We start from the raw sequence: 114301 nt of genomic DNA on the forward strand, positions 1-114301 counted from the left end.
GCAGAAAATGCAAGGGCAGTGACAAATTGATTAATCATGATTCTTTCATTCTATAAGGTTTGTCTAGTGCCACTAGACTCCATTACAGCCTGAACACACGATAAGGCAAGTAAAGCTCATCAGGTGAGCCACTCGCCTGACTTACTCGATAAAGGGCTCCCGAGTCCAATGATCGCGCCCCTCGACCTTGCCTGTAGAGATCTTGGTTTTACGGTGCGACTCCTCTGATCTGATGGCCTCCTCAAAGGCCTTCTCTTGAGCCTCTACTTCAGCCTTATTTTTTGCTAACTCGGAAGCAGGTACGACATCTTTACTCTCAATCATCTGCTTGAGAGTTTTCATGCCTTTTATTTTTCCAACATACTCAAGATCACTCATTCGTTAATCATAATTCTTTCCCGAGTGCGTACTCGGAAAACTTTATTCAAATCCATCATCTCTAATGGGCTCATTCTGTCCAGGCAGACTCATACCGCTTGCCACCTTATAAATTGGATCCCTTGCGTTAATTTGCTCTTGTGCCCAACTTATCCAGCCACCTAGCTCTTCTTTATTTTTACGCCTTACAACCCTGTTGCTCTTTATGGCTTTTACAAACTCTCTAAGTACGGCCAATTCATTCCAGCGCTCTGCTGCATCCTTGAGCTGACCCCATTTCCAGGCATCGACCTCCTTGGCCCACTTAATGTCAGCTAGGCGCTTACGCTCTGCCTGCTCTCTGGCCTCGCTAGCCTCTCGCTCCACCCTTGCTATCTTGGCATCAAATGAAAGCTCAGCAATGAGATTTATCAATTTCCCAAGCTGCTCCTCAACGCTAGTCTTTTCAGAGTCTTTAACAATCTTCCAGCCATATATATCGTTATGGCGAATTCTTAGCTCTAACCTTCCAGATGGGATGTATTCAATATCCATCATGTATGAGTGAGTGTGCCCGCCACTAGTCCAACTCCTTTTTCTTTTCATTGGCTTTGGCGGTTTAGAACTTACTTCATAGAACTCAATTGTTACTACATCGTCATCTCTTTTAAATGCGGTAACTTCTGCATTTGAATATTTTCGATGGACACCCAGCCTATAGCCGCGGGAGAGAAATTCGTTGATGAGGGTCTGAAGTATTCGCTTTACCCGTGGAACGCTATGTGGACCAATCTGGACATCAAAGCCAGCTTTAGATTCTGACCTTCCAAATTTGGAATGGTTTTCCATCTGGAAGTCTTTGAAGGTCTTCTCGATCTCTTCATGGAATTTATTGCCCTTATAAATCTCTATGACAGGAATGGGCTCAGCAGGTTTATTTAACCTAGCCTCCATGATCGCTTTATCTCGAGTCCGCACATGTATGAGGGGATCATGCTCATTCCACCAAGGCTCTAATGGAGGCTTTTCTGACGTTATCTTTCCATGTTCCAGCTTGGCCCAGTAACCCAATGGCGGCTTTGGTACACCGTATTGCTTGCACCACTTGCCAAGGGCAACATCGGAGAGCCCAATCCGCAGCGCAACCTTAGTGGCCGGCTCAGTCCACAGGAGTTCATATATTTCAGTGCGTGTGTATGATTCTCTTTCCATCAGTAACCCCCTTCACAATGTGAAGACAATTAAAGCAAATTGTAAGGATGGAATGTGGGGGTACTTTTGGGGGTACTTAGTGAAATTCGAACTCTTTTGACCTCTTCCAAGTACCTGTATTTAGAGCAGAAAGTGGCTTTTAGTTCGATCTCCGCCGGTCCACCATTTTTAAGTCTGTAACAGTCAAACGCCACCCAGATGGGTGGCGTTTTTCTTTGATCAAAAAATCGATCATTCATATTTATAGCTATTTGATACCTATGGGTATCAAATAATTGTATTAATCAATACCTTTAGGTTACAATTAGATATATTAATTAATACCTAAAGGTATCAATATGAACAAGAAATTTGCCAACTTACAGCTCCATCAAATGGATTTATCCCTTACTAAGTTAAGGAATACTCGCCCCCCGAACCGCCCAGGTAATGGATGGGTAAAGGCTATTCGCGAATCTTTGGGTATGTCAGCCTCTGCATTGGCTCGCAAGCTCGGTGTTACACCTGCCAGCATTACCAAGCTCGAAAAGGCTGAGGCTGATGAAAAGATCACTTTAGCTAGCCTGCGCAAGCTGGCGAGCGCCTTAGATTGCGAGTTGCAATACACCCTAGTACCACGCAAATCATTAGAGAAAATCTTGGAAGATCGCGCTATTACGGTTGCGCGTGAAAGGTTGCGCCCTATTTCTCATTCGATGAGTCTTGAGGATCAGTCGGTAGATAAGTCCGCTAGTCAAAAGCAACTGCAACTACTAGCAAAAGAGATATTGGACGGTCCTAGAAGGAATTTATGGTGATGCATTTTGAATATGCGCCAGGAGCCACTCCGATTGATCCGGATGAAGCCCTTGGTCTCATCCCCAAACACATTAGCACTCAAGCTGATTTAAACGCTTGGGAGGAAATGAATATTGTCGAAGGGGCAGATTGGATTGCGCGTCAAAAGATCGCCCAAGGTTTGAATGAGGGCTTGGTACGTGAATTACATAGACGTATGTTTAATCAAACATGGCTATGGGCTGGCACGTTCAGAAAGAGCGCTAAGAGTATCGGCATTGACTGGACTCAAATTGCCGTTGTCCTTAAGAATCTTCTAGATAACACTGTCTATCAGATTGAAAACAAAGCAATGCCTATTGATGAGATCGTAGTGCGCTTTCATCATCAACTAGTGTTGATTCATGCGTTTCCAAACGGCAATGGTCGTCATGCTCGCTTGATGGCGGATGCTTTAATCGTCAGCCTTGGCGGTAAAAGATTTTCTTGGGGCGGCAATACTTTAATCGCCACCCCAGGTGCTATTCGCCAAAACTACTTATCAGCTCTACGCGCGGCAGATAAAGGCGATATCGCACCACTAATGCAATTTGCTAGGCTATAAATACTTATTTTTGAACTGTGTTCATTAATTGAATTGATAGCTCATGCCAGCCTGGAAATTGAGAGGCGCTCCAGCAAAAATCCCATCAGGACTCCGGCTGGATATATATCTCTTATTAAATACATTATTAATCACTCCAAACATTTTCCAATCTTTGTTGATGGCATAGTTAGCACTCCAATTGACTGTTGTAAAAGCAGGAACCTCGCCTAAAGTTCCAATGGCATTTTGTGCAACCGTATTTGCCGAATCCGCATACTGAGTAGAAACATAATTCAGATTAATTAAAGTATTAAAGCCATTCTTTTCGTAGCTAACACCCAAATTTGAAGTCAATTTAGGCGTGTACGGAATGCGATTACCATCTCGCCCCAAAGAGCTCGTACCAACAAACTTAGCCACCGGGATATAAGTAGCATTACCGTTAATGCCCCATCCTCCTCCGAGCGCATAAGCCAAGGACATCTCAGCACCTTGATGCAAACTTTTACCGCCATTGGCTTTAGAAATTCCGGCAGCTAAGCTCTGATTCACAATTTGATTACTGAAGTTCATGCTAAAAATAGCTGAATCATAAGTAAAAGCACCCGAGCGACCACGCAGCCCGAGCTCCGCATTAGTTGAGCGTTCTGGGGCTAACTGCTGATCAACTCCTTTGTCATCAATTGCGGTGGCTAACTGTGCTGGTGCAAAGCCTTTATAAATACTTCCATACAGCTGAGCCTGAGGAATGAGTTGCCAAGTAGCACCAATTTGCGGAATAGTTTCCACATTCCTGGCACTACCTGCTTTTCCAGTGGCAGCATTTGAACGGGTCTGGTTATAACTTTCCACTCGTACCCCAGGAATAAGGGCAAAGTCTTTGCTCAGCAAGAAACGGTTTTGCGCATAGACCGCCACTGAATTAGCCTTGTTATCCTCCTGCGAAGTGAGTCGACCAGAATAGGCTAAAGTTTTGGAACTCACTACTTGATTGATTTGAGATTCGGTATGCAAGCGCAATCCAAACTCTGCTTCATTAGAAATCCCTAGAGCCTTATAGGCATGACTTACCCGAGAATCGATGCCCAACATTTGAAACTCTCGATTTCGCCCAATCAGACAATCAGTACCTACGTTGCAGGCTCTAAAGACTGTCGATTCCTGTGTGCGTTTAACAATACTTTGCCGCCAATAATCCCTAGATAACCTACTCCAATACATCAAGGTATTGATTTTGGTCTCTGGGCTGATTTCAATAGCATGGTTGAGATCTACTGCATTTCTTTGGGTAATAAAGCGGTCATTTGGCGCTGGATTATCTCTTGAGTGAGTGCTGTACTGATTTGGACGCAGACCTACATAAGAGGTATTGATATTGTTATCGTAATGGGTGTATTTCAGACTTAACCACTGATTCTGTGCAATCTCCATTCCCCCTTTCACCAAGATGTCGTACATCTTGAAACCATTGCCTTGGTAACCATTGGACTCAGATTGAATCAGGTTTATTCCTCCAATGGCACCATTCGATGACGATTTTCCCCCTGCCTCAAGCTCTGCTAAGCGATATCCGTAATTACCCACTTTGCCAGTTAACTTAAATCCTGGAGCAGGTGTTTTGCTAAGGTAATTCACTACGCCACCAATATTGGATGGTCCATATTTCAGGCCCGATGCGCCCTTTAAAACTTCAATCCCACCGATTTGCTCTACAGGCGGGCTGTAATAGGAAGCATTGGAAATAAAGAGACTTGGTTGAATGGGGGCACCATCCTCCAACAGAAGAACCTTGGAGCTGCGACTCGGATTTAACCCCCGAATGCCAATATTTGGAATAGACCCTAGGCCACCCTCATCTCCGCGGACATTAACACCAGGAACCGTCTTTAATACATCTTGTAGGGACTGAGGTTGCAGCTCCTCCATCCTCTGTTGATTAATGACATCAACCGTACCAGGAATTTTATACAGCGCATTTTCCTCTCGCCCAACAATATCAATCCTAGGTAACTCAATATCTTGAGTATTAGCCCAAACCGAAAAGGATCCTCCATATAGCAATACAAAAGATGAAAGCCAGACTAACTGATTTTGAGGACGAAAAACTTCTTGATGCTTCATATACCATCTCCAGTGATAAAAACAAAAAATCGCTGGCTATATGCATATGAAAATGCTCTTGCTGGCTAGTAAGTTAATTCATATTTACTTCGTCAAAATGAGTTTCCCTAATTTAGTGATGCGCAATTGATATGAATGCCCATCATGCAAAATGAAGATCTGCTTTGTGCGACCCAATAAGGTTTCGCTTGGAATGCATCTAGGCAAAAGTTGATTTGATCGAATACATTTTGAATCAAGGTCTAAGATATTTTTCTCGTTCAAGTACTAGCCTTCCAAGGTAAATTGAATAGGTGTTTGAAAGCATTGCAAAGAAACCTGGGGAGGAACTATTGAAATGGGTTCAAATCTCCACTGAGCCAAAGCCTTGATGGCTGAGCGATCCAAACCCTGAAAGCCTGAGCTTTGGGTGATACCAACGTCTTGGACAAGGCCTTGCTCACTTACACATAATCTTGCAATAACCAAACCCTGCTCCTTAAGTTGTCTGCTGGCTAAGGGGTAATGGGGTTTAGGGCTGTATATAGCCTGTCTAGCTGCACCTAATGCTTGACGCCCAGCTCCCTTGCTAGCACCATGCGCATGGGATTCATTTACAGTACTGGAACTATCGCGCTCACTGCTGGAAGGTGTCTTGATTTGGGGTGCGAACAAGGATTTTTTCTGTTGAGATGGCAAGTTACTTTTACCTACTAGATTTACCATTAGAAAATCTGGAGCGGATGATGTGGACCCCGCAAATGATCCCGATAAAAGTATCAATAGTGCTAATAAATGAGAGAAAGTTACCCCTGATATTAGCAATACATTTCTAGACAATTCACCAGAAAGCAAATGACGCCCTTAAAAAATAAATGAGAAAAACTATTTTCAACTTACCGAAAAATGTGTAGTAAGTTAACTACCGCTCTCAATGATTTTAAGGATGATGTAGTGGATTAACAACCATTATCCCAATGGGGACGGGGCTTGTAGGGCTATTTAATGTGGTACTACTTTTGAGTTAATCGCCACAGTGAAGTGACTTCTTTAGACCTCGCCGCATGCAATGCATCAGCTTTATCAAATGCCTTGTTATGCGTTGGCTTCGTATCTAAACGCGCAATCACTTTTAAGCCTGTCTGCTCAATCCAACTTAGAAGCTCTTCTCTTGTTCTCAAGCCTAAGTGCTCTGCTAAGTCAGAAAGAATGAGCCAACCCTCGCCATTTGGCAGCAGATGATCTTTTAAACCATTCAAGAAACCTTTCAGCATCTGGCTCTCAGGGTCATACACCGCATGCTCTAGCGAGGAACTCGGTCTTGCAGGTAGCCATGGTGGATTACAAACAATGAGTGCTGCTTTGCCGTCTGGAAAAAGATTGGCTTTCTGAATTTCAATTTGCGAATTCAAGTCCAAGTGGTCAATATTTTCTTTCGCACAAGCAATCGCTCGATCACTTAGATCGGTCGCAATAATCTTCTGAACATTTCTCAGAGCCAAAATCACTGCCAACACTCCAGTACCCGTCCCAATATCAAAAGCAATAGAGCCATCTTTTATTGCTTCAGGTATGGGGGCTTTCAGCACCAGGCTAATATATTCACTGCGCACTGGAGAGAAAACACCATAGTGTGGATGAATACGAACCTCTTCATCATCCCTAGTGAGAACTTGAACACCTGTCTTGCGCCACTCATGAGCGCTAATCACGCCAAGCAACTCACGTAAAGAAATTACATAGGAAGTTTCTTGCGTTCCATAGGCCTCAAGGCAGGCCTGAGCAACATCCGGCGCACGCCTTAAAGAAATACTATGGTCGGCGTTGACCTGTATCAAAATCATTCCCAGAATACGTGCGCGTTGGGATTGGGCAAGGCGATGCAGGTTGAATGCATCCAAGGGACTTTTGGTTTTCTCTTTGGAAACTCTGTCAGCTCTAGTAGATTTCTTGGAAGGCTTATCTACCCTTCTTACCAAAGCCTGTAAGAGTTGCCGCGCATTCTGAAAGTCGCCCCTGTAAAGCATCGCAGTACCTTCACAAGCCAAGCGATAAGCAATATCAGCAGTCAGCGTGTCATCTGCAATCTGAATCTTTTTATGCGGTGCAATGCCATTTTCAGAATGCCAATGAGCGGAACAGATTTGTTCGCCCTCTTCCCATTGAAGGGTTGCTGATTGCGTCACTTAGGAAACCACAAAGCGATTGTTTTGATAATCATCGATTGCTTGTTCAATTTCAGCCCGAGTATTCATCACAAAAGGGCCGTACTGAACGATAGGCTCATGCAAGGGCAATGCTGCAAGCACGATAAACTGCGCCCCCAGATCTCCAGACCTCACCTTTAAGCGATCACCATCCCCAAGGACGATAGCTGCCTGCTTTGGGGCGGGCATCATTGGCCCACCTATTTCCAGCTCACCCTCATATACATAAACAAATGCATTAAGTTCTTTTGGAATGCGTTGCTCAAACTCTGCGTTGGGTGACAACTGCACGTCTAGAAATAATGGCGCAGTGGTAATCCCCTGAATCGGACCTTGAACTGCTTTACCACCATCTTCGTATGCGCCCGCAATGACCTTTACTGAGCCACCGTTTGCCAAAGCAATCTTCGGAATATCTTCAACCTGGATATCTTTATAGCCAGCCGGCTTCATCTTCTCTTTTGCAGGTAAATTAATCCACAACTGAAAGCCGCGCATGGCACCGCTCACTTGCTGTGGCATCTCTGAATGAATAATGCCGCGCCCTGCCGTCATCCATTGCACGCCACCAGTTTTCAGGTGACCCTGATTTCCCAAATGATCCTCATGCAACATGTGACCTTCCAGCATATAGGTGACCGTCTCAAAACCCCGATGGGGATGTGCCGGAAAGCCCGCTACATAATCATGTGGATCATTGGAGGAAAACTCATCGAGCATCAAGAAAGGATCTAATCTAACTTGATTCTGACCACCAAGACTACGACGCAATTTCACACCCGCACCATCAGAAGTGGCAATGCCAGGAATAATGGTTTGGATATTGCGGATCATATTGATGAATGCTTTGACTTGGCTTTAGCTAAGCTTTGACTTTAAGCTGGAGGATGATCTTCAGGATTGACATCCAGCGCTATCAAGAATCGAGACACCATGTTGTAAGCGGCGATTACCGTGACTAATTCCACGGTATCTGTGCTTCCCAAAGCCTTTTGCAAGCGCTTCATTAATTCAGGATCTACCTTGATATTGCGCGTCATCTGAAAAGTGAGTTCGGCAGCGTCATTCTCCACTGGGGAGTACAGATCTTTTGGAAAATTCGGTTGTCCAATGAGTCGCAAGCCTTGGACCTGCTCCTCAGTGCCGCCCGCTTTCTTAAAAGGTGGCGCATGGTGAAAGAATTCATACTCAGCACCATTCAAGACTGCTACACCACACATGGCCAACTCACGCAACTTCGGATCCAAAGACAGGTTATTTCGAATCTCACCGATAAAGTGATTCCAGCCCTCTGCGATAGGAACGCTATGCAAGAGCATGCGATCTAAATTAATAAATTGACCACCACGTCTTGTGCGAATAGCAGCAACCAACTCTGCTGGCTCTGCCAAATCCATTGGCTGATACGGAATTAAACGTTCTGACATACTTACCTTTTATTAATACTGCTTATCAACAACTCTTACTGAGCAGTTTCTTTAATATTATTTTCAATGACAAACTTACCCCAGATACCAATTTGCTTGCCGATAAACTCTTGTGCAGCAACAGGGGTGCCACCAACAATTTGAATGCCTTGCATTTTGAACTTCTCAGCGACAGCAGGCGTCTTCAGGGCTTTATTTAATGCTTTGTTCATTGCATCGATCACTGCCGGAGATGTTTTACCAGGAGCCAATACCGCCCACCAAGCTGGCGCACTAAAGCCTGGGAAGCCGCTCTCAGAAATTGTCGGCACATTAGGCAATGATGGTGAACGCTTGGCAGTCGTAATCACTAGAGGAATAACTCCACCGTTATCGATATGAGGTTTCACCAAAAATTCTGAGCCAACCGCCAACTCCACTTGACCGCCCAACGCATCCTGCATTAAAGGACCGCCACCACGATAAGGAATGTGATTCCAATCAAAGCCCGCTTGTTTTGCAAGGCGCGCCATTGCTAAGTGACCCAAGCTACCAATTCCAATGGAACCGTAACTAAATTGCTTACCAGTCTTGGAAAGATCCACTAATTGTTTAAAGCTGGTGATGCCAGATTTTTTGCTGGCAACCAACACCATCGGTGATGTGCCAACCAAAATCACGGGAGCAATATCTTTTATCGTGTCATAGGGAAGTTTGTCTTTGAGACTAGGGTTCACACCATGGGTATCAAATACCACTGCAAAGGTGTAGCCATCCGGGTCGGACCGAGTCATTGCAGAGGTACCAATCACACCGGAGGCGCCTCCTACGTTTTCAACAATCACGTTTTGCTTTAGTTCCGCTTGCAAAGCAGGCGCCAATACACGAGCAACCTGGTCAACTGAGCCGCCCGGCGGAAAGACCGCAATTAAACGAATTGGCTTTTGGGTGGGCCATGTGCCAACACCCGCACTTTGCGCCAAAGCAACACCGCTTACCCCTAAGGCCATCAAAGCGGCTAATAGGCTGTTTTTAAGGGCTTTTTTAGCCATTTTCACTAAATCCTGCATGGGACTTGTCTCCTCTAGATAAGACCTCAAGATTAACACCCCCTCAGCCTATTTGCTCGATAATGCTGCTGTAGCCCAGTGAGAGAAAAATGAAGTCAATTCTAAATATTGCCGCCTATTTATTTGTCAGCCTAGATGGCTTGCCAGAGCTGCGTGCCAAAATGCTGGATGAATGCAACGCCCGCCAGTTGAAGGGAACCATCTTGTTGACTGGTGAAGGCATCAACATGTTCCTTGCCGGCAAAACAGATGCGCTACGTGGATTTCTGGATTGGCTCCGTACTGACCCCCGTTTTGCTCCACTTCAAGCAAAAGAAAGTTGGTCCGATGATCAGCCCTTCAAGAAGATGTTGATCAAACTCAAAAATGAAATTATTCGCATGAATCACCCAGCGATTCGTCCTGAGGAAGGTCGTGCTAATTTCATTGGCCCCAAAAAATTGCAAGAGTGGTTAGATCGCGGCACTGACGATCTAGGTCGTCCTGTAGTGATGGTTGATACGCGTAACGCCTTTGAAGTCGACTACGGCACTTTTGAGAATGCAATGCATTTCAATATTGAAAAGTTCACTGAGTTTCCAGCGGCAATTTCTGCACATAAAGATGATTTAGCCGATAAGACGCTGGTCAGCTTTTGTACGGGCGGTATTCGCTGTGAAAAATCTGGCTTGTATATGCGGGAAATTGGCATGGAGCACAGCTACCAACTAGAAGGCGGTATTTTGAAATATTTCGAGGAAGTGGGTTCCGCTCATTACCAAGGCAGCTGCTTTGTCTTTGATGAGCGTGAGGCGCTGGAGCCAAACCTTGACTCCATCCCCGTAGAGCACTCCATTCGAAAGAAACTCAAAGCCAGCCCAGCCTGAGCAGAGCTAACGCTATCAATAGTAAAATGATTTGGCTATACAAAACTAACTTATAACAATAATTCGGACTCGAGACATGTCTAATACGATCAATCGGCAAAGGCCGATTTTTTTGTCATCCCTTCTTTTTGCTTTTTTGGGATTGGCATTCCATTTCAATGCGCAGGCGCAAAGTGCAGCAACCTATCCAACCAAACCTATCAAACTGATTGCACCAGTAGCTGCTGGTGGCGGACTAGATAATATTGCGCGCGCTGTTGCGGAAAAACTTTCTCGATCCATTGGTCAAACAGTGGTTGTAGAAAATATGGGGGGTGGTGGCGGATCCATTGCCTCACAAGCAACCGCTAAAGCACCAGCTGATGGCTACACGCTGATGATTGCTTATGTAGGAACACACGGCACTAACCCTGCTGTCCGCAAACTACCTTACGACGCCATTAAAGATTTCACACCGATTGGCATGATTGGTGCAACACCTAACGTACTCATTATCAATCCTGATCTACCAATCAAGAATTTCAAAGAGTTTGTAGATTACGCCAAGAAGAATCCTGCCAAGTTAAGTTATGGATCTGCTGGTCCAGGCACTCTGACACATCTTGGCATGGAGCAATTAAAGCTAGCAGCTGGAATATTTATGGTGCATGTGCCTTATCGTGGCGTAGGTCCTGCCTACACTGATTTATTGGCAGGCCAGACTCAAGCGATGTTCCCTACTCTATTTGCAGCGTTGCCATACATCAATACGAATAGGGTTCGTGGGCTTGCCGTTACTGGAGCCAAACGCAGCCCAGTAGCCCCTAATATTCCCACCTTCAAAGAGCTTGGATATAACGGCTTTGATGGCCAACAGTGGTATGGCTTGGTAGGCCCTGCAAATCTTCCACCCGCGATTGTTGCAAAGCTCAATGCTGAATTAAACAAAGTTCTCGCACTACCAGACTTCTCAGAAAAAATGACGAGTGAGGCTTTGACATTGATGCCAATGACACCTCCTCAATTTACTAATTACATCAAAGAAGATATTGCACGCTGGGCTAAGGTTGCCAAAGACCGCAATATTGAAATCGATTAATTTTCAATATCCGCTTATTTAAAAATACTCACACTTATTCATAGGAAATTTATATGTCTCACGCTATTGCTGCAGCAGCCGATCTCAATGCACCACCAGTCACCAAAATTTTGGCGGAGTTTGTTAATACTCACCCAAGCCAAGGATGGACTCCAGAGGTTGAACACGAGGCGCATCGTACATTCTTAAACTGGCTTGGTTGTGCGATCGGCGCAGCCAATCATGAGAGCGTTGAATCGTCTTTAGCCGCTATTCGTGAATTTCAGCCAGCGCCACAAGCCAGCATCCTCGGTCGCAAAGATAAAGTAGACATGGGCGGAGCAGCATTGATTAACGGCATCAGCTCACATACTTTTGACTTTGACGATACTCACCTCAAAACCGTGATTCATCCAGCTGGCCCAGTGGCTTCTGCAATCCTAGCCTTAGGCGAACACATTGGTACCAATGGCCGTCAAATGATTGACTCTCTTGTTCTAGGTATTGATGTTGCTTGTCGAGTCGGCAATGCAATGTATCCGGATCACTACCATCGTGGCTGGCATATCACTGGCTCCACTGGGATGTTGGGTTCTGCTGCTGCATGTTCACGCTTAATGGGTCTTGATCTGCAAAAAACAATTATGGCTCTAGGTATTGCTGCCTCACAACCGGTTGGCATGCGCGAGCAATTTGGCACGATGACCAAACCCTTTCATCCAGGTGGCGCTGCACGCGCAGGTCAACTTTCTGCGCTGTTGGCAAAACATGGTTTTACTGCAAGCTCTAAAGCGCTTGAAGCGGGCCGTGGCTATATGCAAACCGTTTCTACTAAGTGCGACTGGTCAGAAATTGATCGCGCCCTTGGAAAATCTTTTGAGATTTCCTTAAACACCTACAAACCATTCGCCTGCGGAATTGTGATTCACCCAGCTATTGATGCTTGCGCCCAATTACGCGCCCAAGGTGTCAAGGCAGAAGAGGTTGAACGCATTGAGTTACGTGTTCACCCACTGGTACTCGAATTAACTGGCAAGAAAACACCTAAAGATGGACTAGAAGGCAAGTTCAGCGTGTATCACGGATGCGCTGTGGGCTTGATGTTTGGTCAAGCAGGTGAAGGTGAATATGCGGATGAGATCGTCAACCGTCCTGACGTTGTAGCCTTACGCGCTAAAGTGAATGCGACTACCGATACCTCCATTAGTGAAGCATCTGTGGACGTTAAAGCCTTCCTTAAGGATGGCAGAGAAGTGCATATCTTTGTAAAGAATGCGATTGGATCTGTAGAAAATCCAATGAGCGATGCCAACTTGGAGCAAAAATTTACAAGCTTGGCCGAGCCAGTAATTGGAAAAGAGAAAACTATTCAACTGATTTCTGCACTCTGGAAGTTAGGACAAGCGCCAGACCTCAAGCAAATCTTAAGCCTTTGCACTCCAGACTAATTTCACCTGAAAGTTTTTTCATTTATGGCTTCATTACCGAACATCGTTATTCTTGGAGATTATGAGCGCGCTCTACGTCGCTTCTCTAACTGGGATAAGTTAGACCAACAAGCTAAGCTCACTATCTACCATGATCCTTTGCGTGATGAAGCCTTATATGAAGCAGTAAAAGATGCCGACGCGATTGCTATCGTAAGAGATCGCTCACCCTTCAATGAGGCGATGATCGCGCGCTTACCAAAGCTCAAGTTTTTAATGTTTACTGGCGAACGCAATGGCACCCTAGAAGCCTCTGCTCTAGTTTCCAGAAATATCCCCATGGGCTGCACGCCAGGTGGGCCCTCAAAAGAAACTACCGCTGAGCTTACTTGGGCTTTGATTCTGGGGGCATCTAAGCGCCTGATTGAAGAAAATAAACTGATCGCCTCTGGTGGCTGGCGCGATGCATTTTCTCTCCTACCAATGCTCTCTGGCGAACGCTTGGGCATTATGGGCTTAGGTGCTATTGGCAGTCGGGTGGCACGTGTTGGCGCTGCTTTTGGTATGGAGGTTGTAGCGTGGAGTCCGCGCATGACCCCAGAACGTGCAGCAGCTGAAAATGCAAAAGCCGTTAGCTTAGATGAGTTACTCAAAACCTCTAAAGTGGTATCCATGCACTTAGTAGCGGGCCCCGGAACTAAGGGATTGATTAGCGCCGATCAATTGGCGCTAATGCGTCCAGATTCAATTCTAATCAACACTTCGCGTGCTGCACTCATTAATATGCCTGACCTCCAAAAGGCGCTAGCCTCCGGTAGACCAGGACAAGCAGCGGTGGATGTGTTTGATGTTGAGCCCCTTCCTGAAAAAGATGCACTACGCAATACTCCCAATCTTTTAGTGACGCCTCATTTAGGCTTTATTGCTGAACCAATTTTTGAGGCTTTCTCAAAAGGTATTACAGAAACTTTAGAAGCATGGCTAGAAAATAAACCAGTACCACACCCCTTTAAGCCTCAATAATTTATTAATAAACAGCGTCCTCGATGCATAACCTAACTCCGTCACAGCTTTTTATCAGTTTTAGCAAAATTGGTATGTCAGGCTTTGGTGGTGTACTCCCTTGGGCCAGACGAACCCTAGTGGAGCGGGACAAAATTCTGACGTCTGAGGAATTTAGTGCCATCCTTGGCATTTGCCAAATCGTTCCAGGCCCCAATATTGTTAACCTCGCTGTTTGCGTTGGCTCTCGATTTGCGGGAGCAAGGGGAGCAGCTGCTGCAGTCCTTGGTCTGACACTAGGGCCCATTGCCATTGTGCTATTACTTGCTACGCTCTATCAACACTACAGCTATTTGGATACAGTGAAAGGACTATTGCGAGGCATCTCTGCAGTAGGTGTAGGTCTCATCGCTTCAACTGGCTTCAAGATGCTACGCGATGAGTTTCGCTTTCCTTTGATGCTGCTAGTAGTTGTCATCACTATCTGTGCAGTCACCTACTTTCATCTCGGTCTAGGTTGGGTTGTGCTCGCTGTTTTACCGCTAGCACTGTTCTTGGCACGTAAGAAAGCGCTTAGTTCATGAGTATGCTTTTAAGCGTCTTCCTAAAACTATCCGCCTTCTCGCTAGTTGCGTTTGGCGGTGTCAACGCTTTGCTACCAGAGTTGTTAAACTTGGCCGTCTATCAAGAGCATTGGATTGATCTGCAAACTTTTTCAGATTACTTTGCTATAGCGCAAGCAGCACCCGGCCCAAATTTTATGACTGTCACCCTATTGGGCTGGCATATTTATGGCGTAATAGGTGCATTTATTGCCACACTGGCGATTGCATGGCCCTCATCTATCCTGATTTATTTTTTGCAGCGCTTTATTATGGGCATTCAAGATCCCATCAAGAAAAAATCTATTCAGTACGCAGCGGCAGCGCTAGCCATTGGACTGGTTCTTTCTTCTGCATGGCAAATTGCTATTCAAATTAACCATGGCGCGGCAGCCTACGCCTTGACCCTTGCGACTATCGGCTTTACATTATTCACACGCTGGCACCCTCTATATCTAATTGTCATAGGTGGAGCCTTAGGCTTTCTAGGATTTATTTAAACATTTTAGGAATTAATATGCGACTGATTCAATTCTCGACCTTCTGCCTGTTAAGCTTTCTTTCTGTTTTCTGCAGCGTATCTTTTGCGCAAAGCAATTACCCTAGCAAGCCAATTAACTTCATCGTCCCTTATGGTGCTGGTGGTAGCGCTGACTCTAGAAGTCGCCAAATTGCGCAAAAGATGAGCATCATTCTCAAGCAACCAATCGTCGTAGATAACAAGCCAGGTGCTGGCGGCAATATTGGTACAGAAGCAATTGTTCGTGCTGCACCTGATGGATACACCATCGGCATGGGTAACTTCGCCCCAATGTCGGTCAATAAAACGCTCTTTGGTAATTTGCGTTATGACCCGGAGATAGATTTAACACCCATCATATTGATTGAAAAAGGACCTTTGGTATTGGTGGTCAATCCAAACTCCCCTTACAAATCTGTACAAGATATTGTTGCTGCTGCTAAAGCAAAGCCTGGGGTGCTTACGTTCTCTTCTGGCGGCATCGGAGGAAGCCACCAACTGTCTGCCGAACTCTTTGAACAAAATGCGGGTATTCAGATGATTCATGTGCCATACAAAAGTGGCTCTGCAGCACTAACCGACCTCATGGGTGGCAACGTTGACCTCATGTTCGATCAAATGTATTCCGCTGTTCCCAGCATCAAGGCTGACAAGATTCGACCACTTGCTATTACCAGCAAAAAACGCTCTCCTCTATTACCTAATGTTCCCAGCTTTACAGAGCTAGGCTACCCAAAAGTAGAGGTTCTCAATTGGCAAGGACTCATTGCGCCCAAGGGAACACCTAAGGCCATTATTGATAAATTAAATGCTGCTGCAAATGAGGCGCTCAAAGATCCTCAACTACGTGAACTCATGCTCTCACAAGGGAATGAGATTGGTGGAGGGAGTCCAGCTGAATTTGCCAGCCTGATTAAAGCTGAGAGTGCCAAATGGAGTGCTGTTGTAAAAACAGCCAATATCAAGCCGGAGTAAGGAATTCTAAATTGAATGACATTGGGGGCTTAGCGCCCCCAATTTTATTTGAGGGCCTGATAAGTCAGGATACCCAAGAAAGTTAAAGCGAGCGAGCCAATGAGATTGAGCAGCGCCGTGCCCAAGGCCCATGTAAATTCCCCGCGCTGCATAAAGCCAACCACCTCGGCAGAAAAGCTTGAGAAGGTAGTCAAACCACCCAAGAAACCAGTGACCACTAATAGTTTCCACTCTGGAGAAAGGCTTGGATTGTTGCCAAAAAATGCAACCGCAATACCAATCAAATATCCACCAACCATATTCGATATAAAAGTACCCAATGGCAGTGCCGAAGCCATCCCAACGGTAGCGAAATTAAAGCCAGCTCTTAATAAAGCGCCGAAGCCTGCTCCAAAAAAGATTGCAAAGATAGGAAGCCACATAATCTGTTCTTGTTATTGAATTGAAAAACCCAGCATGCCAATTGAACTCATCTCAATTCCATCTATATAGATTTTGGCCTGCTCTCCCTCTTCCTGCAAGGCCAAGGTATACAAGGCTGGCCAATAATGCTCTGCGGTCGGAATAGAGAGGTGTGCTGCATCTCCAAAACGCTCCCAGTCAATCAATGCCTCATGATGATTGGCGCGCATTTCTGAAGCAAAAAAATCATTGAACTCTTTTGCCCATGGATAAGGCTCAGCGCCCTCTTGCCAATGGATGGTGCGCAAGTTATGTACCACATTACCACTAGATAAAATCAAAATATTTTCATCACGCAAGGGGCGTAATTGCTTAGCAAGCTCATAGTGCTCACGTGCTGACATTGCACCATCGAGACTCAGCTGCACTACAGGCACATCCGCATTGGGGTACATGTATTTCAGAACCGACCAAGCTCCATGATCAATACCCCATTCATTCTCTTCAAGCACAACAGGAACGCTCAATAATTCTTGCACGCGATCAGCTAATGCAGGGCTACCTGGCGCTGGATATTGCACATCAAACAGTGCTTGTGGAAAGCCACCGAAATCATGAATCGTTTTTGGTTTAGTCATTGCAGTTACCCAAACTCCGCGGGTTACCCAATGTGCTGAGATCATCAAAATAGCGTCAGGACGCTTTAATGATTTTCCAAGAGCCGACCATGCCGCTGTATAGCGGTTGGGCTCTATGGCATACATCGGACTGCCATGGCCAGCAAATATTGCAGGTTGGCGATGGCTAGTCATTAATACTGATTAACCGAATACGTAACCTGTATGAGCCGCAACCAATGCAAACAAAATAGCCAAGCTAGTAGCAGCGGCCAACATCACGACCAATGTAATGATCTTTTTGTTGATCTCTTCTTTAGATTCGTTATGCCATTCGTTCATGCTAAATCCTCTATAAACACATTAATGAATAGGGTAATTATCCACTATCGACCGCGACCGGCCTTGCGCATCATGCCTTTTCCCCCACCAAAGCCTGCCTGAGGCCTTCCGGCTGGGCCAGAGGGTCCTTTTGGGACGGGTGGACGTGCTGGCGGCTTCGCTGCTAGCGCTTTTACCGGGGTTTTTGAATCGGGTTTCTTTTCGTCAGTCACTTTGAGCTCCTATGGATATCATATTGCCATGATTACTGACTATTCTATCCAAGCTGTCGCAATTAATGCGATTCCCCTGATTTTTGCCATCACCATCCATGAGGCAGCCCATGGCTACGCAGCTCGCAGGTTTGGCGATAACACCGCCTACATGCTGGGACGGGTGAGCCTCAATCCCGCAAAACATATAGACCCTGTGGGTACCATATTGATTCCACTCGTCTTAATTCTGACGGGGTCTCCTTTTTTGGTGGGGTATGCCAAGCCGGTACCAGTCAATTTTGGGCGACTCAGAAACCCCAGAATTGACTCGATTTGGGTGGCCTTAGCGGGACCGGGATCGAATTTTGTACAGGCAATCATTTGGGCGGTCTTTTGGGTTCTAGTGCAGGGCTTCGGAATTGATGAGCCCTTCCTGACTTCTATGGCAAAAGCAGGGGTAATGTGGAATATCGGTTTACTGGCATTTAATCTGTTTCCACTACCACCCCTCGATGGCGGAAGAATTTTGGCTGGTCTTTTGCCCGCACGCCAATCCATCGCCCTCGGTAGATTAGAGCCCTGGGGATTTTTTATTGTGCTTGGCCTCGTCTTTACTGGAATTATTGGCACTCTGTGGATGGAGCCCCTCAGCAGCTTTTTCCTGGGCATCATCAATCTTCTCATGACCCCCCTCAGAATGATTTTTTAAGCGGGCAAAAATTACTATTCTGGGATATGCTCAAAATAAGCAGCCCAACTGATCAATGGAGAGCAATCATGAAACTACAAAAATTTATTTTGGCAGGCACTGCAGCTGTTTTAGCAATTAGCGCAGGTGCTGCATTTGCTCAATTTCAAAATGCAGAAAAAGCAATTGAATATCGTCAAAGCGTCATGACAGTCATTGGCACTCATTTCGGACGAATTGGCGCTGTGGTTAAAGGTGCGGCACCTTATAACAAAGACGATGTGAGCAAAAATGCAGAGATCGTAGCAATGATGTCTACTTTGCCTTGGCAAGCCTTTGGTCCTGGCACTGAAGGCGGTAAGGCAAAACCTGAGGTCTGGTCAGACAACGCAAAGTTCAAAGCTGCCGCAGACAAAATGCAATTAGCTGCTCTTGATCTCAATAAAGCCGCTCAGTCAGGCGACTTAGAAAGCATTAAAAAATCTTTTGGCGCAGCAGGAGCAACCTGCAAAGGCTGCCATGACGATTTCAAAAAGAAATAAGTAATTTTTAGTGATCGTTATTTCGTAATTAAGTAACCGACCGCTACCGCGATCACGCTTAAAAGTATCAAAGCGAAACCGCGCTGTAACACTCCATCCTTGGAGTCACGACCCAAGTCAGCAGGCAGGTATTGAGCCTCTTCGCTTGGGTCGATTTCTTTATCGCCACTAATCATTGGCTTAATGAGATTCTCACCTTTGAATTTCTTGTAATACCAAATCGCTGCGATATGAATTGCAATAAGGGTGTAAATCACCACTTGATTACCTTCGTGAATCTCCGATAAAAATGAAGATATCGAACCAGACACATACTTTGCTAGTGGCCCCTGAAAGGAGACCTCATCGTCGACAAATAAGCCAGTCAGCACTTGAACGCATAAAACAAAAATGAGTGCAAATACAGAAATTGCACCAATCGGGTTATGTCCAAGAACGCGAGGCGAACTTCCACTTAAGTAATCAAAAATCGCTTTTTTAGTTGGCAAGAAAGAGGTGAAGCGCGCATGGGTGGATCCAACAAAACCCCAGACAATTCTGAAGATCAACAAGGTCAAAATGCTGTAACCGAAATAAGCATGCCATTGAATGAATTCATCACCCAAATTGATGGTCACAAAGCTACCAGCTATACAAATCACCAGCAACCAATGAAATACGCGGATTGGTAGATCCCATACTCGAATAATTTTCTTCATCCTTTAAGGATAATCCTCTTCTCCTCTAAAATGGAGGGAATTCATGAATCCTGGCAAAGCCTTTAGAACCCTATTGCTGTACCGCATTGGCGCAACCCTAAGCTATCAAATTACGATGGTGGCGGTAGGTTGGCATCTCTACGAAATCACTAACAGCGTAGTTTCACTTGGGCTGATTGGTCTCGCGGAGCTTGTTCCCTACTTTGCACTGGCTCTGTATTCAGGTCACGCGGTTGATCACTACTCCCGTAAATGGATTGCTGCAATCGCCTGCCTCATTCATATTGCGGTCGGGTTATTTTTAACGGTCATCGCATTGGGCTGGCTTACACCACCGATACCGTTGATCTACACCGCGGTGGCATTTATTGGCATTGGGAGAGCTTTACTAAGACCTTCTTATCAAGCGCTTTTTGGACAAATTATTCCGAGAGACCAACTGCCGCGTTACACAGCATATGCATCTTCAGCTTTTCAGATTTGCGTAGTGGCCGGCCCAGGATTAGGTGGACTGATGATTGGTTTCGCTGGTCTTGAGTGGACTTATTTGCTCGCCGCCTTCTGCGGGGCAGTCGGTTTATATGGAATCACTTTCATTACTGCCGTCCAAGAGAAGTCGAGCGACTTATCTAAACACTTTCTAAAAAGCTTTTTAGAAGGCTTCCATTACGTCAGAAAACATGAATTGATTTTAAGCATCATGGCACTTGATATGTTTGCCGTTCTCTTCGGTGGCGCAGTTTCTATCCTTCCAGCATTTGTTAAGGAAGTGCTCAATGCAGGTCCGGAAACCCTGGGAATACTGCGTGCAGCGCCGGCAGCTGGGGCTGTACTTACTGGAATCTACCTCGCTCGACGCCCTGTGCTGAACGACTCGGGAAAATATCTCCTGATCTCAGTGGCAGGATTTGGGGCGGCGATTATTGCCTTTGGCATCTCCAGCAATTTATGGCTCTGCGCATTCTTTCTATTTATCTCCGGATGCTTTGACTCGATATCAGTGGTAATTCGGGGCAGCATCATGCAGCTCACTACGCCAGATCATATGCGCGGCAGAATTAGCGCTATTAACGGCATCTTCATTGGTTCATCCAATGAATTGGGTGCGCTTGAATCTGGCATTGCTGCCAGTATGATCGGCTTAGTGCCATCCATCGTATTTGGCGGAGTCGCGACGATTGCTATCGTCCTTATTACTTACCGACTCGCCCCACATCTAGGCAAGCTACATCTGAAAGATATTTCTTAGTAGCCAACCCAACAACTTGTTGCTATTTAATTTCAGGCAGATCTTTCTGAATAATCTTCAGGCCAGCACGCAATGCTTCTTGATAGCGCTCACGTTCAGCCTTAATTGTTTCAGCAGTCCAGGTGAAGAAGCCTTCACCAGTTTTCATGCCAAACTTGCCGCTTGCGATGCGATCACTCAAGCACTTCGCTATCGTTGGTGAATTGTTTAAGGTTGGATAGATGGTTGCGCCTCCAGCACCGTGTACCTCAAGGCCAGCATGATCTCGTTGCATGGCTGGGCCTGCGGCGATATAGCGAAAGCCAAAACCAAAACGAACGGCCTTATCAATATCTTCTGGTGTACAGATGCCTTCATCAACCATTGAAAAAGCCTCACGCGATAAAGCATGCTGCAAACGATTAGCCAAAAATCCTGGAAGATCTTTTTTCACAGTAACAGGCACCATGCCACACGCTGTCATTAAACGTGAGAGGCTTTCACCTACCATTGGAGAAGTCTTTGCACCATATACCACCTCTACACAAGGTACTAAATGGGCAGGCATAAAGAAATGTAAGCCAATCATACGAGCAGCTGTTTTTAGGCCGTTGGCAATTTCACTAATTGGGAAGCTCGTACTATTGCTTGCCAATACCGCCTCAGGCTTTGCATATTTTTCCAACTTCGCAAATAGCTCTCGCTTGATATCTAAACGCTCAGGCACACACTCAATCACCAAATCAATATCAGACCAATCAACCTCTTCGAGCGAACCCGCCACAGACAGCAAATGAATGCGATTCTCATAACCGAGATCTGCCATGGTGCTTGCAAAGTAATCCGGCAAGAGGGCTCGTCGCTCTGTAGTTGGCTCTACCACCTGGACTGCACAGCCACCACGTGCACAAACGGCCGCAACGTCTGCGCCCATAGTGCCCCCACCGACGATAACTACCTTGGTTTCAGCTGGGGTAAATAACATGAATACTCTCCTAAAAGGGGAAGGACTTTTTCTGAAAAATCCTCTTACAATGGGGTCATTATTTCAATAAAAAAGTTAGTGAGACATGATCCCCGTCAATTCGGTGCTACAGGTCGGCCATTTCCCTGAAATTATGCAGGCAGAAATAGATCGGCGCTTTACCCCTTTTCACCATCCCGATCCTCAAGAGCCTGCTCCTGCCGGAAACTTTCAGGCGATTTTGATTCGCTCCAATACCAAGCTGCCCGAGGCCCTAGTTAAACAGATCCCCAGTATTCGTATGGTTGCTACTTGCGGGGTCGGCTATGACAACCTGCCATTAAGCTATCTAAAAGAGCAAGGCATTAAGGCAAGCAATACTCCTGGCGTTCTGAATGATGCGGTATGCGAACTGGCCATTGGCATGATGCTAGCCCTACTGCGCCAACTGCCCGAGGCTCAGGAATATGTCAAAAGTACAGCATGGTCAAAGGCGCCCTTTAGGCTGACCACCACCCTAGCTGGTAAGCGTGTAGGCATATCCGGCATGGGTCGCATTGGGCAAGATCTGGCTAAACGTTTAGAGCCCTTTAAAGTAGAAATTGCTTATTCAGGGCCCAATAAAAAATCCCTCCCTTATACCTATTACCCTGACGTTGAAGCGCTGGCGAAGGTCTGCGATATTTTGTTTTTGGCCTGTCCTGCAACTCCAGCTACAGACAAAATGATCAATGCCAATGTACTAGAGGCCCTGGGGCCATCGGGTTACTTAATTAATATTGCGCGTGGAAGCGTTGTAGATGAGCCCGCCCTTTTATATGCACTGCAGCATAAAAAGATTGCTGGTGCCGCTTTAGATGTTTTTGAGAACGAACCTAACCCAAGTCATGAATTTTTAACGCTTGATAATGTATTGTTAACACCACATATTGGGAGTGCTACCGCGGAAACACGGATAGCCATGACTAATTTAGCTGTAGATAATTTAGAAGCATTCTTTGAGCAACAAACACTTCCATCGGAAGTAAATAACTAAAAAATAACGGAGCCAGTATGACGATTTCCTTGCACCCATCCACCTTACCTGCGGTGTTATCACCAGTAATTACCCCATTCAAGGCAGACGGCAGCCCAGACGCTCCTAAGTTACTAAAACAATGTCAATGGTTAGAAGCCAATGGCGTTGGACAAGCCATCTTTGGCACGAATTCCGAAGCAAACTCGATGTCTGCTCCACAGAAGATGAGCACCTTAACTGCATTAATTGAAGGCGGCTTAAATCCAGATCACCTGATGCCAGGCACTGGTGCAACTTCCATCGACGCTACTGTCAACATGACCCGCCATGCAGTAAATCATAAATGCGCAGGGGTGCTGATGTTGCCGCCTTTTTATTACAAAGACGTTACTGATGATGGCTTATTTGCTTATTTTTCTGAAGTGATTCAAAAAGTCGGCAGTGCCGCACTACAGATTTATATCTACAACATTCCACCAGTTACCAAAATCAATTTAAGTCTATCTTTGCTTGAGCGTTTAGCAAAAGAGTATCCAAAAACTGTTGTAGGCATGAAAGATAGCTCCGGTGATTGGGCTTATACAGAATCTGTGATCAAGTTGTTAGCCCCTTCAGGCTTCCGCGTATATGCAGGTAGCGAAGTATTCCTCATGCGTGCCTTGCGTGCTGGCGGCGTTGGCTGCATCTCTGCTACCGCCAATGTGAACCCAAAAGCGATTGCCGATTTAGCGGCTCATTGGAGAGAATCCAATGCTGATGAACGTCAAGCTAGCCTAGACCAAGTGCGCGGCATTTTTGCCAAGTACCAAATGATTGCTGGTATGAAAACGGCTGTAGCCCATTACACCAAAGATGCTGAGTGGCTCCGTGTACGTCCACCACTGATGCAGTTAAGTGCTGATCAACAAGCCCAACTACTTGCTGAGCTGAAAGCAATCAACTTCAGCATGCCTGGCCTGTAATTTATAAATTCAAAAAATAATTAGGAGACAACAATGAAACTACTTAAAGTCATTGCCTTATCACTCAGCCTTCTTTGCGCCAGCGTAAGTGCACAGAATATTTCTATCGCAACTGGTGGTACAGGCGGTGTTTACTACCCTATGGGCGGTGGTCTAGCCTCTGTTCTCTCCAGCAAGGTTCCTGGCATGTCTGCAACAGCAGAAGTAACAGGTGGTTCAGTAGACAACTTGAATCTCATTGGCACAGGTAAGCCATATGTTGGCTTCTCCATGGCTGACGCTGCTAAAGATGCTCAGATTGGCGAAGGTAAGTTTGCTGGCAAAAAAGTAGATCTACGTACTTTAGTTGTTCTGTATCCAAACCTCATGCACGTGGTAACAGTCGATTCCACAGGCATTAAGTCCATGAAAGACCTCAAGGGCAAGCGCATTAGTACTGGCGCCCCTGGTAGCGCAACGGAAGTCATGGCATTTCGCCTACTGGAAGCTGCTGGGATTGATAAAGACAAGGATGTGAAGCGTGAGCGATTGAGCGTTGCCGAATCCGTTAATGCCATTAAAGACCGCAAAATTGATGCATTCTTCTGGGTGGGTGGATTACCAACAGCAGCCGTAACTGACTTAGCCAATACGCCAGGAACCAAGATTGTGATGGTCGACACCGGCGAAGAGGTGGCTGCCATGAATAAAAAATATGGCAACCTTTACTTTGTAACTACTATTCCAAAGGCCACTTATAGCGGCATGGCTAGAGACAATAAAGTCGCAGCAGTTGCCAATATCTTGGTAGTTAATGCCAATATGCCTGATGATCAGGCTTATAAGATTGTTAAGGCAATCTTTGATAACAAATTGGAATTGGTGCGTACTCATCAAGAATTTATGAGCGTCAGCCTAGAAAACCAAAAAACAAAATCAACCCCTATTGATTTTCATCCAGGCGCACTCAAGTACTTCAAAGAAAAGAACGTCAAACTCAATTAATTTGATGCTCTATCGGGGGTGAGCCAGTCTCACCCCTTTCGTTTTACGGTAGTGAATACATAAAGTAGTGCATAAAAATAATTACAGAGGTTGAGACATGAATCAAAACGTTATCGATAACGAAACCCAAGAAAAATTAGACGCCTTTATTAAGCAAGAGGAAGGCGATTCAAATGATTACAAAGGCCTGCTAGCCAAATTCATTACCCTTGTAGCGGTAGGCATGTCGCTCTTTCACTTATATGCCGCGTATTCGATTGTGCCAACGCAAGAGTTGCGCGTCATACACGTTGCTCTAGTTTTATTTTTAGTATTCCTCAGCTTTCCAATAGCTGATCGCTTCAAAAATCGCTTAATGCCCTGGGATATCGTTTTTGCGCTTGTATCCGTTGGAATTGCCTATTACATTCTGAGTGGTGGCGATGATTTTATGGACCGCAATACTGCGCCTAACTCTACCGATGTCATGGTGGGCATTGCATTAATTCTCCTAATCTTAGAAAGTGTGCGCAGAACCAATGGCATGATCTTGGTTACAGTAACAGCCCTGTTTCTGCTCTATGCATTATTTGGCAACTACTTACCAGCACCTTGGACTCACAAGGGTTACGATCTTGATCGTCTGGTAGGCTATATGTATATGACACTTGAGGGCATCTATGGCACAGCTGTTGATGTTTCTGCAACCCTCATCATTCTTTTCACCATCTTCGGCGCTTTCTTGCAATTTACTGGCGCAGGAAAGTTCTTTATTGATTTCTCATTCGCGGCAATGGGTGGAAAATCTTCTGGGGTTGGCAGAACCATCGTAATGTCCTCCTTCTTGCTCGGCGGACCATCAGGATCCGGTGTAGCAACAACAGTTACCGTGGGCTCAGTTGCAGCACCCATGCTGGACAAAGTGGGTTACGAGAAAAATGCTGCCGGCGGCCTTTTGGCAGCAGGTGGTCTTGGTGCCATTATCTCGCCTCCTGTACTGGGCGCAGCTGCATTCCTAATTGCAGATTTTCTGAAGATTTCGTATTTAGACGTATTGCTGATGGCAACCATCCCAACCATCCTTTTCTATCTTGGCTTATTCGTGATGGTCGAAATTGATGTACGCAAATATGGCATGAAAAATATTCACTTTGAGTCTTCCGAAACAGCTTGGCAGCTCACTAAGAAATATTGGTTTCACTTCTTCTCCCTCATCTCGATTGTGGTGTTTATGCTGATGGGCTTCTCCCCTGTCATGTCCGTATTCTGGGCGACAGTAGTTTCGGCCTTATCCAGCATGTTGCGTGAAGATACTGCCATTATTCCTTGGGCATGGTTTAAAGGTAAAGAACCGATTCTCTCTGGCCTATACAACTCCAACCTGACTAAGGCACTTGCAACTGGTTCAACTGGTGTCTTAGCTATCGCCGCCACCTGTGCTGGTGCCGGCCTCATTGTGGGTACCGTTACCTTAACCGGTCTTGGCCTAAAATTTAGCTCGATTGTTATTCAGTACGCAGGTGGCTCGCTCTTGCTAACAACCATCTTTACCGCCCTTGTAGTTTGGGTGGTTGGCCTTGCTGTTCCAGTAACTGCTTCTTACATTATTTGTGCGGTAATTGCAGCGCCTGCTTTGATTAATTTAGGCGTGCCTGATTTTGCAGCTCACATGTTTATCTTCTATTACGCTGTACTTTCTGAAGTGTCGCCACCGACTGCACTCTCGCCATTTGCAGCCGCCGCAATTTGTAAAGGTAATCCCTATAAGACTACTTTGCAAACTTGGAAATATGTTGCTCCGGCCATTCTAGTTCCATTTATGTTTGTGTTAGATAAGTCAGGCGTCAGCTTGTTGTTGATGGGATCAACTAGCGCTCTTGAGCAAGCAGACTGGATGCAAATTGCTTGGGTCTCTTTCACGGCCGTTGTTGGAATCATCTGCCTAGCCGGTGGATTACAAGGTTGGTTCATTGAGAAAACCAAGATCTTTGAGCGCGTCATCATGGTGTTCTCTGGGGTTGCTCTTGCCTACCCTTCCACAGAGGCGGACTTAGTTGGCTTTGTTGGATTTGGTTTGGTGCTGGTGACTCAAACAATTACCCATTTCAAACTCAATCCCAGATCTTCTTAAGGTACACCCAATAGGTGGGCGGATCTCATCCTCAAAACAATAAGGCCCGCTTGAGCGGGCCTTATTGTTTCTAGCAATTGCTTATCTTAAGAGATCTTGGTCCAAGCGGCTTTACCAGCATATTTCTTGACAGCAGATTCATCAAACTCGAAACCTAAACCAGGGGTTTTATGCAAAATCAAGTCCCCATTCTTAAATGTCAGCTGCTTATTGATCAATCTACGGAAGTTCAGCACCTGATCATCCAAGAAGAATTCGACAAAGCGTGCATTGGGTGTGGCTGCCACCAATGGTGCATGCAAATCATGCATCCAGTGCGGACAAACTATGACGCCCTTCAAATCAGCGTACGCAGAAATTCTTCTCCACTCGGTAATACCTCCGCAGACAGCCGCATCAGATTGCAGAATGGCAGCTCCACCAGCATCAATCAACTCTCTAAAGCGCCAGCGCCCTGCTTCCATTTCACCGGTAGCAACGTTGATTTTGGTTTGACGCGCCAAGGCAGCATGTAAATCAATCGCATCTGGAGAAAAAGGTTCTTCAATCCAATACGGGTTGTATGCCTCAAAGCGACGCACATACTCGAGAGCCGTAGGTAGATCGCGCCAGGCATTATTTGCATCGAGAGTAAGCAATACATCATCACCTACAGCTTGGCGAGCCGCCTTTACACGCGCCTCCTCTTCTGAAGGCGATAAACGCCCCACCTTCATCTTGACTGCCTTAAAGCCCTGCTTTACGTAAGACTCCATTTCTTTGCCTAACTTGGCAGGCGTTTTACCTTCAAGATAGTAGCCGCCACTAGCATAAGCTGGCACCCGATCATCAACCACTGAACCCAAGTATTGATGCAAAGGTAAGCCAACTGAGCGCGCATTTAAATCCCACAAAGCAGTATCCAAAATCGAGATGCCGCGCATTACTGCGCCTGCACGACCCTGGAGGATGGATTCGTTATACATCTCCATCCAGAGACCTTCACTGCGGTGACTATTTTGACCAATGAGTTTGGGGGCCAGCAATTGCTCAACAGCAAGTTTGGCAATATCTCCGCCGGCACTGCCGACATAGCAAAAGCCGATGCCCTCATTACCATCCTTGCCGCGAACTTTTACCAGGCAATAGTGACGCTCAGAAACAGTGCGAGTGGAAAATGAAGTGACTTTATCCAAAGGTACTGCTACAGAGGCAACTTGGATGGATTCAATAATCGGCATCTAAACTCCTTAATCAAAAATTGATTGTATCGAGAATTTAATGTGCCGACAGGTGCCTGAATAAAGAATAATTAATCCACTCCATTACAAATGCAGATGGCGAAAATGAGCCGAGTTGTTGTTATCCGAACAAGTATCTTGTATGTTAGATTTGCTGCAAAGTTGATACATTCACCCCCCCCAATATCCTCAAACCACCATGTTGTGCAACAGATTTAGTTAAAAGTGGCAAAACTGATATTGCTAAAGCTGCCGGTTTTAGACCTTGGCCAGTCGATGAGGCGGTCGCTGTAAAGCAAAATTATGGGCAAAGGCTGAAAGCCGCCTTTGAAGCTCTCAAGCTAGCGCCCGATCAAGATTAAGTCTAATTTGCTGCAGCACAGCATATTTATTCGGAAGAGCCCTCACATTATTAGATAATTGAGGGGTGAATAAAAAAGTATCTCTTGGCTCCCTGTTCACTAGGGGAGTAATCATTTTTTCTGGCTGCGCCTTTCTTAGCTCAACCCCGGGCTTGGCATATGCAGCTCAAAGCAGCCAACCTCAAAATACGACCCAAGCGCGCAAAAAGATAACAGTCCAAAGCAGCAGGCAGGTTGGCTTCAAAGATAAATCAGCGGGTACTGGCTCAAAAACTAATAGCATGAGCCTGAACCCATCGCTATTTCAGCGAAAAGCCCCAGATGAATTGATGCTCGATAGCGATGCAAACCTTGACTATCGAGTAGCTCAAGGATGCCTGAGACGTAATTTTAATGAAGATAGCCTACCAGCTAGCGTTGGCATTGATAACCGCCAGTTTGCTGAATTCTTCAAAAATCAGACTAAAACATTTTTTGATCACATGCGTGGAGATTGCATCCCTTATGCGGTTGCCTTTGGAAGTCGTAATCGTTTCGACTCATTGAGCATCATGAATGGTCCAATCCAAGATAGTAAAACTGAAGTATGGACATTTACACCATCTGCTGTTGGTGGGTTTTTAATTCAGCAAGACTATCTTAAGGATGAATCTAAGCGCTTAACTGAGATTCGGATTCCTTTAAGAGATGTCTTGTATGACACTCGAAAAGTAAGCGATCAATTGCCAGTTGAGCTGGTTTGGGAATTAAATTCCCTGATCAAGCAAATCTATCCTGAAGAAAATAATTCTCTCGAAAATACTAACAGCGTTGTGCGCTTGATTGTTGACTTTGGCGATCGAGAAAGATGGGCGCAAATTTGGGCTGCAGAAATTATTGACCCCACCACCAAAGACGTTTATGCGAATGCTTTTTGGATGGAGCGCAGTGATATACCTGGGGGCTTCTTTACAGGATCCGGAGAATCGCTTGAGCGCTCCTTCTGGACTAACCCATTAAGCTATCGCCGTATTTCCCGGGGGGTAGGCATGGTCAGAGCCTCTTCAAGCAAGCGCAGCAAGAGTCCCGCGCCAGCTGCCCCAAGCCAGTCGCCAGCAACAAAGCAACGCTATCGCGCCCACATGGGGATTGACTATGCTGCCCCAATCGGCACCCCCATTTTTAGTGTTGCCAATGGCAAAGTAGTGCACATAGGCTTTAGCGGTGCATTTGGAAACTTAATTGTTTTAGAGCATCCAGGCAATTACCACACCTACTATGCCCACTTGAGTAATTACAACGTAGAGCTTGAGTTAGGTAACGAAGTGCGGCGCGGCTTGGAAATTGGCTACGTAGGAACAACCGGGAGATCAACGGGGCCACACCTTCATTTTGAATTAAGGAAAAATGGGATTTATGTAGACCCATATGGCTCCAAAACCCAACTTGATTTATGGTCCATGCGCGATAACGAGAGTGGGCAGCTAACTAGAGAGATGCTTCTGCTAGGTAGCCCTATTAAGCATAACTAAATAAATTCAGGAATACTGCTGAAAAAAAGGGTCCAATTGGACCCTTTTCACTTGATGCTGGGTAAATTAACCCAGAACTAATACTGGCAATGTGGAATGCACAATGACTTCATGGGTCTCGCTACCCAACAGGATCCCTTTGATACCTGTGCGCTTATGAGACGCCATAACAATCACATCCGCTTTCGCTTTTTTTGCGCCAGCCAAAATACCTTCAGATAGGTTGCTATTTTCAATGTGAAGACTTTTCACCTTAGCGCCAGCTCCCAGTGCGGTTGTAGACTTCTTAAATACATCCCGTGCAAAAGCCGCGCAAGCTTCTGTGTGCTGTTTCTTTGAAATTCCATAGCCCATGGTGCTATCTGAATAAACCATCGGAGGTGTAGGATCAGAAACATATACCAAAGTAACTGCAGCGCCATCTGCCTTAGCAAGTGCGGCGACTTTCTTTAAGGATTTTTTGCTGACATCTGAACCATCTACTGGCACCAATAAATGCTTAAACATGTTGACTCCCTTTAAATTGAACTACTCGTCTGCTCTTTCCATCATAATACTTATTATTAGCCTATAAAAGAATAAAGGTAACTTAATTGCTCAAGAATTTTGCCATTTACCTCTCATTTTTAATCGCCCTCATTGCAATCGATTTGGTATGGCTTTTAGGTATCGCAAAGAATCTCTATCGCAATGAGATGGGTGACTTAATGGCCAGCGAACCTAAACTTCTAGCTGGGCTCGCGTTCTACCTTCTTTATGCATTAGGCGTCTGCATTTTTGTAATTGTTCCAGCGCTATCAAAACAATCCTGGATATATGCACTGCAATATGGCGCTTTATTTGGCCTGTTTTGCTACATGACCTACGACCTCACCAATCTGGCGGTGGTTAGAAACTTTCCAACGCAATTAGCTTTCATTGATATTGCATGGGGCAGTTTTGTTACCGCCTTGTGTGCGAGTTTTGCATACTGGGTTGGCAACCGCATCTCTTAGGCCATTGAAACATTCATCTTATGTTTTTTCGTCCCCGACTTTTTGACTCATTTTCTGGCTATAGCCGCGCCCTTTTCACTAAGGATGTTTTTGCTGGAATGACGGTTGGCGTTGTTGCGCTCCCATTAGCCATGGCTTTTGCTATTGCCAGTGGACTCAAACCCCAAGCGGGTATTTTTACTGCCATTATTGCTGGCGGGCTTATCTCCTTACTTGGAGGTAGCCGCGTACAAATTGGCGGACCGGCCGGCGCCTTCATAGTCATTGTTTACGGCATTGTGGAGCGCTATGGTGTTCCAAATTTATTACTCGCAACCGCCATGTCAGGAGTATTTTTATTTCTGATGGGAGTATTTCGCCTTGGAACGCTAGTACGCTTCATTCCAATTGCAGTCATTATTGGTTTTACCAATGGCATTGCCTTTTTGATTGGGCTATCTCAAGTCAAAGATTTCTTCGGACTTCAGATTGAAAAAATGCCAGCTCAATTTTTTCAATCAGTGCATGCGCTCTACTTAGCAGCAGACACCTTTAACCCCATTGCGCTTGGTTTAGCTTGTGGGAGTCTTGCCTTACTCATTTTATGGAAGCTATTTCAGAATCGCTTAGGCTGGCTCTCTCATCTTCCTGGCACAGTGGTAGCAATGGTGGTTGCTACGATCGTTACCAGCATTTTTAATTTACCGGTAGATACGATTGGTAGTCGCTTTGGCGGCATCCCTTCAGGGCTCCCCGCTTTTGAATGGATTCCGGTAAGCTGGGATAGCGCTCAATACATGGTGGCACCAGCCCTAACACTTGCCCTTTTAGGTGCAATTGAATCTTTACTTTGTGCGCGCATTGCCGATGGCCTCATTCATGATCGCCATGAATCAAATCAAGAGCTAGTAGCTCAAGGCATTGCTAACTTCACGATTCCATTTTTTGGTGGCATGCCAGCGACCGGAACGATTGCTCGCACGGTTACTAATATAGAGAGTGGCGGCACTACACCTGTCTCTGGACTCGTGCATGCAGCAACTTTACTAGTCATCGTTTTGTTTGCAGCGCCGCTCGCCAAAAACATTCCTTTAGCTAGCCTTGCCGCCATCTTGATTTATGTGGCCTGGAATATGGGAGAGTGGCAGAAGTTCATCGATCTGAAGCAATTCCGCTTGCCGTATCGAATCACCATCTTGAGCGTCTTTATTCTCACTGTTGTACTAGATCTCACGATTGCAGTAGAAGTAGGTTTACTGCTCGCCTTTATTACCTTCATTTACCGCATCTCTAGTCTATCGCGTTGTGAGCCTGCTCTAGTCAGCGATTACCCGGGGCTGAGTAATCAGCAAGGTCGAATTGATGCCTATCGCATTCATGGTGCCATCTTTTTTGGGGCAGTAAAACTCCTTGAAAAGATTGAAACGAATTTACCCTCACAAACACTCTTGCTCGATTTAAAGAACGTAATCTACATTGATACTTCTGGGATGGATACGATCATGGAACTAGCGCACCTGTGCAAGATTCGTAATATTCGATTGATCATTTGCGGCTTAGCGCATCAACCATTAGAGATGGCAGAGCGCAGTGAATTTCTATCGGCACTACCCCAAGATTCTTTCTACCCAGATCTAAGCTCCGGAATAGAAGCAGCAACAGCTTAATAGCGACTTAAGAAATACAGAAGCCACCTTTTAATAAGACTTCTGGCAATACCCAGGCACGATACATACCAAAGCCGCCTGCAATCAATAGAAGTGCAGAAGCCAAATACCTCACCCATAGATATTGCCCAAACTGAGTCAGCGCCGCTGAAAATTTAGAGATCAGTAATAGGTTGGGCAATGTACCCAAACCAAATGCCAACATCAGTGCGGCACCAGTTGCTACATCACCAGATAAAAAGGCGAGTGGTAAAACGCTGTAGACCAATCCACAGGGCACCAAACCCCATAGCATGCCGCTAAACCAACGCGAAGGACCGCTAGCCATAGCACCCAAGTATTTAGCCCAATAAGCTGCAATTTTTGTACTTAACCATTTGCCGCCAAGTAGGCCTTCTGACTTGCCCAATCTGAGCAGGCGTACCCCCATCAAAATTAAGATCAGGGAAGTTAAAGCAAATAAGGGGCGCTGGATTGGAATGAGGTTTTGCTGCCAAACCACAACCCCTACTGAAGCGGCAAGTATGCCCAGTAAGACATAAGTTGTGACACGACCCAAATGCATGATTAATTGGAGGTAAAAAAGCTCAGATTTTGGTCTTAGAGGGGTCTCCAGGGCTTTGGGCCGCTCTATGGCAGCCGCTATTCCACCGCACATCAGTGCACAGTGCCAGCCACTCACAAGAGCGCCCAGAAAGACCGCAACGAGTAAGCTAGCTGTCAGCATGAAATTAACAGAAAATAGGTAAAAGCCATAATCTTCATACTTATAGAATAAACTGATCCCATAGATCAGCCCCAATATGAACTACAAACCTACCGATAGCCCAACCAGCAAATGCTCAGTTTGCGTACTGGGTCAGTTTTGTCTGCCGGTTGGATTAAATAGTAGCGAAGTTTCCCAAATCGATACCTTAGTTAAAGAGCGCGTTCATCTTCAAAAAGGTGAAAGCCTTTATCGTCACGGCGATCCACTCAGTTCTGTATATAGCGTTCGTTTTGGCACCCTTAAAACAGAGTTCTGTCTGCAAGATGGTCGACAACAAGTGATTGGCTTTCATCTTCCCGGTGAGATTCTAGGTCTTGATGGCATTGGTGAAGGTCATTATCAGTCTGATGCAATTGCACTTGAAGAGAGCGAAGTCTGCATTATTCGTTACGATGCTTTTGAAGATTTGGCTCGGCAGATCCCCGTCTTACAAAATCAGTTCCATAAAATCATGAGTCGGGAACTGACTCAAGATCAGCGCCACCTACTATCACTTGGCACGATGCGTGCAGAAGAAAGATTGGCAGCCTTTTTATTAAGCCTCTCGCAACGTCTTGCTGCACGCGGCTATTTAAATAATGAATTTGACTTGCGTATGAGCCGCAATGATATTGGCAGCTATCTTGGGATTCAAATTGAAACTGTCAGTCGCATGCTCTCACGCTTTGCAGAGTCGGGCTTAATTCAAATCAAACAACGCCACATCAAACTCATCGATATGGATGGGTTATATGAACTGGCAGGTATTCCAAACCCAGATCGCCACGGCTGCGCAAGCCCTGAAATCCCAATCAAACAGGCTTAAATTAAGCCGCGGTCGACTTCCTTGCTATCAGATGACTCAATCCCAGGCAGGATATAAGCAGTAAGCGCGCTAGAGATCGCACAGAAGGTCCAAATCACGAAGAACCCGACTGTATAAATACCCTCATCAGAAATATCTGGGTGGTAACCAAAAAATAAAAGGTCTTGTGGGTGGATCACAGTAAACAACAAGCCCTCTGCCATGCCAGCCGCCAAAAATGAGGGCCACAAAATCCAGATTAGTAGGCGGTACTTCATTTTGCTGCCTGCGCATCTTTAAGCTGCTCAACCTTTAAGCCCTGCTTCACAAGGCCATCACGTAATGGCTTATCTGCATACAGATTTACAGCCAAGTAAATAGTGATAGCGCAGCCAATCATGGCTACAGCAGGTCCACTAATTAAAAGCCATGGCCATAGTTGCTTGAACCAGGGTTTAGTATTTTGTTGTTCTGTCATATCCATCCTCTCCATTGCTTTTGGCTTAACGGGGAATAATAAAAGTTGATTTCTCTTCGCGAGTTCTCGTAATTAACTCGTCACCTGACATCTCATGGGCAACTACATCAAAATGAATTGGGTAGTTACCAGCCTCATTCGCTCCAACATCAGCGCTCACCTTGATCGGCATCAGAAGATTGCTAGCTGGCCCAACCTCAATCTCGGTAACAATCTGCCCTTGTGAATTAAGCACTTTTAATCCATCCAAACCAAGCGCCTTCACCTGCACATTCATATTATTTTCAGATGCATTCATGATTTGAATGCGATAAATATTCTCAATCCTTACACCCTCAACCTCACGCGCCAATGCCCCACGATCACGCATCACATCAACCCTTAATGGGTTTCTGGTGGCGAGAGAAACTAGAAAAGCGGCTGTAAGCACAGTGATAAAAGCGGTGTAGATCAATACGCGCGGGCGCAAAATATGGCGAATCGCACTTTGATTGGACTCTTTATCCTCAATGGCACGCTCAGTCGTATAGCGAATGAGTCCTTTTGGATAATCTACCTTCTCCATCACTTGATCGCATGCATCAATGCAGGCGCCACAACCAATACACATATATTGCAAGCCATCACGAATATCAATGCCAGTAGGGCAAACTTGAACACAAATACTGCAGTCAACGCAATCGCCCAAACCCAGGGAAGTTAGATCTGCAGACTTGCTGCGACTGCCCCTTGGTTCGCCACGCACTTTATCGTATGTCACCAAGAATGTATCTTTATCTACCATCACGCTTTGGAAGCGTGCATATGGGCACATGTATTTACATACTTGTTCACGCATGAACCCTGCGTTACCCCAGGTTGCAAAGCTATAGAAGCACAACCAGAAAGTCTGCCATGGACCCAAAGACAGATGAATTAATGCAGAACCTAAGGTGCTAATTGGGGTGAAATACCCAATAAAAGTAAAGCCTGTCCAGAATGCGATCAATAACCATAGGAAATGCTTCGTAATCTTTAAACGCCATTTACGGAAACCCCAAGGCCACTCTTCGCCATCCAAACGAATACGGGCAAAACGATCTCCCTCGACCTTGCGCTCGATCCACATGAAGATTTCGGTATAGACGGTCTGCGGACAGGCATACCCACAAAATAAACGCCCGGCAACTGCAGTAAATAGAAATAAAGCGAGCGCAGAAAGAATCAATAAGAGGGTGAGATAAATCACGTCTTGTGGCCATAACACGAGGCCAAAGATGTAAAACTTACGCTGAATTAAATCAAAGAGAACTGCTTGACGACCATTCCAACTAACCCATGGCAAGCCGTAAAACAGCAGCTGAGTAGCAAATACCAGAATGAAGCGCCAGCGGGCAAAGAGCCCTGATACTGAACGCGGATAAATCTTTCGCCGAACCTCGTAAAGAGACTCCTCAATAACTTCTATCGGAACAGGTTTCCCACCCGGCGGAATATATGGCACTGATTGCTATTCTTACTTAGCTGTTGCTGGTTGTTTATTGTTAGATAAACCCCAGACATAAGCTGCTAATAAATGAATCTTCTCAGGACTCAATACCTTATCTTGAGCAGGCATCATAGCCATACGACCCTTAGTTACCGTTTCAATAATCGTCGCTTCTGAACCGCCATATAACCAAGTTTTATCAGTTAAGTTTGGTGCACCAATAGCAATATTTCCTTTGCCATCAGGGCCATGGCAGGCTACGCAGTTTGCAGCGAATACTTGTGCGCCACGGGCTGCTTTAGCATCATCTGCTGACAAACCTGAGAGGCTACGTACATAGTTAGCAACATCCACAATTTGATTGCTATCCAGTTGTGGGAATGGAGGCATCACACCGCCACGTCCATAGGTAATGGATGCCTTGATATTTTCTGGTGAACCTCCATAGAGCCAGTCACCATCAGTCAAATTAGGAAAGCCTTTAGCGCCTCCAGCATCAGAGCCATGACACTGTGCACAAGAATTCAGGAAGAGGCGTTGACCCATTTCGCGGGCTTTAGGATCGGCCGCCACTTGCTCAATGTCCATCTTGACGTATTTCGCATAAACAGGCTTTAGCTCATCATTTGCTTCAGTCATAGAGCTCATCAAAGCACCATCAGTGGTGTAGCCCATAATCCCCGGAAATGATCCCAAACCTGGAAATAACACTAAGTAGACCAATGCAAAGATGCAAGAGAGCAAGAACATCCACATCCACCAACGTGGCAATGGATTATTTAACTCACGCAGATCGCCATCCCATACGTGACCCGTATCAGCAACCGCGCCATCGGCCGTATGCACAACCTTTGCTTTCCTTTGGGAGAACAAAAGCCAGATACACCAGAAAATTCCAACTAATGCAACTAAGGCGATGTAAGCACTCCAACCGCTGCTAAAAAAGTCACTCATGATTTGTCCTTACTAAATTCATCCGGAAGATCAAATGGAAGCTCTGCTGATTCCTGATTTGCTTTCTTGCGACCAGGAGACCAAGCCCACAAAACAATTCCTACAAAAAAAACTAGGCCTATTACTGTAGAAAATGCCGAGAGGTAGGGAGTAATCTGTTCCATTTGATTTAAGTATTTTTAATTAATAACCTTGTTAATTACTTCGCTACAACTTCTTCGACAGTAATATAGCGACGCGTAATACCTAAGCCTTGCAGGTAAGCAACTAATGCATCTAACTCCGTCTTACCCTCTAACTCTGCAGGTGCATTTGCAATCATTTCATCAGTGTATGGAACGCCTAAACGCCGCATAGCAACCATATGTGACTGAATAGAGCTTGCATCAGCTGCATTTTTTCCGAGCCAAGGATAAGCAGGCATATTGGACTCTGGCACTACGTCGCGTGGGTTATTCAAGTGAATTTGATGCCATGCATCTGAATAGCGCCCACCTACACGTGCCAAATCTGGGCCTGTACGCTTACTACCCCATAGGAATGGATGGTCATATACAGACTCGCCAGCCAATGAATAGGGGCCGTAGCGCTCTACTTCAGAACGCAATGTCCGTATCTGCTGTGAATGGCAACCGACACAACCTTCACGCTGATAGATATCGCGACCAGCTAAACGCAAAGCTGTGTATGGAACAACACCAGGACTAGGCTCAGTAGTAGTGTGCTGGAAAAAGAGTGGAACAATTTGCACCAACCCTGCAATCGATACAACCACGATCGTTGCAATAATTAACCAACCAACGTTTTTCTCAAGCGTTCCGTGGGAAAAGAATTTATTTTCGCTAGACATTTTCTTCTCCTTTTAGTGTTCAGCAACGGCCATTGGAATAGGCGCATTTACAAAAGTTTTACCCTGCACTGTTTTGAAGACGTTGTACGCCATCAAGAACATGCCGCTTAGGTAGCACAAGCCGCCCATCAAACGAATAACATAGAAAGGGAAAGTCGCTTTAACAGACTCGACAAAGCTATATGTCAAAGTGCCGTCTGGTTCAAACGCTCTCCACATCAAACCTTGCATAACGCCGGCAATCCACATTGCAGCGATATAGAGAACAACACCAATAGTGGCGATCCAGAAATGCAACTCAATCCACTTGGTGTTGTACATTTCTTTTTGACCAACCAAGCGCGGGATCAGATAGTAGAGAGAGCCAATGGTAATCATGGCTACCCAACCCAAAGCACCAGAGTGAACGTGCCCAATAGTCCAGTCTGTGTAGTGAGACAAGCTATTCACTGTCTTGATAGACATCATGGAGCCTTCAAAGGTAGACATACCGTAGAAGGACAATGCCACTACCAAGAATTTCAAGATCGGATCACGACGCAATTTATACCAAGCGCCAGACAATGTCATGATGCCGTTGATCATGCCACCCCAAGATGGGGCTAGCAAAATTAAAGAGAACACAGTACCGAGCGACTGAGTCCAGTCAGGCAAAGAAGTGTGTTGTAAGTGGTGAGGGCCTGCCCACATATACGTAAAGTTCAAGGCCCAGAAGTGAACAATCGACAAACGATATGAATAGATTGGACGCTCAGCCTGCTTTGGAATGAAGTAATACATCATGCCCAAGAAGCTAGTGGTCAAGAAGAAGCCTACTGCATTGTGGCCATACCACCACTGAACCATTGCATCTTGAACCCCAGCATATGCAGAGTAGGACTTCCATAATGTTGCAGGCATCTCTAAGTTATTAAAGATATGCAGAATGGCAATAGTCAGAATGTATGCGCCGAAGAACCAGTTCGAAACATAAATATGTTTCGTTTTGCGCTTCATGATGGTGCCAAAGAAAACAACTGCATAGGCTACCCAAACTACAGTGATCAAAATATCAATCGGCCACTCAAGCTCAGCGTATTCTTTTGAGGTTGATATGCCCAATGGCAATGTCACTGCAGCCAGCACAATAACTGCCTGCCAGCCCCAGAAGGTAAAGGCTGCTAGCTTGTCACAAAACAAACGCGCCTGACATGTACGCTGAACGATGTAATAGGATGTTGCGAATAAGGCTGACCCACCAAAAGCAAAAATCACTGCATTGGTGTGCAAAGGACGCAAGCGACCATAACTCAACCAAGGAATATTAAAAGTGATTTCAGGCCAGATCAACTGGGCTGCGAGGATAACCCCCACGAGCATGCCAACAATTCCCCAAAGCACAGTAACGATGGCAAATTGGCTGACAACCTTGTAATTGAAGGTATCTTGATTACTCCCCACGGTAAGTCCCATGGTTTCTCCTTTTTTGTGACCAAACAGCGACATAATCCAAATAGACTGGATTGATTATCAAAGTAGAGTCCCAAGGGGGATTTGATCTATATCAAAAAGGGTGAGGCAAATTCACCCTGCACATCTAAGGGAAACCCTAGATTGCTTTAGCTATTTAAATATATAACTATTATTGAGAGTGTTTACTAACTTATTTGGATTTTGGAGCGTCATCATCCATCAAAATCGCCTCACCGGGACCGTCTAAATCGTCAAATTGACCACTTTTTATGGACCAGTTCAAAATCCAGACCAAAAGGCCAATTAAAACCAGAGAAATGGGAATGAGAAGAAATAGACTTTCCATTCCTATAGTCTAAGCCTTTCGTAAGCGCCAGGCATTTAAAGTCACGGCTAACGAGGAAAGCGACATCCCGATCCCAGCAACCCAGGGATTTACTAAGCCCATCATTGCAGCAGGAATAGCCAGCAAGTTGTAAGCCAAGGCCCACCATAAGTTTTCTTTGATGATTGCGTGAGTTTTATCAGCTAGCAACAAAGTTTTTGCTAAAGGCTCTAGAGAACTAGCCGTCAGAATTGCATCAGCTCCAGCTGCAGCCAAAGGTGCACCAGCGCCAACTGCAATAGAAATATCAGCACGAGCAAGCAAAGGCGCATCGTTCACACCATCGCCAATAGCCCATACAAAACGACCTTCTTTTTGCAACCTTTCGATGTAGTCATACTTATCTTCAGGCGTACAACCGCCTCGATATTGCTTAATACCAACATGATGTGCCCACCACGCAACCGTAGCGCGATCATCACCAGAAACTAAATGCACTGCAATCTTTCTAGACTTCACTACTTTTAGGAATTGCTCTAATCCTGCTCTAGGCGTGTCCAAAAATACAAAGCTAGCTATTAATCCTTGTGCATCCGCTAAATGCACCTGACCGTATTGCCCTAATTGCGCACTCTGCTCTACCCCCAGCCACAATGCACTTCCTAAGCGATACTCGCCTGAACTTAAACCTTTTCCCAGTTGATTAATCACTGGCTCACTCAATGTAGGTAAAGATAAATTTTCAGCAGTAGCGGCACGCATCAAAGAAAGTGCCAACGGATGTCTTTGCCCTGCCTCCAATACCGCAGCTAAGGCCAAGGCATTTTCACGTCGATAGCCCGCACGCAAATTAATAACCTCTTGCAACTCTGGCTGACCCATCGTTAGTGTGCCGGTCTTATCTAACACTAAGTCAGTTGCTTTTACTAAACCTTCCATCACATGACCACGCACAATCAGTAAACCTAATTTAGTTACCGCACCTTGCGCTGCTGCCATAGCAGTTGGAACTGCTAGTGATAAAGCACAAGGGCAGCTAGCAACTAGAACAGAAACTAAAACTGTCCACGCACGACTAGGGTCAAAGTACAGCCAAATAGCGGACGAAGCAAACGCACCGAATAGTAAAAAGGCAACAAAATAAGCAGTCCACTTTTCAGCCAGACTCACCATGACTGGTTTAGCAAGTAATGCTTGATCTAATAAGGAAGCAATTCCAGCGATACGGGTTGATTGCCCCACTGCCTCAATTCGCATGAACAATGGATTCAGTATGTTGTGAGTACCAGCGTACACACGGTCACCAATCTTTTTCTCAACCGGCTTAGATTCGCCCGTGAGCAAAGACTCGTCTAAAGCACTCACATTTTCAATCAGGACACCGTCAGCAGGCACCACTTCCCCTGGAGAAACTCGTAATACCTCTCCAGGATTGCAATTAACTACGGGAACCACTTCAATTTCTTGTGATGCTGGATAGTTCAATGCCCGCTCACATGTTGCAGGCAGTTGTTTAGCTAAAGCCTCTGCTCCACCTTGCGCATCTTGTCTTGCTAAAAGCTCCACATATCTGGCCGCCAAGATAAATGCCACAAACATGGTGATGGAATCAAAATAAGTATGTCCGACACCGGCAATTAAATTAATGGTGCCCGCAATAAATGCCAAAGCTAAAGCTAATGCAATAGGAACATCCATTCCCAACATATGCGTTTGCTTAAAAGACTGCACACTTCGCCAAGCCGACTGGAATATTGGACCTGCTGAGTAGACCATCACAGGAACAGTCAATAACCAGCTAGTCCAACCTAAAAGAATCTCAAATTCCGGAGTAATGTCGGCGCCGACATACGTAGGCCAGGCATACATCATGACCTGCATCATGCCCAGCATTGCTACACCTAGTCGCAAAAGAAGGTGGCGCCTTTCCTTTTTAGCGCGATCTAATGATTGGGAGGGTTCAAATGGCCAAGCCTCATAACCAATGCGCTCAATTTCAAAAAGTAATCTTGCTAAGCTCGTTTTATCTGAAGAAAAACGCACCATTACTTTTTGAGTAACGTAATTGATTTGCACATCCTTAACACCTGCATTACGACGTAAATGTTGCTCACACAGCCAAACACAAGCTGCACATCGAATTTTTTCTAAGCGCAAAGTGGTTTCAAGATCACCCTCCCCTCCAGATGGACGGGTAAAACGGCCTCGCAATGAAGGATCATCATAAGGCTTAAGCTTCTCCGGAATCTCATCACTTGCAAGATAGGCTGCCGGCTTATCACCCGACTGAGAACGCCTGGCATAAAAAACCTCTAGGCCTTCTCCATGAATTGTTTGCGCAATTGCCATGCAACCCGGACAACAGAATGGACGTGTCTCACCACCCAGTTCCGCCTCAGTTAATTCCCCTGGGAGAATCTGGCTTGAACAGTGATAGCAAACTAAAGCATTCTTTTTGTTCATCTGCTCATTTACCTGCTCATTTATCTGCTCATTTATCCGATTACTCATGCGCGCACTGAGCTACCCCAGCCCCTACGACGTTCGTAAATCACAAACAGAACGCCCCACATGACTACGGCAACGTATGCCCATACCCAGGCAACTTGTGAAGTACGAGAACCAGAAATATCCAAGACGAAACCAAAAATGGCAGGCCCCAATAGGCCGCCACCAAACCCCATCAATGAGTGCAGACCCATTGCAGCGCCCTTGATATTTTCTTGCGCACTAATTACCAAGCCCGCAGTGAGCGTTGAGGAATCTGCCATGATGAATATGGCATGCCCAATAGCCAGAGCAACAATCAACCACCACGACTGGCCAGTTGAGCAAGCGAATGCAATCCCTAATACCGCACTAGTCAGCATCACAATGCATACCCATTTCTGACGCCCTACTCTCAAAGCAATTTCATTACCCAATATGGAAGATGGCACGCCAAAGAAATTAATCACTCCAGCTAAAGTCGTAGCCGTTAGGAAAAAATCTTCGCCAGAAGCAACTGCACAAAAAGCAAAGAAGGCAACAATCCAGCTTCTTGAGGCAAAGAGTTCCAAAGTATGAGCGGTATATCCAAAAATAAAGCCTGATGCATTTTTGTCTTGTAAAACCAACTTCCATTTATCCACCGGAAAGATATCGTGCAGACGAATATTGATTGGCCCTTGCCATTTTTCATGCTGAAGCGCTGGAATTAGCAACAAGACAATCAGAAATGCGCTAAATGGGCCCAAGGCAATTAAACCAAATACATAATGCCAACCAAGCGCATTCAAAATCCAACCAGAACATAAATACGAAAATCCAGTACCGATACCAAAGAAGGCGGTATAGAACGCAATATGTCTAGTTAGCTCTCCCGATTGGATGCGGTCTGACAAAATCTTGAGGCCGGGCATATAAGAACCAGCAAGACCAGCACCATTCAAAGCCATAAAAAGTAGGGCCGTCCAAAAGTTATAAGCCAACAGACTCATACCCAAAAGACCACAGCTTGCTGTGAGACCGCCTATTAAATACACCTTACGCGCGTCTACCCGATCCGTTAAAGCCGTAGCTAATGGAACGGCAAGCATGTAACCAAAGAAAAAAGCACTCGCAATCAGGCCTGACTGCAAATTACTGAGATGCCACTCTTCTTGCAAAGTCGTTAACACGACGGCATAGCAAGCAAAACCCAATAAAGCACAGGTTTGTGCCAGAAGCATAAGAGGGGTATAGCCAGCTGAACGAAAGCGCATAGTTAGTCAGTAGAAACGTGAACTCATTCTACTCGCCCAGAACGAATTAGACCCGCTACACTACTGAAAACAAGACGGAGACAGTATGAATAGCAAATCTTTGATAGTTCATTTATTGCAGATCGGGGCCGCCCTGATTATCGGCTTCGCAAGTAACCTGGCATCAGCGGATAGCTACCCCTCCAAACCCATTAAAGCAATTGTTCCTTTTGCACCCGGCAGCACAACCGATCAAATTGGACGTGCATTTGCGGCAAAAATGTCTGAGTCATTAGGCCAGCCCGTAGTTGTTGAAAATCGCCCTGGCGCAAATGGCCTAATTGGCGCAGATTTTGTAGCCAAGGCCCCCGCAGACGGCTATACGATTCTGTTCGGAACCAATAGCACTAATGCTGCCCTTAAGAGCTTGGTTAAAAATTTACCCTATAACCAAGACACCGCCTTTACTCCCATTGGATTTTTTGGATCTGCTCCACTCATTATTGCCATCAATAATGATGTGCCTGCTAAATCACTCAATGGGTTTGTTTCTCTAGCCAAAGCCAATCCAGGAAAAATGACTTTTGCTTATGCAAGTACATCACAGCGCGTTTCATCAGAAATGCTGGCAAGCTTTGCTGATATCAAAATGATTGGGGTCTCATACAAGAGCGGCCCCAATGCTATGACTGATTTAATTGGCGGTCAGGTGAATATGTTCACATCCGACTTTGGAGTTTCATTACCTCAGGTACAAGCAGGCAAAATCCGTGGCTTAGCTGTCACCTCCCTGAAGCGCTCGCCGGCTATTCCAGAGCTACCTACAGTAAATGAAGCATTGGGTATCAGAGGCTATGAACTTATCGCCTTCTTTGCGGCATTTGGTCCAGCGGGCATGCCGAAAGATGCCATCCTCAAACTCAATCAAGCCATCAACAGTGCAGCCAAATCAAAAGATCTAGTTGAGCGACTTTCAGCAAATGGTTTTGAAACTCAGCCAGGAACGCCTGAAGCCCTTGGTCAAAAAATCAAACTAGAAACTGCTAAGTGGGCCAAAGCGATTAAAGAAGCTGGCATGGAGCCAGAGTAAATCCAGTAGCCTTATTGCTGACTTCGATTTGGAGAGTCTTGAAAACCATTAGAGCGGTAAGTGAGAACTAAGGTATCTCGATACCCATATTTTCCTAATGGCTGAATTGGGGTTGATTCATGAATCATGCGCTGATCATTCATTAACAACAAAGACCAAGGTTGCGTGAGTGTAAAGCGCAATCCTGCAGAGCCAGAGGTATCAAATATTCTGGTCTCGCCACCCTTAATGCCTTCTCGATCTAACAAGAAGACTGCTACAAAATCAACGCCATCGCGATGAGCGCCTTCAGGTGTTGGACGTCCGATACCATCAGTGGTATCAATTCGAAATTGATGGGCTTCAACAAACCAAGTATTCACAGGCTTTAGGCTATTCAAGAGATGTGCAAGCCCGAGCAAGACAGATTGCCAAGCAGGATTACTTAACAACTCACCTTGGATGGGCTCAAACCAGCGCTCAATTCCACCATGTAACGCGTTGTAATCCAGCGATTGCCAGTGCGCACGATGTGGAACCATTGTGAGTTTATCGCCTTTAATCTCATAGCTGGCATGTCGACGAAAGCGATAGCGCCCACCATCTTTTAAATAAGGGTCGCGGGGCAAGTTTTCCCAATACTTCGTGAGATCTTGAAACTTGGATAGATCTACATTGCTAAACTCAGCAACCGTCTCAGCGGACACCACTGCAAAGCCGTCATCACGCAAAGCTTGATCGATCTGCTTTAAGGGGGTCAGTGTAGGCGCAACGCCAATAATTGTCATGGGTCTATTTTAGGTCAAGCAGCAAAAAAGCGTTAATCCAACTGCGCTCCAGATGCCCTCACAATTTTTGCCCACTTAGCCAACTCATCCTTTAGTAAAGCGCTCAACTTATTAGTTGGAACGGGTGCAAGATCCAAGCCTTGTGCAGATAGCTTCTCACGCACTTCTGATTTAGATAGGGTCTTCTCCATCGCTGCCTGTACCTTCTTGATTACATCCGCACTAACGCCAACAGGTGCATAGATGGCTACCCATACCTCACCAACACAATCAGGATAAGTTTCTGCAATCGTTGGAATTTCAGGCGCAGCGCTAGAACGCTTTGCAGAACTAATCGCGATCGCCTGAAGCTTCCCTGCTTTAATGTAATTGAGTGCAGAGGGTAAGCTCGCAAATGCCAGTGGTACTTGTCCACCTAATACATCATTAATTGCTGGGGCTACTCCTTTGTAAGGAATATGTTGCATGTCAATGCCAGCGCTCGCATTGAGCATGGCACCCAATAAGTGACTAATCGTGCCATTACCAGCCGAGGCATATGACAACTCTCCAGGCCTCTTCTTAGCCGCAGCCACAACATCCGCCAACGTTTTATAAGGAGACCCCGGTGGAGAGACTAATACATAAGGCGTTGCTCCAATGTAATACAAGGGCACAAAATCATTTACAGGATCAAAACCAGGATTTTTATATAAAGAAGGATTGATGGCTTGCGCACTATTGATGGTGAGCAGTAAGGTATAGCCGTCCTTAGGTGAGCGTGCAACACTTTGGGTACCAATATTACCGCCAGCACCTGGTCTATTTTCAACAACAATCGATGCGCCAATAGCTTCACCAAATGATGGTGCAATTAAACGCGCCACAATGTCGTTAGTGCCGCCTGCCGCCTGAGGCACCACCATGGATATAGGCTTGCTTGGGTAGGTCTGCGCCTGAACTCCAATAGAGGCAAGCAAGCCTAAAGCAAAAAATAGATGTTGAATTAGCCTGCTCATTTCCAGACCCCTTTTAATTAACCAAATTCAGGCGGTGACGTACTTCACCCACATGTCCTTTGAGGTCGTATAGTTCTTTCGCATCCAACATGGATACCTTGATATTTCCAACGCGCCTCTCGATATCCACAAGATCTTTAAAGTTCTTTTCTTTTAATGCTGGATTTTGGGCATTCTTCTCAATCACCTTGAGCTCTTCATACACCTGCGCCAACTTCAATCGCAATAAGAAATTTTTGGTAGTTGGAATATAGGTAAATAATGGAATCAAAATTACTAGTAATGGAATAACAATTTTGACAAAACGTCCTGCCCATACCGCAGTCCAAAACGGCAAGTGACGATGTAAGAATGAAGGGCCATCCTTTAGATAAATCTCCGCATCCGCATGCAATGGGAAATCCAGTCCAGAACTAGAGGGGAACTCCCCCACTTTTTGCAACCGCGAATAGGATTTCAGAATATCGTAAGAAGCGCTCAATAAGAGTGAAACCATTGCCGGACTTACATTGTCATGAGCTACCAAGGTGGCAGTAGCAGCCATCACCTGGATGTCCTGACGAGGTTGATCGTGCTCAATACTCAATAAACCTCTGGGTACGGTCACTTTGGATAAATAAGTAAGATTTCGGGTGTACGCATCCGCTTGGTCAAAATCCATCAAGCGAATACCTGGAATAGAGTAAAACTTTTTCAGAACGGGCGCCTCTGCAGCTGCCACTATAAATACTGCATCCAATTCGCCATTATTTAACTTAAGAATAGCTTCATCGGGCTTTAATTTCTGCGCGCCAATTTCCTTGTCTGTAATACCACTAGTCTGCAACAAACTCTGAGTAAGCGCTAAAGTTCCGCTCCCATCATTACCGATGGAGACGCGCTTACCTTTTAGCTGACTTAAAATCTTGAGTTGGCCCCCATCATTTTTAAATGCGCTTTCACGATACCAAACCCAAATAGGCTCGTAAAACATTCCGGCTATCGAAACCAAATTTGGATATTCGGCAACATTAGCAACACCACCCTGCACCATTGCAAAATCAACCCCAGAATTAGGGTCATTCAAAAGAGCTAAGTTATCTAAAGTTCCGCCGGTGGATCGCACATTGAGATCAACACCCTCCTTAGCTATTTCCAATTTCAGGCGTTCGCCAAACTGGTAATACAGCCCAGTAGGAAATCCAGTAGCCATCTCGATTGACTTTGGTGGCGGCGGGACTAAAACCCACAGAACGCCAAAAAGGATAGTTAGTAGGACAAAAAAGGCTGCTGTTAGAGCCAGGGGGTTATAAATTTGTTTTTTGATGAAATTCATGGAAATCTCTTGTGTTTTTTGCATTATGCCCCGAGCAAAGCAATAGGCAAAGGTTTCAAAACAGGCCCAATAAATCACGATAAGATGATGCTTTTAAGCAGCCCTAAAGAACATGATGAATTCAGCAAAAACCAAGGTAGCCCTAGTCACCGGTGCAGGAACTGGTATTGGGCGGGCGGCTGCCAAAGCGCTCCTCAAGGGAGGCTATCAAGTAGTCCTTACTGGACGCAATCTCGATAAATTAGAAAAGGCTATTGCTGATATTGGCGGCAATCAAAGTAACTGTCTAGCGGTTGCTTGCGATGTCGGCAGGCCCGATGAAGTCAAAAAGCTATTTGCGGCACTTAGCAATCAATTTGGCCGCATTGACGTACTCTTCAATAATGCCGGTATGGGGGCTCCTGCTATCCCAATGGAAGACTTAAGTTATGAGCAGTGGATGAATGTAGTCAATGCCAACCTCTGTGGTGCGTTCTTGTGTTCACAGGAAGCGATTCGTATGATGAAAGCGCAATCTCCACAAGGTGGCAGAATTATCAATAACGGTTCAATCTCTGCGCATGCACCTCGTCCAATGTCAGCACCCTACACGGCAACCAAACATGCCATCAGCGGCTTAACCAAAACCATTGCATTAGATGGGCGCCCTTTTAATATCGCGTGCGGTCAAATCGATATCGGCAATGCTGCAACAGAGATGACTGAACGTATGGCTGCTGGGATCCTGCAGGCAGATCAATCCATCAAGATAGAGCCACGCATGGATGTTGATCATGTTGGTGAGGCCGTACTGCATATGGCCCAACTGCCACTCGAAAGCAATATTCTGTCGATGACCATTATGGCAACCAATATGCCGTTTGTGGGTAGAGGCTAAAACCTTACTGGCGAACTTGGTCGACTAGTAGGCGAACATTGGTTGTGCCGACTTTAATTGTCTGCACTGAAGAGATTAAATCCCCCACTTCCGGTTTCGCCATCCCAGTCTTAGAAATGCGCACCTCGACACTCGCCTCAGATAGTTGAGAGAGAGGCGCACTGGGATTCATAGCCAATGAATCATTCAATATAAAGCTCATTGGAAAGTCAGTTGCAGACGCCTTCAAGACAGCAACAGGCATACGCTCACCAGGTTTGCGCGCAATTACCATCACAATGTCGCCAGGCTTAATCTTAGATTTAAGATCAGCAGACAATTCAATCTTGCCGCTAATGCCTTTTCCGGCTGGAGCAACCGGCGCTGAAGTAGTCAGACCACCTTTAGAGCGCGCCTCAGCAATAGATCCCTGAATAGCACGCGCCTCATCCGTATTGGGCGGAAGTTGTTGCGCAAGCTTATCCCAGGACTGCACGGCTGCCTTGTAATTTTTAGCGTTATAAGATGCGGTTCCAGAAAGCCAAAGTGCCATCATGTTATTGGGGTCCAGCTTTAATGCCTGATTAATCAACTGCGAAGGCTTCCCAACAAAACTCCCATTTGCATTGCTTGCCAGAACATCTGCATAGTCAGCTAACAATTGCGGATCAGAATCAATAAAGTTACCGGCACGTGCATACGCTTTAGCGGCATCCTCATCGCGGCCCAAGATTCGATAGGAACGAGCTAACATCGCCCAGCCTTTTAAGTTGCCAGGATCTTTTTCCATTTTAATGGCAAATTCAGCCACCATTTTTTCGACACCTTCTTGGGTGACTGGTTTTTCAGAATTGTTTTGGGCTACCCGAACAACATCCCCCAAGGAGAAATACAGCGCTGATGAGAGCAAGACGATAAAGATACACAACCCGAGTGCAGTCTTCTTTGAAGAGCCCGCAACCTCTCGGTCATCCTCTTCAATAGTGTCTTGAAAGAGTCTCTGACGCATTTCAGCATGCGCAATTTCATAATCAGTTGAAGTAATTGCACCAGCTTTATATTCAAGCTCTAATTTATCCAACTCTTCACGGTAGATGGTGGCATTCATCTGACGACGCGATGTCGACGAGCTCTTCGCGGGAAAGATGAATGGGCGCAGCAATAGCACCAATACCAGAACCAGAAGCAAAAAGGCGGGGATCAAAAAGCTAGTCACTTATTTCATCCCTCTTTCTTATCGCTTGCATTTAATAGTGCATCGATTTTTTGATTATCAGCATCAGTCAGCGTGACATTAGGCACGCTGCTATCTCTGCGTCTTAAATACATTAATAAACCAGCAATGCCCAGACCCAAAATAACAAATGGGCCAATCCATAGCAACCAGGTCACTGGCTTGACTGGCGGACGATACAGTACAAAATCACCATAGCGCTCGACCATAAACGAGCGGATTTGATCATCGCTCTTACCTTCTTTGATCAATATCCGAATTTCACGACGCAAATCATTGGCTAAATCCGAGCGCGAGCCTGCCAATGACTCGTTCTGACACACCAAGCAGCGCATTTCTTCTGAAATACTAATAAGACGCTGCTCTGTTACAGGGTCATCCGCGAGTGGTGCAGCATCTTTGGCAAACGCGTTGCCTAAACTAAACACGCAAACGGCGATTAATAAAATTCGCCTCATGATTTCTTTAACTCACTCAGCATAGGATAAATTTTTTGATTCAATAAATCCATTGTTAACGGGCCAATGTGTTTAAAGCGAATCACCCCGGCCTTATCGATGATGTAAGTCTCAGGCACACCATAGACGCCATAATCAATGCCAACTCGCCCATTAGCATCAAAGGCGGAGAGCGTATAAGGATTGCCTTGTTTTGCCAGCATTGCTACAGCATCTTCACGCTTATCTTTGTAGTCCAAACCAATCACTGGGGCTATTTGGGACTTAGCAAGCTCAACCAACACCGGATGCTCTTCACGACAAGCTACACACCAGGATGCCCACACATTCAGAATCCACACCTGACCCTTCATACTTGCCGGTGAAAACGATTTATTAGCATCAGCCAATTGAGACACTTCAAATGCAGGGGCAGACTTGTTAATCAAAGGCGATGGGACCTCATGTGGATCACGATTTAAGCCAATAGCCAAAAAGACTACCAAGCCCACAAACAAGATCAGAGGGATTAAAAATTTTGCTTTCATGCGAACTTGCTCTTTAACTTCAGTCGATAGCGCTTATCCGACATAGCCAACACGCCACCTAAAGCCATCAACAGGCAACCACCCCAAATCCAATCCACAAAAGGCTTGTAGTAAACACGTACAGCCCAGGATTGATCGGCCAATTCTTCACCTAGTGATACATAAATATCGCGGGTGAGCCCAGCATTAATCGCTGCCTCAGTCATTGGCATCGTCGAAGAAAAGTAGCTTCGCTTCTCTGGATAAAGATTGATGTGATCGCTGCCATTTTTAGAGAGCAAGAACGTACCGCGCATTGCCTGGTAATTTGGGCCGCGAGCATTACTAACACCCTGAAGCTGGATTTGATATCCACCAACACTTACTGTATCGCCAGCGGACATGCGCACATCTTTTTCTTCTTGATAAGCACCCACCATTGTGACGCCAATCACAAATACCGCAATACCTAAATGCGCCACCTGCATACCAATAAAAGAACGGGTTGGTTTACCGGCTTTGGCTTGGCGAATAATTTGCATGCAGCCCGAAGCGATTACCCAAAATGCCAACATGAAGCCCATGCCTGCAAGCCAAGTAAATTGGCCCATGATTAAGGGAATTCCAACGCCTGCAATCAAAGCGACTGCGCCTGCAATCCATAAACGCTTGATGATGCTAATTAAATTACTCTGCTTCCAGCTTGCCCATGGACCGATACCCATCAATACCAGCAATGGCACCATGATAGGCACGAATACGCTATTGAAATAAGGAGGGCCTACAGAAATCTTACCTAAATGCAAAGCATCAATCAGCAATGGATATAGGGTGCCTAGCAAAACAGATCCGGCAGAAACCACTAAAAAGACATTGCCAAGCAAAATCAAAGTTTCTCTGGAGCTCAAACTAAATTTGCCGCCCATCGAACTCTTAGGCGCACGCCATGCGTAAAGCATCAGAGACGAACCAACGACGAGTGATAAGAAGATCAGAATAAAGATGCCACGCCTTGGATCAGTCGCAAACGCATGCACTGAGGTCAGGACGCCCGATCGAACCAAGAAGGTTCCTAGTAGCGATAAGGAGAAGGCAGTAATCGCCAAGAGCACAGTCCAACTCTTAAATCCGCCGCGCTTTTCGGTAACCGCTAAAGAATGTAACAAAGCAGTACCCACGAGCCAAGGAATAAACGAGGCATTTTCAACGGGGTCCCAGAACCACCAACCACCCCAACCCAATTCGTAATAAGCCCACCACGAACCCAAAGCAATACCAAGGGTCAGGAAAACCCAAGCAGCGGTTGTCCAAGGACGTGACCAACGAGCCCAAGCGGCATCCAATCTTCCAGATAATAAGGAGGCAATCGCAAATGCAAAGGCCACAGAAAAACCAACGTAGCCCATGTACAACATTGGCGGATGAAATACTAAACCCGGATCTTGCAAGAGTGGATTTAATGAGCGGCCATCTTGTGCGGCTGGCAATAAACGCTCAAACGGATTTGAGGTTGTTAAAACAAACAGGAGCAAACCACTAGTGACCAAGCCCAAAACGCCAATCACTCGCGCCACCATAAAGTCATCTAATGCTTTAGAAAGCTGAGCAACTAAAATGGTCCAGGTAGCCAGCAAAAAGATCCACAACAAGAGTGATCCTTCATGACCGCCCCATACTGCACCTAATCGATAAATCACTGGTAGCTGTGAATTCGAGTGCTCAGCAACATAGAGCACAGAAAAATCATTGGCGTAAAAACTCCAAGCCAAGATTCCAAAAGCAATCGCCAGTAATAAGAAAACTGTTTGCGCAGCAGGTCTTGCTAGCACCAACCAATCGCGCCGACCAAAGTGCGCGCCCAGCAATGGCAAAACTCCCTGAATGCACGCAATACAAAGCGCCAGAACTAGTGCGTAGTGCCCAAACTCAGGAATCATTTATTCGTTCCGTTTTTTTGAGCTTGCTCTAAAGCATGTTTTGCTTCAGGAGGCATATAGTTCTCGTCATGTTTAGCTAATACTTCGCTGGCAATAAATTCACCATTCGCATTCATACGACCTTGGATCACGGCACCCTTACCCTCTTTAAACAAATCAGGAAGGATGCCGGTATAGGCCACTGGAATATCTTTCACCAGATCAGTAATCACAAAGTGCACGGTTAGGCCATCGCGCTTTAAAGAGCCGTCTTTTACCATGCCACCAATTCGGAAAGCCTGACCTTGAGGCGCTTTGCCCGCTGACACTTCACTTGGAGTGACGTATAAAGCAATATTGCTATTAAGCGCATTCAAAATTAAGAGTGCAGCTACACCAATTACGATCAGCGCTGCAACAATCATCAATGCACGTTTATGTCTAGGCTTCACTTACTAATCTCTTTATCAAACTGCTCAGCTAATTGCTCTTGCTTCAACCGCCGTACGATTGCTCTAAAGCGAGCACGCGCCATGAGGGGTTCCAATATCAATACCAGCGCACAAACACCAAAACTACTCCACACATACAGTGCGTAGCCGCCCATGGCAAAAAACTCAGAAGGGCTATTCCACATCAGATTTTCACCTCAATTGATTGTCTCACCCAATCAGCATGGGCTTCACGCTCCAAAATGATTGCCCTCACTCGCATTAAGGTGACTGCAATGGTGTACATCCAAAGACATAAAGCCATCAACAGCATTCCCAAGAGCATGGTTTGTGCCATCGCCGGGGCTTTTGTGAGAGAAACGGAGGCGCCTTGATGCAAGGTGTTCCACCATTTCACTGAGAAATAAATAATCGGTACGTTTACAACGCCTACTAAAGCCAAAATGGCACTCGCCTTATCGGCACGGCGAGGGTCATCAATGGAGGCTCGCAAGGCAATAAAGCCTAAATATAAAAAGAGAAGAATTAACTCTGAAGTAAGGCGAGCATCCCAAACCCACCAGGCACCCCACATGGGCTTACCCCAGAATGCCCCGGTCCAAAGAGATAGAAATGCCATCCAAGCGCCTATAGGGGCAAGAGCCTGCGCCATCATGGCAGACAAACGGGCATTAAAGACCAGTCCTAATCCTGCCCATGTAGCCATGACTAAATAAATAAACATCGACATCCAGGATGCGGGCACATGAATAAAAATGATGCGATAGCCCTGCCCTTGCACGGCATCGACAGGCGCAACAAAGAAGCTAATCCACAAACCAGCAGCGCCAAATAAAAAAGTTAAGACCCAGAAGAATGGGATGAGCTTACCCGCCACCGGATAAAAAGTGCTAGGGCTAGATAACTTAAACCAGTTAACTACGCGATGATTAGAAAAAGTATTTATCGGATTCATTCAATTGCAATCTTTACAGCAGCACTACTTACCCAAGGAACAAATGCTAAAGCCAAAATCAATAACGCGCCTAGCAATGAAAAATGGCCTGACGTATCCAAACCCACACTATTAGCATATACGGCGCCAGCGCCAAAAATGAGAACCGGAATATATAAAGGCAATATCAATAAGCTTAATAGTACGCTGCCGCCTCTGACACCCAAGGTTAAGGCTGCACCTATGGATCCTAGTAAGGATAGCACCGGGGTACCTAATAATAGGGTTCCCATCAGTACATACAAAGAACTGGCATCCAGATCAAACTGAATGCCGATGATCGGGGCTAAGAGCACGAGTGGTAGTCCACTCACCATCCAATGGGCAATAATTTTTCCAGTTACTAACAAGACCATAGGCTGCGGCGACAAGGCAAGCTGCTCTAAAGCGCCGTCTTGGTAGTCTGCGGCAAACATCCGATGCAAGCCTAATAGAGTAGACAGTAAGGCTGCAACCCAAAGAACGCCTGGAGCAATCTTACGCAGCAAAGCAGCATCCGCACCAATACCCAATGGAAACAAACTAGTCACCACGACAAAAAAGAAGAGGGCTGTGAGCACCTCGCTCTTGCGGCGCATAACCAAGAGCAAATCACGGCGAATGATAGCTAGTAAAGCATTCATAGATCTAGCACCCTCACACGCGGAAGATCCACTGCTTGATGGCTAGTCAGTACCACTAGACCACCTTGCTCCACATGTTCTGCTATTAACCCTTGCAAATCTTGTACGGCATGAATATCCAGTGTATTGAATGGCTCATCCAAAATCCACAGCTTCGCTTGACGCGTCAACATACGCGCCATTAAGACTCGGCGCTTTTGTCCAGCCGATAAACAACCGACTGGTAGGCTCTCGCGCCCACGCAATCCAAAACGCCAGAGGGCTGCTAAAGCCTTATCAACCGGTAAATGAATATCGTCTAGCACTGCATACAGCTGCAGATTTTCCAAGGCAGTGAGATCCTCTTTCAGAGCATCACGATGCCCCAGGAATAAAAGCTCCCGATGATATGTAGAAGGGTCTTTAGCGACTGACTGATGATTCCAAAGAACCTCTCCCACCTCTGGTTTAGAAAGTCCCGTCAGGAGTCTTAAGAGGCTAGTTTTTCCGACCCCGTTCTCACCGCGCACATGCAGGCACTCTCCAGCCGTCACTGTCAGATTCAGATTTTGAAATAATTGTCGCTCCCCACGAATACAAGTCAGCGCACGAGCTTCGAGCGTCAAATGCGGTGTATTGGAGGAGGAATGAGTATCAACTGTCATGAGGGCTTGGGGCTTGAATCAACCACCCATGGCATTGTCCAAGAGCCCCTAAGAGCTGTCAAACCAGCAAAAGTGGAATTAAAGGAATAATCCCTTTTAATTCAATTACTTATGAAATTATAAACCGAGTCGGCCGAGAATGAAAAAACCACCCGTAGGTGGTTTTTCAGATGACATCAGCCCAACAAAAGGAATTAATCCTTTTTTGAACCCTCAATAGCAATCATGATGGTTACATCGTCACCTACGTTCGGTGCGTATTTGCCCATATTGAATTCTGTGCGCTTCACTTTTGTTTCAGCATTGGCACCGCAATAATCAGCACCAGACATTGGATGTTTTTTGCACTCAAAATTAGTGATATTCAATGTAACTGGCTTACTTACACCCTTCAATGTCAACACACCTTTTAAAGCAACCGGTTTTTCACCTTTAAAAATCATATCGTTTGATTGAAAGATAGCAGTTGGAAACTGTGTCGTCGATAGAAAATCTTCGCCCTGAATATGGCTGTTAAACAAAGTAGATCCAGTATCAACAGATTTCGTATCAATCGTAATATCTGCGCTACCCTTTTTAGCTGTCTGATCAATAGTTACAGTACCAGTAACGGTATTAAAGCGACTAGTCTGATTTGAAAAACCTAAATGGTTATATTCAAATTGAGCAAAAGTATGGTTTGCATCTGCAGTGTAGGTTACTGGCGCGGCAAAAACAGAGCTAAGGCCAATAGTTGCAAATAAAGCGATAAGTAATTTTGATTTCATGTAATTCTCCTGATTAAAAATTGAATAAGTAAGTTAATTTGTAAAACTATTTTTGATTTAAGACTAAGTGAACATTGACTGGCACCTCATTGGCAACTGCAGAAGTGTCTGCCCAGTTTCCAGCACCCAAGCCAAAATCCAACCTCAGCACCTGAAAGCTGGCATCAAAGACCATCTGCTTGCCTTGCAGCTGATACTTCACGGATATCAACAGTGGCACAGCTTTGCCCTTGATGGTTAGGGTTCCATGGGCATCCAAACTATTGGGGCCTGTAATCTTTACAGAATCCGTTACATAGCTGGCAGTTGGAAAGAGTTTTGTACTGAACCAGTCTTTTCCTTTTGCCTCTTCTTGCAACTCTTCCCCACCAGCATTAAAACTTGAGATTTCAATAATGAGGTTAGCCTTCGCTTTTTCTGGCTCATCTGAATTAAATAAAACCTTCCCAGAAAATTTTCCAAAACTTCCAGAGATCTTTGAGCCCATCAATTTACTTGTAAAAGTAATTTTGCTTTTCGAGGCATCAATAGATGAATACTCCACCGCATAAGCCGAGCTTGCAGCGCTAATGAATAGCATCGCTAATAAAGCCTGTGCCAACATCCCTAAATGTAATGAGCATTTACTTTTCACGGCTAGACCCTCCAAAGGTCATACGACTTAATAAGCCATCTTTATCGATATATTGATGCTTTAGCGCAGCCAAAATATGAAGTCCAACCAAAGCCATTAATCCATTGGCCAGAAACTCATGGATCTCCTTCAGCTGATGGCCAAGTGCCTTATCTTTATCTACCAGATCCGGCAATTCAAATAAGCCAAAGTAGTTGACGGTATAGCCCTTAGCGGAACTCATTAACCAGCCCACAATCGGAATCAGAAGCATCAATAAGTACAGCGCAAGATGGGTTAGCTTCATTGCACGCTCTTGCCAGGCTGGCAATGCGAGGTTTAATGCAGGAGCTGGATGAATTGAGCGCCACAATAAGCGCAGAACCACCAAAAAGAATATGGTGACACCAAGCCATTTGTGCCAGCTGATTCCTGTAATTCTGAGTGGACTCAATGGAATATCATCCACGGCAATTGCAATTGACCATGTTGCGAATATCAAGAGCGCCATCACCCAATGCAAGATGATGGCAACAGAGGTGTATCTGACTTTATTCATTATCCGCGCAACTGTTTGGTAATTTTTGCAATACGCTCGCCATACAGTCTTGCAGTCTCTAGATCACCCACATTCACTTCATCAGCACTTGCATCGGATGGTGTTTGCATCATTGCACCCGCAGATGAACCTACATAGTTAATGTCATCGCGCTTTGCGGCCTTAGAATTCGATGGCATCAATCCAGTGCCAACCCAAAGACCAGAATGCTGCATAGCCAAAGTAAAGAAATAATGTAAGGTTGAATGCTTATCACCATTCATTGTTGCTGAATTCGTAAAACCACCGAAAACCTTGTCTTTCCACTGTTGTGAAAACCATTGCTTAGAGCTAACGTCAGCAAACTTCTTAAACTGCCAACTCACCGTACCCATATAGGTTGGAGAGCCAAACACAATAGCGTCAGCATCATTGAGTGTCGCCCATTGCGCATCAGTAATATTGCCCTCAGCGTCAATGGCAATCAATGTTCCATTAGCGCCTTTAGCAATAGCCTCAGCCTGCTTTACAGTGTGTCCATAACCACTATGAAATACGACAGCTAATTTACTCATCAATTTCTCCTTAAAAATATTGACTTGATGTTTATGATTTAAAAGCGTCTTTCAGCAACCGCAATGACTCTTCTAATTGCTTTAATTCATTTGATGATAATTTCTTAAATGCACCATTTAGATATTCCAAATGCTCTGGAAATACTTTCTCAAATAAAGACTGTCCAGATGTCGTCAAACCAATCAGCTGACTACGCGCATCTTGAGAATTTGTCTGACGAAGAATGAGACCTTTTGCTTCCAAGCGCTCTAGCACCCCCGTTAACGTTCCCTTGGTCACCAGTGTTTTCTCACCTAACTCCTTACAAGTCATCGGCAACTGATTGCCCAACGTGGCAATCACATCAAACTGGGTCATCGTTAAACCCATTGCTGCTATGTGCGGAGCTGAATAACGCTCAAACGCTTGATAGGCAGAAACGAGGTTTCTCAGGACGGGTAAAAAGTTCATAAATCTTATTTAAAGTACTAGTTAGAACTAATATAGTACTAATACGAACTATTTGCAATAAAAAACTAAGAAGCCTTCTATTTATAGGGTTTAAAGCAAGTAATACATTGCAATTAGGAAGTGCTAGCTCACGAGGTTAGCCTCTGTTAGCTTCCTTGGCTAGCGCTTAGCGCACAGAGCGAGACACGCCTGGCTTTATAGGGCTCTACTCTGGCTTGATGCCAGCACTCTTAATAATCTTGCCCCAGCGAACCGATTCCTTCTTTTGAAATACTCCGAATGCCTCTGGTGTCATAGCGTAATACTTTGCACCCTCTGCTTCCAGCTTCTTTTGAACTGCTGGCTGCTGCATGATTTTGGCAACTTCATCATGTAATTTTTTAACAACTGCAGGTGGAGTACCTGCTGGAGCAAATAGACCAATCCAATTCTTTACATCAAAGCCCGGCAAGGTTTCGCTAATACTTGGCAAATCTGGCATAGATGGATCTCGCCCTGCGCCAGTGACAGCCAAACCTCGCAATTTATCACTTTTGACATAAGGAAGAATAGTGGGCATGGTTGCAAACATCACTTGAGTTTGACCCCCAATGAGATCAGTAATAGCTAAGGCATTTCCTTTGTAAGGAATATGCGTCATATCCACTTTTGTAGTCATTACAAAAAGCTCTCCCGCTAAATGACTGGCGGTACCGATGCCCCCTGAACCGTAAGAAACTTTTCCTGGGTTTGCTTTCAGATAAGCAATTAACTCGGCAACATTTTTAACGGGTAAATTTGGATTAACCGCTAACAAACCTTCTGCATCCAATACGAATACCACAGGCACAAAATCCTTCAGGGGATCATAGGGCATGTTTTTAACCAAGTAGGGATTAACAGCATGTGTACCAATACTTCCCATGATTAAGGTATAGCCGTCTGCTGGCGATTTAGCCACAAAGTCGGCGCCAATGTTTCCAACGCCACCTGCCTTGTTTTCCACAATGACTGGCTGCCCAAAAGACTCGCTCAAGCCCTGCGCAATGATGCGGGAGAATCCATCCGCAATCCCACCTGTGGCAAAAGGAGAAATGATTTTAATTTGGTGGTTCGGGTAAGCACCTGCTTGGGCGTAGGTGTTTTGATAAGCAAACAAGCCGAGCATCAGAGTAAAGATGAATGTAATTTTTTTCATATTATTTTGCTACCGATCTTTAATGAATGGGTGCTGCACATAAGCCTTGAACTTGGTATTTCTGAATCAGATCGGTCACCAGACCACTACGAATGAATTCTTCTACACATGCACTCAGAAAATCGATTGCCTCTACATTAGATTTATTGGTTGCGATTGCTTGCTGAATTCCAGTAAATTGACCCTCCAATATTCTTAAGCCTGGAACTGTATTTGCAAACGATACCAAGCCTGTTTTGAGTCCAGCTAATGCATCTAACTGCTCACTTATAAAAAGTTCATTACTTGCTTGCAGGCTATCTGCATGCACTAAGGTTGCATGCTTTAGATTGCGCTGTAACCAGTGGTCATAGGCACTCTTAAAAAATGATGCAATCCTCACCCCCAGTTGGTCTACTTGAGAAATATCTTGGATCTGCGAATTCGCGGGCACTAAGTAAGTTGCCTCGAGCTCAGCATACGCAGGTGTAAAAGTAACCTTTTGAGCGCGCGCTGGATCGGAGCCCACCAAAACAATGCCGCACTTGCCAGTAGCCGCAGCATCTACCACCTCATCTTGAGTCTCAAAACCCTTTAGGTCTAATTGCACATCCAGACGCTTTGCTATTGCGCGACAGATATCCGGCGCAATACCCGTAGGCTCTCCTGAAGATGTGCGAACAGTCACTAGCAAGAAATTACCAAGATAGACTGCGGCAGAAAGTACACCGTGAGGGGCAAGCTGCGCCCTCACTTCAGAAGCAATTGAATTCAAAATAATCCTTAGGATTGAAAATTAGAGACTGCTCAGAATTGAACTGTTTCACCTTCAGTCATCGGGATAATTTTGATATTGCTACCCTTCATAGCCTCCTGAAACTCTGCTAACGTACCTTTAGTCATCGGGTTAGAGTTGTAATGCATTGGGATCACCATCTTTGGCTTCACCCAGGTACGCAATGCATATGCAGCATCATCCGGAGCCATTGTGAAATTGCCTCCAATCGGAACCATCACTAGATCAGGCTTGTAGTGCTCGCTAATAAATTTCATATCACTAAATAAGCCGGTATCGCCCATGTGCCAAATCTTAAAACCGTTCTCAAGCTCAATAATGAAGCCCATTGGCTCGCCGGCGGGATGTGATTCCATCTTGTCTGTAGCCGGATTCTTCCAAACCAATAAAGAAGAGTGCTCTGCTTGAACTGCGGTTACCTTGATTCCAGGCGCAGGTGTTACGCGACCCGTTTTATTAAAGCGATGACCCAAGTCTGCTGGCAGAATTCCCAAAGTAGTGAGTGGCGTCACCATATCGGCCGGACCATATAACTTGATGTTATTCATCTTAGCCACAGCTGGGGCATCGCCAAGATGGTCAACGTGTGCATGCGTCACTAGCAACACATCAATCGGACCAATCGCTGCCAAATCATTCTTGTAAATCGGCGGCGTCTTAGGTCCGCCAGTAATCCAGGGATCAATCAGAATCATTTTTCCCTGAGGGGATTTAATCCGGAACCCAGCCTGTCCAAGCCATAGCGCCTCAGTCTTACCCTGAGCACCTACAGCTGGAGAATTCTGTGCATTACTGAGTGAGGCTGTTGAAACTAATATTGCCGAAAGCAATACACCCAAACCGCTTTTAGTTGAAAAGCATTTCATTCATTTATCTCCTAATGATTGTAGTAATCAGGAAACTATAGACCAAATTGAATGTTTAGGCTTATGACGCAATGCGTCAATTTTCAAGGCATTATTTCCAAAAAAGGGAAACCTTTTGTGGTGAGTCGGATTTAATAGAAAGTGCCCTCTTTTGAACCACCCCTTGATAAGCTGCCTCGATCACATAGTCACCAGACTCAAGATTAATCAGCATATAAGGCCCATCTGCTTGGGCATCAAAAATGAGCTGTTTTTTAGAACTCATGATCTTGATACTTGCTCCGAAGATCCAGACTCCCCTGCCATTTTCTATTTGAGACATTTCTAATAGCAATGGCCATTGCTTTGCATCAGCCAAAATCGCAACCGTCTCACTCTCACCTACCCCACCAGTGATGTAAGAAATTCCCTGTGAATGTTGCGCCTCAGGAATTTGTGCCAAGGACAAAGAGCTCAATAAGATGAGTGGAGTGGCAATCAATATTTTAAGAAGTGTTTTCATACTTCTATCTTACGTCTGATTGATGCATAAAAAAAGCCCCGCATACACGGGGCTTATGTGCGTTAGAACACTTAAGCTTGTGGAGTCATCACAATGGCGCCTGAAACTTTTCGTCCCTCAGCAGCACGATGCGCATCAGCAGCTTGCTCTAAAGAAAATTTTGCGCCGATTTGTACTTTGACCTGCCCTTTGGCAATTGCATCAAATACTGCTTTAGCATTTTCTTTTAACAAAGCTGCAGTAGCGTTGTGCGGAAATACAGAAGGTCTAGTTAAAAACAGGCAGCCCTTCTTATTTAAGATCTCTGGCTGAATTTCAGGAGCTGGGCCTGAAGCAGCGCCAAACAAAGCGACTGTTCCAAAAGGGGCGGCACAATCTAAAGAGCCTAAGAAAGTAGTTTTAGCAACAGAGTCATAAACCACATTAGCTTTTTTGCCACCAGTGGCTTTAAGTACTTCTTCAACCCAATTTGCTTGAGAGTAATCAACAACAGCATCGCAACCCGCTTCTTTAGCAGCCGCAAACTTTGCTGGTGAACCCACAGTGCCTACGACAAATGCACCCAATGCTTTTGCCCAACCAGCTAATATTTGACCAACGCCGCCAGCAGCTGCGTGCACGAGCACTACATCACCCGCTTTTACTTTATAGGTTTTTTGCACAAGATATTGTGCGGTCATTGCTTTAAAGAAAACGGCTGCAGCTACTTCATCAGAAATATTGCTTGGCAGAACAACCAATTTGTCGGCCGCTACATTACGCGCGCTTGCATAAGCACCTATCCCAGCATTCATATAAACGACGCGATCACCCACTTTTAAATCAGTGACGCCTTCGCCCAAAGACTCAACCACACCAGTAGCCTCATGCCCAAGGCCTGTAGGCATCTCTAATGGATAAACGCCTGAGCGCTGATATACGTCAATGAAATTAAATCCAATGGCAGTCTGACGGAGCTGCACTTCACCTTTTGCAGGTGGCGGCAATTCTTTATCAATCACTTTGATTACGTCTGCACTACCTAGTTCAGTAAGACTAACGACTCGAGCTTTTGTCACAGGTCACCTAATTATTTTTATATAGAGAAAAACATCATACAGTAAGGGCGCCAGCAGAATCCTCTTCAATTACCGCCCAAGTACTGTCACCCAACTTCTTTACTGCCATCGAATAAGTCCAACCATCTGGAATTCCACAGCTCCATTCTTTTGGACCATTTTGAATCAATACATTAGTGTTATTTCTAACGTCATAGTACAGATGGTAAATTTTTCCATGAATAGGATTAAAGCCAAATTTAGCGCTATGTACCATCTCCGTAGCATCTAGTCTTGCTTGCAGGGCTTTAGCCTGTTTCATCAAGACCTCAGCCTGCTCCATAATGCGATCGTACTCAAGCTTGGCATTTTGGCGAGCTACATTAACAGCCTTATCTTTTTCCTCAGTCACTTTGATGGGTGCAAACACAGGAGCACCCACTTCCATTGGATATTCAATCCCTGCATGTCGCGCTGGATCGGTATCTTCGATTCTCATGAAATGCCTTGTATGTACTAATTTAATAAATAGATGTGATTACTTAATCAAGCCACATGCAATACGTGGGCCAGAATTTCCTGCAGGCTGAGATTTGTAGTCATCCGGATCTCTATGCACAACCACTGAGCGACCAACAATTCCAGTTGGGCCTGTATTTACAGAAAATCCATGTAACTTAGCCGTGTAAGTTGCGTTGCCATTAGCATCGGACTTAATGTTGGGCAAATCTCCTGCATGATTCATGCCGCTGTTAGGCATGCCATGAGATTTTGTTTCGGGATTGAAGTGACCACCTGCGCTGGTTGCATCCGGAGCAGAGCAATCACCTTTTTCATGAACATGAAAACCTTGTTCTGAGTTTGGCTTTAATCCAGAAAACTTAGCATTGATGAGAACATCATCTCCTTGCCAGGTAAACATAACCTCACCCTTAGCCTGAGAGCCTGATCTTGAATCTAAATTTGCGCTGGCTTTTTGCCCAGTACCATGCTCCATTGATTGGCATGCCACTAATGACAAAATTCCCACAGCGGATAAAGCAATCGAAATTTGCTTGAATTTCTTGTTCATTTAGATCTCCTTGGATGAGGCGCCCAAAGGCGACTTCCAAGAAAGTGTGACACAAATCGGGCGCCTTTGCTTAGCGCTTATAGAAGCTCAAAGTCACCTCACCCAAATCAATCCCAAACTTGCTCATCTTGGCCTTATTGAGCATTACCTTGGGGGTGACTAAGTACATCCAATCATTAAATTGCACGTTATAAATGGTGCCATCCACCGGCAATGCAAGGGTGTAGGTCCAGTTCAGAGCATTTCCGGCGAGCTGACCCTGTGCATCCCCCACCACATCATCGGCCCTACCAATATAGTTACCAGGAGATTGCTCAGTTAGCGTCCAGATGCGTGTTTGCTTTGTGCCGTCAGAGTATTCAAAACGTTCATCCAAGGTGCCGACTTTTTTACCTTCAACTACCGTCCAATTTGCTTTGATCAGCACAGTAAAGCGCTTTTTCACTTCACCGCTACGATCAGTAAAGATGCCATAGGCATCAATCGTTCCAGAAAAGTATTCACTCAGCTCTAAGGCTGGTTTCTCAGCCGCATATTGAGATACCTGAGGTGAAGAGCATGAGACTAAAAGCGCTCCACAAAATATTGTGAATGCAAGGCGTGTAAAAAAGGATTTCATAACTTAACAAGCCTCATTAAAAAGTGGTGGTGGACAGGTTTGTCCCAATAGTTCTGTTCTCAGTTTAGGGGCGCTTGTTTTAGGATCTAACCAAATTCCAAAAAATGCCTTTGAAAACTCTGCCCCAGGTATTTGTGCGATTTGTTTGCCATCATGATAAAAAACGGTTCCTTGCTTAGGGGAATAGATAGCAGTCAAAGTCTGCCCTGACTCAACATTAGGCAAGAATGACGCCAACTCCTTACCCCAAAGGGCAGCCTGATCATCAGGTACGCCAGTGCGCTTCATTTCCTCTGCGCTCCGATTGGCGATCGATTTACCGGAGAAGGATTTTTGATAGCGCATATCCAATGCAAACTCGGAGGAAGACAGTGAACCCACCCTATAAAAGGAAGCATCGTAAATATGCAGACCCCACCAAGTCAGTCGACCGCTTCCTTGCAGTTTTGCAGTACTTAAATATGCAGTCACCTCCGAAGGATCGCGAGCAAAGCTGAGCGGCACCAAGAAACTCAGTAGAGTGGCGATGAGGAGAAGATGAATTTTCTTCATTGCTGTGCTGACCTTGAACGGGCCTTCACAAAACGTAACGCTGCTGGCCCAAAGAAATTAGATATCGCATGCCGATTCTTGGCAAAAAAGAGATAAGCCAATTTCAAGAATGGCTGAAGTGGCTTTCTTGAAAAGAACCAGGCCATACGAGGTAAGTTTGCACGACGATAGGCCTCAGGAAAAACTGAGACGCCTTGTATCAATTTGCCACTAGCAAACTGACCATACATCGCCGCCAATGCAGCCTCACAAGAGACGCCCACCTTTTGAGGATCATACTGATCTGAGTTAATGTCGACAAAGCCCAATAGATTGTCTTGATTGCGTCCCGATAAAAAGAGAATCTCCGCCTGGCACAACGGGCAAGCGCCATCGTAAAACAAGGTGAGCTTTTCTAATTGAGTCATTGTTCAGCAAGTTTACGGCTTATTCAATAAACTGGCTGACACGGATATTTTTAAGGTTGCTATGCAAAAAGAAGTTGCGTTAAATGTTTTTGGTGAACCCCTCATTCCCTGCTCTTTCGATCCCCTAACAGGGTTTTTTAGGGATGGCTGCTGCAAAACCAATGAAGAGGATGTGGGCAGTCACTTAGTTTGTGCGATTGTGACCAATGAATTTTTACAATTTAGCCTGCAAAAAGGAAATGACCTCATCACCCCAAGACCAGAGTATCAATTTCCAGGTTTAGTGGCAGGCGACCAATGGTGCTTATGCATCAATCGCTGGGTGGAGGCACTCAATGCCCAATGCGCACCATTTATCAAACTTGAAAGCACTCACATCAAAGCCCTAGAGACCGTCCCCTTGAATATCCTGAAAGAATATTCGAGAGAAATGTAAAAGTGTGAAAGCGTTTTATACCGACCATTTTGTATTGCCACTTCCAGAGGGGCATCGCTTTCCGATGGAAAAGTATTCTCGCTTACGTGATTTGGTGAGTGGAGAAAAAAATATTGAGCTTGTAGAGGCGCCGCCTGCAACAGATAACCAAATTCTGTATGCTCACGACCCAAGCTATCTCATTAAAGTCATTGAAGGAAAGCTTTCTCCACAAGAACAAAGAGAAATTGGATTTCCATGGAGTGAGCAAATGGTGGAACGTTCACGCCGTTCAGCAGGTGCTACGGTAGCTGCAGCCAAAACTGCTTTGCGAGAAGGAATTGCCGCCAATCTTGCGGGTGGTACCCATCACGCTTATCGAGATACTGGTAGTGGATTTTGTGTTTTCAATGATTCGGCTATTGCTGCCCGCACTTTACAAAAAGAGATTAGCTTATCCCTCAAGGTTGCAGTGATTGATTTGGATGTGCATCAAGGAAATGGCACTGCGTCGATATTACAAAATGACGATTCTATTTTTACTCTTTCTATTCATGGGGAAAATAATTTTCCATTTAAAAAGGAAGAGAGCGATCTTGATTTGGGTCTAGAGGATGGCTGCGAAGATGCCACCTATTTAGATGCCCTGGGCCAATCACTAGATCAACTGGATTCACGCTTCAAGCCAGACTGCCTCATTTTCTTAGCTGGTGCAGACCCCCATGAAGGAGACCGCTTAGGAAGGCTGAATGTCAGTACAGCAGGAATGCGCTTGCGGGATGAGACGGTATTTCAGTATGCCTTGGATAGACAACTACCCATCGCGTTTTCAATGGCGGGCGGCTACGGAAAGGAAATAACATCCACAGTGGATATTCACTTTCAAACCATTAAGACCGCCCTACAATTTCAGAAGCAATATTAAATCTTTAGCTATTCTTTTTTGAAGCACTTTTTGGGCTAGCGAGATTACTGACATTCTCAACACTCTTCTCAAAATTCGTAAATGAGTCTGCCATTGCAGCGCGAATCAATTCAAAATTTTGCAATGCATTATTAAATGAGGTTTTAAATACAGAGACATAAGCCTCGCTACCAAGCGGCGCATTATCTGTTGCATCATTTACAAAGTGAATTAAATCTGCCTTAGATTCTTGAATCATAGTTTCAGCAATATCGGCTAGCTCTTGATTGCCACTTTTAAGCACCTGAAGTAACTGATTGTGATATTGAGAGATCTCTTTGGCCGCATCCTGCAGCACTTCGGCATGAACATATTCAAATGCAGATCGTGGATCCTGAGTTTTCATCAACTCCGATACCCTTATCTGAATTAAGGCGGCCAATTCCTGCGTCGCCTGCTGATTAATCTGTGCGATTGCCTGAGCACTTTCAATCGCCACACGCCCAGCGGCCTTGGTTGCATCAATCGCTCTTTGTTGTCCTGGGATTGAATTCATATCAAGTGATTTCTTGCTCATATCAGCCTTTCAGATGGATTGGTTCATCTACCAATCTACTCTCGTTCAGGCGGGTTTCTATAGAGAAATACCAGTAGATCAGCCAGGTATAGGCAAAAGAAAAGCCCCAGCCATTGCTAGCTGGGGCTCTACAACTGCTAAACCATGGATAGGCCCTGAATCTTGCCTTACAGGAACTTTACTTCGTACCCGACTTCTTCTTTGGAAGACTGTTCAGAGTTTCAGCACTATTGAGCTGCTGATCCACTAAGTAAAGCGTGCCTCCATAGTTGGCTTGTAAATCATATCCAGAGAGACCCACTGTATAGAAGGTAATATCTGGGTTAAAGGAGCGAATCGTACCACCAGAACCAGCAGAAAAATTAGCGTCCACATCAATACCACCACGACGACCATCAACTGAAGTCAACAAAAACTGATCGATAGCACCGGGAGTCTTAAAGATCGCCACCTGGTATTGATCTTGATACCCAGCCCCCAAGCCTTCACCTGTTTTAAGTGCCTGCATAAAAATAGGCTCTTTGCGTCGCTTATCAAACAGGACGCCTTCACCGCGGGCCACTACCAGCAAAACGATATTGACATTGGTAGTAGTAAAGACTGCATAGCCAGCTGCCTGATTAATTTCCTTTTGAACTTCTGGCTTTTGCTTAATTAATGCATCAAGACCGATCTTCGACAACTTTAACGTAGCGTCACGCTTTTGAATAATCTCTGCAGTAGTGAGCGGCTTGCCATCTTGACCAGTAGATTGACAGCCGCACAGGAAAATCAAAGCAAGCAGAGATACGGCGGCAAATCTAGATACATTGGTAAATTTCATCATAGCTATCAATTAACAGAGATCGTGGCAAGAGGCTTGTCTAACTTGATGTATTTAATTTCTTTGGCGCTTACATCCATTTTCTTTAAATCATAAGTATAGATATTCGTTGTTTCGAACATTTTGAGGTTATAAATCATATTTTTATTGTCAGCTACCGCGCTCCATTCAGTTGTCTCTATTCCACCAGCACCACCACCATAAGCATTCGTGGCAGGCAAACTGATGGCACCAGGAGGAATGTCAAAGCTACCCAAAATATGCCAAGCGGTATTAACTTGTTGAGCAGTTGGGTATGTGGTGGGTACTGACTTTGTCAGAAATAATGCGCGAATAAAACGGCTCGGACTCAAGTAATCCCCAGGCAATCCATGCAAACCACTGCCTGAGCTTGGCGGAACATAAGTAGCCCCGTTAATCACAATTGGGTTTTTCTCTACGCTGGTAAGGTTTGCGTAGTTACCAATATTATTGAGTTGATCCCTAAACGCTGGATCATTTGTCATCACGCCCGTTGGGTTATCAGTGATAACCAATTCGCCCTTAAGGTACTCAATCACAATACTTTTTCCACTGGCGTCATGAAGTGTCATGCGAACTGGAGCGGATTGGTTGTTATACGCAGGAATTGTGGAGCGATTCACTTTGATCTTCTGAAATCCCGCCTTTACTTCCCCAACATTGGCGAAGTTGGTTAAGGCATACACCAACATCTGGACAGAAGCTATGCTGCTAGAAGAATCGGCTGGGCTAACCACTTGATAAACAGCGGTATTTGGCGCGTTTAGTAAACCGCCCACTAGACCTTTTTCATTCATACCATCCAAAAGTACTGGCATGCCCAATCCATTCATGCCTGCTGCAGCATACTTGGTAGTCCAATTTAAACCGGTGCCAGGTTTACCATCCACACCAACACCAGGCATAGGTAAATTTCTCGGAATGACTGTTAGCTGGGATTTCAGTGGCAAACCAAATTCCATGGTGCGCCCATAAACAAAACCACCATCACTACCTTTTAGTAAAAAGCTAGTGCAGGCATTGCTGACTAATGGGGCAAACGTTAAAGAGGCTGCTACTGAAACAGCTACTATTCTTTGAATCATTTTTTTACTCATTATTTTTCCTTTACAGCATTGATCTTTAAATAAAAAACTAAGCACTTCTAATTGCAAATGTATTTGATAAATCTTGCTGTATTGATACATCGGCCTCAGCAGGTTTCGTCAATAGATAAGAAAAAATACAGGCAGCTAAGATAATGAGCGCACCGGTAACCAAGCTCCAATTTCTAATATTTGATCTCAATCTCAAATCCTTTTCTTAATTTTGCATCTATGCATCAAGCAGACTTTTACTGCCTCATTAATATGCCTCATTAATATGCTTCATTTTAAGTGCATACTAGAGTCATTATGAAAGCATCCCGTTGGACACAATACTGGCACCAAATAGGCGCAACCCACAGGCTACTGATTATTTCGCTCACCGGGTTCGGATCCTACTTTCTAATCTCGGCCGATCTCAGCCCAATCCTACGTTTAGCCCTTTCTTGGATACTTGCAGGGGGCCTCTATCTGACGCTGACCTACATCATGATGTATTTCTCCACCCAAGAAAATATTCTCAATCTCTCAAAGAAAGAGGATGATGGCGCAGCGAGGATCCTCTTAATCATCGTTCTTGCAGCAGCAGCGAGCTTAGTAACGATCGTCATCATTCTTTCCGGCATTAGAGCACTACCGACCAATATTGCCATTCGCCATGTTGGCCTGGTTCTAGCGACTTATATTATTTCTTGGTTATATGTACACACCGCGTTTGCTTTGCACTATGCACATGTCTATTACCAAGAGCTTGAAAAAACCAAAGAGGCGCCTTTACTATTTGCATCCAAGTTAAGACCTACCTATGTAGACTTTCTTTACTTCTCCATGGTGATTGGCATGACTTGTCAAACCGCTGACGTCAATATTGCCAATTCTAGAGTTCGGTTCTTGGTCATGCTTCAAGGAATGACTGCCTTTGCCTTTAATACATCCTTACTTGCATTAGCTATCAACTTGATTTCAGGGGTAGTAGCACTTTCCTAAAAAGAGAATGCCACCCTAAGGTGGCATTAATGACTTTTGTTTCTGTAATGCTTTTGCAGATTAAGGCGTTACAACGTGCCAAACATTATTAACGTTATCACCTGTCTTATCGCCAGGATTTTTGTCCTTAACAAAGAAGTACAGCGGCTTACCTTTATAGGTCAACTGTTTCTGACCATCATTACGGCTGATGTAAGAAAAGTCACCAGAGAGCTTAATGCCAGGCTCTATGTAGACTGGTGGCCAGTTGGTTGCACAAGTTGCCACACACTCCGACTTACCTGAGCCAGCCTGATCTTTATCAAAGGTATAAATAGTCTTGCCATAACTACTGGTCAAAATACCGTTTGTTACTTTAATAAAATCTGCTGAAGATGTTTTGACATCGGGCGTACCTGAGCAAGCAGCCAATCCCAATGCAACTGCTAATACCGCGCAAAGTCTTAATAAATATTTCATTGTGGATCCTTTTATATAAGCTACAGATTAATTACCTGGGCCGACCAAAGTAACTTCAATGCGACGATTCTGTGCACGGCCTTCTGGAGTTGCATTAGAAGCAATTAGATTGGATTCACCCATGCCTTGCGCAGAAATAAGACTCTGACTTACGCCCTTGCGAATGAGGTAGTCAACTACGTTATCCGCTCTCTTAGATGACAGATCGAGATTGGTTGTAATTCCTTGCTTACGAAGATCAGCGCCAATTGCAACATTATCTGTATAGCCACGAACCACTACCTTGGTATTTTTGAAGCCAGATAATGTTGGCGCCATTTTTGCCAATACCTGCTCAGCTTTGGCATTCAAACGATAGCCACCTTCTGGGAATAAAATTTTGTCGCGGATCGTGATTCGCAGCTCGCCCTGTAATTGGCGAATTTCTACTTCATCACCCTGGTAGGCCTGTTGAAGCTGGCTGTATGCCTGGTCCAATTGGTTGTATTTACCTTCGGTGACACAGGCACTCAAGAGCGCAAGTGCTGCAATAGATAAGGCCATTAATCCTTGTTTCATGAAACTCATGTCATTTCTCCAGATTCTGTAAAAAATTAGCCCTGCAGGCATTGAGACCACTATAGCCCAAAGGCTAGTTCACGCCCTTCAAATAGCCATAAAAAATCGTAATTTTTATGAAAAATCTATAAATAACCCGTTTTAAGCGCGCTCCGGGCCTTGAAATCGATTATCTATAAATTCGATCATAAATATCAAATTTATTCATTAGACAAATAATCAAGTGAGGTTCAAAATTCACACAGTTGCAGTAGTTACTAAAGAAATTGATTAACCAACACTAGGAGCACAGTATGTCCATTATTAATACCGCAGTTCAACCATTTAAAACAGAAGCTTTCCACAATGGTAAGTTTGTAACCGTTACTGACGAATCCCTCAAGGGTCACTGGTCAGTTCTGATTTTCATGCCAGCAGCTTTTACTTTTAACTGCCCAACAGAAATTGAAGATGCAGCTGAGAACTATGCTGAATTCCAAAAGTTAGGCGCTGAAGTGTATATCGTGACAACCGATACTCATTTCTCACACAAAGTGTGGCATGAGACTTCTCCTGCTGTTGGTAAAGCAAAGTTCCCGCTCGTTGGCGATCCAACACACACACTGACAAACGCTTTCGGTGTTCATATTCCTGAAGCTGGTTTGGCATTGCGTGGCACATTCATCATCAACCCAGAAGGCATCATTAAGACAGCAGAGATTCATTCAAATGAAATCGCTCGTGATGTTTCTGAAACATTGCGTAAGTTGAAGGCCGCTCAGTACACAGCAGCACACCCAGGCGAAGTATGCCCAGCTAAGTGGAAAGAAGGCGCAGCAACATTGACTCCATCTTTGGATCTCGTAGGCAAGATCTAAGTTGAATCAGTAATCCATAGACTCTCTTCGGAGAGTCTATTGGAGAGGACTAGATCCTGCCCAATAGACTCACCTAAAAAATACCCAAGGAAATCATCATGCTCGATACCAATATCAAATCCCAGTTAAAGGTATATTTTGAAAAGATAGTTAGCCCCATCGTTCTCGTGGCTAGCCTAGATGACAGCGACAGCTCCAAGCAGATGCTTGAACTCTTAAATGAAGTAGCTGAGCAGTCAGATAAAATCACCTTTAAAACAGATGGTCAAGCTGAACACAAGCCCAGCTTTACCGTTAGCAAGACTGATCAAGATGCCCGCATTACTTTTGCCGGCCTACCAATGGGTCACGAGATGACCTCTTTCATCTTGGCTATTTTGCAGGCTAGCGGCTACCCAGCCAAAGTCGAGCAAGAAGTAATTGATCGCATTACTAGATTGGATGGCAAGCTTTGCTTTCAGACCTTTATCTCTTTGTCATGCCACAACTGCCCTGACGTTGTTCAGGCGCTGAATTTAATGGCAGCCCTTAATCCAAACGTTACCCATGAAATGGTTGATGGCGCCCTTTACCAAGGCTTAGTAGATCAATACCAAATCATGGCTGTACCAACTGTGATTCTCAATGGCGAAGTATTTGGTCAAGGCCGCATGTGTGTTGAAGAGATTGTTGCCAAGCTTGATACCTCTACCCCTAAAGAAGAGGCTGCAAAGCTTTCTGCTAAGGAGTCCTTTGATGTTTTAGTCATTGGCGGTGGGCCTGCTGGTGCTGCTGCTGCAATCTACGCGGCACGTAAAGGTATTCGCACCGGCATTGTGGCTGAACGTTTTGGCGGGCAAGTCATGGACACTATGGGCATTGAAAACTTCATTTCTGTAAAAGAAACTGAAGGGCCTAAATTAGTGCAAGCACTCGAGCAACATGTGAAGAGCTATGAAGTCGACATCATGAATTTACAGCGCGCCAATGCCTTGCGCAAAACGAATCATGGCCTTGAAGTGGAATTAGCCAACGGCGCAGTACTCAATAGCAAGTCTGTAATCATCAGTACTGGTGCTCGCTGGAGAGAAATGAATGTGCCTGGCGAACAAGAATACCGCGGCAAAGGAGTTGCCTATTGCCCTCACTGTGATGGCCCGTTATTTAAAGGCAAGCGTGTAGCAGTAATTGGTGGCGGTAACTCTGGTGTTGAAGCTGCTATTGATTTGGCAGGCATTGTTAGCCATGTCACTCTCATCGAGTTTGATAGCAAGCTCCGTGCAGATGCAGTATTGCAAAAGAAGATGGCTAGCATGCCAAACGTAACCGTCATCATGAGCGCGCTCACCAAAGAAGTATTGGGTGCCAATGGCAAGGTCAATGGCTTGCGCTACCAAGATCGCACCAACAATACTGAGCATAATATTGAACTGGAAGGTATTTTTGTCCAAATCGGCTTGTTACCAAATACTGATTGGCTTAAAGGTAGCATCGATTTATCCAAGTACGGCGAAGTTATCGTTGATGCAAAAGGTGAAACTTCTTTGCCGGGTGTATTTGCGGCGGGAGACTGCACCACCGTTCCATACAAGCAAATCATTATTGCCATGGGTGAAGGCGCCAAAGCTTCGCTAGGAGCATTTGATTACCTCATTCGCTCATCGGTTACTGAGCCAGAAGAAGCGGTTGCTGCGTAAGCAACAATTAATCGGCAGTAAAACAAAAGGGAGTCTTTCGACTCCCTTTCTCATTTAAAGACAAATATGACTTATTCTGATTGACCTGGTCTAGGCGCTTGCCATGGCCAGCGGCCATCAATCTCTAAAGTCAGGGACCAGCTTAAGAAGCAGCGAATTAATACAATGGCGCCCAATACCGCTACACTAGTCAATGTTGGGCTAATGGCTACAGTACGGATCACATCCCCCGCCACCAGGACTTCGAGCCCCAGAATGAGCGAGCGCACGATTTGTATGCGAAAGGTTTTATAAGCAATATCGGCCGTCTGAGTAATCAGGCCTTTTGCAAAACAGAAGAGGCCCCATAAAACACCGATGGACACTACGGCCACTCCAAGAGCATCCATCACATCACTGACATCTCGAATAATTTCAATTTGATTCATGTTTCGGTCTTTTGAGATTGAATGCCCACATATTAGCTCGTTTAGCACTAGCCCCCGTTATAAATTACACTGTCCCACTGTTGCTATATTAAATCCAAGGAAATCAGAATGAGCTTGATTGACAAATTGCAGTGGCGCTATGCCACCAAAAAAATGGACTCCACAAAGTCCGTACCGCATGAAAAGGTAGAGTTAATCCTAGAGGCGATTCGCCTAACTGCCAGCTCTAGTGGTCTGCAGCCATACGAAGTATTTGTAATCACCAATAAAGCCATTCGCGAGAAGATTAAAGCCATTTCCTGGGACCAAACCCAGGTAGTCGATTCTTCTCACTTGCTCGTTTTTGCCGCTTGGGATACCTATACGGCAGACCGAATCAATCAATCATTTGATATGACTGAGAAGCTGCGCAACTTCAAAAGCGAAGCTGGTGACATCTACCGCCAGAAGCTGCTTAGTGGTTACACCGCAAGAGATGCTGAAACGAACTACACACATGCTGCAAAGCAAGCTTATATTGGACTTGGTACTGCCCTCATTGCGGCAGCGTACGAGCAGGTAGATTCCACACCAATGGAAGGCTTTGATGCTGCAGCTCTCGATGAAATCCTCGACCTTAAGGCAAAAGGCTTACGCAGTGTTGTTATGCTGCCGCTAGGCTATAGAAAGGCTGATGAGGACTGGTTGCTTAACTTGAAAAAAGTCAGAAAGCCTAAGGAAGACTTTGTTACTTGGATTGAGTAAGGAATAGAAGTATAGAAAAAGTAAAAGCCACCCGAGGGTGGCTTTTTTAACAGCAAAATTAACTATTCAGTTAATTAAGCAGCTTTACGGCTTTTAGCAGCTGGCTTAGCAACAGCGTATTGGCCTTGAATGTTTGCCAAAGCAGCATCAACACTCTTCTCAAAGTTAGCAAATGCGTCAGTTGCAGATGCGCGAACTTGGTCAAACTGTTGGAGTGAAGAATCAAATGCAGTTTTGAATGCAGAAACAAAAGCCTCTGAACCAGCAGGAGCTGTCTTAGTAGCTTCTTTAACAAACTTAACCAAATCAGCACGTGCGTCATCAATAGAAGCGTCAACTACTTGAGCAACTTCTTTGTTACCGTTACGAACTACTTGGTTTACCTTAGCTTGGTAAGCAGCAGCATATTTAGCAGCTTCTTGAGCAGCTTCTGGCTGAGCTAATTTAGCTAATTGCTGTGGATCCTTGATTGCCAACAATTGTGTGCTTGTATCTTGAGCAGCAACTAAAGCATCTTTAGCAGCAGCTTGGTTGATTTCAGCTAATTCTTGAGCGCTTTCAACAGCAACTTGTGCCAAATGTTTAGCAGTTTCGATTGCTTTAGCTTGTGCAGAAGCGAGTTGGTCGTTTAATTGAGTTTGAAACATGATTTATCCTAACTTTAAGTAAATGAGGGGGTTTTTATTGCGATGCACCATTTTAAGATCCCCATTTTCCAAAAGCAAGATATTTTTGTTGCAAAGCAACATATATTTTCTAAAACCCCATTTGAAGGCCTTAAATGGGGTTTATTGGGCTATTAAATTCTAATTTTCCCATATAGTTTTTAGGGGAATTAGCTAGAAACTTCCAAAAATCAATATCAATAAAGGCTTGAGCTCCCTTATTTTACCCAGGTAGTAAATTCCTCTGCACTGACTCTAGGGGTACGAAAACTGTTCACTAACGCGTTTTTGTCGGCATAACCTAGTGCCATACCGCACACAAGCATCTCGTTCTCTTGCGCACCAATACAAGGCAGGATGATCTTTGCGTAATCATTCCAAGCAGCTTGTGGGCAGGTATCCAAACCCTCACCTCTGGCAGCAACCATCATATTTTGCAAGAACATTCCATAGTCAAGCATCGAGCCCCTACCAAGCTCTTTATCGATAGTAAAGAAGATGCAAACTGGCGCACCAAATGCCTCAAAGTTTTTCCGATGCTGTGCATGCATCTTATCTTTATCGCCTTTAGTAATCCCTAATAAACCATACAGGCCCCAACCGTTTTCACGACGCCTATCTATATAAGGGCTAAACCATTTTGTGGGGTAATAGTCGTAGGCGGATTGATATTCTTTTGCCAAATCGGGATTGAATGCAATTTCATCATAAGCAGCGCATACTTTTTTGCATAATTCATCAAGCGCCTTACCCTCTACAACATAGGCCTTCCAAGGTTGTGTATTAGTACCCGAGGGTGCACGCGCAGAAATATTGAGTAACTTGAGCACGGTCTCTTTGGAGACGGCTTCTTTTGTAAACGCTCTTACCGACATACGCGAGGTAATTGCCTCGGCTGGAGTTAATGTCTTCATAAAGATTCCTTAGCTTTATTTAGGTTTAGCGCTACTAGCTCTTGCCTTATGTAGCTTACGATAACTATCGATCAAACGATGATGCCTATCTAGCCCCTCTAACTTCATACTCGTTGGCGTTAAACCGCAGAAACGAACACTGCCATCGATTGAACCTAAAACAGCATCCATCCTAGCATCGCCATACATACGGCGGAAGTTCGATTCGTAGTCTGTCATCTCTAATTCATCATCTAGGTGAACTTCAAGGGCAGCATCTAGAGCTTGGTAAAACAATTTACGCTCTACTGTATTGTCGTTGTACTGAAGAAAGGCGCCCACTAGCTCATGTGCTTCCTCAAATTGCTTTAGCGCAAGATGAATCAATAGCTTTAACTCGAGAACGGTGAGTTGGCCCCAAACGGTATTCTCATCAAACTCAATGCCAATTAAGGTGGCGATGTCACCATACTCATCTAGTTCGTTATTCTCAAGGCGATCCAGTAGAGCTGTTAGGCTGGCATCGTCTAGTTGGGATAAATTGAGAATATCCTTGCGGAACAGCAAGGACTTATTAGTGTTGTCCCAAATCAGGTCTTCGATCGGATAAACCTCCGAATATCCTGGCACCAAAATCCTGCAGGCTGTTGCGCCCAGTTGATCATAGACAGCTACATAAGCCTCTTTGCCAATCTCTTTCAGAATACCGAACAGAGTTTCAGCTTCTCTAGCATTCGAATCCTCACCCCTGCTAGAGAAGTCCCACTCTACAAATTCATAATCTGATTTGGCGCTGAAGAAACGCCAGGACACAATGCCGCTGGAATCAATGAAGTGCTCAACAAAGTTATTGGGCTCAGTTACCGCCTCGCTAGCAAAGGTAGGTGGAGGCAAATCATTCAGACCTTCTAAGCTTCGACCTTGCAATAACTCAGTCAAACTTCTCTCTAAAGCAACTTCAAGACTTGGATGTGCGCCAAATGAGGCAAAGACACCACCTGTTCTTGGGTTCAATAAGGTAACGCACATCACTGGATAGATGCCGCCTAGAGATGCATCTTTAACTAATACTGGGAAGCCCTGCTCCTCCAGACTCTGAATACCAGCCAGAATACCGGGATATTTCGCGAGCACTTCTTGCGGCACATCCGGCAATGCAATTTCGCTTTCTAGAATTTCACGCTTTACTGCTCGCTCAAAAATCTCTGACAAGCACTGCACCTGGGCTTCGGCTAAGGTATTGCCAGCGCTCATCCCATTACTGACGAACAGATTCTCAATCAGGTTGGGTGGAAAATACACAGTCTCGCCGTCAGATTGCCGTATATAGGGCAATGAGCAGATACCACGCTCTACATTACCGGAATTGGTATCCACTAGATGTGAAGCTTTTAGCTCTCCATCTGGGTTATAAATGTTTTGACAGTATTCATCTAGAATTTCAGTGGGCAATGCATCTTTCTTACCAGGCTTGAACCAACGCTCATTGGGGTAATGTACAAATTCTGCATTAGCAATGTCCTCGCCCCAATATGCACCGGCATAAAAATGGTTATTACTCAAGCGCTCGATATATTCACCCAGAGCAGAAGCCAAAGCGCTTTCTTTGGTTGCGCCTTTACCATTGGTAAAGCACATCGGGGAATGCGCATCACGAATATGCAAGGACCATACATTTGGAATCAGGTTGCGCCACGACGCGATTTCGATCTTAATACCCAGGTTAGCCAAAAGACCTGACATATTGGCAATGGTTTGCTCTAGGGGCAGATCTTTACCCAAAATATGGGTGCTAGCGCTAACGTCAGGCCTTAAGGTCAATAGACTCTGCGCATCAGCGTCAAGATTGGCAACTTGCTCAATAACAAACTCGGGACCCTCCTGAACAACTTTTTTAACCGTACAACGCTCAATTGATCGCAGAATACCTTGTCGATCAGTTGCTGAAATATCGGCCGGCAGCTCAACTTGAATCTTAAAGATTTGTTTGTAGCGATTTTCTGGGTCGACAATATTGTTTTGCGAGAGACGGATATTCTCAGTAGAAATATTCCGAGTTTCGCAGTACAGCTTTACAAAATAAGCTGCACATAAAGCTGATGAAGCTAAGAAGTAGTCAAATGGTCCTGGCGCAGATCCATCGCCCTTATAGCGGATTGGTTGGTCAGCAATGACCGTAAAGTCATCAAACTTTGCTTCTAGACGAAGCTTATCGAGAAAATTGACTTTAATTTCCATGGGGATGATTCCAAAATAGTGCGAAAGATGGCATGAGCGCTATTATCCCCCGCAACACCATTACCGTCCCCGCATCAGTCGAGTAGATGACCAGTCTTTACAAAGATAGTGCAGCCTTCTTTGCTAAAAGGCTGATGCAGACTCATATGAGGGCTTCTAATCCAGGAACCAGCAGGATAGCGCCCATGCTCATCCTCAAATACGCCTTCAACCACAAAGATTTCCTCACCGCCGTAATGTTTATGGGGATTGAAATAGGTCTGAGGAGCCCATCGAACTAAAGTAGATCCGCTACCTTGTTGCATTAGTGGCATTACATTAAGACCGGGAACCATACCCTGGTACCAAGGAGCAGTTTTAGTGTTAATGACTTCTCGCTCCAATTGATCTGGACCCAGATGCCGTAGCTTCACAAACAGAGTGCAGCCAGTTTGACTAAATGGCGCATGAGAGGATCCCGGGGGATTCATGAGATAGGTGCCGGCAGGGTAGTCTCCTGTCTCGTCACTAAAGATACCATCTAAAACCAAGATCTCCTCACCAAATTCATGTGTGTGAGTTTTAAATTGGGTTCCAGCTTGATAGCGCACGATAGAAGTTGCCTTTGCCACTTCATCACCGATACGATCGAGCATACGGCGCTCAACCCCAGGCTCAGGACTAGGTACCCATGGTAAGTCATGGTGGTTTACAACGACTTTCTTGCTGTAATCAGAATTGATATTCACTTAGGACATTTCATATATACAAACATAGCTAAGCATAGCAAGCAAATAGAGTTGATGCTGAATAGGCCCTCAAATTAGAGCTCTATCACTTTATTTTTATAAGCTCCAGCCAGGGCTTTTTTCAATATCTTATAGATATCGAGATCAAACTCACCTTCTCCAAACTCAGCCAATTCATGAAGTTCATCGTGATTGATAGCAGTACCCAGGTAACACCACCTATCTACTACGATCATCTCATCACCCTCTTTAATGGCAATAGCTCCGGAATAAGGCCATACCTGCACCTTGAATAACTCCATTACTGTCCTCAATTGCAGGTTGTGCATAGCAACCGGTTTGAGATTGATGCAAGCTCCCTCACATTGCTTCACCTGATATCCAAAACAAGATTTGCCGTCCAATCTTTTTTCAAGTCCTAATAGCGCCTCACATAAGCGATGTTTTTTTGCAATCGCTTTTAAGCAAGAGTGCGCCTCTCGCTTGCTATAAAACAAACCGTATAAGTTCGCTTGCAGGCCGGGGGCAAGATGATGATGCGTTACCAGCTGAGGAACAAGGACTCCAGATGCATCCTCCTCTAAACGCCATGCGCATAAATCCTTAGATTTACGAAGTTTGATATTCATTACAGGCATGCGCTCTTTGATTAATTTGGATTCAAGAATTAAGGCGCCTAACTCACCAGTAGTCTCAATCCAATCAATGTCGCGAACTTGCAACGAAAGCTTCATTTCCTTACGCTGTGTTAATGCCCCCTGAAAATGTCCCATCACCCTACTGCGTAACGAGATACTTTTACCAATATAGAGTGGGGTCTTGTTATCCCCATAAAAGATATAGCAACCCGGGCCATCCGGAATTAAATCTACTGCATGCTGATCAATGTTTGGAGGAAGACTAGGGTTGCCAATCAGCTGGTTGATTGCCTGATTTAATTTATCAAACCCAACTTGAGATTCGCATACTCGCCAAAACTGAAGTAGTAGATCTGCATCGCCTAGCGCGCGGTGCCTAGCACTCACTTTCAATCCGTGCGCGCTAATAATAGTATCGAGATTATGACGAGGCTGTTCTGGAAACAACAATCTGGATAGCTTTACTGTACATAAGACTTTTGGCTTAAAGTCAATTCCGATTCTTTTAAAGGAGGCTTTGATAAACCCATAGTCAAATCTAGCGTTGTGAGCAACAAATATTTTTCCCTGAAGCTCTTTTGCCAACTCCTCAGCGATCTCAGAAAAACATGGTTGAGACTCGACCATAGATGGGACTATGCCCGTCAGTTTTTGAATGTTTTGTGGAATGAAGACCTGGGGGTTAATTAACCTTTCCCATACATGAATTTCATGACTTGCCAGGGTTTTAATCCCTATCTCTGTAATTCGATCACGCTCAAAATTCGACCCCGTGGTTTCAATATCAACAAATGCTAAATCAGGGTATGAGTGCAGCTTAACGTCCACGCTAAAGGTCTTAGATTTAATTAGTTTGTGGAGGTATCTCTATTCAAATATTCAGCAAAGCTAAAAATTGAGTTAGGACCACGAGGGATATTCTCCACCTTTTTAAAGGGGGTTTTAACTACCCTCTGAACTTCCCTCTTTCGCTTCTTTTCGTGCCCTACATTCATTAAAGGCTCAAGCGGCAAATAGGTCTTTCGCTCAGGGGCGGCCTGCGCCTCGCTAAACCGTGGAATGTAATCTTTGATTGCGGTAGCTAAAGTGACATTAGAGATGCAACCCATCATATAAGTTTCAAGCGATTGATAAAGGTCTTTAGCGATGTCTGCCACTTCGACTTTTTTCTTCTTAATTTGGTTCATCGCTAAAACAATATCTTTGATGGTGATGACTCGAGGGTCTTTTGATAGCAGATATCCACCAGATCGGCCTTTGATGCCAATCACAAGACCTGACTCCCTGAGTGGGCGTAGCAACAACTCAAGACGACTAATCGATATATGCTGCCTCTTTGAAATCTCTGGGACGGTTACAAGTTGCCCGTTTACGGAGTGACTGGCAATATCAACCAAAGTGTTGAGCGCTGACTTAACTGCTTTTGTGACTTCCATGGTTTTTTGGGTCTAAAAATGAGATTGGGGCTAGTATGAAACTGATTCCAAACTTGTGCTGCAGCACATTCATTAACCCTATTTCATTTATGGTTGAAGTTACAGTCCAGCGAACTCTTCTCAAGTAATAGGTGCAGTGGCGCACATAGCAATACAGCATTTTTCTCGCTACTTTGATCATCCCAAATGGGCTCTAACGGCAGCAATCAAAGGCAGCTGTTGCTCGCGCCTTAAAAACTGTCCTAACTCGACTCGTAAATGAGATTGGCTGATGTGGAATACCTTTGACTCCTCGGTTGGCAAGTCTATTTTTGCCCACTGTGTATTAAATTCATGGACAGTTTCCTTGTAGCCGATAAATTTTTTGACTATTAAGCGCTTGCCTTCAATTTCAATGGTTTCAGAATCGAGGGCATGCCGGCAATAGATTAAAAATCCAAGTGTTACCGCACTTAACTCTAAGGCCGTAAAAATGGGGATAACCCATACCCCCGCCAAAAAGAAGCCTCCCGCAACGATCAGCGAGAGACAGACCAAAACAATGTAAAACTGAAGCAGTTGCTTTGGCGTCAGCGCACAATTTCTTCGCATTTGCCAACGCTTCATTCTCAATCTACCTATTAGATGATTAGCTAAAAGGGTTAATGAATTTTTTTACGATCTTGCTCTTTGGCTAGCTGATCAGCGCTTCTTTGCTGAAAATCAACCATAGTGTGATAGCCCATTTGATAACAAGGGCAATACTTACCCAGAATCCAACGAGCGAGTTTAATACGAAGTTTTTGTAACATGGGTGCCTCCTAATGGCGTTGCTTTATTCTGACTCGGAATTACTCTGATCTACTTGCCTGCCGATGTCAGGCGCCAGATCTTTTGACTTGTTCAAGGTAAGGCTTGGGGCAGCCATTTTTTCTCCATCCCAAACTTGTCCACACCAGCACTCGCCAACATCATTAATGATGCAAACACCGGAGCCGCAGCATCGCTTATCTGGGGCTTTCATGGATATGCCTTCTCTAGAAATTGAAATTAAGACTATTCTAGGGTTTTTAGAGAATTAGTGCTTACCACTCGCCAGCAATGATGCAAAGTTCGTTATTTGAAACTAACCCCGCCGATTGCACCCGAAACCTGCTACCAAAGGATGGATGTGCTCATTACTATTCCGGCATCTTTTCTGAGCAGAAGACCACCCAATTAATGAATCAACTGAAAGAGTCTCTTGTTTGGGAATCTGATCGACTGGTTATGTTTGGCAAAACAATCACTACTCGCCGGCAAGTTGCTTGGGTGGGAGAGCCCTCTTGTTCCTACACCTACTCTGGGATAACAAAGAGTCCTCAAGGATGGACGCCCGAACTATTAATGATAAAAGCTAGGCTAGAAGAAATATCTCAATCTGAATTTAACTCTTGCCTACTCAATTTTTACCATGATGGTGATGACGGCATGGGATGGCATAGCGATGATGAGAAAGAGCTTGATGCATCGTCCCCTATTGCATCGTTTAGTCTTGGCGCTAAACGCAAGTTCGCCTTTAAACACAAGCAAGATAAAACAACCGTCTCTATATTCCTAGAAAATGGTAGCGTATTAATAATGCATGCACCTACTCAAGAATTTTGGCATCATGCCTTATTGAAAACAAAAACGATAGCTGAACCCCGCATTAACCTAACATTCAGAAAAATAATTAATACTTAGCGATGAGCTTACTTCCAAAACCATTTAGCGCACTTGTCATTGGAGCATCGGGGACTATTGGCTCCCACTTTGTAAAACTACTGCAGAATCATCCATCCTGCTCCAGGGTAATTGGCATTCATCGAAACTCTGATCATGCAATTGATTACCATCATCCACAGACTATTGAAGCTTCTGCAAGAAGTCTGGCTGAGTTAGGGCCATTTCAATTGATCATCAACACTATTGGTGTATTACATTCAGAAGAATGGATGCCTGAAAAGAAATTGGATGATTTAAATGCAACTCAATTGGCTGAGATGTTCAACACAAACACTATTGGTCCAGCCCTAACAATCAAGCATTTCTCAAAACTCTTGGATCCAAAACATAGCGTCATGGCAACGCTATCTGCCAAGGTGGGTAGCATTGAAGATAACCGCCTCGGAGGCTGGTATAGCTATAGAGCTTCAAAAGCCGCGCTCAATATGATCATCAAAACAGCCTCTATCGAATTTGCAAGAACGAAACCCAGTATTGCTTTGATTGCCCTTCACCCCGGCACCGTGAACTCTGGGTTATCACAACCTTTTCGCGGTCAGCAAATCGGCAGGGATCCTTTAGAAGCTGTGACTGATATGTTCAATGTCCTTGCGAATGTAAATAAGGAAGATTCCGGCAGCTTCCTGACTTACTCAGGTGAAAAATTGCCTTGGTAATATGAGCTATTGCTATTAAGGCGCAGGCTTAGTAATGGCATTGGAATGCATTGTGATTGCTGACTGAGCCAGCAGTCTTCCATGAATTATTGAGCTCACTCCAATGGTGACTGCTGTACCAGTCAACACCACTCCGTTAAAGGTAGATGTTGCTCCAACAGTAAGCGCAGTTTTAATTTGCCAAAAGACATTCTGGGGTAATGCGCCACCAGTTAAAGAAATATTACTTGTTGCCCCAGTAGTAAGCCCTCCTGCAACCTGAATGATCCATACGTCATTTGGGCCTCCATTGAGAGTCAAAGTGCTATTGGCAGATAAATTTAGATCCGCAAGCGAGCTGTAAAGGCCGGGCGCCAGTGACAGGCCATCTAAATTAGAGCTAGCAAATACAGTAGGGTTGGGCCTTCCAGCTGCATCACTATATGCAGCCAACATGTCGTTGGATGTACTAGCGATGTAGTCTGGTGTAGGGCTCGCATAGTCTTTAGCATAGACATTACCAGTCACCTGAGGATGAACTGACCTGATTTTTAGTACCACTCCAGAAGAGAGGATTGTTGATAATCTCTCACCTTAAAGGAGTGCTAAATATGGCAAAAGGTCAACGTCTTAAACCCGAACAAATCGTCACCTTATTGCGTCAAATCGATGTTTTAACCACCAATGGCAAAACCTTAGCTCAAGCTTGTAAAGAAGTGGGAACGGTTGAGCAAAGCTACTATCGCTGGCGCAAGATCTATGGTGGTATGAAGGTCGATCAGGCAAAGAAGTACAAAGATCTGGAACTGGAAAATACCCGGCTTAAGAAGCTCGTAGCGGACTTATCACTACGAGAGGTGATGCTCAAGGAAGTCATTAAGGGAAACTTCTAAGCCCTACTAGGCGTAAAAATGCAGCGCAGCTGCTCATGGACCAGCATTCTATCTCTGAGCGGACTGCCTGCAGTTTAGTGGGGCTATCCAGAGCAGCTTATCGCTATATGCCACTGCCTAAAGATGACGAAGAGCCGCTGAGAGCCGAAGTCATCCGCATGGCTAGCACCTATGGCCGGTATGGCTATCGATTTATTGCTGGGATGATGCGTAATAGCGGCTGGGGACAAGCGACTACTGCAAAGGTCGCTCGCATCTGGCGGCAAGAAGGCCTAAAGATCCCACAAAAGCAAGCTCCTAGAGGCAGACTCTGGTTTAACGATGGCAGTTGCATGAGGCTAAGAGCTACTGCCCCCAATCATGTTTGGAGTTACGATTTTGTCTTTATTAGAGATGCCTATGGGGGCAAGATCCGCATGCTCACGATGATTGATGAATACACCCGAAAGTGCCTAACGATCCACTGCGCTAGAAGGATTGGATCGGTCCAAGTGATTGAACAACTGGCAAACGCCATGATGATCCATGGTATCCCGCAATATATTCGATCGGACAATGGCCCAGAATTTATTGCTAAAGAGCTGCGGAGTTGGTTATCTGGTATTGGAGTGAAAACCGCTTACATTGAACCAGGGAGCCCTTGGGAGAATGGCTTTTGTGAAAGCTTTAACGGCACCTTCAGAGACAACCTTTTGGATGGGGAGATCTTTTACAACCTTAAAGAAGCCCAGATCATCGTGGGGGAGTGGGTCAAGCACTACAACCATGTCAGGCCGCATAGTGCATTAGGTTACAGGCCACCAGCACCCCAAACCCAAGTACCCAAACTATTGCAGAATCAACCCATGTTGCTGCAATGATTTACTATAGAAAAACTCTCTTTGGTAGTGGATCTAAATTGACAGCAGTTCACTTTTTCTTTAAAAAGGCTCACAATATTTTGGTGAGCCCAAGCCACTAAATCCTGATTTCCATTCTTATTTAATTCTGATTTGAGTGCTCCACTAAGGGTGATAAAGCCCTCATGATCTAATGCGTATGGTGGATTTTGATAGGGGTAGCACTTATCATCGCCAGTTAAAGCAAGAACTATTTCCATTAACCTAATGGTGTTCTCTGTATACAAGTTAGATTGATACATTTATTGCACCCCTTCTTAGTAGGTTGACTCATCGAGTAGCTAGTCTATAAAGTGTTTATGAGTTCGTCTGTGTGCAACCAAACATATGACAGATGTCTGGATACCGCTTAAAAACGGTGTAGCATCAAAAGAAAAACGACTTAGGAATTTCTCCCTAAGTCGTTGATTTCATTAGTGGGCCCGCTAAGTCCTAGACTCTTGACAAAAGACGGGCGGTTTATGCGGCATTACCTAGTTTTCCACAAGAGTCTTCTTTGGATTTATTTTTTTAGTGTGGATAAAAACTGCTTGATAGATTTATTTTGAAGATCATTTTCATTTGGCGTTGCGCCCGCTCCTGATAAATGGCCCATAGGTATCACATCATTAATCGCAACATATTTGATATGAGGGATATATTTTGCAGATTCTTTAGCATCAGATTCTGGATTTAATAAGTCCCCAGTACCCGCCAGAATAAGTGTCTTTGCTTTGATGGATTTCAAAGCAGCGATCGTATCGCCGTTGAAACCTTTTGTTTGCCCAATATCATGGCGATCATATGCACGTGACTGCCAAATCCAGTCATTTGCGTCCATGCGTTTCCAAGAAGCATCTTGAAGTTTAGTCAGAAAGTTGATTTCTGCCTCAGGGGTACTGAATTGTTGATTCTGGTAAGCGGGCGTTCTGACAATCACTCCACTCAACCATCCCGCCCACAAGCGCATCCCTTTTTCGACAGGCTCTTCATACTTCCCGCCCTGGTAAGCCGGGTCAGTCATGATGCTCTGTCTGAGCATCTCAAGCACCCCTGTAGTCCAGGCATGCGTTTTTGCTAGCGGAATAATTGGAACGATCGACTGCATTGCATCAGGATAAGAAACAGCCCATTGCAAGGCCTGCATGCCGCCCATGGAGGCGCCTACCACCGTCACTAACTTAGTAATTCCGAAATGCTCCGTGACTAAGCGATATTGACTATTGACCATATCCCGGATGTTAAATTCCGGAAAACCCACATTCGCCTGAGTTTGACTATTAGAAGGGGAGGATGTTAATCCATTACCAATAGCATCCGTGCAAATGACAAAGTACTTATCCGTATCTAACGCTTTGCCAGGGCCAATGAGGTAATCAATCCGATGATGATTCCCACCAATCGCCGTCACCATCAAAATAGCATTTGATTTATCTGCATTCAAAGTTCCTTGGGTTGTGTAGGAAATTTTGAAGTTCTCAATTGTTGATCCATTTTCAAGAGGAAAGTTACCCTCTGAATAGGTTTGATGAGCTGGCTCCACATCTTTATGGGCAAATAAACTGGTGGAGCAAAATGTCAGCGCCAAACATACACCAAGAAAATGTAATTTGATTTTCATAAGTATCCTTTTTGTTATAGAAAGATCTTACATTAGGGTCAAAATGTCTGCATACCCACATCATTAAAATGACCCAAAAGACAAAACCCCCACCATTTCTGATGAGGGTTTGCTTTTCTGGTGGACTCACTAGCGCCTGACACTGGATCAAGGAGCTCAATTCAGAAAGTATCTCAATTTAAAAATGGTTCTCAAAGATCATTTCTGATTTGGGGATGAATCCTGGCTTTGGCCATGCTGCTTTAATGGCTTTTCCAACCACTAACATCGCAGCAATGGCATAGTTTTTAGGTAACTGAATCAGCTCCGCCACCTTATCAAAATCAAAACCAACCATTGGGCAAGAATCATAGCCCATCGCCTTGGCTGAAAGCATCATGGTTTGCAACATAATTCCAGCAGAGCGCATTGCTTCGTCTCTCTGTAACTGCTCTTTGCCAGAGTAAAAAGGGTGAATCCAAGGAACTAAGATATCTTGGGCTTCCTTGGGTGCATTGACCCAATATCTGGCCGGATCCTTTTCCCATGCCTTTATATCAACAGTCACCACAAAGAGCAGTGATGCCTCGGTCACTTGAGCTTGATCGTGAGCAGCCTCTCGTAACTTTGCTCTTAAGGCTTTATCAGTCACATTGACTAAACGCCAATGCTGGATATTGAATGAAGAAGGTGCTTGCATAGCAAGCTCTAGTAGCAGGTCAGTCTCTTGTCTAGTAAATTCATGGCTTGGGTCAAAGTGCTTTACAGCTCTGCGTTCGCGGATTGCATCAAATGTATTCATCAACTTCTTTCGTGAAATTTAAACTCTGATCATAAGGCAATACTAAAAACTTCGACTATCTCTAGCTAGGGTTTTATTTTTCAGCCGGGCACACTGGGACTGGAACCTGAGACCAAGGGATTCCGGTTTGTGTAATTCTCATTACCACCTGGACTATTTTTCCACTAATCGCTTCGCATAGGAATCTGCATAAGCGGGTGACCTAAAAAGAAGAACAGGGTCGTTGGTTGGAGCGATGCCATCCGCCATTACCAGTGGATCAAAATTAATTTTTTCACAAACGCCGCCTTGCTGGGGGCTAGCTGACGTCAAAGTCAGAATACCCGCTTTTATTTCCTTTCGATTAGCTGGCCAGTAAACGGTTGGATTTTCTTGTTCATCCGATGGCTCACCAATTATGACAAGCATATCCCAGCGCACAGGACCCGCTTGGGTTTTGGCAATGATATCCTGATCCAAGAATCGAGTAGAAGCCGTTTTAAGCTCTTCATCGCTTAAGCGCTTAACTCCTTCTTGAGGGATAAAACGCCATTTAACTAAAGTTGTTTTATTGTTTTTGTTAATGAACTTAAACGTATGGATACTATAAAAATCACTATTGGCATAACTGGTGATCGGGTTATTTTGAGCCAGATATTCACTTAGTGCCCGTGCATCTGGATGACTTACTTTGTAAGCGGCTACCTTTTCGGGATCTGGCTTACTAGTAGCCGGGTCTGGGGTATTAGCAATTACTCCATCGTAAAAAGAATTTGGGGTAGATGCACCAAACACAGGAACATTGAGCATGGTGAAATGCTGTACAGCCTTTTTCGGCAACTCAAACTCCAGCGCCATACCCCTTGGGTTTCTCGCTGTATCTGGAATTTTTAGACTGCCGCCAGCTAGGGAGAATCTACCAATCACCGGTATTTTTTTTCCAGAAAATAAAGGTGAGTTTGTATAGGCTTGAATGGCTTTATCGCCAATAAATGAACCTGTTATACAAACTCCATTAATATGGTTGCGTCTTTGGCCTGGTGTAACGCCAAATTGTTTTTCAAGTGCCCCAACTACTTGATCAGCGCTTACTATATCTTGAGCAAATGAAGTTGCCGATACCAACAATGTCATCACAAAAAGCAATTTGCTGCGATGCATATCGATCCCCTTAATTAATTTAGACTAGTTAAGCATAATTACGGGATCTTTGCCTAACAATTAAATTATGATGCAAACCGTTACTTAAAGTAACGCTTAATAGATAAAAACGCCCACCATTTCTGATGAGGGTTTGCATTTCCGGTGAGATGTAATCTCGCGCATGCAAGAAATGGGCTTAGTTGCGACCCCAATATCTCTTGTAGAAACAAGGCAATTTTTGAGCAATAAGGCGAAAGTTTAGGGTGAGGCTGCATACAAATTAAATGCTATTGTGGATTGATTTTGGATGCACTTAAAAATAAGAGGCAGAAAATTACAGGCGGAAAGTCACCACTAGGATGCGTTACAGATAGCCGTAATTGTGTCGAGGGCTACTTTAAAAGCTATCTAAACGCCTAAGACCTTACGTTTGGTGATTTTAAGCTTTGGGAATAAGGCTGGCTAGCATATTAATGCTGGTCTGCCAGACTAGTGGCTATGAATGCGACATTACAGGATCTCACCCAATAAATAGGGAAGATACCAATATAGAAATATGGTGTTGCGGCTATGATTAAACAGCAGAGAATGCATAAAAAAGGGGCAACATGAATAAAAAATCCATCTTTATAAACATAGTGCTTGTTGCTACTACTCTATCAGTAGCAACAAGCGCATATTGCGGAACCTATGTTTATATTTCCAATACTGATGATGCTGATATATCTGCCTATGAATTAATAGCGGGGTCAAGTCCACACCTAAACTCGATTGGTCGTTTTCCCGCCGGAAAATTTGTAATGCCAATGGCAGTAACACCGGATGGGAAAAATTTATTTGCCTCGGTTCGCTCTAAGCCATTTGCTTTATATATGTACCAGATTGATCAGGCTAATGGACAGCTGAAATGGACTGGCGCCGTTCCCCTGCCAGACAGCATGGTAAGTGTATCCACCGATAAAACCGGTAAATGGTTATTGGCAACCTCTTTTGGTGGCCATAATAATAGCGTTAATCAAATTCAAACAAACGGCTATGTAAATCCTGTTCCGGCTGAAGCATTTCAGAGCGGCGGGAAAAATCCACATGCAATCGTATTTGACCAATCCAATAAGTTTGTCTATGTGCCACAGCTAGGTACAGATGAAATCAAAATTCATAGTTTTAATGCGTCTAAAGCCAAACCCCTTTCAGAGACTTCTACCTCAGTAGCTCTTAAAAAACAACAAGGACCAAGACATATCGTTATCTCAGCTGATAATAATTTTGCCTATGTCATCACCGAAATGACCGGCGAAGTTATTGTCTTTGCTAGGGATATCAAGTCGGGAACCTTAACTCAAATTCAAGCTACTTCAAGCCTTCCAAGTGATAGCAAGTTGGTGCCCGGCAGACCAAGACCTCCAACTGGCTCACCTGAGGCGACTGCTTTTGATGACTCTAATATGATCTTCTGCGCTGAAATTAAATTGACCCCTAATGGTAAATTTCTTTACACATCCGAAAGAACTAAGAGCACATTAAGCGGCTTTGAAGTAGATCCAGCAACAGGAAAAGTAAAATATTTATTTACCATTCCAACAGAGGAAATGCCTAGAGGATTTAACGTTGATCCTAGCGGGCAATTTTTAGTTGCTTCCGGGCAAAAGTCTGAAAAAGTTTCGCTTTATTCCATAAACCAAAGTACTGGCGAGCTCGCTCTAATTGAAAGAGTTCCTGGTGGTAAAGGTGCAAACTGGGTTACATTTGTAAAAACGAAGTAACACTATGATTCGCAAAACGAGAGCCACCTACGGGTGGCTTTTTTAATAGCCTAGAGCTTCATTCCTACCCTGGCAGATCTATATATTTGTTGGGGCGGTGGCGGAAGATATGGGAGATTGCTTACGCACTTATTGTCACTAAATGAAAAACCTCTATTAAGTCCACTCTAGAAGCGATATAGACGCTCCGGATTGCTCACTAGTACTTTCACTAAATTTTGGCGATTTGGAATCCAATCCGGTAGTAAGTTAAAGACCCTCACGTCGTCAACAATTCTGTAAGGTGTTACTTGGGTTGCTGGAATGCCGGCGATGGTATTGGTATGGGGCCAATCACTTGCCCAGAGCATGCGATCAGCATTGGTTTCTACGTAAAGCTGAGCCAAATCTTTCACTTCAGAATAGTCAGGGCCCGCTTCAGAAATTCGATAAATACCAGATAACTTGATATAAATTTGGCCTGACTTAGCTAGATCCAAAATCACAGGTAACTCTACTTGTTTCTCAAAGCCCTTTGCTTTGATGGAGGCGAAGTGATCAAAAACAACAGGCACCGGAAGAGTGTAGATGGTATCGGCTATGCCGGCAATAACCTTAGCTGATGCGTAGATCTGAATATGTAGCCCAAAATCTTTTATACGCTGCGCCAAGGAAATTAATTGTTTGCGCGCCACTTCAGCATCAAAGATGCCGGAGGTAGAGAGATTCATGCGAACACCGCGGGCACCCATAACAACCATTTTGGTCAAGTCTTGATCGGAAGTTTTCTCATCAATCACAATCACTGCACGAGCAGAATTACCCATCTCCTCAGTAGAGAGTAGCTGGAAGGTGTTATCTGTACCATAAAAACTAGGCTGAATTAATACCACCCTGGAAAGATGTAGTTGCGTGAGATGTTTTCTGAGCTCAGGTACTCCACACTCAGGTGGGGTATAAACTCGATCTGAAACCATAGGGTATTTAGATTGGGGACCGATAACATGAATATGACAATCACATGCACCAACAGGCACATCAAAGTTAGGCTTCAATTGAGACTCCGCAAAAGATTCGGTAGAGAAAAGTGTGCTACCCGCGAGTAGTGCAGTTGAACTGGCAATGAAATTTCTTCTAGTGATCATGGCCTACCCTTAAAAAAACTAGCCTTTAGAAAAATGTCTAACAAAAGAATCACCTACTGCTTTGGTACCCAGGTTTCCGCCAATATCTCTGGTTACTTCGCCGGAGTCAATTAATAGCCCAACGCATTTTTCAATTGCTTTTGATGCATCAGTAAACTGAACTTGAGTAGTTTTTTGGCCATGCCAGTTCAAGAGCATGGCTGCTGATAGAACAAGCGAGAATGGGTTAGCGATATCCTTACCAGCAATATCAGGCGCAGAGCCATGTGCTGCCTGGCCCATGGCGTATTGCTCCCCAGCATTAAGCGAACCACCTAGGCCAAGACTGCCAGATAGCTCCGCCGTAAGGTCAGACAAAATATCTCCGAACATATTAGTTGTGACGATAGTATCAAAGCGTTCTGGTGCACGCACAACATGAGCCATCATGGCATCAACAATGAAATCATCAATTTGCACTTGTGGATAGTTTTGGCCAATGGCTTTGCAAATTTCGATAAACATACCATCACCAATTTTGAGGACGTTCGCTTTGTGAACAATGGTGATATGCTTTTTGCGAGTCATTGCTAGCTCAAAAGCTGCTTTTGCAATACGTTCACAACATTGCCTGGTAATCCTTCTCAGAGAAATAACTACATCAGGCGTAATGAGCATTTCGCTGCCGCCAGATTCAATATTCCTATCAGCATAAAAGCCTTCAGTATTTTCTCGTACGACAGCTAGATCAAAGGGCTTTACACAGGTCGGCACCTTTGGGTATGTGCGCGACGGACGAATATTGGCAAATAGATCTAATTCTTTTCTAAAAAATTTAGAAGGATTAATCTCGCCTTTAGACTCATCTTTGAAATCATACGTTGCCATGGGTCCGAGCATGAGACCATTAGCTGCCTTTACTTTTTCAAGCAGTATTGAGGTAACGGTGCTCCCATATTTTTCTAGGCTGCTATGTCCAGCAATTTCTTGCTCTAGCACTAGGCCTAAATTAAATTTAGCGGAGGCGCTCTCTAATACTTGAGTTGTTACAGCCATGGTTTCTGGGCCAATACCGTCCCCAGGAATGATGATGATTTTCATTTCTTCTTCTTTATTTTGAATCTAGTCGTTCTTAATTTCAATAGTCTTTAATAGTTTGCTGTATTTGATGGTTTCACGCTTAATGAATTCCATGAACTCGGCTTGTGAATTTATCTTAATGAATAAGCCATCCTTCTCTAAGGGGCCGCTAAAGGACGGATCTTTTAATACCTCGTTAATTTCAGCATTTAAGTAATTTGCAACATAATCTGGAGTGCCTACGGGGGCAAAAATACCTCCCCAAAGTGTAAAGTTAAATCCCTTAATGGCATCTTCGGATACGGTATGCACTTCAGGAAGAATGGCCATTCTCTTTTCGGAAGATACCGCAAGCGCTCTGAGAGCTTTACTTTCAATATGAGGAATAACAGCGGGTGCGCTTGAGAAAAAGATATCGACATGACCGCCAAGCAAATCAGTCATTGCCTGCCCAGCTCCCTTATAGGGGGCATGCGCCATATTAATATTCATATCTTGCGCTAGGGATGCCGCAGCTAAATGTCCGGGCGTCCCGCTACCTGATGAGGCGTAAGTCATTGATCCTGGTTTTGCTTTGGCGAGCTTAATAAATTCAGGGAGGGTGCGATAGCTAGAGTTTCCTGGTGCGGCAAGAATGAGTGGGGCATCCCCTATTAGTGCTACGGGCCTGAAATCTTTATTGGTGTCGTAGCCCACATCCTTATTCACAATTGGATTGATCACCATTTCGCCAGTTTGGCCTAAAAGGAGGATGTAACCATCAGGTTTTGATTTGGCAACATATCTTGTGGCTAGGGCCCCTGTAGCCCCTGGCTTGTTTTCAACTACAAAAGTTTGTTTTGTGCGAATACTCAGCTTATCTGCCAATCGTCTAGCTAGAACATCACCCAGGCCCCCTGGGGCATAGGCAACCACAATCGTTACAGGTTTATTAGGAAAAGGGGGCGCAGAACTTTGTGCGTTGCAATATGAAATTAAGAATAGTGCGGTTAACAGCGCGCGAAAAATTGTCTTCATTCTGTTGAGATTAGCCTATGCAAAAAATTGTATATTCTTAAACCCGGCTATAAAGCATGGGGATTTTTTATTGACATAAGTAGATATTACACAAAGATAAAACTCCCACCATTTCTGATGGACCCACCAGATCTCGAGCCTCGGACCAACAGAATATGAGGGTAGATATTCAAAGAAAATCACCGGGATTTTGGGAGTGAATATCTAAATTCGATACCCCAAATCCCTTTATGAGAGAGCGATTATTATAATCGGCAACACTGAAAAAATCTCCAAGGGTGGTTTAGCTGCGTCCACTAAATATTATTCGCCTGTGATTTTCTTTTCCCTGATAAGCCGGCCCCAAGTTAATGATTCTTTGGCCATATATTTTCCTAGTTCCTCGCGCGAGGTAGGCATTGGAGTAAGACCATGATCATTCAATTGCCTCACTACATCAGGCGAATTTAGAACCTTCACAATCTCCACATTCCAGCGATCTAATATCGGAGCTGGTACCTTAGATGAGGCAACAAAGGCATACCAATTAGTCGCATTAAAACCAGCGTATCCAGATTCGGCAATGGTTGGGATTTTAGGTAGCGATTTAAGGCGCTGCGGCCCCGTAACTGCCAAAGGAATCAGTTGCCCATTTTCGATATAGGCTTGAGACGTACTGTAGGTCGAGAAATATGCCGCAACACGACCACCTAGTAAATCTTGTAGCGCCGGCGCTCCACCCTTGTAAGGCACGTGTACCGTTTGAATGCTAGCCATTTCGTCTAGCAATTCTCCCGCTAGATGCGATGCAGAGCCAGGTCCAGTAGATGCATATTCTAATTTTTTAGGATTTTTTTTAGCATAAGCAATGTACTCTGCAAACGTTTTAATGCCAGTACCCGAATTGACCACAAGAATATTTGGGAAATTAACCCCCATCGTGATTGGCGAAAGATCCTTAAAGGGATCGTACGGAAGCTTCATCATATGTGGAGCAATGGTTAGCGGTCCAACTGAGCCAAATAGGATGGTACTGCCATCGGTAGGTCCATTAGCAGCAAACTGATGTGCAATATTTCCACCTGCGCCACCACGGTTATCGACAACCACATTTGCACCAATGTTCTCACTGAGTTTTTTTGAAATGATCCGAGCTGCCGTATCTGCAGCTCCACCCGCTGCAAATCCAACGACCATAGTGATCGTCTTTTTAGGCGGAAATTCTTGAGAATATGCTGGGTAAGTAAGTAAGCTTAATGTAAGACTTAGAAATACATTAAAGATATTTTTCTGTTTCGTAGTAATCATTTTTACTATTCTCCACTTAAGCCAAGTTTGTTGGGTTGACGTTTTTCAATTGCATTCTTTAAAAGCGCTACAAGCCTATAGAATCCATGGGCAAATTTCCCATAAGGCATTGTTAAAAAGAGGCCCATCACAAAGCCTAAATGGGTAGCAAGTAATGCAGGCATTGCACTAGTATCGCGATAGGCTAAGAGAGCTAAGCCTGAGGCGCTAATGAAGAAAAGCAGCAGAATAAATGCTCTATCCATTGGTTTTTGAGAAGCATCTCCATGCTCAGCATTTCTCTTAAAATTCAAATATAGTAGGCCTGCAGGTCCAATCAGCAAACCAATACCGCCAAGCGTTCCTAAAATGACTGGAATACTATTGAGCGCATATGGAGCATGTAAATCCAGTAAATAGTGATACAAAGTTGCTACGCTAGTAGCCGCAAAGCAAAGCATGAAGCCGTAAAAAGTGAAATGGTGAAACCGCTTACGCCACAAAGTAAAAGCATCGTCTTCGTTATTACAGCCCTCTCCATGACCACCGCCAAGATACTTCAAAGTTAATGCGTCATGTGTCGCTTCGGCGACCGCACCCCCCGAGGAAAGACCCGGATCAATGCCGCGCCAGAAATTCTGCAAACCAATTAGCAGGGCAATTATTGAAAATCCAAAAACTGCGCCAAACATGATTGCCAAGGTATTGTGTGAAAAGATTGCGTAAAAATTTCCGTTAAGCGGACCAGAAGTTAGGGTTCCATTCACTACCAGCGTTAGCAGTAAAAATAAAATGAGCGAAAGGGATGCCGCCATTGAAACGGCCACCCCATTTGATTTATATAAAGAGCCAAAGGCCTTTGGCCATGCATAAGCAATATAGGTGTCCTTACGAACTTGTGCCATTACTTTTGGAATATTTACAGCAAATTCATGTGGTGGAGCGTATTGGCAAGCATACAAACATGCCCCACAGTTATGACAAAGATTTGCCATGAAATTCACATCAGCAGGCAAAAACTCTATCCGTCTCGTCATAGCAGGAAAGACCGCACAAAATCCCTCGCAGTATCGGCAGGAATTGCAGATAGTCAACATACGAGCCGCCTCTACTTCTGGCGCATTTGAGCCTAAAGCACTCGCTTCCAAAATTAAGGATTTAAGTTGCTGCATGGGAATGGCTCCTATGATGTAACGCTGCTTTTGCTGCTTCACTTCCCGCTATTCGCCCAAATACTGTTCCAATCGCCATGCCAATACCTGCTGCATAACCTTTACCCAATACATTTCCAGCCATCATCTCTCCAGCTACGAATAAATTCACGCTTGGTTGATTATTAAAACGAACCGCTGCAGTTTCATCGGTTTTTAAACCTAAGTAGGTAAATGTAACGCCAGGTCGAACTGCATAACCATAAAAAGGACCTTTATCTATCGGCAAGGCCCAATGTGTTTTTGGTGGGTCTAGACCTTCGGTGTAACAGTCATCCATGATCGTATGATCAAAAGTGCCCACTCGACATGCTGCGTTATATGCACTCACTGTTTGCACCAAGGCGCTTGGATCTATACCAAGCTTTTTCGCTAACTCTTCAAGGGTATCTGCTTTTTCGCCTGGAAATACCGGTGGCATAAAACGGCCCAATACTTTGGAATCGATGATGGAATAGCCAATTTGGCCGGGCTGCTGAGCAACCAATCTTCCCCAGAAGGCGTAACGCTTGGGCCAAAAGTCTTCACCTTCATCAGAAAAGCGTTGTGCATTTTTATTAACAACAATTCCAAAGGAAACTGCATCAATGCGAGTACAAATACCGCCGTCATATAAAGGCGCTCGCGCATCGACCGCAACCATGTGGGCCTGAGTTGGATCGCTCACTGAATCCGCACCCAGCCCAATCAATTGCTTAAGCAAAACACCCTTATTGTATTGGGTGCCGCGTATTAAAAAGTTATCCGCTGGAGATTCGCCATACTCATTAATACCCCAAGCCTCTTTTAGCCACTCGCGATTCGATTCAAAACCACCTGCAGCTAAGACACAAGTCTTTGCCTCAATTCGTTCATTACCTACATAAGCAGCTATAAATTTTCCACTCTGGATTTCTAGTTTATCTACTGGTGAGTTGTAGCGAATTTCTACGCCCAACTTCTCGGCACTTCGGTAGTAGGCATTCACTAAGGCTTTACCACCACCCATAAAGAATGCATTAGTACGGGATAAATTAAGAGTCCCTGATAAAGGTGGCTGAAAGTGCACTCCATGATGCTTCATCCATTTGCGACATTGAGATGAAGATCGTATGACATATCTAGCCATTTTTTCATCTGTCTTGCCACTGGTTACCTTCAAAATATCCTGCCAGTATTCTTCTTCCGGATAGGATTCCAGCATGACATCTTCCGGTTGCTCATGCATTGCGCGAATGTTGCGGGTATGCGCTGAATTACCGCCTCGCCATTCCCTTGGGGCAGCCTCTAAAACCAATACAGAAGCCCCAGCTTCTCTTGCCATAAGAGCGGCGCAAAGAGCGGCATTGCCGCCGCCAATGACCAGCACATCTAGTGGATTTTGTTTTGCTTGGGAACTCATAATGGCAGTATCTAATAGAACTTTTATGTTGAGAAGTGCAATATTTAATTATTGTGTATAAACAATAATAATATCCCAACCCCTTCTCAGGCGCTCTTTTGAATCCATTTTAAGAAAGCTTCACTCGCTGGAGAAAGGCTGGTGTTTTATAGCGCAACAACAAGCCATATTAGTAGGAGTCTACGTTAATCGTCATGATCTGCGCTGTTGCTCATACTCTCCATCGCGATCTTTATAAGCATATCAACAAATCCAATCTCAATACATTACTTCAAAGCCTCCAATATTGCTTTAGCCATTGAAGCGGTATTACCCTTGCCATTAATGTCTCCAGTCCGAGCATTCGGATTTGCTAGGGCTATCGTGGTTGCCTCTGACATTGATCTTGCCATCGCCACAGCCTCGGGGATATTTCTACTATGCCCGAGCCAATCGAACATCATGCGGGTTGATTCAATTATGGAATAGGGATTGGCAATGCCTTTGCCAGCAATATCCGGTGCCGAGCCATGGGTCGCTTGCGCCATCGCCACATCGCCATCGCCAATACATAAACCAGGCGCCATACCTAAACCACCCACGAGACCTGCCGCTTCATCCGATAGGATGTCGCCAAACATATTAGTGGTGACAATTACGTCAAAGTTCTGAGGGTCGCGTACGAGGCGCATTGCCATAGTGTCCACAATCACATCATCAACTAGCACATCTGGATATTCGGGTGCTAATTTTTTGCATTCCTCAACAAACATCCCGCAACCCAACTTAAAGACGGTATCTTTATGTACATATGTTAAATGCTTCTTTCGCTGTCGTGCAAGTTCATACGCAGCCTGGGCCACACGTCGACTGCCGGTTCTAGTAATTACGCGCATTGAAAGCGTCATCTCATCACTTGGACGAAACTCTGCATTCCCAACTAACATATTCCGGTCTGGCTGAAAGCCCTCATTATTTTCACGAACAATAATTAAATCAATATCATCACGAAGACAGCCTATGTCTGGATAAGAGCGTGTTGGTCTTACGTTTGCAAATAAATTAAATTGCTTGCGCAATATAGGATGGGGATTAATTGCATTCACTTGCTTTGGATAAGCTCGATGTCCAATGGGACCCAAGATCCAACCATCTAAAGTATGCAGCGTTTCTAAGGTTTCTGGTGGCAGGGTATGGCCATGGATATCAAGCGCACGACGCCCGACTGGCAATGGTACCCACTCAATATCAACCTGGTGAATATTCGCTGCTGCCTTAGCAACCTCTACCGCAACTGGCACAATCTCGTGACCAATATCATCACCCTCCAGAATTCCTACGTGTAATTTTTTTGACATTACTTACTTTTCTAATTGAAGAATCTAAGCTTTTGATCTCAGCATCTTTGATATAGCGTCAACTTCACCATCCAAACGGAGAAACAAAAGGTCTACCGAAAGGTCTACCAGCACGAATCGTTTGTACTGGAACTAAGCTGTACATTCCAGGACGCTTATTGCTGCGAGTATCTAACCATTCGACAGGCTTCTCAACCAAATCAAATATAGAGATATCTGCCGACGCATTTTTCTTTAGTGTGCCTAACAAAGGATCGCGATTAATAATTGCCGCAGGTCTATTAGTAGCCATAGCAATCACCTGGTTCAGGCTAAAGCCCAAGGTTAAGAACTTGCTCATGACATTTGGCAAATAGGGAATGCTGGGAGAGTTGCCACTAAATGCATGCAAATCACTTGAGATCGTATCCGGCATCAGACCCTGCTGAATGGCAGGCTCAGCAACCGTAAAGTCAAAACTTCCACCGCCATGCCCAACATCAATAATTACACCCCGTTTCTTGGCCTCTAAGGCTGCGGCAATGAGCTTACCGTTTTGCACCGTATTGTTGCCAGCGCCACTATAGGCATGAGTCAAGATATCACCTGGACGCAGGAGGTCCAACAAGTTCCCAAGATCGCCAGGAGCATTACCAATATGGCACATCACTCGAGTACCCTTTATGCCTGAGCGCTCCGCCGCTTCTCTTGCTCTGCGCAAAGGCTCAATGCCGTTCTCACCCACCACATCCAATGTTTCTCTCACCTTAATGCCAAGTACTAGATCGGGGTTCTCATTCACTACTCGCGCTGCTAAATCAATATTAGCGTAATCAATGTTTCTCATCTCACCAATTGGATAGCCAGCTAAACCAATTGATGAGATGTGTACAAAAGCGAACATACGACTACGAGCCTGGGCTTGAATAAAGTTTTTAAAGGCAGAGAAATTATTACCGCCTGCATCGCCAGCACTAACAAAAGTTGTTGTAGCAGTAAAATGTACTAACTCATCAGCAGGCAAGCCAATTGCGGAAGCTTGGGGATAGGTATGAGCATGTAAATCTACCAAACCAGGGGTAATAATTTTTCCCACTGCGTTGATTTGCTGCGCAGCCTTGTCTCTTGGCAAGTTTTTTTGTATCTCAACGATGCGGCCGCTGCGAACTCCAATATCCATTACAGCATCAAGATTTTGAGATGGATCAATCACGCGTGCACCCGTTATCAACAAGTCATATCCGCCTGGAGCTGATAGCCCTTGTTGCGCAAAACTGCTTCCAACACTCCCCAGGACAGGGAGTGCTGCAACCCCAAGGGTGCACTGCAATAACTTTCGTCTTTGGTGATTCATGCTTGTCTCCTCACAATATTTTTTAGCGCTGATTTTTATCCTTTAAAGGATGCGGATGCTATCTCTTATAACCAGTCTTTGAGCCAAAAAGCTTTTCTCTTTGAGACCAGTCATGGGTTTCATCCCATAAGGCCAAGACTTTAGGCGCCTCAGCTTCAAAGAATGGGTACATAGAGGCCACACAAGTATCTGCAGTTAACTCTAGGCGATGACCAGATGGATCAAAGAAGTAAATAGAGGTGATGAAATCATCATGGTTCGTAGGTCCTAAAACTTTAACCCCTTTTTTCTCTAAATCTTTTTTAGCCTCTATGAGTACCTCTAGACTTTCGACCTTAAAGGCAAAATGCTGTATCCAGTCTGGTGACTCCTTATCCTTGATACTCCCAGGATCTTTTGGACACTCAAAAAATGCAATGCAGCTACCATCTTCCATTTGAAAAAAGATATGGATATGTGGGCTGTACAAACCAGTAGAAGGAACATGATCCTCACCCATGGCATGTGAAAACTTCAAACCCAATATTTGGGTGTAAAACTGTACCGTTTCCTTAGCATCGAGACAACGATATGCAGCATGATGAAGCCTTTTGCAAAGCATTTGAACCTCCGGAGACTATTGTTTGGAGATGTTGGCCATAGCCACCACCCTTTTCCATTTGGTAATTTGATCGGTGACGTATTGCTTCATTTGAGGACTTGAGCTAGACGGCGTAACCAACCCACCTGTATTTTCAAGTTTGGCAATGACTTCTGGATCTGACAATACTTTTATTACAGCAACATGCAAACGTTTTAATACCTCAGGACTCATGCCCTTTGGCGCGGCCAAACCAGTCCATGAAGTAACCTCATACGCAGGGATAGCGTCAGCAACCGGGGAGACTCCTGGCAACAACTTATATGGCTTCAAAGAAGTAACTCCTAGCGCCCTCAACTTTCCCGTTTCCATCTGAGTTTTAGTGACGGTAATAGAGTCAAACATGACATCTACCCTCCCGCCTAAAACATCTTGTAAGGGTCCTGCCCCTCCCTTGTAGGGCACGTGCATCATTTTTACGCCAGCCATGGAAGCAAATAACTCGCCAGATAAATGCTGAGTTGAGCCAATTCCAACCGAGGTGTAGGAGATCGAATCAGGCATTACTCTAGCGGCCTTAATCACATCAGCTAAGGTCTTAAATTTACTCTCCTCACTGACAGAAACTGCAAATGGAAACTGTGTCACTATAGAAATCCAATCAAAATCCTCAATTGGATTAAAGTTGAGCTGCTTATATAAAGCGGCAGAAACTGCGTGACCTCCAGTCATCAATATCAAGGTATTGCCATCAGGCGCTGATTTAGCAACTGCAGCACTAGCGATATTACCTCCGGCTCCCGTCTTTGCATCAACAATTACCTGTTGCCCCAACTCTTTAGATAGGCCAGGGGCAATAATGCGTGCAATAGTGTCAGAATTTCCGCCCGCACCAAATCCCTGCACTAAAGTAATTGGCTTATCAGATGATGATGTTTGAGCGCAGACTGAGCCAGCTATAAATGCCGAGAATAAAAAGGTTTTAATCAACATTTTTTATACAGTTTTAATTTTTTGACGTATAGCACCAAATATAGAGCGACCATGGTCATCCAACATTTCGATATAGACCTCGTCCCCATTTTTCAAAAACGGGGTGCTGGCTTTTCCATGAACCATTTGCTCATGTATGCGAGCCTCAGCTACGCAACCAAACCCACTAGCTTCATCCTGATTGGTTACTGACCCAGCACCAATAATGGTGCCTGCACTTAGGGACCGAGTGCGGCACGCATGTTCAATTAAATCAAGATAGGTAAAGAACATGTCTTGACCAGTATTTGGCTGACCCATACGCATGCCATTAATTCCAGAAATTAGTGGCAAATGTAATTTCTCACCATCCCACACATCACCCAACTCATCTAAAGTAACTGCGACAGGTGAAAATGCGCTTGTAGGCTTAGCCTGCAAAAATCCAAAGCCCTTAGGGAGCTCTGTTTTAGTTAAAGCTCGTAATGTGTAATCATTTAAAAGCATTACCAGCTTGATATGCTTACCAGCATCAGTCTTAGTAGTCCCCATTGGTACGTCATCGACAACAATTGCAACTTCAGCCTCGTAGTCTGGCTCCAAAGTCGCCTCTGGAAACACCATAGTTTCTTCGGGGCCACAGAATCGGTCTGACAAGCCCTGATACATCAAAGGCTCAGTTTTGTAATTAGGCGGCATCTCAGCACCCCTAGCCTTACGAGCCTTTTCCATATGGTGCAAATATACGGAGCCATCTAAAAACTGATAACTTCTTGGAAATGGGCTTTCTAATTTTGATACATCCAGATCAAAGGCTTCACTTGAGGTATTAGCGTTTAGTTGCTCATAAATCTTTGACAGACTTGGTTGAATCGAAACCCAATTCTCAATAGCCTTTTGCATAGTTTTTACAATCTGCGGAACTAAGGCTGCGCGGCTCAAGTCTTTAGATACAACAAGTAGTGCCCCGTCACGATCGCCAGTTTTCAAGCTAGCTAGTTTCATCCAACCTCCTAAATTATTTTAAAGACTTCTATTATTTTTCTGGTTTAAATGAACTATCCAAGAACTCCTGGACGCCAGTAAACATCAACATACGATTCTTTTCCATAATGATGGTGTGAGTGCCCTCACTGATTTGCAACATGATTTTGTATGGTGCATTCTCTAGCTTAGTGAAATACTCGTACATCATGTAGCTTGGTAAATCAGCATCCCATTCTGCGTGCACCAACATTACTGGCACACGAATATCTTTAGGGTCATAAACAGGCGTACCTGCCGTCCAGAATTCACGAGCATCTTGAACGGTACCATTGGGCGCACGCAGTTTTTTTGGTTCCTGGGTTTTACCCCATGGATCAGTCTCAAATGTTGCCGCAGCCCATTTCTCAAACCACCCTTGTGGAATTAAGCTAGCTTTTGCATTTTCTGGAACGCCAGTCAGCCAGCGATTTTTGGCATCGGCCACCGAGGCAACGCGATAAGCGCCTAGCTGACCGCCCTTATCAGTCAATGGAGCACCGCCTTGACGCAACCATTGTGGAGCATATAAAACTAACTTATTTACCTTTTGGTTATTCTCGGTGGTGTATTTGCCCATGATGGTAGTTCCCCATGACCATCCAAGTAAATTTATCTTATTGATATTGCGCTTCTTCAGAATGTAATCAACCGCACTCGAGACATCACTTACGGCAACATTAGTGCGTACCAAAGGAGGATTTTGCTCGGCAGGTTGATCCATCTCTGGTGGACGCGTGGATTTACCGTAACCACGCAAATCTACCAACCAAACGTCATAACCTTTAGAGGCAATGTATTCCATCCAAGATGTGCCACCCAATGACAAATCAAAAGCGGTTTCAGATGGATAGGTAGAGCCATGAACATAGAGTAATGTCTTATCAGGTGAGAACGTTTTCATTCCCGCTAAATGCTTATTCCGCAGATAAAGAGAGATCCCAGGGGTATCACTCTGAATCATGTATTCATTCATCTCGATTTTCCCTGCAGCAAAGGCTTGGGAAAATCCCAAGAAAGCAAGTAAGCCAATAAAGAGCTTTTTATTGATTTTCATTTTGTCTCCAAGAATTTTTGTATAAGCTAATAATCTTTGCATGATATTACTATCAAGCGCTCCCAAATAGACAAAACCCTCACCATTTCTGATGAGGGTTTCCTTTTCTGGTAGGCCCACAAGGACTTGAACCTGGGACCAAAGGATTATGAGAGTAGATATCCAAAAAAACCACCAGGATTTCATGAGGTTATGTCGCTTGATTATCGGTCCGCGAGTATTTCTGTGACTGGATTAACAAGGCCACAAAGAATAGTCTCTCACCCTTTGGTTTTGAAAACAAAAGGGATTTTTGGAGCAACCATCTAACACTTCATTACTCCAAACAGTTTTTATTTGAAACTGACAGGTATTACTTTAAGTAACGCTCGTTTGTTTACTATAGCCAATGAACTGAAGTAGAGTCTAGTGGCATTGCTGGAAGCTGCAAATGGGCAATTAATGCCGGGTTGAATCAGGGCAAGATAAGGGTATCTACTGAAACTTTTTTATGGAATTAGACTAGCAGTATCTAAGGAGGGATCATGAATCGTCGCCTAATTCTTAAAGCTCTAGCCGCATCAAGCATCATTGGTATTCCGAGCTTTTTACTTGCTCAAAATAACAAGCCCGCCCAAATCACAATTATTTATGACGCGTTTGGAAAACCTTCTGATCTTGGTCGTGGCTGGGGATATGCAGCCCTCATCGAATACGGCGGCAAGCGAATCCTCTTCGATACCGGCGGACAATACAAAGTCTTTGCTGATAACGTCAAGAAGCTCAAAATTAACCTAAAGAACTTAGACTTTGTTGTCCTATCCCATAGGCATGGTGACCACACATCAGGACTCCAATTTGTTCTGGAGCAGAACCCTAAGGTTCAGTTTTATGCACCTACCGAAGCAGGATCATTTGGCAACCCAATCCATGGAGCTAGCCCACTTGGAAAATTAATTTCCAGAAAAGTGGATGATGTTCCTCAAGATCTGCACTACTTTGACGGTAAGTACGAAGATAAGTACAAGGTTGACTCAGCTTGGCCAACAGCCAACATTACCTTGATTGATAAGCCCACAGAAGTAATGCCGGGATTCTACCTTTTTAAAACCGTTTCCGAGAAAAAAGGAACGATGGAATTAAATGAACTCTCATTAGCAATCAAGACCCCTAAGGGATTAGCAGTAATCGTCGGGTGCTCACATCCTGGAATTGAAAAGATATTAACGGCAGCCGCCGAAATTGATCCGAATATATACACACTAGCCGGCGGACTACATTTAGTTGATGTCAGCGATCAACAAATTACTGAAATTGTTTCAAACTTTAAAAATAAATGGGGTATTGAAAGGATCGCAGCAGGCCACTGCTCTGGAGAGTTTGCTCAAGCCGAATTCAGTCGAAGCTATGGCAATAAACATGATCATTCCGGTGTCGGAGAAATTATTCTTTTACCGAAATAACTAACTTATCTAAGCTTTATAGAAACCAACAAAAAAATCAATCCAAGGGTTGGTTTTTCATTTCTAATCCGCCAACCGGAGCATAGGAAAAACGGCTGCTTTTATAGCCATAACTACTCCAGTTGAATATTGAGACGCTTGTTTAATGCCTTAAAGCGGGCAATTTCAGCCTTCATAAAGGTTGCCATAGCCTCCGGCCCTTTATTAGCAACCTCAAGTGATTGACCTGCCATCCTCTCCTTTACCTCTAAGGTGTTCATAGCCTCTGATACAGCTTTTGCAAACTTGCTAGCAATTGGCTTTGGAACCGAAGATGACAAAGCAACTCCATAAAAAACCTCGAAGGTTGCTGCCGGTAAACGCAACTCATCTAATCCAGGGACATCGGGCAGAAAACGTGAGCGTGAAGGAGAGGTAACAGCAAGTGCACGCAACTTACCTGCTTTGATTTGGGCTCCTGCTGCTGCGATAGTCTCCAAACCAAAATCAGCATCACCGCGAATCAGAGACAAAATAGCATCGCTACTACCCTTGTATGGAATGGGCTCAACATCAATTTGTGCAGCACCTGCAAAAATCTCTGTCGCCAAGTGCGGGGTTGTGCCCGGACCATAGCTTGTGTATCTCAAAGATTTAGGCTTAGCCTTGGCTTGTGCAATTAAATCAGCAAGCTTCATATAAGGCTTATCTGTTGAGGTAACAATTACCAAAGGTGTAGTGACGGAAAGATTAATTGGGTAGATATCTTTTTCAATATCGTAAGGAAGATTGGAGCGCAATGCGGGCAATACAACAAAGCTACTGCTCGCAGATACCAGCACCGTATATCCATCTGCGGGCGCGCGAAGGGCTGCCATCACACCAATGACAGTTGAGCCGCCTGGTTTATTTTCTACAATCGCCGGCTGGCCTAACCTTGGCGGCAAAGCCTCTGATAAGACGCGACCTAAAACATCAGTTGCTCCCCCAGGAGGAAAGGGAACAATTAAATTCAGGGGCTTACTTGGCCATGATTGAGCCTGAACTACTGTACTCATTACAAAAAGAATTGCACTTAAAAAGTACAGTCTGATTTTATTCATTACATTCATTTTTAAATGCCTAAAAAATAATTAGTTCCAGGAAAAATTTGTAGCAGTAGATTTTTCACTTAAGTCCCAAAATATGCCCGCCATCATTTTCAGGCCTTCAGCAGCAACTGGTTTAAGCATATGCTCATTAGGAGCATGCTGATTACATGCTGGATAAGAATGTGGTACCCAAATCGTTGGTAACCCTAAAATGTCCGCAAACACATCATTCGGCAATGAGCCGGCTAGATTAGGTAAAACCGTTGCCTGTTTGCCCGTAGTTTTTTCAATGGAGGACTTAACCCAATTAACCCAGGGATTTTTCAAATCAAGACGTGTAGCCGGCGTGAATGCATTTACCCTCACCACAACATCATCAAATCCTAACTTGACTAGATAATCATGCACATGCTTTAACAAATTATTCCAGTCTGTTCCAACAACAAAGCGCAATTGACAATGTGCGATTGCCTGTGAGGGGATAGCGTTAACTGGGCGATCCGGTTGCCCAGAACCAAGAGCCAGAATTTCTAAGGTATTGCTTGCAATCAATTTCTCGGCTGGCGTTAATCCCAACTGCCCCCAAGCAAGATCTATTGCAGGGTCATCTTTGCCTTTACCGACTACAACTGATTTCAATGCATCTCTTATTAGAGGATCGAGCGCTGGAGCCTTAAGGTCATCCAATAAAATCTTGCCATGAGCATCAACCAAATGACTTAATGCATGAACTAAACGAGTAGCTGGATTTACAAGAACTCCGCCCCAATTGCCAGAATGGTAGGCCTTATCTCGAGATTTAACTTGCAGACTAAAGTTGACGAGTCCTCTTGATCCCAAAAAAATAGTTGGCGTTTCAGCGTTAACGCGAGGGCCGTCACTTGCAATAAGTAAGTTAGCTTTAAGTAATTCCTTCTGGCTCTCGCAAAAATTTCCTAAGCCAGGGCTGCCAGCCTCTTCTCCCATCTCCATTAATACGGTAACGTTAAAACCCAATACACCTTCACGAGCCTTTAAGACTCTTTCTAAGCCGAATAAAGTAATAGTATGCTGACCTTTATTGTCAGCCGAGCCGCGACCATACCAGCGTTCACCATCTTGCGATAGTAACCATGGATTTAAACCTTCCTGCCAGCGAGTATCTTGACCATTTACTACATCACCATGGGCATAAATTAATAAGGTTGGTAAATTGACATCTTCAATTCGCCTGGAAACCAAGATTGGCGCTGCCCCAGAAATAGGATTATCAAAAATCTCCGAAACAAACCCCATCTTTTCTAGGTATGGCGTAATTTCATCCTGCAAGTAACCCCAGAGTTCTTGTGGTGCAACTGGCAAGTCGCCTTCCGTTTTATATGCTATACGGCTAGCCAGCGCTTTTTGCAGTTCACCTTGCTCAAACCAGGCCTGCACAGAAGATAGGAAATTTTCTCTTTTCATAATGACTTACTATAAAGACTTATTTAGCGACTGCACCAACTGAAAATCCCAGCCTATAGACTCGAGTCAACTCTTCTAGACATATATCAACTTAATAGCCAAAAAAAATACCAACCCGAAGGTTGGCATTTTATCTGTGGTGGGCCCACCAGGACTTGAACCTGGGACCAAAGGATTATGAGTCCTCTGCTCTAACCAACTGAGCTATGGGCCCGTTAGTCTTGGATCAATCTTCCTCGAGGAAGGTCTTGAGTTTGTCGCTACGGCTTGGATGACGCATTTTTCTCAGAGCCTTAGCTTCGATCTGACGAATACGCTCACGAGTAACGTCAAACTGTTTGCCGACTTCTTCGAGGGTGTGATCAGTGCTCATCTCAACACCAAAGCGCATACGCAATACTTTTGCTTCGCGCGGTGTCAATGAATCGAGAACGTCTTTCACCACATCACGCATAGAGTCATGCAATGCTGCTTCAGCTGGAGCCAATGTATTGCCGTCTTCAATGAAATCGCCCAAATGAGAATCTTCATCATCACCAATTGGGGTCTCCATAGAGATAGGCTCTTTAGCAATCTTCATGATCTTACGAATCTTGTCTTCAGGAATCTCCATCTTCAGCGCCAAGGTTGCAGCATCTGGCTCATGGCCAGTTTCTTGCAAGATCTGACGGCTGATACGGTTCATCTTGTTGATTGTCTCGATCATGTGAACAGGGATACGGATCGTACGAGCCTGGTCAGCAATCGAACGAGTAATCGCCTGACGAATCCACCATGTTGCATAGGTAGAGAACTTATAACCACGACGGTATTCAAACTTATCTACCGCTTTCATCAAACCAATGTTGCCCTCTTGAATCAAGTCCAAGAACTGCAAGCCACGGTTAGTGTATTTCTTAGCAATCGAGATTACCAAACGTAAGTTGGCTACTGTCATCTCACGTTTCGCTTCGCGGGCACGCTTCTCGCCGGCGATCATTTGCTTGTTTACTTCTTTTAATTCTGGAAGTGGAATAACGACATTCTTCTGAATATCAATCAACTTCTGCTGAAGTTCTTGAATCGCAGGAACATTACGTTGCAAGAGTGCGCTGTAAGGCTTGTTCTCTTTAAGTAACTTCTCAGTCCAAGTCAAATTCATAGACATTTTAGGGAAATCTTTTAATACTTCACTACGATTAACGCCCACTTTGTCTACCAACAAGCTAACGATGCCACGCTCAAGTTTCCATACTTGATCCACTTGTGAGCGCATGGTGTCGCATAACTTCTCAACACTCTTCGCTGTTAAGCGGAAGCCAAGCAATTCAGCACGAATTGCCTCTTGCGCTTTCAGATACGCAGGACAGTTATAACCATCCTTATCAAAGGCGCGGCGCATCTTGTCAGCTTGTGTGCGAACGATGGCAAACTTCTCTAAAGAAATCTGCTTTAACTCTTCTAATTGCTTGGCGTTAGCCGTTGCAGCGCCACCGCCGCCACCGCCACCTTCGTCTTCACCGCCGTCATCTTCGCCCTCTTCAGCATCCGGATCAACTTCTGGCTCTTCAGGTCCAAGCTTAATATCTTCTGCGTTTGGATCAACCAAACCATCAACAAACTGGTCAATCTCCATCTCGCCACTAGCAATCTTGTCAACGTTGCTAAGGATCTCAGCAATCGTTACAGGGCAAGCAGCCAAAGCCATCACCATGTCTTTAAGGCCGGCCTCGATCTTCTTCGCAATGACGATCTCGCCTTCGCGAGTCAGCAAATCCACTGTACCCATCTCACGCATATACATACGTACTGGATCGGTAGTGCGTCCGAATTCTGAATCAACTGTAGATAAAGCAGCTTCAGCTTTTTCTTCAGCCTCTTCTTCGGAAGCCGCAGCTTCTGTGTTGTCAGACAGGATTAAAGTTTCAGCATCGGGTGCTTGTTCGTAAACAGTAATACCGATGTCGTTGAGCAAGCTGATCAAAGTCTCTAATGCGTCTGCATCAGACAACTCGTCAGACATCACGTCATTCATCTCGCCATGGGTTAAATAGCCCTTGGACATACCCATCTTGATCAAAGTCTTCAAACGAGCACGACGTAACTCTTGCTGCTCTTCAGTACCCAACTGCTGTGCTGCGAATTCTTTTAAGAGCGCCTTCTCTTTAGCTTTACGCTCACGCGCTTTTTGACGATCAGTTAAAACTGGCTCCGCATTTTCTGCAGGAGCATCCGCCTTGGCTTTACGGCCACGCTTCTTCTCTTCCTCAACTGCTGGCACTTCAACTTCAGCAACCTGGGCTTTTTTACCTTTAGTTTCTTTAGTTTCTTTTGTCTCTTTTGCTTCCTTAGCTTCCTTCACAGCCTTAGCCGGTTCAGCTTTAGGTGCAGGCGCAGCTTTACCCTTTTTAACTGGCTCAACTTTGACTTCTGCCTTTACAACCTTTACGGGGGCTTTAGCAACTGGCTTTGCTGGCGCTTTTGCTGCTGGCTTCGCAGCAGCTTTTGCTGGTTTAGCTGGAGCTTTAGCTGGCACTTTTGGAGCTGGCTTCGCAGCTGCCTTTACTGGCTTGGCAGGTGCTTTCGCTTTTGGGGCCGGCTTCGCAGGAGTCTTTACTTTAGTAACCGGCTTAGCAGCAGCCTTTACTGGTTTAGCAGGCGCCTTCGCTTTTGGAGCTGGCTTAGCTGGAGCTTTAGCTTTAGAAACTGGTTTTGCGGCAGCCTTTACTGGCTTAGCCGGGGTTTTTGCTTTGGCAGCTGGTTTTGCAGCCGCTTTTACTGGTTTAGCTGGAGCTTTCGCTTTTGGAGCTGGTTTTTTGGTCTTAATATTCGGCATTTATTAGCACTTACTCACATTACTGTTGTTGATATCGACTGATGAAACACAGCCCCGTAGTAACTCACTTACCCACTTACCCCAAATTTCATCAAAATAAAGCGCAAGTGGCTGAATTAAATCGGTTTTTTCTTGGGAACAGAGGATTATAGTCGATTGCGACTTTTTTACCCCCGTAACACTTAAAAATATGGGGTAATTTCTGAGGATTTCTAGGGGTGTTTCAGTAAATTCTTAGGAGAATTTCAGCTTTTCGCCCAATTCCCGATAACGGGCCTTATCTTGTTCGGAAGCAGTGCTTCCAGAGATCTTTTGGGCAATTTCAGTCATTTCTTGCTTGAGATGGGTTAACTCCAGCTTTTTGAACGCCCCCTCAAGATCAGCAGCCGCACCCTCTAACTCCAAATCGGAGCCCATCACTCGATTTCTCAGGACCTCATAGAGAGGAGCTAACTCACTACGAGAGAGTTGATCTTGGAACATGGCAAATGCACCGGCACCCGCGATCGCTGGCTTATTGCCCTCACCTGGAATCAACTCAACCAAGTCACACTGTGACAAAAGGTCTTTCATCAAAGCGTGGGCTTTTTCGGATCTCTGCTCTGCCGCCTTCAATGCTAGTGCGCGCTTGTTCGGATCCAAAGCTTTTCCCAAATGCGGAAACTGAATAATCACTCGCAGCATTTGCTCGGCTAAATCCGTTGGTGCTTTGGGTGGCTCTATATTTTGAGTGGCAACTCTTTTTGCAGATCCTTTGGATGCTTGCCAAGGCGCGCCTTGACGATTGCCATTATTAGAAAAATTATTTTGGCTATTTGGGTTGCCTTGATTACCTTGTCCACCTTGATAGCGGGCCTGTGCTGGCTGATAAGTAGTTTGACGAACAGGTGCAGGCGCTACCGTTAACCCACAAAATGCTTCAAGTTCTGCAGGGGTAGTATTGGTACGAATCGCGAGCTCGCGCAAGATTTGCGTACGCAAAGCAATGGGAGGCATCGACAGTAAAAGTGGCTTAGCGGCATGATGGGTATGGGCTCGACCTTCTGGGGTAGTTTGCTCGTGACCCTCACTAACAACCTTAAAGAAGAAGCTAGAGATAGACATCGCTTCTTTAATCACCTTCTCAAAAGCAGGTGCGCCATAAGCACGAACATAGCTATCAGGGTCATGCTCTGTCGGTAAGAATAAGAAACGAATTTCTTTATCGTCTGACATGAGTGGTAAGCATGCTTCAAGTGCACGCTGTGCCGCACGTTGACCAGCAGAGTCGCCATCAAATGAGAAAACCACTTTCTCGGTTTGTCTGAGTAGCATGCGTACATGGTTTGCCGTACAAGCTGTACCCAGTGTTGCAACCGCGTTGGGGAACCCCAATTGCGCTAAGGCAACAACATCCATATAACCTTCGCATACCAAAACATATTCTTGTGCACGAATCGCTTGTCTTGCTTCAAACAAGCCATAGAGCGTATTGCCTTTTGAGAACAATGGCGTCTCAGGAGAATTTAAATACTTTGGCTCACCTTGATCCAAAATCCGCCCACCAAAGCCAATGGTTTGACCCTTGGGATTACGAATAGGAAACATAATGCGGTCACGGAAACGGTCGTAGCGCTTTACATTCGCACCTTCGGACTGCTCACCCTGAATAAGCAAGCCGCCTTCCACCAAGGTCTTCGCTATCTCATCGTTGGAGTAAGCGCCAAACACCGCCTCAAGACCCTGCCAGCCGTCAGGCGCGTAACCCAAGGCATAACGCTTAGCAATCTCACCGGTAAGTCCGCGACCTTTTAAATACTCAACCGCCCTAGTGTTGCCCTTTAGTTGTTGGCGATACCAATCAGCAGCAGCACTCATCACCTCACTCAATGCCATTGCTTGCTGCTGTCTTGCTACATCATTCGCAGTGCGCTCCTCACGAGGCACATCCAAACCCGCAGAACGGGCAAGATCCTCGATCGCATCTACATATCCAAGTCCGGAATACTCCATTAAGAAGCTAATGGCAGAGCCATGAGCGCCACAACCAAAGCAGTGATAAAACTGTTTAGTAGGCGATACCGAAAATGAGGGGGATTTCTCTGAATGAAAGGGGCACAAACCCTGAAAGTTCGCGCCCGCTTTTTTTAGCTTAACGTGCTGCCCAACCACATCAACGATATCAACCCGATTTAAAAGATCGGCAATGAAGGATTGTGGAATTAGCGCCATGTAGCCAGTATGAAAGGATTTTGCTTTCTTGACTAGCTACTGAGTTTACTTACTTCGCCAATGCGGCTTTTACCAAGCCAGATACTTTACCCATATCTGCTTTGCCAGCCAATTGACCTTTAAGTACGCCAATGACCTTACCCATATCCTGTGGGCCTGCAGCGCCAGTCGAAGCAACGGCGGCAGCTACTGCAGCCTCTACTTCAGCATCGGATAACTGCGCAGGCAAATACGTTTGCAAAATCACCATCTCAGCAGCTTCAATCGCAACTAAATCATCGCGATTGGCTTTTTCAAACTGAGAGATCGAATCTTTACGTTGCTTAATCATTTTTTCGACAGTCGCAATCACACCAGCATCGTCAACCACAATGCGCTCGTCGACTTCGCGTTGCTTAATCGCCGCCAACAAAAGACGAATTGTTCCAAGGCGCTCAACTTCTTTAGCGCGCATAGCGTTTTTCATATCTTCAGTGATTTGATCTTTTAGACTCATGGCTTTATTCCTGGTGTTGAATATAAAACGTCGAACATTTAATAATGGTGATTAAAAAGCAAAAACCCGCTGCGTTTCACCGTCAGCGGGTTTCAAAGCCTCTCGGTGAGGAGAGCTTTTAAATTCTATTAGTAAAGCTTCTTAGGCAACATTTGGCTGCGAATACGCTTGTAATGGCGTTTAGCAGCTGCAGCCTTCTTGCGCTTACGTTCAGCCGTTGGCTTCTCGTAGAACTCGCGTGCACGCAAGTCTGTCAAAAGGCCATTCTTTTCAATGGTGCGCTTGAAACGGCGCAATGCCACTTCAAATGGTTCGTTTTCGCGGAGGCGGACTGTAGTCATACTTATTTAACTCGTATATGCTCGATAGATATCGAAAAATTAACTGAATTGCGATTCTAGCACGGCTAAGTAAAAAAATGATTGTTTTAGGAATAGAAACTTCTTGTGACGAGACCGGGGTGGCTTTATACAACACCACGCCTTGGGAAGAGGGTAAACCGGCCTTCCAGGGCATATTGGGCCAGGGCTTGCACTCCCAGATCGCCATGCACCGGGACTATGGGGGCGTTGTCCCCGAACTAGCCTCCCGCGACCATATTCGTCGTGTTTTACCCCTTTTAGACCAATCCTTAGCCCAA

General features: G+C 44.8%; 127 protein-coding genes and 1 tRNA gene (2 of these 128 only partly in view). 34 read left to right on the forward strand and 94 right to left on the reverse strand.

Annotated elements, in window-relative coordinates; translation table 11 throughout:
• The 3 genes from ICV90_RS07785 to ICV90_RS07795 all read right to left on the reverse strand — a co-directional run.
• A protein-coding gene (locus tag ICV90_RS07785; protein ID WP_215360426.1) for an HD domain-containing protein crosses the window boundary here: on the reverse strand, positions 1-35 show its 5' end (the start). The gene continues 511 nt to the left of window position 1, outside the view; only the first 35 of its 546 coding nucleotides appear in the window; its start codon is at positions 33-35; its stop codon lies off the left edge, out of view.
• A gap of 106 nt (positions 36-141) precedes the next feature.
• Positions 142-378: a hypothetical protein gene (locus ICV90_RS07790; protein WP_215358182.1), complete on the reverse strand. Its 237-nt coding sequence runs from the start codon at positions 376-378 to the stop codon at positions 142-144.
• Between the two features lie 42 nt (positions 379-420).
• Positions 421-1569 (reverse strand): hypothetical protein, encoded by a 1149-nt coding sequence (locus ICV90_RS07795; RefSeq protein WP_215358185.1) that lies wholly within the window; start codon positions 1567-1569, stop codon positions 421-423.
• Between the two features lie 338 nt (positions 1570-1907).
• Here ICV90_RS07795 and ICV90_RS07800 point away from each other — a divergent pair, with 338 nt between their 5' ends.
• A complete protein-coding gene (locus tag ICV90_RS07800) occupies positions 1908-2366 on the forward strand; it encodes a mobile mystery protein A (RefSeq protein WP_215358187.1) in 459 nt (152 codons plus the stop codon).
• Positions 2360-2950, forward strand: coding sequence for a mobile mystery protein B (locus ICV90_RS07805; RefSeq protein WP_215358189.1), 591 nt, complete (start codon positions 2360-2362; stop codon positions 2948-2950). The genes ICV90_RS07800 and ICV90_RS07805 overlap by 7 nt, the downstream gene beginning before the upstream one ends.
• Before the next feature lie 24 nt (positions 2951-2974).
• Here the strand turns inward: ICV90_RS07805 and ICV90_RS07810 are convergent, their stop codons facing one another.
• The 7 genes from ICV90_RS07810 to ICV90_RS07840 all read right to left on the reverse strand — a co-directional run bounded on the left by ICV90_RS07810 (position 2975) and on the right by ICV90_RS07840 (position 9697).
• The gene (locus ICV90_RS07810; RefSeq protein ID WP_215358196.1) at positions 2975-5053 is read right to left on the reverse strand and encodes a TonB-dependent receptor domain-containing protein; all 2079 of its coding nucleotides are present in this window, start codon (positions 5051-5053) and stop codon (positions 2975-2977) included.
• Positions 5054-5137: 84 nt separating this feature from the next.
• A complete protein-coding gene (hemP, locus tag ICV90_RS10375) occupies positions 5138-5317 on the reverse strand; it encodes a hemin uptake protein HemP (protein ID WP_371743832.1) in 180 nt (59 codons plus the stop codon).
• A gap of 3 nt (positions 5318-5320) precedes the next feature.
• The gene (locus ICV90_RS07820) at positions 5321-5707 is read right to left on the reverse strand and encodes an energy transducer TonB (RefSeq protein ID WP_215358199.1); all 387 of its coding nucleotides are present in this window, start codon (positions 5705-5707) and stop codon (positions 5321-5323) included.
• Positions 5708-6045: 338 nt separating this feature from the next.
• A complete protein-coding gene (locus ICV90_RS07825; protein WP_215358206.1) occupies positions 6046-7218 on the reverse strand; it encodes a methyltransferase in 1173 nt (390 codons plus the stop codon).
• Positions 7219-8073, reverse strand: coding sequence for a pirin family protein (locus ICV90_RS07830; RefSeq protein ID WP_215358209.1), 855 nt, complete (start codon positions 8071-8073; stop codon positions 7219-7221).
• Positions 8074-8114: 41 nt separating this feature from the next.
• Positions 8115-8666 (reverse strand): carboxymuconolactone decarboxylase family protein, encoded by a 552-nt coding sequence (locus ICV90_RS07835; RefSeq protein WP_215358217.1) that lies wholly within the window; start codon positions 8664-8666, stop codon positions 8115-8117.
• Positions 8667-8701: 35 nt separating this feature from the next.
• Positions 8702-9697 carry a tripartite tricarboxylate transporter substrate binding protein gene (locus ICV90_RS07840; protein WP_251367707.1) on the reverse strand — a complete coding sequence of 332 codons (996 nt, stop codon included), beginning with the start codon at positions 9695-9697 and terminating at the stop codon, positions 8702-8704.
• Between the two features lie 107 nt (positions 9698-9804).
• Here ICV90_RS07840 and ICV90_RS07845 point away from each other — a divergent pair, with 107 nt between their 5' ends.
• From ICV90_RS07845 to ICV90_RS07875, 7 genes are all read left to right on the forward strand, one after another.
• On the forward strand, positions 9805-10581 hold the full coding sequence (locus ICV90_RS07845) for a sulfurtransferase (RefSeq protein WP_215358227.1): 777 nt from the start codon (positions 9805-9807) through the stop codon (positions 10579-10581).
• Between the two features lie 76 nt (positions 10582-10657).
• Complete coding sequence (locus tag ICV90_RS07850) at positions 10658-11659, forward strand: tripartite tricarboxylate transporter substrate binding protein (protein WP_251367708.1); 1002 nt, start codon at positions 10658-10660, stop codon at positions 11657-11659.
• A gap of 53 nt (positions 11660-11712) precedes the next feature.
• Positions 11713-13086, forward strand: a complete 1374-nt coding sequence (locus ICV90_RS07855) for an MmgE/PrpD family protein (RefSeq protein ID WP_215358229.1) — start codon at positions 11713-11715, stop codon at positions 13084-13086.
• Positions 13087-13110: 24 nt separating this feature from the next.
• Positions 13111-14088 (forward strand): D-2-hydroxyacid dehydrogenase family protein, encoded by a 978-nt coding sequence (locus ICV90_RS07860; RefSeq protein ID WP_215358231.1) that lies wholly within the window; start codon positions 13111-13113, stop codon positions 14086-14088.
• Between the two features lie 23 nt (positions 14089-14111).
• Positions 14112-14651 carry a chromate transporter gene (locus tag ICV90_RS07865; RefSeq protein ID WP_215358233.1) on the forward strand — a complete coding sequence of 180 codons (540 nt, stop codon included), beginning with the start codon at positions 14112-14114 and terminating at the stop codon, positions 14649-14651.
• Positions 14648-15169 (forward strand): chromate transporter, encoded by a 522-nt coding sequence (locus tag ICV90_RS07870; RefSeq protein ID WP_215358234.1) that lies wholly within the window; start codon positions 14648-14650, stop codon positions 15167-15169. Before ICV90_RS07865 ends, ICV90_RS07870 begins: the two co-directional genes overlap by 4 nt.
• Before the next feature lie 17 nt (positions 15170-15186).
• Positions 15187-16164, forward strand: coding sequence for a tripartite tricarboxylate transporter substrate binding protein (locus tag ICV90_RS07875; protein WP_215358236.1), 978 nt, complete (start codon positions 15187-15189; stop codon positions 16162-16164).
• Positions 16165-16208: 44 nt separating this feature from the next.
• On the opposite strand, the gene crcB is transcribed toward ICV90_RS07875, so the two are convergent.
• The 4 genes from crcB to ICV90_RS07895 are packed head-to-tail and all read right to left on the reverse strand — an operon-like array spanning position 16209 to position 17737.
• A complete protein-coding gene (gene crcB / locus ICV90_RS07880) occupies positions 16209-16586 on the reverse strand; it encodes a fluoride efflux transporter CrcB (protein ID WP_215358238.1) in 378 nt (125 codons plus the stop codon).
• Between the two features lie 12 nt (positions 16587-16598).
• Positions 16599-17378 carry a 4,5-DOPA dioxygenase extradiol gene (gene ygiD / locus ICV90_RS07885; RefSeq protein ID WP_215358240.1) on the reverse strand — a complete coding sequence of 260 codons (780 nt, stop codon included), beginning with the start codon at positions 17376-17378 and terminating at the stop codon, positions 16599-16601.
• A 9-nt stretch (positions 17379-17387) separates the two neighbouring features.
• Positions 17388-17525: a hypothetical protein gene (locus tag ICV90_RS07890; protein ID WP_169709848.1), complete on the reverse strand. Its 138-nt coding sequence runs from the start codon at positions 17523-17525 to the stop codon at positions 17388-17390.
• 44 nt (positions 17526-17569) lie between these two features.
• Positions 17570-17737: a hypothetical protein gene (locus ICV90_RS07895; protein WP_215358242.1), complete on the reverse strand. Its 168-nt coding sequence runs from the start codon at positions 17735-17737 to the stop codon at positions 17570-17572.
• Between the two features lie 28 nt (positions 17738-17765).
• Here ICV90_RS07895 and ICV90_RS07900 point away from each other — a divergent pair, with 28 nt between their 5' ends.
• On the forward strand, positions 17766-18428 hold the full coding sequence (locus ICV90_RS07900; protein ID WP_072583693.1) for a site-2 protease family protein: 663 nt from the start codon (positions 17766-17768) through the stop codon (positions 18426-18428).
• A gap of 68 nt (positions 18429-18496) precedes the next feature.
• Positions 18497-18949 carry a cytochrome c gene (locus tag ICV90_RS07905; RefSeq protein WP_215358244.1) on the forward strand — a complete coding sequence of 151 codons (453 nt, stop codon included), beginning with the start codon at positions 18497-18499 and terminating at the stop codon, positions 18947-18949.
• Positions 18950-18966: 17 nt separating this feature from the next.
• Here ICV90_RS07905 and ICV90_RS07910 read toward each other — a convergent pair whose 3' ends face one another.
• Entirely contained in the window at positions 18967-19647 is a 681-nt protein-coding gene (locus ICV90_RS07910) for a cytochrome b/b6 domain-containing protein (RefSeq protein WP_215358246.1), read from the reverse strand.
• 43 nt (positions 19648-19690) lie between these two features.
• On the opposite strand from ICV90_RS07910, the gene ICV90_RS07915 reads away from it, so the two are divergent.
• Positions 19691-20896, forward strand: a complete 1206-nt coding sequence (locus ICV90_RS07915; RefSeq protein ID WP_215358248.1) for an MFS transporter — start codon at positions 19691-19693, stop codon at positions 20894-20896.
• 22 nt (positions 20897-20918) lie between these two features.
• Here the strand turns inward: ICV90_RS07915 and ICV90_RS07920 are convergent, their stop codons facing one another.
• On the reverse strand, positions 20919-21860 hold the full coding sequence (locus tag ICV90_RS07920; RefSeq protein ID WP_215358255.1) for a 3-hydroxyacyl-CoA dehydrogenase family protein: 942 nt from the start codon (positions 21858-21860) through the stop codon (positions 20919-20921).
• An 85-nt stretch (positions 21861-21945) separates the two neighbouring features.
• Between ICV90_RS07920 and ICV90_RS07925 the strand changes: the two genes are divergently transcribed.
• The 4 genes from ICV90_RS07925 (at position 21946) to ICV90_RS07940 (ending at position 26913) form a co-directional block, all read left to right on the forward strand.
• Positions 21946-22875, forward strand: coding sequence for a 2-hydroxyacid dehydrogenase (locus tag ICV90_RS07925; RefSeq protein WP_215358261.1), 930 nt, complete (start codon positions 21946-21948; stop codon positions 22873-22875).
• 17 nt (positions 22876-22892) lie between these two features.
• Complete coding sequence (locus ICV90_RS07930; RefSeq protein ID WP_215358263.1) at positions 22893-23819, forward strand: dihydrodipicolinate synthase family protein; 927 nt, start codon at positions 22893-22895, stop codon at positions 23817-23819.
• A gap of 33 nt (positions 23820-23852) precedes the next feature.
• Positions 23853-24803 (forward strand): TAXI family TRAP transporter solute-binding subunit, encoded by a 951-nt coding sequence (locus ICV90_RS07935; RefSeq protein ID WP_215358265.1) that lies wholly within the window; start codon positions 23853-23855, stop codon positions 24801-24803.
• Between the two features lie 97 nt (positions 24804-24900).
• Positions 24901-26913 (forward strand): TRAP transporter fused permease subunit, encoded by a 2013-nt coding sequence (locus ICV90_RS07940; protein WP_215358267.1) that lies wholly within the window; start codon positions 24901-24903, stop codon positions 26911-26913.
• An 86-nt stretch (positions 26914-26999) separates the two neighbouring features.
• On the opposite strand, the gene ICV90_RS07945 is transcribed toward ICV90_RS07940, so the two are convergent.
• Positions 27000-28133, reverse strand: a complete 1134-nt coding sequence (locus ICV90_RS07945; protein WP_215358269.1) for a mandelate racemase/muconate lactonizing enzyme family protein — start codon at positions 28131-28133, stop codon at positions 27000-27002.
• A 643-nt stretch (positions 28134-28776) separates the two neighbouring features.
• On the opposite strand from ICV90_RS07945, the gene ICV90_RS07950 reads away from it, so the two are divergent.
• Positions 28777-30006, forward strand: coding sequence for a M23 family metallopeptidase (locus tag ICV90_RS07950; RefSeq protein WP_251367709.1), 1230 nt, complete (start codon positions 28777-28779; stop codon positions 30004-30006).
• A gap of 66 nt (positions 30007-30072) precedes the next feature.
• On the opposite strand, the gene ICV90_RS07955 is transcribed toward ICV90_RS07950, so the two are convergent.
• Positions 30073-30513 carry a universal stress protein gene (locus ICV90_RS07955; protein ID WP_215358271.1) on the reverse strand — a complete coding sequence of 147 codons (441 nt, stop codon included), beginning with the start codon at positions 30511-30513 and terminating at the stop codon, positions 30073-30075.
• Between the two features lie 86 nt (positions 30514-30599).
• Between ICV90_RS07955 and ICV90_RS07960 the strand changes: the two genes are divergently transcribed.
• The gene (locus ICV90_RS07960) at positions 30600-31001 is read left to right on the forward strand and encodes a DUF2177 family protein (protein WP_215358273.1); all 402 of its coding nucleotides are present in this window, start codon (positions 30600-30602) and stop codon (positions 30999-31001) included.
• Positions 31002-31021: 20 nt separating this feature from the next.
• Positions 31022-32647, forward strand: a complete 1626-nt coding sequence (locus tag ICV90_RS07965; protein WP_215358275.1) for a SulP family inorganic anion transporter — start codon at positions 31022-31024, stop codon at positions 32645-32647.
• Between the two features lie 7 nt (positions 32648-32654).
• Here ICV90_RS07965 and ICV90_RS07970 read toward each other — a convergent pair whose 3' ends face one another.
• Complete coding sequence (locus ICV90_RS07970; RefSeq protein ID WP_215358277.1) at positions 32655-33374, reverse strand: sulfite exporter TauE/SafE family protein; 720 nt, start codon at positions 33372-33374, stop codon at positions 32655-32657.
• A gap of 76 nt (positions 33375-33450) precedes the next feature.
• Here ICV90_RS07970 and fnr point away from each other — a divergent pair, with 76 nt between their 5' ends.
• Positions 33451-34221, forward strand: coding sequence for a fumarate/nitrate reduction transcriptional regulator Fnr (fnr, locus tag ICV90_RS07975; protein WP_215358279.1), 771 nt, complete (start codon positions 33451-33453; stop codon positions 34219-34221).
• Here fnr and ICV90_RS07980 read toward each other — a convergent pair.
• From ICV90_RS07980 to ICV90_RS08025, 10 genes are all read right to left on the reverse strand, one after another.
• Positions 34218-34478, reverse strand: coding sequence for a hypothetical protein (locus ICV90_RS07980; RefSeq protein WP_215358282.1), 261 nt, complete (start codon positions 34476-34478; stop codon positions 34218-34220). The genes fnr and ICV90_RS07980 overlap by 4 nt on opposite strands.
• Positions 34475-34678, reverse strand: a complete 204-nt coding sequence (locus ICV90_RS07985) for a FixH family protein (RefSeq protein WP_215358284.1) — start codon at positions 34676-34678, stop codon at positions 34475-34477. The genes ICV90_RS07980 and ICV90_RS07985 overlap by 4 nt, the downstream gene beginning before the upstream one ends.
• A 25-nt stretch (positions 34679-34703) precedes the next feature.
• Positions 34704-36161 (reverse strand): cytochrome c oxidase accessory protein CcoG, encoded by a 1458-nt coding sequence (gene ccoG, locus ICV90_RS07990; RefSeq protein WP_251367710.1) that lies wholly within the window; start codon positions 36159-36161, stop codon positions 34704-34706.
• A gap of 12 nt (positions 36162-36173) precedes the next feature.
• The gene (ccoP, locus tag ICV90_RS07995; RefSeq protein ID WP_215358286.1) at positions 36174-37100 is read right to left on the reverse strand and encodes a cytochrome-c oxidase, cbb3-type subunit III; all 927 of its coding nucleotides are present in this window, start codon (positions 37098-37100) and stop codon (positions 36174-36176) included.
• A complete protein-coding gene (locus tag ICV90_RS08000; protein ID WP_215358288.1) occupies positions 37097-37264 on the reverse strand; it encodes a cbb3-type cytochrome c oxidase subunit 3 in 168 nt (55 codons plus the stop codon). Before ICV90_RS08000 ends, ccoP begins: the two co-directional genes overlap by 4 nt.
• Positions 37265-37299: 35 nt before the next feature.
• On the reverse strand, positions 37300-37950 hold the full coding sequence (gene ccoO, locus ICV90_RS08005) for a cytochrome-c oxidase, cbb3-type subunit II (RefSeq protein WP_215320652.1): 651 nt from the start codon (positions 37948-37950) through the stop codon (positions 37300-37302).
• A 12-nt stretch (positions 37951-37962) separates the two neighbouring features.
• Entirely contained in the window at positions 37963-39402 is a 1440-nt protein-coding gene (ccoN, locus tag ICV90_RS08010) for a cytochrome-c oxidase, cbb3-type subunit I (RefSeq protein ID WP_215320654.1), read from the reverse strand.
• A 190-nt stretch (positions 39403-39592) separates the two neighbouring features.
• Positions 39593-39748: a cbb3-type cytochrome oxidase assembly protein CcoS gene (ccoS, locus tag ICV90_RS08015; RefSeq protein ID WP_215358296.1), complete on the reverse strand. Its 156-nt coding sequence runs from the start codon at positions 39746-39748 to the stop codon at positions 39593-39595.
• A 9-nt stretch (positions 39749-39757) separates the two neighbouring features.
• Positions 39758-42238 carry a heavy metal translocating P-type ATPase gene (locus tag ICV90_RS08020; protein ID WP_251367711.1) on the reverse strand — a complete coding sequence of 827 codons (2481 nt, stop codon included), beginning with the start codon at positions 42236-42238 and terminating at the stop codon, positions 39758-39760.
• A complete protein-coding gene (locus tag ICV90_RS08025; RefSeq protein ID WP_215358298.1) occupies positions 42235-43470 on the reverse strand; it encodes an MFS transporter in 1236 nt (411 codons plus the stop codon). The genes ICV90_RS08020 and ICV90_RS08025 overlap by 4 nt, the downstream gene beginning before the upstream one ends.
• Before the next feature lie 85 nt (positions 43471-43555).
• Between ICV90_RS08025 and ICV90_RS08030 the strand changes: the two genes are divergently transcribed.
• Positions 43556-44539 carry a tripartite tricarboxylate transporter substrate binding protein gene (locus ICV90_RS08030; RefSeq protein WP_215358306.1) on the forward strand — a complete coding sequence of 328 codons (984 nt, stop codon included), beginning with the start codon at positions 43556-43558 and terminating at the stop codon, positions 44537-44539.
• Between the two features lie 11 nt (positions 44540-44550).
• Here ICV90_RS08030 and ICV90_RS08035 read toward each other — a convergent pair whose 3' ends face one another.
• The 3 genes from ICV90_RS08035 to ICV90_RS08045 are packed head-to-tail and all read right to left on the reverse strand — an operon-like array spanning position 44551 to position 47619.
• Positions 44551-45306: a 2OG-Fe dioxygenase family protein gene (locus ICV90_RS08035; RefSeq protein WP_215358308.1), complete on the reverse strand. Its 756-nt coding sequence runs from the start codon at positions 45304-45306 to the stop codon at positions 44551-44553.
• Positions 45307-45338: 32 nt separating this feature from the next.
• Positions 45339-46304: a tripartite tricarboxylate transporter substrate binding protein gene (locus tag ICV90_RS08040; RefSeq protein ID WP_215358310.1), complete on the reverse strand. Its 966-nt coding sequence runs from the start codon at positions 46302-46304 to the stop codon at positions 45339-45341.
• Between the two features lie 13 nt (positions 46305-46317).
• Positions 46318-47619, reverse strand: coding sequence for a TAXI family TRAP transporter solute-binding subunit (locus ICV90_RS08045; RefSeq protein WP_215358312.1), 1302 nt, complete (start codon positions 47617-47619; stop codon positions 46318-46320).
• A gap of 115 nt (positions 47620-47734) precedes the next feature.
• Here ICV90_RS08045 and ICV90_RS08050 point away from each other — a divergent pair, with 115 nt between their 5' ends.
• Positions 47735-48496: an SDR family oxidoreductase gene (locus ICV90_RS08050; protein ID WP_215360436.1), complete on the forward strand. Its 762-nt coding sequence runs from the start codon at positions 47735-47737 to the stop codon at positions 48494-48496.
• A gap of 4 nt (positions 48497-48500) precedes the next feature.
• On the opposite strand, the gene ccmI is transcribed toward ICV90_RS08050, so the two are convergent.
• The 24 genes from ccmI to ICV90_RS08170 form a co-directional block, all read right to left on the reverse strand.
• Positions 48501-49691, reverse strand: a complete 1191-nt coding sequence (ccmI, locus tag ICV90_RS08055; protein WP_215358314.1) for a c-type cytochrome biogenesis protein CcmI — start codon at positions 49689-49691, stop codon at positions 48501-48503.
• A 5-nt stretch (positions 49692-49696) separates the two neighbouring features.
• Entirely contained in the window at positions 49697-50167 is a 471-nt protein-coding gene (locus tag ICV90_RS08060) for a cytochrome c-type biogenesis protein (RefSeq protein ID WP_215358316.1), read from the reverse strand.
• On the reverse strand, positions 50164-50694 hold the full coding sequence (locus tag ICV90_RS08065; protein WP_215358318.1) for a DsbE family thiol:disulfide interchange protein: 531 nt from the start codon (positions 50692-50694) through the stop codon (positions 50164-50166). The genes ICV90_RS08060 and ICV90_RS08065 overlap by 4 nt, the downstream gene beginning before the upstream one ends.
• Complete coding sequence (locus ICV90_RS08070) at positions 50691-52610, reverse strand: heme lyase CcmF/NrfE family subunit (protein ID WP_215358325.1); 1920 nt, start codon at positions 52608-52610, stop codon at positions 50691-50693. Before ICV90_RS08070 ends, ICV90_RS08065 begins: the two co-directional genes overlap by 4 nt.
• Complete coding sequence (gene ccmE, locus ICV90_RS08075) at positions 52607-53041, reverse strand: cytochrome c maturation protein CcmE (RefSeq protein WP_072583721.1); 435 nt, start codon at positions 53039-53041, stop codon at positions 52607-52609. Before ccmE ends, ICV90_RS08070 begins: the two co-directional genes overlap by 4 nt.
• Complete coding sequence (gene ccmD / locus ICV90_RS08080) at positions 53038-53226, reverse strand: heme exporter protein CcmD (RefSeq protein WP_215358326.1); 189 nt, start codon at positions 53224-53226, stop codon at positions 53038-53040. The genes ccmE and ccmD overlap by 4 nt, the downstream gene beginning before the upstream one ends.
• Complete coding sequence (gene ccmC, locus ICV90_RS08085; RefSeq protein WP_215358333.1) at positions 53226-53996, reverse strand: heme ABC transporter permease CcmC; 771 nt, start codon at positions 53994-53996, stop codon at positions 53226-53228. The genes ccmD and ccmC overlap by 1 nt, the downstream gene beginning before the upstream one ends.
• Positions 53993-54658 (reverse strand): heme exporter protein CcmB, encoded by a 666-nt coding sequence (gene ccmB / locus ICV90_RS08090; RefSeq protein ID WP_215358340.1) that lies wholly within the window; start codon positions 54656-54658, stop codon positions 53993-53995. The genes ccmC and ccmB overlap by 4 nt, the downstream gene beginning before the upstream one ends.
• Positions 54655-55302 carry a cytochrome c biogenesis heme-transporting ATPase CcmA gene (ccmA, locus tag ICV90_RS08095; protein WP_215358342.1) on the reverse strand — a complete coding sequence of 216 codons (648 nt, stop codon included), beginning with the start codon at positions 55300-55302 and terminating at the stop codon, positions 54655-54657. The genes ccmB and ccmA overlap by 4 nt, the downstream gene beginning before the upstream one ends.
• Before the next feature lie 194 nt (positions 55303-55496).
• A complete protein-coding gene (locus ICV90_RS08100; protein WP_215358344.1) occupies positions 55497-56069 on the reverse strand; it encodes a YceI family protein in 573 nt (190 codons plus the stop codon).
• A gap of 46 nt (positions 56070-56115) precedes the next feature.
• Positions 56116-56703 (reverse strand): YceI family protein, encoded by a 588-nt coding sequence (locus tag ICV90_RS08105; protein WP_215358346.1) that lies wholly within the window; start codon positions 56701-56703, stop codon positions 56116-56118.
• Complete coding sequence (locus ICV90_RS08110; RefSeq protein WP_215358348.1) at positions 56693-57241, reverse strand: cytochrome b; 549 nt, start codon at positions 57239-57241, stop codon at positions 56693-56695. The genes ICV90_RS08105 and ICV90_RS08110 overlap by 11 nt, the downstream gene beginning before the upstream one ends.
• The gene (locus ICV90_RS08115; protein WP_215358350.1) at positions 57241-57795 is read right to left on the reverse strand and encodes a flavodoxin family protein; all 555 of its coding nucleotides are present in this window, start codon (positions 57793-57795) and stop codon (positions 57241-57243) included. Before ICV90_RS08115 ends, ICV90_RS08110 begins: the two co-directional genes overlap by 1 nt.
• A 31-nt stretch (positions 57796-57826) precedes the next feature.
• Positions 57827-58246, reverse strand: a complete 420-nt coding sequence (locus ICV90_RS08120) for a MarR family winged helix-turn-helix transcriptional regulator (RefSeq protein WP_215358352.1) — start codon at positions 58244-58246, stop codon at positions 57827-57829.
• 205 nt (positions 58247-58451) lie between these two features.
• Positions 58452-59423: a tripartite tricarboxylate transporter substrate binding protein gene (locus tag ICV90_RS08125; protein ID WP_215358354.1), complete on the reverse strand. Its 972-nt coding sequence runs from the start codon at positions 59421-59423 to the stop codon at positions 58452-58454.
• A gap of 19 nt (positions 59424-59442) precedes the next feature.
• On the reverse strand, positions 59443-60177 hold the full coding sequence (locus ICV90_RS08130) for a transporter substrate-binding domain-containing protein (protein ID WP_215358356.1): 735 nt from the start codon (positions 60175-60177) through the stop codon (positions 59443-59445).
• A 32-nt stretch (positions 60178-60209) separates the two neighbouring features.
• A complete protein-coding gene (locus tag ICV90_RS08135) occupies positions 60210-61064 on the reverse strand; it encodes a metal-dependent hydrolase (protein WP_215358358.1) in 855 nt (284 codons plus the stop codon).
• Between the two features lie 91 nt (positions 61065-61155).
• Positions 61156-61566: a carboxypeptidase regulatory-like domain-containing protein gene (locus ICV90_RS08140; protein ID WP_215358360.1), complete on the reverse strand. Its 411-nt coding sequence runs from the start codon at positions 61564-61566 to the stop codon at positions 61156-61158.
• A gap of 71 nt (positions 61567-61637) precedes the next feature.
• Positions 61638-62624 (reverse strand): quinone oxidoreductase, encoded by a 987-nt coding sequence (locus tag ICV90_RS08145; RefSeq protein ID WP_215358362.1) that lies wholly within the window; start codon positions 62622-62624, stop codon positions 61638-61640.
• 34 nt (positions 62625-62658) lie between these two features.
• Positions 62659-63102, reverse strand: coding sequence for a DUF2452 domain-containing protein (locus ICV90_RS08150; RefSeq protein ID WP_215358364.1), 444 nt, complete (start codon positions 63100-63102; stop codon positions 62659-62661).
• A gap of 39 nt (positions 63103-63141) precedes the next feature.
• Positions 63142-63675, reverse strand: a complete 534-nt coding sequence (locus ICV90_RS08155; RefSeq protein ID WP_215358366.1) for a superoxide dismutase family protein — start codon at positions 63673-63675, stop codon at positions 63142-63144.
• 70 nt (positions 63676-63745) lie between these two features.
• Positions 63746-64294 carry a DUF3833 domain-containing protein gene (locus tag ICV90_RS08160; protein ID WP_215358368.1) on the reverse strand — a complete coding sequence of 183 codons (549 nt, stop codon included), beginning with the start codon at positions 64292-64294 and terminating at the stop codon, positions 63746-63748.
• 3 nt (positions 64295-64297) lie between these two features.
• Positions 64298-64846: a chalcone isomerase family protein gene (locus tag ICV90_RS08165; RefSeq protein WP_215358371.1), complete on the reverse strand. Its 549-nt coding sequence runs from the start codon at positions 64844-64846 to the stop codon at positions 64298-64300.
• A complete protein-coding gene (locus tag ICV90_RS08170) occupies positions 64843-65253 on the reverse strand; it encodes a thiol-disulfide oxidoreductase DCC family protein (RefSeq protein WP_215358373.1) in 411 nt (136 codons plus the stop codon). The genes ICV90_RS08165 and ICV90_RS08170 overlap by 4 nt, the downstream gene beginning before the upstream one ends.
• Positions 65254-65314: 61 nt before the next feature.
• Here ICV90_RS08170 and ICV90_RS08175 point away from each other — a divergent pair, with 61 nt between their 5' ends.
• Together ICV90_RS08175 and ICV90_RS08180 are read left to right on the forward strand one after the other, a co-directional pair.
• Positions 65315-65689: a DUF2237 family protein gene (locus tag ICV90_RS08175; protein ID WP_215358376.1), complete on the forward strand. Its 375-nt coding sequence runs from the start codon at positions 65315-65317 to the stop codon at positions 65687-65689.
• Between the two features lie 4 nt (positions 65690-65693).
• Positions 65694-66593: a histone deacetylase gene (locus ICV90_RS08180; RefSeq protein WP_215358378.1), complete on the forward strand. Its 900-nt coding sequence runs from the start codon at positions 65694-65696 to the stop codon at positions 66591-66593.
• Between the two features lie 4 nt (positions 66594-66597).
• Here the strand turns inward: ICV90_RS08180 and ICV90_RS08185 are convergent, their stop codons facing one another.
• The 3 genes from ICV90_RS08185 to ICV90_RS08195 form a co-directional block, all read right to left on the reverse strand.
• Entirely contained in the window at positions 66598-67149 is a 552-nt protein-coding gene (locus ICV90_RS08185; RefSeq protein ID WP_215358379.1) for a phasin family protein, read from the reverse strand.
• 178 nt (positions 67150-67327) lie between these two features.
• The gene (locus tag ICV90_RS08190; RefSeq protein ID WP_251367712.1) at positions 67328-67975 is read right to left on the reverse strand and encodes a hypothetical protein; all 648 of its coding nucleotides are present in this window, start codon (positions 67973-67975) and stop codon (positions 67328-67330) included.
• Between the two features lie 5 nt (positions 67976-67980).
• Positions 67981-69090 (reverse strand): linear amide C-N hydrolase, encoded by a 1110-nt coding sequence (locus ICV90_RS08195; protein WP_215358381.1) that lies wholly within the window; start codon positions 69088-69090, stop codon positions 67981-67983.
• A 297-nt stretch (positions 69091-69387) separates the two neighbouring features.
• On the opposite strand from ICV90_RS08195, the gene ICV90_RS08200 reads away from it, so the two are divergent.
• Positions 69388-70065, forward strand: a complete 678-nt coding sequence (locus ICV90_RS08200; RefSeq protein WP_215358383.1) for a DUF1345 domain-containing protein — start codon at positions 69388-69390, stop codon at positions 70063-70065.
• Positions 70066-70125: 60 nt separating this feature from the next.
• Here ICV90_RS08200 and ICV90_RS08205 read toward each other — a convergent pair whose 3' ends face one another.
• A complete protein-coding gene (locus tag ICV90_RS08205; protein ID WP_215358385.1) occupies positions 70126-70524 on the reverse strand; it encodes a hypothetical protein in 399 nt (132 codons plus the stop codon).
• Between the two features lie 27 nt (positions 70525-70551).
• Positions 70552-71091: an OmpA family protein gene (locus tag ICV90_RS08210; protein ID WP_305849375.1), complete on the reverse strand. Its 540-nt coding sequence runs from the start codon at positions 71089-71091 to the stop codon at positions 70552-70554.
• Between the two features lie 284 nt (positions 71092-71375).
• Between ICV90_RS08210 and ahpC the strand changes: the two genes are divergently transcribed.
• On the forward strand, positions 71376-71939 hold the full coding sequence (gene ahpC, locus ICV90_RS08215; RefSeq protein ID WP_215358387.1) for an alkyl hydroperoxide reductase subunit C: 564 nt from the start codon (positions 71376-71378) through the stop codon (positions 71937-71939).
• Positions 71940-72037: 98 nt separating this feature from the next.
• A complete protein-coding gene (ahpF, locus tag ICV90_RS08220) occupies positions 72038-73615 on the forward strand; it encodes an alkyl hydroperoxide reductase subunit F (protein ID WP_215358389.1) in 1578 nt (525 codons plus the stop codon).
• A gap of 71 nt (positions 73616-73686) precedes the next feature.
• Here ahpF and ICV90_RS08225 read toward each other — a convergent pair whose 3' ends face one another.
• Positions 73687-74043, reverse strand: a complete 357-nt coding sequence (locus ICV90_RS08225) for a DUF1622 domain-containing protein (RefSeq protein WP_072584053.1) — start codon at positions 74041-74043, stop codon at positions 73687-73689.
• 108 nt (positions 74044-74151) lie between these two features.
• Between ICV90_RS08225 and ICV90_RS08230 the strand changes: the two genes are divergently transcribed.
• Complete coding sequence (locus ICV90_RS08230; protein WP_215358391.1) at positions 74152-74787, forward strand: NAD(P)H-dependent oxidoreductase; 636 nt, start codon at positions 74152-74154, stop codon at positions 74785-74787.
• 74 nt (positions 74788-74861) lie between these two features.
• On the opposite strand, the gene ICV90_RS08235 is transcribed toward ICV90_RS08230, so the two are convergent.
• The 9 genes from ICV90_RS08235 to ICV90_RS08275 form a co-directional block, all read right to left on the reverse strand.
• Positions 74862-75434 (reverse strand): phasin family protein, encoded by a 573-nt coding sequence (locus ICV90_RS08235; RefSeq protein WP_215358392.1) that lies wholly within the window; start codon positions 75432-75434, stop codon positions 74862-74864.
• Positions 75435-75670: 236 nt separating this feature from the next.
• Complete coding sequence (locus ICV90_RS08240) at positions 75671-76366, reverse strand: nitroreductase (RefSeq protein ID WP_215358395.1); 696 nt, start codon at positions 76364-76366, stop codon at positions 75671-75673.
• Between the two features lie 15 nt (positions 76367-76381).
• Positions 76382-78583, reverse strand: coding sequence for an OsmC domain/YcaO domain-containing protein (locus ICV90_RS08245; RefSeq protein WP_215358397.1), 2202 nt, complete (start codon positions 78581-78583; stop codon positions 76382-76384).
• 74 nt (positions 78584-78657) lie between these two features.
• Entirely contained in the window at positions 78658-79311 is a 654-nt protein-coding gene (locus ICV90_RS08250) for a cupin domain-containing protein (RefSeq protein ID WP_215358399.1), read from the reverse strand.
• A 74-nt stretch (positions 79312-79385) separates the two neighbouring features.
• On the reverse strand, positions 79386-80777 hold the full coding sequence (locus ICV90_RS08255; protein WP_215358401.1) for a 3'-5' exonuclease family protein: 1392 nt from the start codon (positions 80775-80777) through the stop codon (positions 79386-79388).
• A 20-nt stretch (positions 80778-80797) separates the two neighbouring features.
• Complete coding sequence (locus ICV90_RS08260; RefSeq protein ID WP_215358403.1) at positions 80798-81385, reverse strand: Rrf2 family transcriptional regulator; 588 nt, start codon at positions 81383-81385, stop codon at positions 80798-80800.
• Between the two features lie 177 nt (positions 81386-81562).
• Positions 81563-81991: a DUF2244 domain-containing protein gene (locus tag ICV90_RS08265; RefSeq protein WP_215358404.1), complete on the reverse strand. Its 429-nt coding sequence runs from the start codon at positions 81989-81991 to the stop codon at positions 81563-81565.
• A 35-nt stretch (positions 81992-82026) separates the two neighbouring features.
• Entirely contained in the window at positions 82027-82176 is a 150-nt protein-coding gene (locus ICV90_RS08270) for a hypothetical protein (protein WP_215358406.1), read from the reverse strand.
• Between the two features lie 23 nt (positions 82177-82199).
• A complete protein-coding gene (locus ICV90_RS08275) occupies positions 82200-82388 on the reverse strand; it encodes a hypothetical protein (protein WP_215358408.1) in 189 nt (62 codons plus the stop codon).
• An 80-nt stretch (positions 82389-82468) separates the two neighbouring features.
• Between ICV90_RS08275 and ICV90_RS08280 the strand changes: the two genes are divergently transcribed.
• Together ICV90_RS08280 and ICV90_RS08285 are read left to right on the forward strand one after the other, a co-directional pair.
• The gene (locus ICV90_RS08280) at positions 82469-83089 is read left to right on the forward strand and encodes an alpha-ketoglutarate-dependent dioxygenase AlkB (RefSeq protein WP_256441489.1); all 621 of its coding nucleotides are present in this window, start codon (positions 82469-82471) and stop codon (positions 83087-83089) included.
• 2 nt (positions 83090-83091) lie between these two features.
• Positions 83092-83787: an SDR family NAD(P)-dependent oxidoreductase gene (locus tag ICV90_RS08285; RefSeq protein ID WP_215358412.1), complete on the forward strand. Its 696-nt coding sequence runs from the start codon at positions 83092-83094 to the stop codon at positions 83785-83787.
• Between the two features lie 15 nt (positions 83788-83802).
• Here the strand turns inward: ICV90_RS08285 and ICV90_RS08290 are convergent, their stop codons facing one another.
• A complete protein-coding gene (locus ICV90_RS08290; protein ID WP_371743836.1) occupies positions 83803-84327 on the reverse strand; it encodes an ice-binding family protein in 525 nt (174 codons plus the stop codon).
• 50 nt (positions 84328-84377) lie between these two features.
• Here ICV90_RS08290 and ICV90_RS08295 point away from each other — a divergent pair.
• Positions 84378-85519 (forward strand): IS3 family transposase gene (locus ICV90_RS08295; protein WP_215356987.1). Its coding sequence is split into 2 segments (ribosomal slippage): positions 84378-84645 and positions 84645-85519, totalling 1143 coding nucleotides; the frame shifts between segments, so codons are not numbered across the junction.
• Between the two features lie 541 nt (positions 85520-86060).
• On the opposite strand, the gene ICV90_RS08300 is transcribed toward ICV90_RS08295, so the two are convergent.
• From ICV90_RS08300 to ICV90_RS08310, 3 genes are all read right to left on the reverse strand, one after another.
• Positions 86061-87158 carry an alpha/beta fold hydrolase gene (locus ICV90_RS08300; RefSeq protein ID WP_215358416.1) on the reverse strand — a complete coding sequence of 366 codons (1098 nt, stop codon included), beginning with the start codon at positions 87156-87158 and terminating at the stop codon, positions 86061-86063.
• Between the two features lie 178 nt (positions 87159-87336).
• Positions 87337-87939: a nitroreductase family protein gene (locus tag ICV90_RS08305; RefSeq protein WP_215358418.1), complete on the reverse strand. Its 603-nt coding sequence runs from the start codon at positions 87937-87939 to the stop codon at positions 87337-87339.
• A gap of 153 nt (positions 87940-88092) precedes the next feature.
• Complete coding sequence (locus ICV90_RS08310) at positions 88093-89052, reverse strand: catalase family peroxidase (RefSeq protein WP_251367825.1); 960 nt, start codon at positions 89050-89052, stop codon at positions 88093-88095.
• Between the two features lie 617 nt (positions 89053-89669).
• On the opposite strand from ICV90_RS08310, the gene ICV90_RS08315 reads away from it, so the two are divergent.
• Positions 89670-90824 carry a beta-propeller fold lactonase family protein gene (locus tag ICV90_RS08315; RefSeq protein WP_215358421.1) on the forward strand — a complete coding sequence of 385 codons (1155 nt, stop codon included), beginning with the start codon at positions 89670-89672 and terminating at the stop codon, positions 90822-90824.
• Between the two features lie 167 nt (positions 90825-90991).
• Here ICV90_RS08315 and ICV90_RS08320 read toward each other — a convergent pair whose 3' ends face one another.
• The 12 genes from ICV90_RS08320 to ICV90_RS08375 form a co-directional block, all read right to left on the reverse strand.
• Positions 90992-91948 (reverse strand): amidohydrolase, encoded by a 957-nt coding sequence (locus ICV90_RS08320; protein WP_215358423.1) that lies wholly within the window; start codon positions 91946-91948, stop codon positions 90992-90994.
• 18 nt (positions 91949-91966) lie between these two features.
• Positions 91967-93028, reverse strand: a complete 1062-nt coding sequence (locus ICV90_RS08325) for an isocitrate/isopropylmalate dehydrogenase family protein (protein ID WP_215358424.1) — start codon at positions 93026-93028, stop codon at positions 91967-91969.
• A gap of 21 nt (positions 93029-93049) precedes the next feature.
• Positions 93050-94024, reverse strand: coding sequence for a tripartite tricarboxylate transporter substrate binding protein (locus tag ICV90_RS08330; protein WP_215358426.1), 975 nt, complete (start codon positions 94022-94024; stop codon positions 93050-93052).
• 303 nt (positions 94025-94327) lie between these two features.
• Complete coding sequence (locus ICV90_RS08335; RefSeq protein ID WP_215358436.1) at positions 94328-95311, reverse strand: tripartite tricarboxylate transporter substrate binding protein; 984 nt, start codon at positions 95309-95311, stop codon at positions 94328-94330.
• A 5-nt stretch (positions 95312-95316) separates the two neighbouring features.
• Positions 95317-96462 carry a tricarballylate utilization 4Fe-4S protein TcuB gene (gene tcuB / locus ICV90_RS08340; RefSeq protein WP_215358438.1) on the reverse strand — a complete coding sequence of 382 codons (1146 nt, stop codon included), beginning with the start codon at positions 96460-96462 and terminating at the stop codon, positions 95317-95319.
• Entirely contained in the window at positions 96449-97882 is a 1434-nt protein-coding gene (gene tcuA / locus ICV90_RS08345) for an FAD-dependent tricarballylate dehydrogenase TcuA (protein WP_215358440.1), read from the reverse strand. The genes tcuB and tcuA overlap by 14 nt, the downstream gene beginning before the upstream one ends.
• A 266-nt stretch (positions 97883-98148) precedes the next feature.
• Positions 98149-99219 carry an isocitrate/isopropylmalate dehydrogenase family protein gene (locus ICV90_RS08350; RefSeq protein ID WP_215358442.1) on the reverse strand — a complete coding sequence of 357 codons (1071 nt, stop codon included), beginning with the start codon at positions 99217-99219 and terminating at the stop codon, positions 98149-98151.
• A 64-nt stretch (positions 99220-99283) separates the two neighbouring features.
• Positions 99284-100552, reverse strand: coding sequence for an amidohydrolase family protein (locus ICV90_RS08355; RefSeq protein ID WP_215358444.1), 1269 nt, complete (start codon positions 100550-100552; stop codon positions 99284-99286).
• A gap of 58 nt (positions 100553-100610) precedes the next feature.
• Entirely contained in the window at positions 100611-101153 is a 543-nt protein-coding gene (locus tag ICV90_RS08360) for a VOC family protein (protein WP_215358446.1), read from the reverse strand.
• 15 nt (positions 101154-101168) lie between these two features.
• The gene (locus ICV90_RS08365; protein WP_215358448.1) at positions 101169-102125 is read right to left on the reverse strand and encodes a tripartite tricarboxylate transporter substrate binding protein; all 957 of its coding nucleotides are present in this window, start codon (positions 102123-102125) and stop codon (positions 101169-101171) included.
• A 3-nt stretch (positions 102126-102128) separates the two neighbouring features.
• A complete protein-coding gene (locus tag ICV90_RS08370; protein WP_215358450.1) occupies positions 102129-103109 on the reverse strand; it encodes a fumarylacetoacetate hydrolase family protein in 981 nt (326 codons plus the stop codon).
• Positions 103110-103140: 31 nt separating this feature from the next.
• On the reverse strand, positions 103141-104184 hold the full coding sequence (locus ICV90_RS08375) for an alpha/beta hydrolase (RefSeq protein WP_215358452.1): 1044 nt from the start codon (positions 104182-104184) through the stop codon (positions 103141-103143).
• 524 nt (positions 104185-104708) lie between these two features.
• Here ICV90_RS08375 and ICV90_RS08380 point away from each other — a divergent pair.
• Positions 104709-105626 carry an MBL fold metallo-hydrolase gene (locus ICV90_RS08380; protein ID WP_215358454.1) on the forward strand — a complete coding sequence of 306 codons (918 nt, stop codon included), beginning with the start codon at positions 104709-104711 and terminating at the stop codon, positions 105624-105626.
• 113 nt (positions 105627-105739) lie between these two features.
• On the opposite strand, the gene ICV90_RS08385 is transcribed toward ICV90_RS08380, so the two are convergent.
• The 7 genes from ICV90_RS08385 to rpsU all read right to left on the reverse strand — a co-directional run bounded on the left by ICV90_RS08385 (position 105740) and on the right by rpsU (position 114002).
• The gene (locus ICV90_RS08385; protein ID WP_251367714.1) at positions 105740-106663 is read right to left on the reverse strand and encodes a tripartite tricarboxylate transporter substrate binding protein; all 924 of its coding nucleotides are present in this window, start codon (positions 106661-106663) and stop codon (positions 105740-105742) included.
• Between the two features lie 75 nt (positions 106664-106738).
• The gene (locus ICV90_RS08390; RefSeq protein WP_215358458.1) at positions 106739-108139 is read right to left on the reverse strand and encodes a M20 family metallopeptidase; all 1401 of its coding nucleotides are present in this window, start codon (positions 108137-108139) and stop codon (positions 106739-106741) included.
• Between the two features lie 137 nt (positions 108140-108276).
• Positions 108277-108353, reverse strand: a tRNA-Ile gene (locus tag ICV90_RS08395).
• A 12-nt stretch (positions 108354-108365) separates the two neighbouring features.
• Positions 108366-110954, reverse strand: a complete 2589-nt coding sequence (gene rpoD, locus ICV90_RS08400) for an RNA polymerase sigma factor RpoD (RefSeq protein WP_215358460.1) — start codon at positions 110952-110954, stop codon at positions 108366-108368.
• 234 nt (positions 110955-111188) lie between these two features.
• Positions 111189-113165 (reverse strand): DNA primase, encoded by a 1977-nt coding sequence (gene dnaG, locus ICV90_RS08405; RefSeq protein ID WP_215358462.1) that lies wholly within the window; start codon positions 113163-113165, stop codon positions 111189-111191.
• A gap of 49 nt (positions 113166-113214) precedes the next feature.
• A complete protein-coding gene (locus tag ICV90_RS08410; RefSeq protein WP_215358464.1) occupies positions 113215-113661 on the reverse strand; it encodes a GatB/YqeY domain-containing protein in 447 nt (148 codons plus the stop codon).
• Positions 113662-113789: 128 nt separating this feature from the next.
• A complete protein-coding gene (gene rpsU, locus ICV90_RS08415; RefSeq protein ID WP_011903537.1) occupies positions 113790-114002 on the reverse strand; it encodes a 30S ribosomal protein S21 in 213 nt (70 codons plus the stop codon).
• A gap of 77 nt (positions 114003-114079) precedes the next feature.
• Here rpsU and tsaD point away from each other — a divergent pair, with 77 nt between their 5' ends.
• Positions 114080-114301: the beginning of a tRNA (adenosine(37)-N6)-threonylcarbamoyltransferase complex transferase subunit TsaD gene (tsaD, locus tag ICV90_RS08420; protein WP_215358466.1), read on the forward strand. Its footprint extends 852 nt past the window's final position; the window shows 222 of its 1074 coding nt (coding positions 1-222); the start codon lies at positions 114080-114082; its stop codon lies off the right edge, out of view.

Origin of the sequence: Polynucleobacter sp. JS-JIR-II-b4 (assembly GCF_018687815.1) — a bacterium.
GTDB lineage: Bacteria > Pseudomonadota > Gammaproteobacteria > Burkholderiales > Burkholderiaceae > Polynucleobacter.

Coding starts and splice junctions, on each gene's coding strand:
- ICV90_RS07790 (WP_215358182.1), bottom strand. CDS start 378: ATGAGTGATCTTGAGTATGTTGGAAAAATAAAAGGCATGAAAACTCTC.
- ICV90_RS07795 (WP_215358185.1), bottom strand. CDS start 1,569: ATGGAAAGAGAATCATACACACGCACTGAAATATATGAACTCCTGTGG.
- ICV90_RS07800 (WP_215358187.1), top strand. CDS start 1,908: ATGAACAAGAAATTTGCCAACTTACAGCTCCATCAAATGGATTTATCC.
- ICV90_RS07805 (WP_215358189.1), top strand. CDS start 2,360: ATGGTGATGCATTTTGAATATGCGCCAGGAGCCACTCCGATTGATCCG.
- ICV90_RS07810 (WP_215358196.1), bottom strand. CDS start 5,053: ATGAAGCATCAAGAAGTTTTTCGTCCTCAAAATCAGTTAGTCTGGCTT.
- ICV90_RS07830 (WP_215358209.1), bottom strand. CDS start 8,073: ATGATCCGCAATATCCAAACCATTATTCCTGGCATTGCCACTTCTGAT.
- ICV90_RS07835 (WP_215358217.1), bottom strand. CDS start 8,666: ATGTCAGAACGTTTAATTCCGTATCAGCCAATGGATTTGGCAGAGCCA.
- ICV90_RS07840 (WP_251367707.1), bottom strand. CDS start 9,697: ATGGCTAAAAAAGCCCTTAAAAACAGCCTATTAGCCGCTTTGATGGCC.
- ICV90_RS07845 (WP_215358227.1), top strand. CDS start 9,805: ATGAAGTCAATTCTAAATATTGCCGCCTATTTATTTGTCAGCCTAGAT.
- ICV90_RS07850 (WP_251367708.1), top strand. CDS start 10,658: ATGTCTAATACGATCAATCGGCAAAGGCCGATTTTTTTGTCATCCCTT.
- ICV90_RS07855 (WP_215358229.1), top strand. CDS start 11,713: ATGTCTCACGCTATTGCTGCAGCAGCCGATCTCAATGCACCACCAGTC.
- ICV90_RS07860 (WP_215358231.1), top strand. CDS start 13,111: ATGGCTTCATTACCGAACATCGTTATTCTTGGAGATTATGAGCGCGCT.
- ICV90_RS07865 (WP_215358233.1), top strand. CDS start 14,112: ATGCATAACCTAACTCCGTCACAGCTTTTTATCAGTTTTAGCAAAATT.
- ICV90_RS07870 (WP_215358234.1), top strand. CDS start 14,648: ATGAGTATGCTTTTAAGCGTCTTCCTAAAACTATCCGCCTTCTCGCTA.
- ICV90_RS07875 (WP_215358236.1), top strand. CDS start 15,187: ATGCGACTGATTCAATTCTCGACCTTCTGCCTGTTAAGCTTTCTTTCT.
- crcB (WP_215358238.1), bottom strand. CDS start 16,586: ATGTGGCTTCCTATCTTTGCAATCTTTTTTGGAGCAGGCTTCGGCGCT.
- ygiD (WP_215358240.1), bottom strand. CDS start 17,378: ATGACTAGCCATCGCCAACCTGCAATATTTGCTGGCCATGGCAGTCCG.
- ICV90_RS07890 (WP_169709848.1), bottom strand. CDS start 17,525: ATGAACGAATGGCATAACGAATCTAAAGAAGAGATCAACAAAAAGATC.
- ICV90_RS07900 (WP_072583693.1), top strand. CDS start 17,766: ATGATTACTGACTATTCTATCCAAGCTGTCGCAATTAATGCGATTCCC.
- ICV90_RS07905 (WP_215358244.1), top strand. CDS start 18,497: ATGAAACTACAAAAATTTATTTTGGCAGGCACTGCAGCTGTTTTAGCA.
- ICV90_RS07910 (WP_215358246.1), bottom strand. CDS start 19,647: ATGAAGAAAATTATTCGAGTATGGGATCTACCAATCCGCGTATTTCAT.
- ICV90_RS07915 (WP_215358248.1), top strand. CDS start 19,691: ATGAATCCTGGCAAAGCCTTTAGAACCCTATTGCTGTACCGCATTGGC.
- ICV90_RS07920 (WP_215358255.1), bottom strand. CDS start 21,860: ATGTTATTTACCCCAGCTGAAACCAAGGTAGTTATCGTCGGTGGGGGC.
- ICV90_RS07925 (WP_215358261.1), top strand. CDS start 21,946: ATGATCCCCGTCAATTCGGTGCTACAGGTCGGCCATTTCCCTGAAATT.
- ICV90_RS07930 (WP_215358263.1), top strand. CDS start 22,893: ATGACGATTTCCTTGCACCCATCCACCTTACCTGCGGTGTTATCACCA.
- ICV90_RS07935 (WP_215358265.1), top strand. CDS start 23,853: ATGAAACTACTTAAAGTCATTGCCTTATCACTCAGCCTTCTTTGCGCC.
- ICV90_RS07940 (WP_215358267.1), top strand. CDS start 24,901: ATGAATCAAAACGTTATCGATAACGAAACCCAAGAAAAATTAGACGCC.
- ICV90_RS07945 (WP_215358269.1), bottom strand. CDS start 28,133: ATGCCGATTATTGAATCCATCCAAGTTGCCTCTGTAGCAGTACCTTTG.
- ICV90_RS07950 (WP_251367709.1), top strand. CDS start 28,777: ATGAGCCTGAACCCATCGCTATTTCAGCGAAAAGCCCCAGATGAATTG.
- ICV90_RS07955 (WP_215358271.1), bottom strand. CDS start 30,513: ATGTTTAAGCATTTATTGGTGCCAGTAGATGGTTCAGATGTCAGCAAA.
- ICV90_RS07965 (WP_215358275.1), top strand. CDS start 31,022: ATGTTTTTTCGTCCCCGACTTTTTGACTCATTTTCTGGCTATAGCCGC.
- ICV90_RS07970 (WP_215358277.1), bottom strand. CDS start 33,374: ATGCTGACAGCTAGCTTACTCGTTGCGGTCTTTCTGGGCGCTCTTGTG.
- fnr (WP_215358279.1), top strand. CDS start 33,451: ATGAACTACAAACCTACCGATAGCCCAACCAGCAAATGCTCAGTTTGC.
- ICV90_RS07980 (WP_215358282.1), bottom strand. CDS start 34,478: ATGAAGTACCGCCTACTAATCTGGATTTTGTGGCCCTCATTTTTGGCG.
- ICV90_RS07985 (WP_215358284.1), bottom strand. CDS start 34,678: ATGACAGAACAACAAAATACTAAACCCTGGTTCAAGCAACTATGGCCA.
- ccoP (WP_215358286.1), bottom strand. CDS start 37,100: ATGAGTGACTTTTTTAGCAGCGGTTGGAGTGCTTACATCGCCTTAGTT.
- ICV90_RS08000 (WP_215358288.1), bottom strand. CDS start 37,264: ATGGAACAGATTACTCCCTACCTCTCGGCATTTTCTACAGTAATAGGC.
- ccoO (WP_215320652.1), bottom strand. CDS start 37,950: ATGTCTAGCGAAAATAAATTCTTTTCCCACGGAACGCTTGAGAAAAAC.
- ccoN (WP_215320654.1), bottom strand. CDS start 39,402: ATGGGACTTACCGTGGGGAGTAATCAAGATACCTTCAATTACAAGGTT.
- ccoS (WP_215358296.1), bottom strand. CDS start 39,748: ATGGAAAGTCTATTTCTTCTCATTCCCATTTCTCTGGTTTTAATTGGC.
- ICV90_RS08020 (WP_251367711.1), bottom strand. CDS start 42,238: ATGAGTAATCGGATAAATGAGCAGATAAATGAGCAGGTAAATGAGCAG.
- ICV90_RS08025 (WP_215358298.1), bottom strand. CDS start 43,470: ATGCGCTTTCGTTCAGCTGGCTATACCCCTCTTATGCTTCTGGCACAA.
- ICV90_RS08030 (WP_215358306.1), top strand. CDS start 43,556: ATGAATAGCAAATCTTTGATAGTTCATTTATTGCAGATCGGGGCCGCC.
- ICV90_RS08035 (WP_215358308.1), bottom strand. CDS start 45,306: ATGACAATTATTGGCGTTGCGCCTACACTGACCCCCTTAAAGCAGATC.
- ICV90_RS08040 (WP_215358310.1), bottom strand. CDS start 46,304: ATGAGCAGGCTAATTCAACATCTATTTTTTGCTTTAGGCTTGCTTGCC.
- ICV90_RS08045 (WP_215358312.1), bottom strand. CDS start 47,619: ATGAATTTCATCAAAAAACAAATTTATAACCCCCTGGCTCTAACAGCA.
- ICV90_RS08050 (WP_215360436.1), top strand. CDS start 47,735: ATGAATTCAGCAAAAACCAAGGTAGCCCTAGTCACCGGTGCAGGAACT.
- ICV90_RS08060 (WP_215358316.1), bottom strand. CDS start 50,167: ATGAGGCGAATTTTATTAATCGCCGTTTGCGTGTTTAGTTTAGGCAAC.
- ICV90_RS08065 (WP_215358318.1), bottom strand. CDS start 50,694: ATGAAAGCAAAATTTTTAATCCCTCTGATCTTGTTTGTGGGCTTGGTA.
- ICV90_RS08070 (WP_215358325.1), bottom strand. CDS start 52,610: ATGATTCCTGAGTTTGGGCACTACGCACTAGTTCTGGCGCTTTGTATT.
- ccmD (WP_215358326.1), bottom strand. CDS start 53,226: ATGTGGAATAGCCCTTCTGAGTTTTTTGCCATGGGCGGCTACGCACTG.
- ccmC (WP_215358333.1), bottom strand. CDS start 53,996: ATGAATCCGATAAATACTTTTTCTAATCATCGCGTAGTTAACTGGTTT.
- ccmB (WP_215358340.1), bottom strand. CDS start 54,658: ATGAATGCTTTACTAGCTATCATTCGCCGTGATTTGCTCTTGGTTATG.
- ccmA (WP_215358342.1), bottom strand. CDS start 55,302: ATGACAGTTGATACTCATTCCTCCTCCAATACACCGCATTTGACGCTC.
- ICV90_RS08100 (WP_215358344.1), bottom strand. CDS start 56,069: ATGAAATCAAAATTACTTATCGCTTTATTTGCAACTATTGGCCTTAGC.
- ICV90_RS08110 (WP_215358348.1), bottom strand. CDS start 57,241: ATGAATAAAGTCAGATACACCTCTGTTGCCATCATCTTGCATTGGGTG.
- ICV90_RS08115 (WP_215358350.1), bottom strand. CDS start 57,795: ATGAGTAAATTAGCTGTCGTATTTCATAGTGGTTATGGACACACTGTA.
- ICV90_RS08120 (WP_215358352.1), bottom strand. CDS start 58,246: ATGAACTTTTTACCCGTCCTGAGAAACCTCGTTTCTGCCTATCAAGCG.
- ICV90_RS08125 (WP_215358354.1), bottom strand. CDS start 59,423: ATGAAAAAAATTACATTCATCTTTACTCTGATGCTCGGCTTGTTTGCT.
- ICV90_RS08135 (WP_215358358.1), bottom strand. CDS start 61,064: ATGAAATGCTTTTCAACTAAAAGCGGTTTGGGTGTATTGCTTTCGGCA.
- ICV90_RS08140 (WP_215358360.1), bottom strand. CDS start 61,566: ATGAAAACACTTCTTAAAATATTGATTGCCACTCCACTCATCTTATTG.
- ICV90_RS08150 (WP_215358364.1), bottom strand. CDS start 63,102: ATGAGAATCGAAGATACCGATCCAGCGCGACATGCAGGGATTGAATAT.
- ICV90_RS08155 (WP_215358366.1), bottom strand. CDS start 63,675: ATGAACAAGAAATTCAAGCAAATTTCGATTGCTTTATCCGCTGTGGGA.
- ICV90_RS08160 (WP_215358368.1), bottom strand. CDS start 64,294: ATGAAATCCTTTTTTACACGCCTTGCATTCACAATATTTTGTGGAGCG.
- ICV90_RS08165 (WP_215358371.1), bottom strand. CDS start 64,846: ATGAAGAAAATTCATCTTCTCCTCATCGCCACTCTACTGAGTTTCTTG.
- ICV90_RS08170 (WP_215358373.1), bottom strand. CDS start 65,253: ATGACTCAATTAGAAAAGCTCACCTTGTTTTACGATGGCGCTTGCCCG.
- ICV90_RS08175 (WP_215358376.1), top strand. CDS start 65,315: ATGCAAAAAGAAGTTGCGTTAAATGTTTTTGGTGAACCCCTCATTCCC.
- ICV90_RS08185 (WP_215358379.1), bottom strand. CDS start 67,149: ATGAGCAAGAAATCACTTGATATGAATTCAATCCCAGGACAACAAAGA.
- ICV90_RS08190 (WP_251367712.1), bottom strand. CDS start 67,975: ATGATGAAATTTACCAATGTATCTAGATTTGCCGCCGTATCTCTGCTT.
- ICV90_RS08195 (WP_215358381.1), bottom strand. CDS start 69,090: ATGAGTAAAAAAATGATTCAAAGAATAGTAGCTGTTTCAGTAGCAGCC.
- ICV90_RS08200 (WP_215358383.1), top strand. CDS start 69,388: ATGAAAGCATCCCGTTGGACACAATACTGGCACCAAATAGGCGCAACC.
- ICV90_RS08205 (WP_215358385.1), bottom strand. CDS start 70,524: ATGAAATATTTATTAAGACTTTGCGCGGTATTAGCAGTTGCATTGGGA.
- ICV90_RS08210 (WP_305849375.1), bottom strand. CDS start 71,091: ATGAGTTTCATGAAACAAGGATTAATGGCCTTATCTATTGCAGCACTT.
- ahpC (WP_215358387.1), top strand. CDS start 71,376: ATGTCCATTATTAATACCGCAGTTCAACCATTTAAAACAGAAGCTTTC.
- ahpF (WP_215358389.1), top strand. CDS start 72,038: ATGCTCGATACCAATATCAAATCCCAGTTAAAGGTATATTTTGAAAAG.
- ICV90_RS08225 (WP_072584053.1), bottom strand. CDS start 74,043: ATGAATCAAATTGAAATTATTCGAGATGTCAGTGATGTGATGGATGCT.
- ICV90_RS08230 (WP_215358391.1), top strand. CDS start 74,152: ATGAGCTTGATTGACAAATTGCAGTGGCGCTATGCCACCAAAAAAATG.
- ICV90_RS08235 (WP_215358392.1), bottom strand. CDS start 75,434: ATGTTTCAAACTCAATTAAACGACCAACTCGCTTCTGCACAAGCTAAA.
- ICV90_RS08240 (WP_215358395.1), bottom strand. CDS start 76,366: ATGAAGACATTAACTCCAGCCGAGGCAATTACCTCGCGTATGTCGGTA.
- ICV90_RS08245 (WP_215358397.1), bottom strand. CDS start 78,583: ATGGAAATTAAAGTCAATTTTCTCGATAAGCTTCGTCTAGAAGCAAAG.
- ICV90_RS08260 (WP_215358403.1), bottom strand. CDS start 81,385: ATGGAAGTCACAAAAGCAGTTAAGTCAGCGCTCAACACTTTGGTTGAT.
- ICV90_RS08265 (WP_215358404.1), bottom strand. CDS start 81,991: ATGAAGCGTTGGCAAATGCGAAGAAATTGTGCGCTGACGCCAAAGCAA.
- ICV90_RS08270 (WP_215358406.1), bottom strand. CDS start 82,176: ATGTTACAAAAACTTCGTATTAAACTCGCTCGTTGGATTCTGGGTAAG.
- ICV90_RS08275 (WP_215358408.1), bottom strand. CDS start 82,388: ATGAAAGCCCCAGATAAGCGATGCTGCGGCTCCGGTGTTTGCATCATT.
- ICV90_RS08280 (WP_256441489.1), top strand. CDS start 82,469: ATGCAAAGTTCGTTATTTGAAACTAACCCCGCCGATTGCACCCGAAAC.
- ICV90_RS08285 (WP_215358412.1), top strand. CDS start 83,092: ATGAGCTTACTTCCAAAACCATTTAGCGCACTTGTCATTGGAGCATCG.
- ICV90_RS08300 (WP_215358416.1), bottom strand. CDS start 87,158: ATGAAAATCAAATTACATTTTCTTGGTGTATGTTTGGCGCTGACATTT.
- ICV90_RS08305 (WP_215358418.1), bottom strand. CDS start 87,939: ATGAATACATTTGATGCAATCCGCGAACGCAGAGCTGTAAAGCACTTT.
- ICV90_RS08310 (WP_251367825.1), bottom strand. CDS start 89,052: ATGACATTGTTGGTATCGGCAACTTCATTTGCTCAAGATATAGTAAGC.
- ICV90_RS08315 (WP_215358421.1), top strand. CDS start 89,670: ATGAATAAAAAATCCATCTTTATAAACATAGTGCTTGTTGCTACTACT.
- ICV90_RS08320 (WP_215358423.1), bottom strand. CDS start 91,948: ATGATCACTAGAAGAAATTTCATTGCCAGTTCAACTGCACTACTCGCG.
- ICV90_RS08325 (WP_215358424.1), bottom strand. CDS start 93,028: ATGAAAATCATCATCATTCCTGGGGACGGTATTGGCCCAGAAACCATG.
- ICV90_RS08330 (WP_215358426.1), bottom strand. CDS start 94,024: ATGAAGACAATTTTTCGCGCGCTGTTAACCGCACTATTCTTAATTTCA.
- ICV90_RS08335 (WP_215358436.1), bottom strand. CDS start 95,311: ATGATTACTACGAAACAGAAAAATATCTTTAATGTATTTCTAAGTCTT.
- tcuB (WP_215358438.1), bottom strand. CDS start 96,462: ATGCAGCAACTTAAATCCTTAATTTTGGAAGCGAGTGCTTTAGGCTCA.
- tcuA (WP_215358440.1), bottom strand. CDS start 97,882: ATGAGTTCCCAAGCAAAACAAAATCCACTAGATGTGCTGGTCATTGGC.
- ICV90_RS08350 (WP_215358442.1), bottom strand. CDS start 99,219: ATGTCAAAAAAATTACACGTAGGAATTCTGGAGGGTGATGATATTGGT.
- ICV90_RS08355 (WP_215358444.1), bottom strand. CDS start 100,552: ATGAATCACCAAAGACGAAAGTTATTGCAGTGCACCCTTGGGGTTGCA.
- ICV90_RS08360 (WP_215358446.1), bottom strand. CDS start 101,153: ATGCTTTGCAAAAGGCTTCATCATGCTGCATATCGTTGTCTCGATGCT.
- ICV90_RS08365 (WP_215358448.1), bottom strand. CDS start 102,125: ATGTTGATTAAAACCTTTTTATTCTCGGCATTTATAGCTGGCTCAGTC.
- ICV90_RS08370 (WP_215358450.1), bottom strand. CDS start 103,109: ATGAAACTAGCTAGCTTGAAAACTGGCGATCGTGACGGGGCACTACTT.
- ICV90_RS08375 (WP_215358452.1), bottom strand. CDS start 104,184: ATGAAAATCAATAAAAAGCTCTTTATTGGCTTACTTGCTTTCTTGGGA.
- ICV90_RS08380 (WP_215358454.1), top strand. CDS start 104,709: ATGAATCGTCGCCTAATTCTTAAAGCTCTAGCCGCATCAAGCATCATT.
- ICV90_RS08385 (WP_251367714.1), bottom strand. CDS start 106,663: ATGAGTACAGTAGTTCAGGCTCAATCATGGCCAAGTAAGCCCCTGAAT.
- ICV90_RS08390 (WP_215358458.1), bottom strand. CDS start 108,139: ATGAAAAGAGAAAATTTCCTATCTTCTGTGCAGGCCTGGTTTGAGCAA.
- rpoD (WP_215358460.1), bottom strand. CDS start 110,954: ATGCCGAATATTAAGACCAAAAAACCAGCTCCAAAAGCGAAAGCTCCA.
- dnaG (WP_215358462.1), bottom strand. CDS start 113,165: ATGGCGCTAATTCCACAATCCTTCATTGCCGATCTTTTAAATCGGGTT.
- ICV90_RS08410 (WP_215358464.1), bottom strand. CDS start 113,661: ATGAGTCTAAAAGATCAAATCACTGAAGATATGAAAAACGCTATGCGC.
- rpsU (WP_011903537.1), bottom strand. CDS start 114,002: ATGACTACAGTCCGCCTCCGCGAAAACGAACCATTTGAAGTGGCATTG.